The following is an 83,620-nucleotide window of genomic DNA, read 5'->3' on the forward strand; positions in this document are numbered from 1 at the left end:
CTGCAGCAACCCTTAGCGCCCTGAGCTTTGCCTCGTGGGCAGATACCCTGACCGTTGGCGCGTCTAACGTGCCGCATGCTGAAATTCTTGAGCAGGCGAAGCCTATTCTGGCGAAGCAGGGGATCGAACTGGAGATTAAACCGTTCCAGGATTACATTTTGCCGAACACCGCGCTTGCTGGCCGTGAGATTGATGCTAACTACTTCCAGCATATTCCGTATCTGAATAGTGTATTGAAGGATCATGCAGGCGATAAAACTTATGATTTCGTCAGCGCCGGAGCGATTCACATTGAGCCAATCGGTATTTACTCCAAAAAGGTGAAATCGCTCAAGGACCTGCCGGAAGGTGGCAAGGTCATCATGCGTGACGCAGTTTCTGAAGAAGGTCGTATTCTGTCGATTTTCGAAAAAGAGGGCGTGATTAAACTTAAGCCCGGGGTGGATAAAGTCACTGCACGCATCAGCGACATTGTTGATAATCCGAAAAAGCTGAAGTTCCTGCCTAACGTGGAAGCGGCACTGTTACCGCAGATGTATAACAATGACGAGGGCGACGCGGTCGTTATTAACGCTAACTACGCTATCGACGCCGGTCTGGATCCGGTTAAAGATCCGATTGCCGTTGAAAGCGGTGAAAATAACCCGTATGCCAACATTATTACCGTGCATCGTGGCGACGAGAAGAAGAAGGATATCGTGGCATTGGTAGATGCGCTGCATTCTAAAGAGATCCAGGACTGGATCCGCACCAAATATAAAGGTGCGGTGATCCCGGTAAATAACTAATCCAGACTGTGCCGGATGGTTTAGCCACCATCCGGCACACGGATCACACCCGTTCGATTTTCGCCGGAAGCCCCTGACGTACCGAGGCGCCAGAAACCCAGTCCAGCCAGGTATTGGCGACCTGACGTGTCGGATCGGCAAAGCCGAGATCGTTAATATTGATTCCTGATTTTATCTGGGTGTCAGACGCCATCAGCTCGCCATCAAGCGTATGCTGCGCCGCGCCCATTTCTCTGTGTCCGTAACCATGCTCAATCGCGATCACTCCAGGCATTACGCCATTGAGCAGACTGATCTGCGCCTGTGCCTGACCGCCAGGGGTCGTAATACGAACTACATCGCCATGGGACACCCCAAAACGCCGACCATCTACCGGATTTAGCGCTACCAGATTCACCGGTTTAAGATGATGCAGGCGAGGGATCACCGCCGACGCGCTGGACATGGTATTGGATTTAAATGAAATCAGCTTCAACGGCCACTCCCGTTCAGGGAATAATTCATCAATGGAACGACCGTCACTGAGGCGCGCAGGATACCAGGCCGGACATCCGCTATAGCGTTCACCGGTAATCGCATGACGGTGCGCGGCAACGTCCGCATTCCAGATTTGCAGTGGTTTCTCCCACGCATTACCGATGCGGTTTTCCACCCGACCACTCTTGTCCGGAGCAAAGCGACCACCGCGCGAATAGACAAACGCGACACGGCTTATTTCATCGGCTTTCAGCGTTTGCGTTATTACAGGGAGGATCCGCGTCACGCCAGTTAGCGAGATATCGTCAGGTGTGGCTTCAGCGACAGGCGCTTTTCCCATAAACGCAATGTTTGCGGCGACCCTGAGGTAGTAATCTTCTGCGCGGTTAAGTGGGTAGTGGTTACCTTGCGGATCGGTGATCGCGTTGTCACCAAAGCCCGGCAGCCCGATGCGTTTGGCTACTGCAATGCAGAAAGACTCCATCGACGCTGGTTGACCGTCCTCGGTTTTACTGGTCGCTGATGCAACTACCGGCCAGCGCGCGGTTGTGGCTTTGCTGGCAACGCCAGCCCACGGTGCGCTGAATCCCCAGCTTTCGAAGTTGTGCGTATCCGGAACGATGTAATCCGCCAGTGCGGTTGTTTCGTTCATGAAGGCGTCAATTGCGATAAACAGCGGCAGACGAGCAGGATCTTTGAGTTTTTCTTCCGCTACGCCGCGCAACCCTGCCACACCGTAGAACGGGTTGGTCATGTTGGAGATCCACGCTTTCAGCGGGTAAGGGTAACCTTCGAGCGCCGAGGCGAGTAATTCGGTCAACTGACCTGCAACAAAAGGATACCATGGGGCTTTGGCCGGGAAGGGCGATTGCCCGGCGGCGACTTTATTACGGTACTCTTCAGAGGATTCATAGGCGGTTTTACTGCGTGCGATGCTCAGCCCTTTTGGCTTCACCTTTCCGGCGAAACTGTCCATATTGTAGCGAGGACCATCGGTCGCACCATTGAATTTGCCTCCACCAACAAACACGCCGCCTTCCAGGCTGAGGTTGCCAATCAGCGCATTCAGCATCATCACCGCCCAGGCATTATAAAATCCGTTGCCTGCCATCATCCCGCCGTGGGTGATCACTGCGGCTTTACGCCCGTGACGGGTGAATGCGTCGGCCAGGACGCTTATTTTCGCTTCCGCCACGCCGCACTGCTGGCTGTATTGCGCCATCGAGAGTTTTTCGGCGGACTCTTTCAGACACTGGAACCCGCTTTTTACCGTTACCGTTTGCCCATCAGTCAGCGTAACCTGGCGTGTCACAAACAGTTGTGCGCGTTGGCAGTCGCTGGCGGCTACACTCTCTCCAGCCTCGTTAACAACCACCGGTTCACTGGTCGCGCCTGCGTGCAAATGCGCAAGGGTTAAATGCTGTCCGGCAAGCGTTGGGATTTCATCTGTGATCACCAGATGCGTGGCATTGGTCCAGCTTTTTTCCCCGGCCTGTTGCATCGCTTGTACACCGGGAATGGAGAGGTAATCAGCGTTGTAGCGCTGGTTGTCGATTATCCAGCGGATCATCCCCATCGCCAGCGCGGAGTCGCTTCCCGGACGCACGGGTTGCCAGTGTCCACGATCATCAGCCAACACCGTGGTTAACGGTAGGGCGGGCGCAACCACTACATACTGAAAATCGTTGCGTAAACGGGCGCTGGCAAGCTGCCGGGCCTGGCGCTTAAACGGGTTGCCGGACTGTGCCGGAGAGGTGCCCATAAACAGCGCGAATTCGACATTGTCCCAGTCAGGTTTGACGTGGGTATTCTTATCCAGATCGCCCATTAACGCGCCAGATCCAGCCCGATATGCCAGCCCACAGTAAGCGCCGTGTGCGCCGAAGTTTTTACTGCCGAAACTGTTAAGGGCAAAGCGACGTAAAAACGTATCGCGCCCCTCATCGCTGGTATTGGTGACCAGTAACTGATTTGATTTCGGACCAAAGCCGGGATGACTGGCATCAATTGGTGTATTGGGATCGTGTATTGCCCGTAGACCGTCAACATGGCCCTCACCAAACAGATCGCCACCTTCCACGACCTCTTTGATCAACTGTTCGAAGCTAATGCGCTGCCATTTACCCTCGCCACGCTTACCAACGCGCTTCATCGGCTCCAGAATGCGAAGTGGACTGTACAGGCCTTCAAGTAAAGTTGCGCCACGAGCGCAGGCGGTTGAACGTGCGTCAAGACCGCTTTCACCCGCCAGTTGTTCCATAGCGGTGGCAAAGGGTACAGAAGAATCAATGTGGTGTTCGTGAGATAACGGATGATACGGGTTGCCCGCAATACGCAGCACTTTCCCTTTTTCGCTGTCGACGCGAACGCGTACACCGCATTGAGTCCAGCAACCGAAGCATTGCGTCATTGAGATCACCTGTTGCGGATTCTGCTGCCAGCGTGACCGGGCGTTGGCTTCGGGGATTAATGCGTTGCCAATGATTCGATCGCGGGTGATTTTTCCTGAAGATCCATCAAGTAAACCGTCAATTGCACGTTTTGCCACGTCCCGGTAACTCAGCCCAAAGGTTACCATCCCTCCAACGGTGAGACCGACTTTAAGCCACTGACGACGGGTTAAATTAGCCATGTTGCATTCTCCTTGCGATCGCATTCAGGACTTCACGAACAATAATGATAAGTGCTATCCACAGGCCAAAGGTGCCGAGTATGGCAAGCCAGCCATCCGTGCCGGCAGGCAGGGAGTATGGGTTAAACTGCGCGTTAAACTTGGGTATGGTTTGGACCTGAATCAGGAGTGTCCAGCGCATCAGCCAGCACAGCGCCATTGCACTTAAAGCCAGCAAAACGCGCAGCGGAAGTGACAAAGGATGACGCAACACCAGTCCACAAAAGCACAGAGAAACAACCCACAGCACCACCCAGCCGATGGCGTAATGGCGTGCTGAAGACGCAATATCCAGCCAGTAGCGGATAGCCGAACCTGAAAGCGTATTGCCGCTTACCCAGATAACCATCACCATCGCCAGCGCGATTAACGCCGCGCTTTGTCCCCATGCCAGCTTGCGCTGCAATGTGCCTTCACTTTTCGATGCGGCGATCAGCAGAGCTAAGAAGGTCTGTAGCGCACTCAGGAACATCGCGACCGGGAAGGCATAACTGAACCAGATGGGGCGCGCCTGAACCACCGATACTTCACGACCGGTGTACACCAACAACCCGATTGCAGAAAGCGCGCTGCCGATGGTTAACCATTTGGTGACACTGTAACTTTTGAGCGTAAACTGTTTGATGTGTTGTGCCAGAAACCATAGCCCAAGAAACCCGGTGAACAGTGGTAAAAATAGCGCCCCCCAGGGCATCCATGACCACGGCGTTGGGTAAGCGTAGAAATGCCAGACGCGGGCGGTTTGGTGTAAATCCGCTGTAAGCGCCAGTGGGGCGGTGATCGCACAGGTCAATGCGATAAGCAGAGTGAGGTTTTCTAACTCCGGCTGCTCTTTTTTTCGCCAGTAGAGAACGCAGGCGAAGAGCGCGGCGCAGGCGGCAATACCGATAAAAAAGAAGTATTGTACAGCCCACGGTAGCCAGCTTACGTCCTGTGGATGCGCCAGAACCTCTTCAATAACCAATGAGTGGGTCATTTAAACCTCCTGCCAGAGAGCGGGTTGAGCACGTCCCATCAACGGGGTAACAAAGGCTTCATCCAGTCCGAGATAGAACACGTGGGGCGAAGTGCCGCTTTCGGGTTTCAGGACTTTGATGGCGTCATGATGATCGTGCAGCATCTGCGAAATCCGACTGTGTGGATCTTTTAGATCGCCAATTATTCGCGCACCACCAACGCAGGACTCCACGCAGGCAGGGAGCAATCCGGCTTCCAGTCGGTGAACGCAAAAGGTGCACTTATCGGCGGTTTGGGTTTCATGGTTTATAAAGCGTGCATCGTAAGGACACGCCTGTACGCAGTAGGCGCAGCCTACACAGCGCGTGTTGTCGACCACCACAATGCCATCTTCACGTTGGAAGGTGGCCTGCACCGGACAAACGGGAACGCAGGGTGGATTATCACAATGGTTACACAGGCGCGGCAGCAGGACGTTGGTTAAGCTTTGCTGGCCTTCAAGTTGCACCTGATATTGGTTAACGTGGGTACGAAACTCCCCCTGAGGTGTCTGGTTTTCAATAGCACAACTGACGGTGCAGGCCTGACAGCCGATACACCGCCGCAGGTCAATCAGCATGCCGTAGCGGTGCTGAAGAGAGCCTTCATGCCGTTCAGGTGAGAAAGGGAATTGTGCCTGAGCCAGGGGAACCAGTGATGCGCCAGCGGTCAGGACACCCAGTTGCTGGAGAAACTGCCGTTTACTGCTGTCCATATTTTCTCCCGTCACGATGCAACAACGAAACATTGGTCACGCCGTTGGTTTGCGTATGATGAATAAAGAATGTTGATGATTTACAGTGTAAAAATCGCGGCGGGGGAAGCACTATTGTGGTTAACCACATACCCGGCTTGTTGTTGATCTAAAACAACATAATTGACAGGGATAATTGCGTGGGATGTAAAGTCGTACGACGCCTGGCGTTGTTGGTATCCGTATGGATATTTAGCAGTGTAACCTGGGCAGATACATGGAACATTGGCATTTTGGCGATGCGTGGTGAAGTATCTACACGAAACCACTGGCAACCGCTTGAAACCCTGTTGAATCAGCAAATCCCCGGTGAGCGCTTTCATATTCAACCTCTGGATTTGCATCAAATGCAGGATGCAGTCAATCGGGGAGACGTACAATTTGTGGTGACCAATCCGGCGCAATTCGTGCAGCTAAACAGCCGCTCTGCGCTACGCTGGCTGGCCTCTTTACGTTCCACACGCGGCGGGAAAGCGACGAGTAATGTGATAGGCAGTGCGATCCTCGTCAGACGTGACAGCGGGATAACTTCCCCACACGATCTGATAGGTAAAACAGTCGGCGCGATTGATGCTCAGGCGTTTGGTGGTTATTTACTGGGGTATAAGGCGCTCAGCGATGTCGGCCTGCGGCCTGAGCGCGATCTGCGTCTGAGATTCACTGGATTTCCCGCAGATGCCTTATTGTATTTATTACGCGAAAAAGCCGTTCAGGCGGCGATCGTACCCGTCTGTTTACTGGAAAAAATGGACGAAGAAGGGTTGATCCATAAAGCGGATTTTATCGCAGTGCTCAATTATCCCACCTCCATTCCCTGCTTATCCAGCACGCCGCTCTATCCTGACTGGTCATTTGCGGCACTGCCGGTGGTGAGTGATGAACTTGCCGATCGCGTCACACGGGTACTGTTTAACGCGCCGCAAAGTGCTACTTTTCGCTGGGGCGCGCCTGCGTCTACCCGTGAAGTTGAGGCATTGCTACGCGACGTTCGGCAGCATCCGCAGCAGCGGCATCTGTGGTTAGATGTTAAAAGTTGGTTTATTCAACACCGGCTGGCAATGGGGGCTGTGGTTGTCATGCTGTTGTTGCTCACGCTCAATTATATCTGGGTCATGCTGCTGGTCCGCAGGCGCGGACGAGAACTGGAACGCAACAATGTGCTGTTGCGCAAGCAGGAACAGGCACTGGAAACGGCCCGGCAAATGAGCGTCCTTGGAGAGATGACGTCCGGATTTGCCCATGAAATCAATCAACCTCTCTCGGCCATCCGTCATTATGCGCAAGGCTGCCTGATTCGCCTGCGCGGACAAGATCAACAGCATCCACTGTTGCCCGCACTTGAACAGATTGATGTCCAGGCGCAACGGGGAGCAGACACATTGCATAATCTTCGTTTGTGGGTCAGCCAGGCGCAGGGAAACCCGGTGATGGCTGATGACTGGAAGTCGATTAACGTACGTGACGCCATTCACCATGTATGGCAATTATTACGCATGGCGCAGCAGTTCCCGGCAGTGACGCTACAAACGAAGGCCAGTCATGCGTTAATGGTGACACTACCGTCCGTTTTGCTCGAGCAGGTGTTGGCGAATCTGGTGCTGAATGCGGCCCAGGCAGGGGCCAAAACGGTGTGGTTTACGGCCCAGGATGAGGATATGGGGATCAGCATCATGGTGCAGGATAACGGCGGAGGTATTGATGAAGCTCAGCTCTATCAGGCTTTTCAGCCCTTCATGACCACCCGCAAGGAAGGTATGGGGCTGGGACTGGCAATTTGCCAGCGACTGGTTCGTTACGCAGGCGGTGAGATTACGATTAAAAACCAGACAGCCCCTGACGGGCAGGCGGGTGTCAGGGTGACATTATATTTTAAGCAGACACAGGAAGGAGGGCGCTGTGGCGACAATTCATTTGCTGGATGACGACGTTGCCGTCACCCAGGCCTGCGCATTTTTACTGGAAAGTTTGGGATATGACGTTCGATGCTGGGAGCAAGGCGAAACGTTCCTGGCTCAGGCCTGTCTGCATCAACCTGGCGTATTGTTGCTGGATATGCGTATGCCGGTACTGGACGGGCAAGGTGTACATGAGGAGATGCTGCGACGCGGAAGTACGCTGGCAGTTGTGTTTCTCACCGGGCATGGAGACGTACCAATGGCGGTTGAGCAAATGAAGCGCGGAGCGGTCGATTTTTTGCAAAAGCCGGTTTCAGCCGAACCGCTGCAGGTCGCGCTGGAGCGCGCACTGGAGGTATCCGCAGCGGCTTGCTCGCGACAAGAGATCGTCAACTGCTATCAACAACTCACTCCCAAGGAACGTGAACTGGCGACGCTGGTGGCGACAGGGTTGATGAACCGGGAAATCGCTGACGCCATGAACATCGCCGTGCGTACGGTTGAGGTCCACCGGGCAAGGGTGATGGAAAAAATGCAGGCCGGGAGCCTTGCAGAGTTGGTTAACCGACTGCAACGGGTGCTGTAGATTTATGACATTTCATTGATTTTCATTGATTTTTGTCTAACGGGGCAGAGTGATATATGCTGTTGGTTTGAGTCAATGACGAGCAGGCAAATATGGGAAATCAGACTAAAGACGACGAGCTGTACCGTGAGATGTGCAGAGTAGTCGGGAAAGTAGTGCTGGAAATGCGCGATCTGGGGCAAGAGCCTAAGCATATCGTCATTGCTGGGGTGCTGAGAACGACTCTCGCCAATCAGCGTGTAAAGCGCAGTGAGTTAGAGAGACAGGCCATTGAGACCGTGATTAAAGCACTGGCGGGTTAAAGCAGAAAAGAGGGCGGCGGAAATAATCTGCCGCCCTCTTATTTTAATCACAATAATCTTCCAGTTAATATAATTTAGCTTTGTCACTAATATTGTCAATGTCGTTATATATTTAATTACATATCGAATTGTATATTGCACTGTATTTTGAAGCATAGTCACAAATATTTGTTGCGCATATAAAATACTATTTCAAATTTCCTTAATGATAATAAATATCACTCCACATTAATTATTTTTCTTCCGTTTTTTAATTGATAACGATCAAAGTTATAGGGGGAGAATAACCACATTATTCATATGCCTAACCCTAAAGGATTAGATTCATTCAGTTTAACCGCCGTCATTTATGCGATCAGGTTAGGGCAAATAATCACGTGTTGTTGGCAACATGAGTGGCCCGAAATGGCCTGACCTGCGCTCATTAATATTAGCCTGGAAGTGTTGCTGCTACAGCGTTTGCGAAGAGGATGCGAAATAAATGAACCAGGTTGATCGTCCATTTTTAGATTGTGGTTTAACGCGGCTTGAATTTCTGCGCATATCCGGGAAGGGGCTGGCGGGATTAACCATTGCACCCGCGCTGCTATCGCTTTTTGGCTGTAAACAGGAAGATGTGGATAGCGGCACTGTGGGGCTCATCAACACCCCAAAAGGGGTGCTGGTGACTCAGCGAGCTCGTTGCACCGGATGCCACCGCTGCGAAATTTCTTGTACAAATTATAACGATGGCGCTGTGGGTACCTTCTTTTCCCGCATTAAAATTCATCGAAACTTCTTTTTTGGCGACGATGGCGTAGGCTCCGGTGGTGGCTTGTATGGCGATTTAAACTATACCGCCGACACCTGTCGTCAGTGTAAAGACCCGCAATGTATGAAAGTCTGCCCGATTGGCGCAATTACCTGGAAACAGGAAGATGGCTGTATTGCGGTAGATCATAAACGCTGTATTGGTTGTAGCGCCTGTACCACGGCTTGCCCTTGGATGATGGCAACCGTAAATACCGAAACGAAGAAATCCTCAAAATGCGTTTTGTGTGGGGAATGCGCCAATGCTTGTCCGACTGGAGCATTAAAAATTATCGAGTGGAAAGATATTACTGTTTGATTGATAGCAGGGATGTCTGATACGCGTCACTAATTGCCAAAAATATCGCAGTTTTGAATGAAAAAGCTGCCTGCAAAGTGACGGGTATATCTATCGAACCTTCTTGCAAAGGAATATATGATGGCTAATGGTTGGACGGGTAATATTTTACGGGTCAATCTCACTACGGGTAATATCACCGTTGAAGATTCCAGTAAATTTAAAAAATTTGTCGGTGGGATGGGCTTTGGTTATAAAATCATGTACGACGAGGTCCCGCCAGGTACCAAACCTTTTGATGAAGGTAATAAACTGGTTTTTGCCACCGGACCACTAACTGGTTCTGGTGCGCCTTGTAGTTCCCGCGTCAATATCACCTCCTTATCGACCTTCACAAAAGGTAATTTAGTGGTTGATGCCCATATGGGCGGATTCTTCGCTGCGCAAATGAAATTTGCCGGCTATGACGCCATTATTATTGAAGGAAAGTCGCCATCACCTGTCTGGATCAATATTAAAGATGACAAGGTGAGCATCGAAAAAGCCGATTTTCTGTGGGGCAAGGGCACGCGTGCAACGACCGAAGAAATCTGTCGCGTAACCAGCCCGGAAACCTGCGTCACCGCTATCGGCCAGGCGGGTGAGAACCTGGTTCCGCTCTCCTGCATGATCAACAGCCGTAACCATAGTGGTGGTGCCGGAACTGGTGCAGTGATGGGGTCGAAGAACCTGAAGGCTATTGCGGTCGAAGGGACAAAAGGAGTCAACATTGCCGATCGCAAAGAGATGAAGCGGCTGAATGACTATATGATGACCGAGCTTATCGGTGCTAACAATAACCACGTTGTGCCGAGTACCCCGCAGGCATGGGCAGAATACTCCTCACCAAACTCACGCTGGACGGCGCGTAAAGGACTGTTCTGGGGCGCAGCGGAAGGTGGACCTATCGAAACGGGTGAAATTCCCCCTGGCAACCAGAATACCGTTGGCTTCCGTACCTATAAATCCGTATTCGATCTCGGCCCTGCGGCTGAAAAATACACGGTCAAAATGAGCGGGTGCCATTCATGCCCAATTCGCTGTATGTCTCAGCTCAATGTCCCGCGAGTTAAAGACTTTGGCGTACCGAGTACCGGCGGTAACACCTGTGTGGCGAACTTTGTGCACACCACCATTTTCCCGAACGGCCCTAAAGACTTTGACGATAAAGACGATGGACGTGTGGTGGGGAATCTGATTGGCCTGAACCTGTTTGACGATTACGGCATTTGGTGTAACTACGGACAACTGCATCGCGACTTTACGTACTGCTACTCCAAAGGCGTCTTTAAGCGCGTACTCCCGGCTGAAGAGTATGCGGAGATCCGCTGGGATCAGCTGGAAGCGGGCGATCCTAACTTTATTAAAGATTTCTATTACCGCCTGGCGCATCGCGTCGGTGAACTCAGCCACCTCGCAGATGGCTCTTACGCCATTGCTGAACGCTGGAATTTGGGTGAAGAGTACTGGGGATATGCCAAAAACAAACTGTGGTCGCCGTTTGGCTTTCCTGTTCACCATGCCAACGAAGCCTCGGCACAGGTGGGGGCGATTACCAACTGTATGTTTAACCGCGACTGTATGGCGCACACCCATATCAACTTCATTGGTTCTGGTTTACCACTGAAATTACAACGGGAAGTGGCGGGCGAACTGTTCGGTTCGCAAGATGCCTACGACGAAACCAAAAACTACACCCCCATCAATGCGGCCAAAATCAAATATGCCAAATGGACGCTGCTTAAGGTCTGCTTGCATAACGCCGTGACGCTGTGCAACTGGGTCTGGCCAATGACGGTTTCACCTCTGAAAAGTCGAAACTATCGTGGGGATCTGGATCTGGAGGCGAAGTTCTTCCAGGCCGTAACTGGTGATGAAACGACGCAGGCGAGTCTGGATTTAGCTGCGGAGCGTATCTTTACCCTGCATCGTGCTTATACGGTAAAACTGATGCAAACCAAAGATATGCGCAATGAACACGATCTCATCTGCTCCTGGGTATTCGATAAAGATCCTAAGATTCCGGTCTTCACAGAAGGGACGGACAAGATGGACAGAGAGGATATGCGCCAGTCACTTACGATGTTCTATCAGGAAATGGGCTGGGATCCGGAACTGGGATGCCCAACTCGCGAAACCCTGAATCGACTCGGTCTTGAAGATGTGGCAGCCGATCTGGCTGCGCAGGATCTGCTGCCGGCGTAAGGAACGTGAGATGACTAACGTGAGCAACGTTCTGGTGCCTGTTGAGGAAGCGTCTGGTGCGCTTCCTGACGAGGTCGACAGCCAAAAGAGACAGTGGCTGCATGCGTTACATCAGCCTGTAGAACACAGGAATGCGCCGCAGATCCTGGAGCCCGCTACCCCGGAGTCAATTGTGGCGGATTTTATTCGCCAGCACTCCGCTGCGGGTCAACTGGTGGCTCGCAATCTCTTTTTGCTGCCGCCTTACTCGGTTCCAGAAACCGACCTGGCGGCGCTTCTGGACACGATGCGTCAGCATGAGTCCGGGGCGGATATTGCCAGTGTGCAGGGGGCTGAAGATACGTATTTCTACTCGACGCAAACCATGGCAGAAAACTACGCCAGCATGTGTGTGCAGGTGGTTGAAAACGATATCTGCCGCGCGATTGCTGAAGCGGTACGTTTTGACTGTAGAACGTATCCTCGCCCTTATAAGGTCGCCATGCTGGAACAGCCACCTTATCACTTCGAGCCTCAGCAGGTCGCCGCAGCGCTCACGGCAATGGAAACGCATCCTGATTACGCAGACATACGCACTGTGGAATCGTCGAATGCGGAACCTTACCTGTTCAGCGAGCGCTTTATGAGTTACGGCAAAGCGTACGGCTTGTGCGAATGGCTTGAAGTTGAGCAGTATCAGAACCCCTGAATTCTTCAGGTTGATGTCATGGAATGTGTGGACGATCAATGTCACAGTATTAGAGGATAACCCGATGTCCTTCACCCGACGAAAATTTGTCATTGGCATGGGGACGGTGATTTTTTTCACCGGCCCAGGTCAAAACCTGTTAGCGAGTACCAAGGCAACCAAAGATGTTCGTTACGTTATGATCCATGATGAATCATTGTGCAACGGATGTAATATTTGCGCTCGTGCGTGCAGGAAAACGAATCATGTTCCCGCTCAGGGGAGCCGTTTATCGATAGCCCATATTCCGGTATCGGATAACGACAACGAAACGCTGTATCACTACTTCCGCCAGTCCTGTCAGCACTGTGACGATGCGCCGTGCATTGAGGTATGTCCGACCGGGGCTTCCTGGCGTGATGAGAATGGGATTGTGCGTGTAGACGCTTCTCGCTGCATTGGATGTAGCTACTGTATTGGTGCGTGTCCGTACCAGGTGCGTTATCTCAACCCGCAGACCAAAGTGGTGGATAAATGCGACTTCTGCGCCGAATCTCGTCTGGCGAAAGGTTTCCCTCCGATCTGTGTTAACTCTTGTCCGGAGCATGCGCTGATCTTTGGTCGCGAAGACAGTCCGGAAATTCAGACATGGTTACGGGAAAACAAGTATTACGAATATCAACTTTCAGGCGCCGGGAAACCCCATCTGTATCGTCGGTTCGGTCAACATTTGATTAAGAAGGAAAATGTATGAACGCGTCGCAGAATGCTGAGCAGTTTCACGCACAACTAGCGCAGTATGTCCCCATGTTTTCGCCGGACTACTGGCCTGTCTGGTTGGTGATCGCGGGATTAATGCTGGTGGGGATGTGGCTGGTACTTGCGCTACACGCCATGCTGCGCTTCCGTTCAGCCAATAAAGCATCAGCCGGGCATGGCGAAAAGGTGTATTTATACTCGAAGGCCGTCAGGTTGTGGCACTGGTCGAATGCGCTGTTATTTCTGCTGCTGCTTGTCAGCGGTCTGGTGAACCATTTCTCTGCGGTCAGCGCATCGGTGATGAAAAGCTTACTGACCGTACATGAAGTTTGCGGCTTTTTGCTGCTCGCGTGCTGGATTGGTTTTGTGCTGATCAACCTGATAGGGGGGAACGGACATCATTATATTATCAAACGTCAGGGCTGGGTCGGAAGGGCGCTAAGACAGACGCGGTTTTATCTGTTTGGCATTATGCAAGGTGAGTCACACCCGTTTCCTGCATCTACGCGTTCAAAATTCAATCCATTACAACAGGCTGCTTATGTCGGCGTGATGTATGGCTTGTTGCCGCTGTTGCTGATATCGGGTCTGTTATCGCTCTACCCACAGGTGGTGGGCGATGTATTCCCTGGCGTGCGTTACTGGTTGCTACAGGCACACTTTGCCCTGGCGATTGTCAGTCTGTTTTTTATTTTTGGACATCTTTATCTCTGTACCACGGGGCGCACACCGGGCGAAACCTTCAAATGTATGGTCGATGGCTATCACCGGCATTAAGAGATGATGATTACTCGCAGTGACTTACGGGCCTGGCGCGTTGGGTCCGTAATGTATCGTTGGTTTTTACGCGCTTTTCCTGAGGGGGGGAGCTATGCAGATGTGCATCGCGCTCTCCTGCGGGAGGGGTATATTGATTGGGCAAACAGCCTTGTAGAGTACGCCTGGTCAAAATGGCTCGGTGAGGAGAGTTTTGTTCAGCAGGATATTTGCGCCATGGAGAGTATTGCTGGTGCGCAAACAGCAGGTGAAAACGGCAGGCAACTGGCGAGTGCCGTGGATAGCACCAACTTTAGCTGTGCGGGCGATAACGTCAAAATCGCCAGTGCCGGATATGCCGCGCAGATTGCCAGTGCCGGACACAGCGCACGTATTGGCAGCGTCGGATATAACGCGCACATCGGTAGCTCCGGGGATCGTGCCAGGGTAGCAATCGCGGGAAATTCCTCACGTATCAGCAGTGTCGGTGATGGCACGCGCATCGCAAGTACCGGCATGCGTGTACGTATCAGTTCTCTGGGTGACAGAAGTCGTATTGCCAGTAGCGGCGATTTGACGCAGATCGCCAGTTTTGGCGCAGAGTCGAAAATCGTAAATTGCGCTGACAACATCCATATTAATGCCTGCGGCGAAAATGCTGTTATTGCCAGCACCGGTGTTGTCGATTCGATCATTCTCGGCCCTGGCGGATGCGCGGCGTTAGCCTATCATGACGGCGAAAGAATGCGCTTTGCGGTTGCCATTGAGGGGGAAAACAATATCCGGGCGGGCGTGAAATACAGGCTCAACGAAGATCACCAGTTTGTAGCTTGTTGAGCCGTAGGATTATCTCAAGGCAAACCGACGCCGGGTAATTTTCTCCAGCCCAAAACACAACAGATAATAGACCAGCCCGGTGAAGATAAAAATCGCTGCCGGGTAAATTTGCACCCGACTGTTAACCTGACCGGCTACCGTTGTCAGTTCAGGAACGTTAACGATAAACGCCAGCGACGTATCCTTCAGCAAGCCAATAAATATCCCTGTTAGTGAAGGCAGAATGTTCCGCAGAACCTGCGGCAACATGATGAGCCATAATGCCTGAAACGGGCGAAAGCCCTGAACCACCGCTGCATCATATTGCCCTGCAGGGAGTGCATTTATCCCGGCATAAACTGAGTGCATCACTGAGGCTGCGGTAAACCAGGCCAGAGCCAGCGTGACGGTAACAGCACCAGGAAGATCGCTTCCGCTCAGCATTGGCAGCAGATACCACATCCAGAAGATCACAAAGATCAACGGAATACCGCGAATGAACTCCGCCCAGATAAACAGTCCTTTGCGAACCACTCCCGGAAAACGCCAGGCACAGCAGGCCAGTATTATTCCCGCAGGAAGGGCCAGAATTGCCGCGCCAATTGCCATCAATAGTGTAAGCAGAACGCCACCCGGTTGACCGTCCGCTATGCGTCCCCACAGGAGATAGTCCAGATTGTCGGTAATGACCGAAATATTAGCGATCATGCTGTGGACTCCTGAGACTGAATACGCGCGTTTTTCTGGCAAATGCCCTGGCTGACACAGGGGCCGGGCCAAGACGCGTTAACAACATACCCAACGCAATGCCGGTCAGCAGATAGAGCGCGGTACCGACGGCAAATGCTTCCAGCGCGTGCGCGTTATAGCTTTCAACTTGTCGCACCTGGTAGGTCAGCTCGGCAAAACCGATACCACTGGCTAGCGAAGAGAGCTTCATCAGGTTGAGATATTGCCCAACGATCGGTTGCCAGGCGTTCACCAGCCCCTGAGGAAGCAATATGTGACGCAAAGTGGCCCATGATGAAAAGCCCTGCGCAATGGCGGCCTCTCGCTGCCCGTCAGACACGGCCTGTAAACCTGATGCGATTTCCTCAACCAGAAAGGCAGAAGTAAAGACCCCCAGGCCCCAGGCAGAGCAGATAAATTCGGGTGTTAGCCACCAGACGTCTCCTGGCAGAATGGACCAGCCATGCTCTGCATTGACGAACGTAATAACCCCCCTGGGTAGCAGATTCCATGCGGCGAAATACCAGAACATCAGTTGCACAAGTAACGGTGTATTGCGAAAAACTGAGACCCATACGTTAACCACACCGATGCCAAAGCGGTTGCCCGTAAGACGCAGGCTGATCAACAAAATAGCCAGCAGTGTGGCGAGTACAATACCTGCCACCGTGACCCATAGCGTGGTCAGAAAACCTGAAATTATCCATTGCAGAGGTTGCCCGCTCAGCACTCCCTGCCAGTCCATTGTATGCATTATAACGGTGACTCCTGGTGTAACGGGTCGAGCACTTTTTTCAGGAAACGCTGGGTTCTGGGGTGTTGTGGACGGGTGAAAAAATCTTCTGGCGGTGCCACTTCCAGAATATCGCCGCCATCAATAAAGACCACCCGGTCAGCAATCTCTCTGGCGAAATGCATTTCATGGGTAACGACGATCATGGTGATACCGCTGTGTGCTAGATTTTTCATCACCTGTAATACTTCTCCGATCATCTCAGGATCCAGCGCAGAGGTGGGTTCATCAAAAAGGATAATTTGTGGTGAGGAGGCCAGAGCGCGGGCGATAGCAACACGTTGCTGCTGCCCGCCGGAAAGCTGGGCGGCATACGCATCAGCTTTCTCTCTCAGCCCGACCTGATCCAGCAGTTCAAGCGCGCGATGTTCTGCGTCCGCTTTGTTCCATCCGTGAACATATTCCAGTGCCAGCGTGATGTTTTGCTGTGCCGTCAGATGGGTATACAGATTGAATTGCTGGAACACGAAACCAATACGACTGCGTAACTGACGTAATGCCGCACCGCGAAGCTGACCAATCGGTTTGCTATCAATGTAGATATCGCCGCCGCTCAGTGACTCAAGCTGATTAATCAGGCGAATCAGCGTGGATTTGCCTGATCCTGAGGGGCCAAGGATGGTGACCACTTCACCGGGCTCAACGGACAGACTGACACCGTTCAAAACGGTGTGCGCGTCATATTGTTTAACGACATTGCGCAGTTCAACGCGAGCCTGGCGCAAATGTGTAAAATCCGCAGCGGGAGCTGCGGAACGAGGAAACAGACCTGAGAGCATATTACTTCGCTTCTATTTTAAAGGCGCGCGGCTGTGGGTTTTTGGTTTCAGGGCCAAACCAGACGTCATAGATTTTGGCTGCCTGACCCTCAGATTCGAGCTTCAGTAGCTCATCATTTACCGCTTTTAACAGCGCTGATTCGCCTTTTTTCACCCCAACGCCGATCTCTTCTTTGCTCAGCAGGTCGGGCAGGATTTTGAAATCCGCTTTATCCGGCGCGCCGCTCAATAAACCCGCCAGAATAGTGCTGTCCTGCGTGATTGCCTGGACATTACCGTTACGCAGTGCAGTTAATGCCAGCGGAATATCGTCATAGGCCAGCACCCGCGACTGCGGGAATCGCTGATGCAACGCCTGCTCACCCGTGGTGCCTTTCACCGCACCAATTCTGGCACGGCTGTAATCATCAAGTTTGTCCGGAGACTTTGCCGGAACGAGAAATTGCTGGCCGGTGACAAAGTAGGGGACGGAGAAATCGATAACCTGTGCCCGTTCAGGGGTAATCGTGATATCCGCCACGATTAAATCCGCCTTCCCGGATTGCAATAGCGGGATACGGTTTGCCGGATTGGTCGCTACCAGTTCAAGTTTAACGCCGAGGGATTTGGCCAGCGCTTCGGCAAAATCAACGTCGTATCCGACAATTTTGTGACTTTTCGCATCGACTGAGCCAAACGGCGGGTTAGCGTCGAATGTCGCGACTTTTACCACACCTGCGGCTTTAATATCTGCCAACTGGTCGGCCTGAGCCTGCGTGGCGGTAACACCCGATGCCAGCAGTACGCTGAGAGCCAGCAGAGTTTTTTTAGCGCTGTGAATTTTCGTTGCCATCATTTTATGAAATCCCTGTAGTTATTGGTTTGTGCTTTTTACGCTCCCATAACTTAGGGTTGTCACCAAATATGAAAAAATTCTTATCTATATACAAAAAGATATTAGTGACGGGGGTGTTAATAACGGGTAAATGCAATGAGCGAGTGAAATGCAAAATTGTGCAAAACCTTGGCAATAATTCGCATTTCATTTTTAGGCGAGAGTGCGCTGGAATAAAACGCATCCGACATACAGAGGAGGCGGAGAAGATGAAAGGGCTGAAACAGCTTTGGCTGAACGTAATAAAACGGCGTCCACTGACCCCACAATATGGTGCAGAGTCTAATCTTCAGCGTGTTGTGGAGTCTGTTCTTCCTGTCGCCAGCCTGTATGGGGTGGATATCGCCAATATTGATCCGGAGTGGTTCCGTGATAAAACAACACGCTGAACTTCGCCTGACGCGCGAGATGTACTGGAATGAGGTGTGCAACGTCGCTGCCGGATGGCAATTCAGATCGTAACAGCACACTGCAGTATTCACGCAACGGGTTGAAACATTGTGCCATTTGATTTGGCGCGGGCAGGATGAACCGAATATAAAAAAACCGGCATTACGCCGGTTCAGAGATTAGATCTTGCAGGCGTCGCCGCAGTCATTATCAGCAATAATTTCCTGCGCTTTTTTGTCAGCATCTTCCAGACGTTCAGCATTACGCTCTTGCGCTTCTTCCAGTCCATCAAAGACCAGATTATCGAGATCAATTTCCATCATTCACCTGTTCAGGTTCGGCGTTAAACATCGCCCTATTATATTGCAAATATGTTGCTTAACAGCAGCGATTCTTGCGTTTTTTCAGTTCAGATGCCGTTTAACGGTGCGCTGTGTCTTCTCTCATTAGTGGAAATCATACGATTTTATTTAACAAATATGTGACAAAATCACTATACATATAACTTAATATCTTTTATACATTAATCGTTCACCCCTGCGACTATTCCACAAAAGAGAAAGATATATGGAACAGACACCTGATAAGAAAAACGATAGTTTTCATAAAGATGGCAAAGAACAGTTCAACCGGTCGATCGGACTTATCTCTAACTTTGCGTTGGGTTTTACCTACCTGTCGCCACTTACTGCTGTTTATTCTCTGTTTGCTCTGGCAGTGACTCTGGCTGGGCCACCCGCGGTATGGTGGATTTTGATCGTCGCGTGCGGGCAGCTTCTGGTGGCATTGGTATTTGGTGAAGTGGCATCCCAGTATCCTATTACCGGTGGACTGTATCCCTGGGCCAGAAGGTTATGGGGGAAAAAGTATGCATGGATCGCGGCGTGGATTTACCTTTGGGCGTTGGTTGTCACCATAACGTCAATCGCTGAATACACTTCGACTTTTGTAGAGTCTCTGTTCCACTATGGTCAAACGCCCGCCACTATGCTGCTGACATCTGTCGTGCTGCTGTTTTTGATGATGGCGGTGAATATGTCCGGGACGAAGAATCTTGCCCGCGTCGCCAAAATTGGTTTCTGGTGTGAAATTGTCAGCGTTATTGCGCTGGGAATATATCTGCTGATCTTTCATCGCTCACAACCGTTCTCGGTCATCTTTGATTCGATGGGCGTACTTGCTCAGGACGGAAGTTATTCCACCGCATTTATGTCAGCCGCGCTGATGGGCTTGTTTATGTTCTTTGGCTTCGAGGCATGCGGTAACGTCGCGGAGGAGGTGAAGAACCCAAGCAAAAAAATCCCGGTAGCTATGATTTTGAGCATCGTGTTTGGCGCGATCTCCGCCATCATCTCTGTGATGGGCTATCTGCTTGCTTCACCAAACCTGGTCAGCATTGTTAACGGTAAAACGGCCGATCCGATCCCGGCTATCCTTAATGAGGCTCTGGGGGAAACGGGCGCAACAATCTTTATTGTCGTGGCGATTATAGCCATGTTGTCGTGCATTCTGTCCCTTCAGGCTGCGCTGAGCCGCCTCATCTTTTCCTTCTCCCGTGACAAAATGCTACCGGGAAGCGAGTGGATGGCAAAAATTTCCAAAAATGGCGTACCGGATAATGCCATGGTTGTTAGCTGCTTACTGCCGGTGATCATTTGTATCTGGGTTTATTTTCAGCCGGATAATCTGTCGCGCATTACCGCGTTTGCCGTCATCGGTATTTACATTTCGTTCCAGATGGTGGTGCTGGCCGCGTTGCGTCAGCGTCTGAAGGGCTGGAAACCAGCGGGTGAGTGGACCATAGGTGGTTGGGGGACTCTCGTCAACGTGCTGGCGTTAGCCTATGGGCTGTGTGGTATCTGGCTGCTGGCGCAGCCTGCCGACAGCAGCGACTTCATTGATCGTTGGACGGTGTTGTTTGGTCTGGCGATTGTCGTGGGCTCAGGGCTGGTCTATATGTTCCTGACCCGTCCGTTCGGTCGCTCCGCTGCGCCTGAAAATGATGCTATTGCCTACGCAAACAAGCTAACTATGGGGCAGGACAACTGAAAACAAGGGCCTTCGGGCCCTTAGTTTTGATAGTGATAAAGGATAAAGTAGTCGCTCTGATAAACAAGGGTGGTGTTCGTCGGCGACAACAATTCACCTACGCGATAACGCGGCCAACTGGAGAAAATAATTCTGTTTTCCAGATTCGTCAGAATCACATAATCAGGCTGGGGGCAGGAAAGCAATTCGGCTTCAATCTGGCTGACCAGCAGATCGACGGCGGCGACACCAAGAAACTGATCATTGAAGTAGACGGGTACAGCTGACGTCAGTGTGTAAGAGATGTTGCAAATATAATCGACATACGGGCCGTGAATATAAGCTTCGCCGGCTGGTGGGGAGTGTTTAAACCACTCGAACGTTCTGAAATCCAGCCGCTGCTGTGTGGCCTGATCCAAATCCAGATTTGCCTGACTCAAACCATTATCTTTTTTATACCACCACTCCAGATGCCAGTACTCTCTCGTTGTCGGCGTGCTCTCAATATGGCTGGCGAATCCGGCACCGGAGCAATAGTGATTGTCATTGAGTGTACGTTTAATGTGCTGCTGAACGGTTGCTCTTACAGCAGGGTCGAGGACCACCTCCGCTGAGCCTTTTTGCACACCGGCAATAGCCTCATGGATACTCCTCGCCAGCGCAACGGTAGAATCTACGGTAGAAGCAGTAATATCATCAATTTTACGGATTAATGCGCTTAAGGATGTCGAAGAGGTCATTGTCTGTCCTGCCTTCACTGATTGTTAATTCGAATTATATTTCAGCTTTTTTTCTATAAGGTAATAGGTAAATGTGTCGATAATCTGCGTGGCGAACTGTACGGATTCCACCTCGTTATGGGCAGCCAGCGCGTCGGCCAGCGCCGAATAGAGCGCAATAATTTCTGCATGAATATTGCCAGAGCGATAAAGTATGGCAACCAGTGAGGCCCATTCAGCCTGTACCTGCAATTCCTGATTGGCCAGCCGCGCCGAATGGGAACTGGCTGCTATTGCCAGCAGGCAACGCATATCGGCCTGTGTCATTAATTCTGGCGAATCCGCTTTTCTTAACACCTCGACAAACTCGCGAAATTTAGAGATATCGGCACCGGTCATACGCCTGGAAGCGAGTCTTGCGCTGTGGCTAATAATAGCGCAATGCATTTCCCCTAAATCGGAAAGGTAATCTGTACTGATCGATTTGAACGGATGCAGGGCGCTATTTTTGCCGTCGATGTTTTCGCAAACAAAACTCCCGCCATTGCGACCACGAATCGTATGGATAAGATTATTAGCCCGAAGCGTGTTTAGTGCTTCTCTGATTGTGATATGTGAGACACCCATCATCTTTGCCAGATCGGTTTCGTTTGGGAGCTGCTCTTTTGGCTCCAGTAATCCCGTAATAATGGCGTTCGAAAGGCGCTGCACTATCTGGTCAGAACGACTGACCTGCCCGATAGGCGCAAATATGACCGCATGAGTAATCATAATCTTTTCTGCACTCAATTCCCTGAAACAACGACCATTTCTAACACAAGCCCGTCAGGCAAGGAAGGTCAGAATGGTCGCGTTATTTTACATGCCCGCGCGTGATGCCATTGCACAGACGGATGTGTGTTCCGATAGCGTCAACTGATGATGAATTGCCTCTCACTTGTAAATGTAAAATATAAGTTAAAAATGCGAGGCTTATCATAGTGTCAATGTTGCGCATTTGAAAAAGTTTTACAATATATATATTACATAAGATTCTTTATGTATTAACTGGCAGGAGACACGCATGAAAACCCTGAAGCACTTTATTAACGGGCAATATGTCGCGGGTAGCACAGATGAAACCTTTGAACTGGTGAGTCCGGTTGATGGTGAAACGTACGCATTATCTCCCAACGGCAGTGCGGTTGAGGTGGATCTTGCTTACTCGGCGGCGGCAGCAGCGTTTAGTATCTGGAAAAAATCGACGCCCGCGCAACGGCAAAAAGCGCTTCTGGCGCTGGCTGATGAAATAGAACGAAACGTAGAACGTCTGGCGAGGGCGCAAAGCCAGGAAACTGGTCAACTGCTGCATTTTATTGAGAAAGAGGAAATAGCCGCTTCATGCGATGCAATTCGCTTTTTCGCCGGTGCAGCGCGCTGTCTTGAGGGAAAGGCCGCCGGAGAATATTCCACCGGTTTTACCTCTACTATTCGTCGTGAACCGCTGGGTATTGTCGGGCAAGTCACACCGTGGAATTACCCGTTTATGATGGCGGTGTGGAAGATTGCTCCGGCGCTGGCGGCGGGTAACACAGTAGTACTAAAACCGAGTGATACCACCCCGGTCAGCACGTTGTTGCTGGCGGAACTGGCTGCACCATTGTTCCCGAAAGGAGCATTTAACGTGGTATTGGGAAAAGCCAATACTGGTTCGCTGGTGGTTTCTAACCCAACGGCTTCACTGGTTTCTATTACCGGTTCCGTCCGTGCGGGTTTGCAGGTCGCGGCATCTGCGGCTGCAAACCTGACTAAAGCCCATCTGGAACTTGGCGGAAAAGCACCTGCCGTCGTTTTTGCCGATGCGAACATAGACAAGGCTATTGACGCGATCACCACGGCGGGCTTTTTCAATGCCGGTCAGGATTGCACGGCCGCCACGCGTATTCTGGTGGAACAGTCCATCTACCCTGCGTTTCTGGAAAAACTGATCCAAAAAACAAAGCAGATAAAATTTGGCCCTCCTGAAGACCAGGAGGCTCTGTATGGCGCGCTGAACAGCCGAAATCAGCTTGAGCAGGTAAAAGGCTTTATTGCACGTCTGCCAGCACATGCAAAAGTTGAAACGGGTGGAAGAGCAGGAGCAGGGCCGGGTTTCTACTTTGAACCGACCATCATCTCTGGCCTGCATCAGCATGATGAAGCCATCCAACACGAAGTGTTTGGTCCGGTGGTGGCCATTCAGCCGTTCTCAACTGACGAAGAGGCGCTGGACAAGGCCAATGATGTTGAATACGGCCTGGCTGCCAGCGTCTGGACCAGCAACCATGGTCGCGCGCAACGTTTCAGCATCGATCTTGATTTTGGCACGGTGTGGATTAACAGCCATATTCCGCTGTGTGCTGAAATGCCACACGGCGGCTTCAAAAAGTCGGGTTACGGAAAAGATCTCTCTTCTTATTCTCTCGATGAATATACCCGTGTGAAACATATCATGACCGATATTTCTGAATAGCAGGTAATGTGATGAAAACATTGAAAATAGCTGTGCTTTCACTGGTGATGTTCTCGGGCCTGAGCATGGCGGCAAGTACCTCGCTGAGTACTGTGAAAGAGTATATGGCGGCATGGAATGCGCACAATGCGCCACTTGCTGCACAGTACCTGGCAAATGACGTGGTTTATTACGATGCAGCGGCGGGTGAGCCGGTAAACGGCAGAGAAAACGCCGAGAAAGAGGTCATCGGGGCATTTATAAAAGCGGTTCCTGATTTAACCTGGAAAATGATTGGTAAGCCCGTTTATGACGAGGATACCGTCGCTTTCCGGTGGGAATTTTCAGGCAAAAACAGCGGTGAATGGGCCGGAAGTCCGGCAACAAATAATCCGATCAAATTTGAAGGTGTCAGCTATATTCATGTTAAAGCAGGAAAAATCACCTGGCAGGGTGATTATTATGATTCGAAAAAACTGGATGAAGAACTGAAGCCAGTGAAGTAGTCGATTGTCTCTCCCTCAAAAAAGAGGGGGAGACTCTGATTTTTTTAGGGCAGTGTGCAAGTGGCAAAAGGACAAAGTTAATGGCAATTACCAGACGTGATTTTCTCAACGGCGTGGCGGTCACTATCGCTGCGGGACTGACTCCTCTGGATCTGGTCAGGGCGGCAGGAAATGGCAACGAATTCATTAATGGAAGTTATTATCCGCCTGCGTTGACGGGTCTGCGGGGTAATCATCCAGGTTCGTTCGAGATGGCTCATGCATTGGGCCGTGAGCATAAACGTTTTGACTTAAACCCTCTCCCCATCGAGGAGGAGTACGATCTGGTTATCGTCGGCGGCGGCATTAGCGGGCTGGCTGCCGCGTGCTTCTGGCGTGAACTCGCCGGGCAGAGCAGCAGGATCCTTATCCTCGACAACCATGATGATTTTGGCGGGCACGCCAAACGTAACGAATTTAATTCCGCGGGCAAAAAACTTCTTGGCTATGGCGGCAGCGAGTCATTTCAGTCACCAGCGCACAATTTTAGCCCCGTGGTCCAAAAACTGATGGAGACAGTTGGCGTTAGTGCTACGCGTCTGAAAGACAGTTTTGACGTGAATTTCTACCCTGACTGGCAACTTAGTCGCGGCGTATTTTTCGACAAAAAGAATTTTGGTGAGACCAAAATAGTCAGTGGCGATCCGGGGCGGGCCGTCTCCGATGATATTCCACCGGACAGACTTAATGGGCGAAATATTGAAGCGTTTATCAACGACTTTCCATTAAGTGAAAGTGACCGAAAGGCGCTCATCGACCTGCATGTGCGCCCGGTCGATTATCTTCAGGGCATGACGGTGGACGAAAAAAGCGACTGGATGGATGCCCACAGCTACAGTGAATTCCTTGCAACAAAAGTCGGATTGAGCAAAATGGCGCTGCTCTATTTTCAGCAGCGTTCCAATGATTTCTTTGCTATTGGTATCGAGGGAATTTCCTGCAGTGATGCCAGAGCCTGCGCACTACCTGGTATGGAGGCATTAGGGTTACCGCCACTGGACGGGGAGTCGCTGGCCGATCTCGAAGAGCCATATGTCTATCATTTCCCGGACGGCAATGCCGGTCTGGCACGACTACTGGTCAGACACCTGCTGCCCGACGCGCTGCCAGGCAATTCAATGGAAGATTCAGTCCTCGCAAGGCTGCATTACGAAAAGCTGGACCAGCCGGAAAATACAACCCGTCTGCGCCTGAACAGTACCGTGATCAACGCGGCGAACGTGCCGGACGGCGTTGCCGTAACCTGGTTACGTGATGGCAAAATGCATCGCGTTCGCGGTAAGAATGCCATCATGGCGGGCTATAACATGATGATCCCATACATTGTGCCTGAAACGCCGGAACAGCAAAAAGCAGACCTCAAACTGAACGTAAAAGCACCGCTTGTGTACACCAACGTGGTGGTCAAGAACTGGAATGCGTTTAAGCAGCTTGGTGTGCATGAGTTTTACTCTCCCGCTGCGCCTTACAGTCGGGTGAAGCTCGACTATCCGGTTAGTATCGGAGGTTACCAGCATCCGGCGACACCGGACGATCCAATGGTTATTCATATGGTCTATGTGCCTACTTATCCGGGCAGTAATCTGTCAGCCAGGGAACAGTTCCGCCTGGGGCGGGCATGGTTACTTGGTACCACGTTTGCGGCGCATGAAGAAATGATTCGCGCCCAGTTGCAGGAGATGTTTGGTTCTACGGGTTTTGATAATCAACGGGATATTTCAGCCATTACGGTTAACCGTTGGGCGCATGGTTATGCGTATTACCCCACGTCGCTGTTCGATGATATGGACAAAATGCCCGAGATTATTGACCGGGCGCGTAAACCAGTCGGTCGAATTGCCATTGCTAACTCGGATTCTGACTGGAGTGCTTATGCGCATGCTGCGATCGATCAGGCATGGCGTGCGGTCAACGAACTCAAGGATATGGGGTGATCTATGCGTAACGTAACCTTTCTTATCGCTTGTTTATTTAGCGTCGGTGTCTCTGCTGCTGAATCTAACGGTGAGTACATCGCGCGAATTTCTGACTGTGTGGCATGTCACACCGCTGAGGGCGGAGCGGCGATGGCGGGGGGCAAAAAGTTTCCCACGCCCGTTGGTGATATTTATTCGACGAATATTACCCCCGACAAGACCCACGGTATTGGCAACTACTCTTACGACGAGTTTGAAAAAGCGGTGCGCCAGGGTGTTGCCAAAGACGGTCATCCACTTTATCCGGCGATGCCTTATCCGTCTTATGCGAAGCTTTCCGATGAGGATGTTCAGGCGCTGTACACCTATTTTATGCATGATGTCACCTCATCTGCAGAACCCAATAAAGAGAACGCCATCCCCTGGCTCCTCTCGGCCCGATGGCCGCTGCATATCTGGAACTGGTTGTTTACCGACGCACCTGAGAGCAAAAAAGCGGATGTAAATAATGAGCTGGTCAATCGGGGGGCTTATCTGGTTGAAGGGCCTGGTCACTGCGGTTCGTGTCATACCCCAAGGGGGATAGCGATGCAGGAAAAAGCGTACACCAGTAGCGATGATGAATACCTGAGCGGCGCGATGATCGACGGCTGGTACGCACCATCACTCAAAGGGACCGCCTTGTCAGAGCAGGAATTAACGTCGCTGTTACTGACTGGAAAAAGCAAACATGCCGCGGTTTCAGGATCAATGGCCGAGGTTGTGAGTCAGAGTACTCAGTATCTGACGGATGATGACGCTGCGGCGATAGCGCAGTATTTGCTGAGTCTGAAGCGCGATAAGGCTGCCCCGGCGCGCCCGACGGCTACGTGGTCAAATTCGCCTGAAGCGGGCAAGGTTGTCTATAACCGCTATTGCTCAACCTGTCACGGCCTGGAAGGCAAAGGAACGGATGACAATGTGCCTTCTTTGATCAAAAACCCGCTGGTCATGATTGACGATCCGACCCCGCTGTACAGAGTGATTACGCAGGGGGCGGAAACACCCACGACGCGGGGAAATGTCTCCTTCAAAATGCCAGCGTATGAGGGAATGATGACTAAGGGTGAAATGCGCGACGTTATCAACTATGTGCGTAAAAGCTGGGGCGAAGGTAATGGCGAGATAACTCAGGAGGATCTGGCCGGACTTAAAAAAGCCACACACTAGCAGAACGCCGGATGGGGGGGCAAACCTCATCCGGCGTACAAATCCGACGTTCGTCAGCTATGGGCTTTAATAATCCCGGCCAGTCTGGAAAACGCCGATGCCATCTCATGTTCTTCAATGCTGGCAAATCCCAGCAACAGACCGCGGCGTTTCTCTTCACTGATGTAATACCGCGACAGCGGCCGAACCAACAAACCTTCGGCATTTGCCAACCGTGCAATGGCAACGTCATCGCTATCGGCTGGCAACTGTAAAATCAGATGCAGCCCGGCGTTACTGTTGAAGGAGCCCAGATAATGTTCACCGAGCATCCTGGTGATCAGTTCAACCAGCATATGGCGACGGCGGCTGTAGAGCTGACGCATTTTGCGGATATGGGCCGCGTAGTAACCCTCTTTAATAAACTCAGCCAGCGCGGCCTGAATCAGAAGATGACCACCGCGATAGAGGTCAGTATGAACTTTCTTCAGTGGGGTAGCGAGTGCCCTGGGCAGGACGACATAACCGAGTCGGAGTGCGGGATAAAGTGTTTTGCTGAACGTGCCGATGTAAATGACTGGACTCTCTTCCTCCAGTCCCTGTAATGACGGAATGGGCTGACCCGAGAAGCGAAACTCACTGTCGTAATCATCTTCCACTATCCAGCTTCGTGTTTCACGCGCCCGAAAGAGGAGCTGCCGCCGCCGGCTGAGGCTCATTACCGAACCGAGGGGATATTGGTGTGACGGTGTCACAAAAATCAGTTTCGGCGCAACCTCTGATTCTCCTGGCGGAACCATACCTTGTTCATCAACGGGGATCGCCGAAAAGTTAACAGCGTTGATACGCAGAATGTTTTTTATTCCCCAGTAGCCAGGTTCTTCAATCCAGACGTTATCACCTGGGTCACACAGAGTGCGGGTCACCAGATCCAACGCCTGATGAATGCCTTCGGTGATCAGTATCTGTTCGGGAGAGCATCTGACGCCGCGCGCGGTACGCAGGTAATCGGCCAGCGCCTCTTTCAGCTCACTTACGCCGCCTGTAGCATCGTAGGTAAGAAACTCCGGGCGCAACCGTCTTGCCAGCCGGTCCTGAATCTTTTTGAGCGTGCGGTGAGGAAAATACTGTACGTCAGGTACGCCTGGGATAAAAGGTCCCCACTGTCGGGGGCTCGCGCTGGCGTAACCCAGCAGTTCAAGACAACGCGCTGATAAGCTGGTGTGGTCTTCTTGCGCGGGTGAGGTGGGTTCCCTGTCGGTGCGCAGGTTGAGATTATCCAGTACGCTGTCAGTAACAAACGTCCCGCTGCTGGTGCGTGCAGAAATATACCCCTCGGCCTGTAACTGCTCATATACCCGTAATACGGTGTTGCGAGATAGCGCCAGCTCACTAGCCAGATCCCGCGAAGGGGGCATGCGGGTTGCTGGTTTCAGGTTACCTTCAAGAATACAACTGCAGATGGCGGCATACAGACGACGATGAAGCTTTTCGTCAGTCTGCTGGCTAAATGCTTGCTTGATCACATCTCCGGCAAGTGAACGCATTTGGATCCTTAAAATAAAACGATTTGGCTCTCGATTAAAGTACCAGATGGCGTCTAAATTTAAAGGGTAATTCAACCCGGATATGTTTATGGACAAGGTGTAGATAATGAACAATAAAAACCTGCAACAACGTCGTTTGGATGCCACCCCGCGTGGCGTAGGTGTGATGTGTGATTTTTTCGCTCAGTCAGCGGAAAACAGCACAATTACCGATATCGAAGGCAATCAATATATTGATTTCGCTGCCGGAATTGCCGTGCTGAATACCGGACACCGTCATCCTCGTATGGTGCAGGCAGTCGAGGCTCAGCTTCAGGCTTTTACTCACACGGCATACCAGATAGTCCCGTACGAGAGCTATGTTTCTCTGGCTGAGAAAATCAATGCAGTTGCGCCTGTTGATGGGCCGCGTAAAACCACATTCTTTACTACCGGAGCAGAGGCGGTAGAAAACGCGGTTAAAATTGCCCGCGCACACACAGGTCGCCCGGGTGTTATCGCCTTTGGCGGCGGTTTTCACGGACGCACATACATGACCATGGCACTTACCGGTAAGGTCGCGCCGTATAAAAAAGGATTCGGTCCGTTCCCTGGATCTGTTTACCATGCGCCTTATCCTTCTGAACTACAGGGTATTTCCACCGCAGATTCGGTTAAAGCAATTGAGCGGCTGTTTAAAGCTGACATTGACCCCAGCCAGGTGGCGGCGATTATTTTCGAACCCGTGCAGGGCGAAGGGGGATTTGTTGTAGCTCCGCCTGAATTTGTCGCATCTATCCGCCGCATCTGTGATGAGCACGGCATTGTGATGATTGCCGATGAGGTGCAAAGTGGTTTTGCCCGTACGGGTGAGTTGTTCGCTATGGATCACTACGATCATAAAGCTGACCTGATGACCATGGCGAAAAGTCTTGCTGGTGGTATGCCGCTGTCAGGTGTGGTCGGTAAGGCCGAGATTATGGACGCACCAGCGCCGGGTGGTTTGGGCGGCACCTATGCCGGAAACCCGTTGGCTGTGGCAGCGGCCCACGCGGTGCTTGATATTATTCATGATGAACAACTGTGCCAGCGCGCAGAAGCACTTGGTGAGCAACTGCGTGCGGCCCTGAACGATGCTCGTGCAGGGTGTCCGGAGTTGGCCGAAGTACGCGGATTAGGCTCAATGATTGCTGCTGAATTTTGTGATGCAACAACGAAGGAGCCAAGCGCTGCCGTCGCGCAACGTGTGCAGAAGAAAGCGCTTGAGCAGGGGTTACTGCTGTTAACCTGCGGTCAATACGGCAACGTGATCCGCTTCCTCTATCCGCTGACTATTCCGCAAGATCAGTTCGCCAAAGCGTTAGATATCATCAAAATGGCCATTAAATCGTAATATCTGACGCGCAGTACGCACGCAGGTCGACGGTAGTGATTGCCGTCGGCTTTTCTTTTATCGCCGTTAAGTCCAGCGTGACGTAACACGATCCTGCCTGTTTCACGTCATAAATTGATCTTCATCTTTTGAATGGCTCGATTTATAGATAATGGGTTGCCAGTCACATCGTTATATAATTTAATACATATCGTTTTTTCCTTTCCAGATGGTATCTATGTTAACTCTTCGTTCTTTTGTGCTGGTTTGTGCCAGCCTGTTGTTTGCGTTTTCCGCGCAGGCAGACCGCAGTGTCACCGATCAGCTAGGCCGTCAGGTCACGCTACCAGACCACGTCGATAAGGTGGTTGTGCTGCAACACCAGACGCTGAATATTCTGGTTCAGTTGGATGCTCAACAGTCAATTGTTGGTGTCATGTCGAGCTGGAAAAAACAGCTTGGCCCTGAGTTTGCCCGCTTTATGCCAACGATTACCTCATTGCCAACGCCTGGCGATCTCACCAGCGTGAATATTGAAAGTTTGCTGGCGATTCATCCGCAGGTGGTGTTCGTTGCCAACTATGCGCCAGCGGAGATGATCCAGCAGATCCAGAATGCCGGTATTCCGGTGGTGGCTATCTCGTTACGCCAGGATATTGACGGGCAGCAGAACAAAATGAACCCGACAATGGCCGACGAGGAACAGGTCTATAACGAAGGGTTAAAGCAGGGCATTCGGCTGATTGCCGATGTGGTTGGGCGCAAATCCCAGGCTGAATCGCTGATTAACTACGTTTTTGCGGCGAGGGAAAAATTTAATGCACCGGTCGCTAATATTCCTGAAGCGCAAAAAGTCCGTATCTATATGGCTAACCCCGATCTCATGACCTATGGTTCCGGAAAGTACACCGGGCTGATGATGCAGCACGCTGGCGGGCTAAACGTTGCGGCTGCGAGTGTTAAAGGGGCGCGGCAGGTTTCGCTTGAGCAGGTATTACAGTGGAACCCGCAGGTTATTTTTGTTCAGGATCGCTATCCGCAGGTGGTGGCTGAGATCCAAAACGATCCCAACTGGCAGGGAATTGATGCGGTGAAAAACCATCGTGTCTGGCTGATGCCTGAATACGCTAAAGCCTGGGGATATCCGATGCCGGAAGCACTGGCGATTGGTGAGTTATGGATGGCAAAAAAACTCTACCCGGATGCCTATAAAAACGTGAATGTTGATGCGCAGGCGCAGGAGTACTACCAACGTTTTTATCGTGTGAACTGGCAGCCTGATGCTGGTAAGTAAGCGCATTTTATCCTGGCAACCGATCCTCATAACGGCTGTGCTGTTGCTGGGAGTGGGCTCGCTGTGTCTTGGACATTATCCATTGTCATTGGGCGATGTGTTTTATCAGCTTAGCCATTATTCCGACACTCAGGGCATTGCAAATCAGGTCATCTGGACTGTCAGACTTCCGCGTATTCTGATGGCATTGTTAGCGGGGGGAGCCCTTGGGCTGTGTGGCGCCACCTTGCAAGGGGTGTTTCATAACCCGTTGGTTGACCCACATATTATTGGGGTAACTTCCGGTTCAGCTTTTGGCGGCACGCTGGCTATTCTGCTCGGGCTGGATCCGTGGCTGATGATGGGCTCAACGTTCTTCTTCGGTCTGGCAGCCTTAATCCTGGTGTACGCCATTGCCGCGCTCCAGGGACTGGAGAATACGCTTGTTCTGATCCTGTCAGGTATCATTTTGAGTGGTTTTTTTGCGGCACTGGTGAGTCTGATTCAATATCAGGCCGATACCGAAGAAACATTGCCTAATATTGTGTTCTGGCTACTGGGTAGTTTTGCGACGGCCAACTGGCATAAAGTGCTGATGCTGACCGTTCCGGTCAGTATCGCGGCGACAATTTTGTACCAGTTGCGCTGGCGGATAAACCTGTTATCACTCAATGATAAAGACGCTAAAGCGCTCGGCGTGGCGGTGATTCCTCTGCGACGCAGTGTGCTGGTCTGCTGCGCGTTTTTAGTCGCGGCACAGGTATCTGTCAGCGGCAGCATTGCCTGGGTTGGGCTGGTTATTCCGCATCTGGCGCGACTGCTGGTGGGTGTCGATCATCGTCGATTACTTCCCTGCGCCTTCTGGTTGGGGGGCGGTTTTATGATTGCGGTAGATGATATTGCGCGTACCTTGATGTCGGCGGAAATACCTCTGGGGATCATTACCGCATTGCTCGGTGCGCCGCTATTTGCCTTTTTGTTAATTCAGTCCAGTCGTCGGGGAAAACGATGAAATCTGCGGTTCTGTATGTTGATCAACTGGCATATGGTTACCAAACGCCGTTATTTGAGCCACTCACATTTCGTTGTGAGAAAGGTGATATATGGGCCGTACTGGGGCGTAATGGGTTGGGGAAAAGCACTCTGCTGGACACGTTAACCGGTACGTTGCCTGCGCTTGGTGGAAGTATAGAAAGTGAAGGTGGAATCGGGGTTGTCGCTCAGCATTCCCATCTACCATTTCCCTATACGGTGAGTGATGTCGTGCTGATGGGGCGAGCACAACATGTGAAGCTGTTTGCCCAACCCCGTCATCAGGACAAGCAACGGGCGGCTGAGGCGCTGGAACAGTTAAACATTGCGCATCTTGCTGCGTGTTCGTTTAGCTCGCTCTCCGGTGGGCAGCAACAGCTGGTGATGATCGCCAGGGCACTGGTAACCGATTGCCAGACGTTGTTGCTTGATGAACCCTGTTCCGCACTGGATTTAGCCAATCAGCAGGTAGTGTTGCAACTCATCAGCGATCTGGCCCATCGACAAGGATGCAGTATTCTCTTTTCCACTCACGATCCGCTGCATGCACTGCAAATAGCAACCCATACGCTGTTGCTGTTACCGCAGGGGAAATGGCTTGCCGGTCCTACAGACAGCGTTGTGACGGAAGATAATCTGTACAGGGCTTATGGATTGCCGCTGCGAAAATTCAGCCTGGAAAATCATCCGACGCCGTTTATTGCGCCCCTGTTTGCGATCCATCGCTAAGGGGTAAAAATCCGGCGGCGGTTAAAAATTCCTGACCGCCGCTGGTGAGAATAAATTCAACCAACGCCATGACCTCCTTAGACGCGTCGAGAATGGCAAGCTGATATTCGCACTGAACGTTGTGTTCTGGCGGGATTGCAACACAACGGACATCGGGCTGCCCACACAGCGTTTTCGCATAGTGCGCGTAACCAATGAACAGATCGGCAAATCCCTGACGAATAACCCATGCGCTGGCCAGTTCGCCTTTTGGCACGTTGAGACTGTCGCGACCTCCAACCAGCGCAGTGGCGCGTTCGCGCAGTTGTTGCCCAAGACCCGCTTCAAGCAAATCCAGCTTCTCGAAAAAGGCCCAGGTATAATCGCCACAGGGATCGCATCCGGGGGTTGATGTACCGATACGCAGGGTGGGGTCACGCAGCAAATCCAGCCATTCGCCGGGACGAGCGGTGGTAAGACTCAGTTGATTACGGCTAAACGTCTGTACGGATACGGCTTTACGACTGGACAGTAACTGTTGGGGATGTGCTCGATTTGCCGAAGCAAAAAGTGCGCACGGTTCACCGGCCTCAATTCGCTCCCGCAATAAACCTGCCGGGCCATATTCAACAGTGAAATCTATTCCGCTCAGGCGGGTGAAATGGCTTATCAGCGGGGTTAATGCCGGCCGTAAACTGCCAGCAGCAAAGAGGGGAACAGAAGCGGACATAAGATCAGATCTCTGTGATAAAGAAGATGGTGGAGACAACTATACCTGCTTACCACCTCGCGATAATGCTTCTTTTGATGGTAATAGCAGTGTGTTTTAGTCATGTCTCATAGAACGGCAAACGTCGACGAAAACGGACTGCCGGTTGCACAATAGCTTTCGCAATACAGTCGCCTATTTCCGCGCAGGCAGTAAGACCTTGTACGAACGGTTGATCGTGCATCAGCCAGGGAATGGCGGCAAGTGCAATACGACCACGAACAATATCCGGTGCCTGCAAGGTGTAGTCTTCACCGACATCTGGTAATTCCTCGCCTGTGGACTGAAGCTGTTTTCGTAACGTCGGAAATGGCAGATCTTTTGTTTTTAGTGGTTTTTGTCCTCTGGCGTCGATAAACACGTCAAATTTATACGCCTTATCGTTAGCGGAGATTACGGTTGCTGTACCTTGCTGCTCCAACTGGTAATCCGGGCCGAGGGCGAGAATACTCACTATCCCGGCTTCACGCAGTGCCAGTAATCTGCGAATTGACTGTGAGGGGATGGCGGCATAATTATCGATAAAGACGCGCGCAAGTCCGTTGTTGAAGCGTTTTCTGTCCTTCTCATTGAGTGAGGGAACAATCTCCTGCACGGCCTCATGCAAGCGAAGAATAGTGTAGCGCCAGGCGACAGTTCGTCGGTCACGCTTATTACGCTCAACTTCTTCAAGGTTAGTTTCGGCCCACTGAAAAGGGTCGTGTTTTTTGCGTGCGGCAAACCAGGCCTGCGTAAAACTGTCCGCATTGAGCGATGACAGAGCGATCTGTTGGCTCCATACAGGGTCAGTATGTTCAATTTCTTTTACTATCAGCGCAAAGACCCGGTCGAGCAGGCCTTCTGAGCCGTCGGCTATCTGTTTTTCCAGTGCTTCCCCGGTAACAAAACACAGCGGTTCATAGGGGATAGGGCAGTAAAAATCGGCTTCCGGTAAAATGCCAGAGCGGGACATGAGTGCAATGTGCAGATCCCGACTTTTGTCATCTTTTTCGAAGCGAATATGCTGCCCGTTATCGGACACAAATCTGCCATGCTGCGCCACGACAGCCATTGCCGCATCAAGAGCGCTCAAAGACGTGCCCATTATCCCTATCTGGCATGCCGGGATTTCTGCATCCATCAGACCGGTCCACGGGCTGGGAAAAAAGGTGCGAGTTAGCGCCTCCTCATCAGGCCAAACGTGCCCCGTTGCTATGACGGCGAGGTCAAATAGTTCAGGTGCAGCCTGCTCAGTGCAAACAACAATGCCCTCCGCTGTTGCCTGGATGTCGTTTACCAGGCAGGATTCATTCACTTTGATATTAAACCCCTGTCTTTCCGCCAGGCTGACAAGTTGTAAAAACTGGTCACGGAAATATTCACCAAGAAGAATGCGCGGCAGAAACTGGCGGACGTGCAGTGAGCCATGTTCAACGCCATAACGCGCTAAATGTGCTTCACTTTGCTGGCGTAACCAGTCGATATAGGGCGAGATAATGGGGGGAATTTCAATGCTGGCGATATTTGCCAGCATCATCCTTGAATTTTCTTCGTCGCTGTAGGGCATACCAACCCCGGCTTCTTTGGCTTGTTCATAGAGGGTAATTGACAGCGGTGTTTGATGCTTAAGCAGCGCGAATAACGTATAAATACCAGTAGGTCCCGCACCAACGATTGCTATCTTTTTCATCATTCTCCGCCTGTTTTTATTTAAACCTTTCGAATAATGCTGTTTGCTATGCCTGTGTTGAATCAGTGACATAGAATTACAGTTAATCGGTTATACGTTTACTCGACAATCACCTTAGCTCTGGCTTTTGACAGCAGAATTTTGACCAGTCCGGTGAAGGTTACCGGTTTGTAGAAATAGTAGCCCTGCAGGAAGGTAATGTTATTTTGGTTCAGGTAGTCGAGTTGCTCTTTCGTTTCGACCCCTTCGGCGACAATGCTTAACGACAGTTTACGAGCCAGATCCAGCACACAATCCAAAATGCGGGTTGAATCCGGATCGGCATTTACTCTACCAACGAAACTCTGGTCAATTTTAATATAATCAATATGCAGATCATGAAGATAAGAAAGTCCTGAATAGCCGGTGCCGAAATCATCCAGGGCAATTACGAAACCATTTTCGTGCAGGACATTAAGTCGCTGAACGAGGTGTTCATCCACATGTAAGGGTTCACGTTCGGTTACTTCAATAACCAGATGTAAATCATTTCGTCTGAAACTGTCCCTGTATTTCAGACACTCCTCAACAAATGTGGGGGAGGTGATATGGGATGCACTAAAGTTAATCCCGACATGAAATCCCTCGGGCAACTTACTGGCAATGACATTCATCTGCGTCACGACCTGTGTCATCAGACTTTGAGTCAGGGGAATTATCAGACCGGATTTTTCGGCAACTGGAATGAATGACGCCGGGGAGATATATCCGGCTCTCGGGTGTTTCCATCTGGCTAATACTTCAACACCGCGCAGCGTCAACGTTTTGCCGTTAACGATCGGTTGATAAAAAGGTACGATCTCTCCGTTGCTGATTGCTTTGCGTAACGTCTCTTCAGGCGTCGCATTCTTGTTCAAATATTTTTCCAGTGCGTAAGCCGCGATACCGGATATCAGCAGGATGAATATCAGTATGCCTGAACCTTTAGTGACCAGTCTGGCTAAGCTGAACAGCGGCGGTTGATTGTAAATTATACTGTAATGATATTTAGCCGAGTCAATTCGCCCGGTTAGTGGCGTATTTGCGTCTATTGTTGCCACATCTCCCGACAGGCCGATGGTGTTATTTCCCACGAGTAGTGAATACGCAACCCTCTTCAACGGAACATTCAGCGCTCCGCGAATATGCTGATCGCTGATGGTGACCAGAATACGGCTCGTTGCAAAAAGTGTCTGGTATAGCAGTACCGGCAGGCCGTTGACGGTGTTTTTGGCGGGTGCCAGCAGTAAGTTTGTTTCAGGCACAACGGGAATATGGGTCAATAACACGCGATTACCCGGCAGCGATGAACACCATACTGCCCCATTTTTGATGATAAGAATGGTCCGCAGGTGAGGCTTCAGAGCAGCTTCTGTGCCGAGCTGATATTGTTCTTCCAGATCGCAACCCTTCACGACGATGTCCTTAGCCGTTTTGGTCGCCAGAGTAGCCTCATCGAGTATATTGTTTATGTTGTTTTCTGCATATTTAGCGCCAGCAAGGCTATCGGCCCTTGATGAATACCAGAGCTGAATATTCAGGACAGAAACGCCGAAAACAAAAAGACACGCTGCGAGTGTTAGAGGAAGCAGTATGCTGCGCATTGTCGTGTCCTCGGCCAAAAGACGTAATCTCTGGGGATGAGTGGTTCGCTTAACTGACGAGTAGGCAAAGCATGGTAGACAGAATAAAAAATATCCATAACCCCATCGACATTTCTACTCTATTTCTTATCGTTTGAGTTATGTATCACGCGGCCATCGTGCCGGATTGACAGCGCCACGCTGTGTTGTACCTATCCGCAGGCCACGAGGGATGGATTGATGCTATACTTGAGCTTATTTCTTGGAGGTACAACAAGGAGTTAGCCATTTTGTCGAGACAAAAATATATTAGTGCGATTATCTTGACTGTGGTTTGTACCACCTTAGTGTTCATCGCGCTGGCCGTGCATGAAGCGCGAAATTTACAGAATTATATGGGATATGTCGCTGAAAATGGCAAATCGGCACTATTCCATGAAGAGTCAATTAATCAGAATATCGCCAGTCGGCTTTCGCGGGAATTCTATTCCAGAACATCCTCCGATAACCTTACCGATAGTGAACTGGCAGAGATCTGTCGACATGTAGAAAACGAGGGCAACATCTACGGGTTTAATCTTCTGTCTAAAACTATGAAAAACCTTGAAGGGACCTTACAGACTCAGAATAAAACGTGTACAGAGTGGGGGCGTGATATTGGCGCGATGTCCATAATTCAAAGTCCAGGGAGTACGGTCTCACAAAAGTACAGTTTTTCAAACTATACCGGCTATGCTTTCAGGAATATCAGATACTACATAGATCTTTCACATAACTATATTTACATCAATAAACTGGTTAATACCCGTGACTATACCTTTAGTAACTGGTTAGTTAATAATGGTCGCAGCATTAATATCGCGCGTAGCGCACATACTATTACCATCGATGAGAACGCTCTGGATGACCTGATACGAGGGGAAAGCATTGTGTCTCATATTTACCAGGATGGTTATACTCAAAATAATATTATCAGCATGCTTACTCCAGTGTTCCTGGGAGATAAAGTGAAAGGCATTCTGATTACAGATATCAATATTAACGATCTTATCGTTTCATTCGAAACAGTTGACCGGCCGTTGCTATGGAAATTCCTGTCTCTGTATGTTACGGATAATGCAACCGGTGCGAATATTATTTTTCATAACCCGGATCTCAAATCTTTTGGTTTGATCAGTTACCAGGACAAAATCACCCAGTATTACACTCTCCATGTCAAACTGGATGCTATCTACGTCATCATCGCTAATCTGTGGCTATTTATTTTGTATGTTCTGGGGACCTGGACATTATGCCGATATGCGCATAAGCAGTTAATCAGACAGGAATCGCTTTCGCGGGATAACGTGACGGATGTGATGACTGGCCTGTATAACAGAAAAGTTATTACACCTGAACTTGAGCAAAAAATACGCGCGCTCGTTGATCGCAACATCCCTGTCACGATCATCGCGATTGACAGCGATGGACTCAAAAAAATAAATGATACGCTTGGCCACCATATGGGTGATAAAGCGATACAGGCACTGGGTTTGGCGCTGGGAAATACTATTCGTAAAAGTGATTATGGCATACGGCTGGGGGGGGATGAGTTCTGCCTGGTTCTTATCGATTATTCACTGAATAAGTCTCGTGATGTTATCGATCGCGTGCAGGAACAATTGCTCACTATTGATCGCGATAAACTGGTGGCGTTCTCCTGGGGAGCGCACCAGATGCAGCCAGGCGATACGCTTGAAGTTGCAATGTTGAAAGCGGACGAATTACTGTATCAACACAAACGTAGCAAATATGCGGAACGCCGATAGTGATGGGTGATAAATACCGTTTTCGTAGGCTGTGTAAAGGGCAAGGAAGCGACTGATTTCGACGTGATAACTCACCATAATCGCTTCTCTTTTTTATCGTAAAGTAGTGCTAACGCTACTAATTTGCAGGTTTTTTATGGCTATTATTTCCCCTAAATATCAACGTGCATACCAGCGAGAATACGAAAAAGAGGCTGTAAAAAATGCCCTTGTCTGGATGAGCATGAATGACTATTTAGCTGAGTGCCTGGCTATTCATGATGAGTGCCACGAAGGTTATTCCCTTCATGAGCAGGTAAGTTCATGGCTTTTTATGCTTCGCATGAAAGGTAAGCCAGAGTTATTGGGGTACAAAACCGCGATACAGTCAAAGGACATGGAACTTCTACATTCAGCCCTGCGTCAGTCTGCCATGGTCAGGCACGTGACGTTGGGTGTGGATTCCGGATGCGATCACTGCATCAATATATGGACGACCCTGGATATTCTTGCCGCCGGCATGTTTTATCGTGTGTCACTTCTTTTACCTGAAAAGTGTGGTCTGAGTGACAATGGTCATCCTGTTACAATAGCGATTACCAATTTAGTTATGGCTTTATGGTACAAACGTACTGACTTTGAAACAGATGCAAGGGAAGGCGCAAAAAGGGTACTTGCGACTAAGCAGGCCACTCACGATCTCCTGGCTATTCGATACCTGATTGCACTTCTTGATGGAAACGTTGCCGAAGCGGGAACACTACTCGATCTATATTGTAAAAGTGTTCCACAAGTAAGGGAGTTTGGTGTCACTAAGCTCAATAAAATGTTCTGGCCATATGCACATGGGTTGTACAATCTTGCTTTTATTGTTTTAGGTCACGATAAAGCCAGCGCAATACCAAAACCAGAGTCGGATTGTTTCCTGAACGAATTGTCCGAGTGGCAACTCACCCATAATTATTGCTCCGGCTCGCTGTTTTTTGAATATCCGCAGCCAGTTGGAATAATTAACTCAATTATCTCGTGTACGCCTCCAGAATGTTTTTTACATCAACCCGATCGGGATACAAGTAAAAATTATAAAGAAAAAAGATATCTGCATGCAGAGCATTTTGAACAACAGGTAATTAAAACAGTTCTGGATAACATGACAAATAAGTCCAGCATCGAGATATAACGGTCACTACAGGAGAACCTACAGGGGTTGATTTGTTGTAGTATTGTCGTGTTTTTTGCGGCGCATGTTTTAATGCTGACTTGTTTATAATTTAACTTTCAATTAATCAAATGCCCATTAATGGACATTTGTCGCGCTCCCTATCTGTTTCACAGGTAAGTATAATATTTTTATGCACGGCATCCTTCAAGCTGCCTCGGCGTTGGCTACGTTCGTTCGCCCGAATCACTTACCAGAGTGAGCTCATCGGGATTCACTCACTTGCCGCCTTGATGCAACTTGAATGATTTTTTGTATATACCCATCATACTTAAACCGCTTAGGTGTTGGCTGCCTTCCTGCAATTCAAGTTATTTAGGGTGTGGCTATTTAATATATTTATTTTTTATAAAAATAATGATGTTCTCCAGGAGAGAAAGCTGTGAGTAATTTACTCGGTGTGATTAAAACGATAGTTGGCCAGGTTTATGTCATGGAAGCGGATGGCTCGCAGCGCCTCCTGAAAGAAGGTGACAGAATTTACAGCGGTGAAGAGGTTATTACCGGCAGCAGCGGTGCGGTTAGCGTAGCGCTGTCTGATGGCCGAATCCTGGATCTTGGACGAAACAGTCAATGGGGCGAGAATGGCCTGCACACCGTAAACTCCGATGATCATAACAATCAGGATGTTGCATCGTTACAGAATGCGATTGCATCAGGTGAAGACCCGACTAAATCATTTGAAGCGCCTGCCGCCGGTAATGAACCTACAGTACAGATTGAAGGTGGCGGCGGTGGACATACTCTGGTGCAACTGGAGCTTACCGGGCAGATAGTGAACCCGACGGCTGGTTTCAAAACGCGGGGGATCGGTGAGCCAGAATGGGAGCGTAGATTACCTGATAGCGGCGTCGCAGCAAGCGATTCAGCTGGTGCCCTCCATGTTCTTCCTCCCGTGGTTCACATTGATGATTTTGCGGGTAACGATGGCTACGTAAGTAAAAATGAAATAAATCATGCCAGCGTTAGCGGTACCAGCAACCAAAATCATGTCACGCTCATTTTCACTGATAGCCAGAAAAACACATTAATCATCGATGTAGCTGTGACTGACGGTCACTGGGCTGCACGGCCTGATTTAAGCCAAATGGTTGAAGGGCGTATTACCGTAGAGGCAACGGCTACAGACGTTTCGGGCCGTACTGCGCAAGTTACCTCTGTCGCAGTTATTGACACCATCGCTTTGCATGACAGCATCACCATAGACAGTGTTACGCCAGATAACGTTATCAATATCGCGGAGTCCCATAATCGGCAGACGCTAATTCACGGTATTGTTGCGGGTGATGCAAAGATTGGCGATAAAGTCATTTTATTGGTAGACGGGCAGACCTATACCAACACTGTTATCGATTTGGGTAATGGTAAGCTGGGTTATCAAATCAACGTCTCCACTCAGGGATTGCTCTCCGATCCCCATGTTCAAGCCACTGTGACGTCGACGGATGCTGCAGGTAATACATCGCAATCCTCAACCCGCCATCATGTTGATATCGATCTGGATATTCATAACACCGTCACGATTGGTACTGTTGCTGACGATAACATCGTCAATTCAAATGAAGCCCGCATGCCCGTTATGATTACTGGTTTCGTCGGTGGCGATGCCAAAGCGGGGGATCAGGTGACGGTGACTGTTGGGGGGCATGATACCCATGGGGTCGTCGTCAGTGATAACGGTCAGTTGCGTTACGAGGTTGTTGTCCCGACAAACCGGCTTCGCGAAGGTGAAAACGATGTCCAGGTCCAGGTTATCAGTCATGATGCTGCTGGTAATGAAGCTATTGCTACTGAGCACAAAATTGTCACCCTCGACAGGTTTGCCCACAACGAACTAAGTATTAACACCGTTGCTGGCGATGATGTGGTAAACGCGATGGAAAACCGTATGCCAACGTTTATCAGTGGTGTTGTGACCGGAGATTCTCAGGCCGGAGACCCTGTGGTGGTCAGTGTTAACGGATTGCCGTTTTACGGTACGGTGAGTGATGAAAACGGCACACTGCGATACAACGTCGCTGTACCGAACGGTACGTTAAACGAAGGTCGTAATGATGTAGAGGTGATGGTTTCCGGCGTTGATTCATCTGGCAACTCGTCGATTTCAGTAGTGTACAAGACAATCACGCTTGATACGCAGGCTGATAATTCTCTGACCATCGGCACCGTGGCTGGCGACAACACAGTAAATGCCATCGAAAATCGTATGCCGACAGTCATTAGCGGAGATGTCGCTGGTGAAGCGCAGTCAGGGGACCGTGTGATAGTCACGGTTAACGGAATGACGTTTTACGGCAAGGTGGTGGATGACAATGGTCATCTACGTTATGCCGTCCCTTTACCAGGCCATGCGCTGGGTGAGGGCCACAATAACGTGCAGGTCATGGTGGTGAGCCATGATATGGCGGGCAACGAAGCGATAGCTGTCGAGCACAAAAATGTGACGCTGGATACTTACGCCTTTAACGCCGTGGATATCAGAACGGTCTCGGGCGATAACGTAGTGAATGCGGCGGAATCGCAGCATGACACTTATGTTACCGGTGTAGTGAGCGGGAAGGATGCCAGAGCGGGCGACAGGGTTGTGGTGCATGTAAACGGAAAGGACTTCGTGGGCGAAGAGTTTGCCCATGCTGGAGGCCAGTTACAGTATAAAATCGCAGTAACGCCGGGCGTACTTCTGGACGGTGACAACGACGTCCAGGTTACGGTGACCAGTCACGATAAAGCAGGCAACGAAGCGATCGCAGTAGCGCACCATAATGTGGTGCTGGACACCCATGCCGATGCCACGATAAGCGTGGATGCAGTGACAAAAGATAATGTACTGAACCACGATGAGCTGGATGCGAAGCAATGGGTTCATGGCAGCGTAGGCGGGGATGCTCGTCCGGGAGATCGAGTTGATATTGATATCCGTGGGCAGCATTTCACCGGAGACGTTATCGTCCTGAACGACGGTTCGCTGGGTTACCGCATCCCGGTGGATGCCGGCGCATTGGGTAATAACGGCGGTGAAGTAAATGCCGATTTGAGGTTCACTGTCAGCGTCACCGCCCATGATAAAGCCGGTAACGTTGTCACTCAGACGACAGAGCACACGGTCCATCTTGATAACTATGCCGAAAATGCTGTGGTTATCAGAACGGTCTCGGGCGATAACGTAGTGAACGCGGCGGAATCACAGCATGACACCTTTATTACTGGCGTAGTGAGCGGGAAGGATGCCAGAGCGGGTGATCGGATTGTGGTGCAGGTACAGGGGCAGAGCTTTGCCGGTCGGGTCGTTGAAGATGGCCACGGGCAACTGCATTATAAAGTCGCGATTTCGTCGGGTCTCCTTCAGGAAGGTGACAACGACGTCCTGGTCAACGTGATCAGTCATGACAAGGTGGGCAACGAAGCGATTGCGCTGGCGCATCAAAACGTCGTGCTGGACACCCATGCGGATGCTTCCGTCAGCGTTGATCGCGTGACGAAAGATAACACACTAAGCCACGCAGAAATGAACGCGCAAAAGCAGATAATTAGCGGAACAGTCGGTGGGGATGCTCGTCGCGGCGATGTCGTGACTCTGGATATTAACGGGCATAAATTCATCGATAACGTTGTCGATCTCGGTGATGGAACGCTGGGATATAAAATCTCTGTGGATCCTGCGGTATTTGGTGATAATCACGCCATGATTGACGGAGATATTAAATTCACCGCCTCGGTCACCTCTCATGACGCCGCTCACAATGAAGTCACCGTCATTACCGAACATACGGTTCATATTGATAACTTCGCGTCTAACGAGGTGCATATTGGCACGGTTGCGGGCGATAACATCATTAATATGAATGAATCTCGTCTGCCAACCTTGATCAGTGGCAATGTCGGTGGTGACGCTCAGGCAGGCGATCCGGTCGTTATTACTGTGAATGGCCGGGATTATGCTGGTGAAGTGGCGGGTGTTGCCGGTCATCTGTATTACAGCGTGCCTGTACCGACCAGTGTGCTGCACGAAGGCAAGAATAATGTGAAGGTCATGTTGACCAGTCATGACCACCTGGGAAACGAAGCGGTTGCTTATGAGCATAGGGTCATTACCGTTGATCGTCATGCGCATAATGAGGTGACGATCGGTATCGTGGCGGGAGATGATACCGTCAACGCCCATGAGTCTGCGGAAATTAGCGGCACTGTTCGTGGTGATGCACAAGCAGGCGATCCTGTCGTGATCAGCGTAAATGGCAACAGTTATACAGGCTTAGTTTCAGAGGTAAATGGCCATCTCGGCTATCATGTCACCGTGCCGCATAGCGCGCTTGTTGAAGGCAAAAACGATGTGCAGGTGATGGTTACTGGCGTCGATAACGCCGGGAACACGGCTATTGCCGTTGAGCATAAAACTATTATTCTGGATAGCCATGCCTACAACGCGCTGAACATTGATACGGTGGATGGGGATAACATCGTGAATGCCAGCGAGTCCCGTATGCCGATGATTATCAGTGGTAAAGTCAGTGGCGATGTACATGCGGGCGATCCTGTTGTTGTGAGCGTCAACGGCCATACTGTTAATGGCGTAGTGGTGGTCGATAACGGACATCTGCGTTATGAGGTTGCGGTGCCAACACATTACCTCCGTGAAGGTAAAAATGATGTGCAGGTGACGGTAACGGGTAATGATGATGCAGGAAACATGGCGAGTTCAGTCGAGCATCACCAGGTCACTCTTGACAGACAGGCCCACGCCACAATTTCCATTGGTGCAGTGACGAATGACAACGTACTTAACTACAGTGAACTGGAGACACCCAAACAAACTCTCACTGGCATTGTGGGGGGCGATGCGAAGGTGGGTGATGATGTCGTGCTCAAGATTAACGGATATCACTATTCCGGGCATGTCGTGGAGTTACCTGACCATCAACTGGGCTACAGTATTGCGGTTGATTCCTACGCGTTCAGCGATAATCGCGGACATATCGATTCGGGCGTTAAAGTTACCGCGACGGTAACTTCGTTTGATCACGTGCAAAACGAAGTCATCCAGACCACCGAACACATTGTCCATATTGATAACCACGCGGATGTGAGTATCACTGTTGATCCAGTGACGGGTGATGACATCATCAACCATTCAGAGTCGAGAGAGCATTTCACTAAAGTATCCGGAACTGTGAGTGGGGAAGATGTTCATGCGGGCGACAAAGTTGTCGTCACGGTGAACGGGCGAAACTATGAGACGGTTGTGGCGTCGCTTGCACATCAGAATGGGACGCTGGGTTACAATGTCGATGTGCTGACAAGAGACATGCTTGCCGATCCACATCATACGATAACAGCGCATATTACGGGTCAGGATGCGGCTGGTAACAGACAGCTCGTGGAGGCGTCGAAAGAATTAGTGGTCGATCTGAATGCGGAGGCGACGATTACCATCGACCCGGTGACCGCTAATCATGACAATATGATCAACGCCGCAGAGTCGGGACATGAGTTCACAACCATTACCGGGACGGTAAGTGGCGACGCGAAAGAAGGCGATTTGGTGACTCTGCATGTCAATGGCCTTGATTTAACCGGTCGGGTGGACGCTAACCTTCATTACAGTATTGATGTCAGCACCTACGATTTGATGAGTGATCCGCACCTCAGAGCCTCGATTTCTGTTACTGATAACGCCAATAACACGGCTCTCATTGAAGCTAAGCAGGATATTGTTGTCGATACACATGTTGATGCCACAATTACGGTGGATCCTGTGACAGCAGATAACACGCTAAACGATGAAGAGCTTAATCACCGCTTTACCCTGGTAACCGGCAATGTAACCGGCGAAATGCACGTCGGTGATCCGCTGACATTGACAGTGAATAACCATGTTTATCACGGGACAGTGGAAGACCTGGGGAATAACCAGATGGGCTACCGTATCGCGGTGGAAACCACGGATATTCATTCTGGCGATCATAAAATATACGCCAGTATCGGCGTGACAGATGCAGCGCAAAATAGTGCAGTGGTAACGGCTGAACACCTTGTTGGCATTGATGATCACGCGGATGCTACGGTGACTATCAATATTATTTCAGGCGACGATGTCCTTAATCAGCTGGATCAATCGTCACCGACTACTGTCATTAATGGTTTGGTCACCGGAAATATTAACGCGGGAGAATTCGTGCATCTTACGGTGAATGGTCATACGTACGATGTTGAAGTGAAGCCTCAGGCATATCTTGATAACAAGCTGGGATATTCCTTTGCCGCCAGTACTGCAGATTTGCTTGCTGATCCGCATATTGTTGCAACGGTTAATGCCAGCGATGCAGCAGGCAATACCATAACAGCCGGGGCGACACACGATGTATCAAGGGATGATCGTGCTTATGCAACCATTACGATTGACTCTGTTACTGACGATAACGTCATTAACAATACCGAAGCGCATCAGGAATATACGACTGTCACTGGTCTTGTTAGTGGCGATGTCCATAGTGGCGATCGGGTTGAGTTAATCGTAAATGGACAGCATTATTTTGGCTGCGTTAGCGATCAAGGTGGTGGTCTTCACTACAGCATTGATGTCAGTACTGCAGATTTAATTTCAGGTGATAGTAAGCCCGTGATCCACGCCTCTGTAATGGGTTCCGACGCAGCAGGTAATACCGTTCTGGCTGAGTCTGATCATACTGTAAATATTGATACACGGGCTGATGCGGAAATAAAAGTGGGGTCATTAACACTTAACGGCTCCCGGGATTTTTGGGTCATTGAGGGAACGGTTGGTGGTGACGCAAAAGAAGGCGATGTGGTTAAAATCTTCGCCAACGGGAAAACCTATGAAACGGCGGTGCAGAAATATTCTGATGGTCATCTTGGATTTAACGGCGATCGCCTTATTGATGCTGCAACCGGCAACCCTGTTTATATTAACGCGCACGATTTAGATAATAATGCCGATGTCAGAGTAGAGATAACCAGCACCGATCCTTACGGTAATAGTGAAACGGCAAGCGCTCAGATACATGCTAATGTTCCGTGGCCAGCGACCAGCAATAATGGCACGGTTAATAATGGCAACACCACCACGCAACCTCATAACGACCAACCACATGCCGTTATCACCTTAAATCCGGTTGCAGGTAACGACATTATTAACCAGTCGGATTCGCAGTCACCGCACACGGTTATCCGCGGCACAGTCTCAGGCGATGTGAACCTGGGTGATGAGGTGACCTTACATATCGGAAAAGACAGCTATACCGGCTATGTTACTGAACGTCCTAACTTGCCGGGCGAGTACGGTTATGAGATTAGCGTTGATACGCAAAATCTCATTAATCATCCGGATATTACAGCGACAATCACGGCCCATAATGATCATGGCAGCCAGATTGTTACTGTGTCTAAACCACTGATTATTGATACTGATGTCAGCGCCACAATTAAGCTCGATGATATAGCCGGTGACAATGTTATTAATAGTGTGGAATCCCGGTCTGGCACGACGACCGTTAGCGGTACCGTAACCGGTGACAATGTACATACGGGAAGCAACGTAACATTGACCGTTAACGGCCACCAAATTACGACGCAGGTGTTTGAAGATGCCAGTCATGTACTGAGATTCAGCAAAGAGATAAGCATTGACGACTTACGTCACGACCCTGTTATTGCCGCCAGCGTGACCGGCAACGACGATCATGGCAACGTAATGACGGTAACGGATGGTAAAACGATTGCCGTTGATACCGACGTTAAGGCGACGGTAACGATCAATAGTGTTACGGATGACAACGTCCTTAACCTGTCAGAAACAAAGAGTCCTGTCACACAAATAACCGGTACCGTGTCAGGCGATGTGAATCCTGGCGAATATGTCACGCTGACGGTTAATAACCACAAGTATCATGCCAAAATTGCGCCGGATATGACTTACAAAGCAGATATCAGGACTGTCGATCTGCTGGCCGAACACCGTATTGATGCGAAAGTGACCGGGAATGATACAGCGCAAAACTCGATTGATGCATTCGCGGACCGCACTATAGGTGTGGATACGACTGCCTCGGCAACTATCACCATTAATACCGTTTCAGGTGACAATATCCTCAGCGCGAAAGATCTCAGTTCCCAGCAGACTGAAATTAGTGGTGTGGTTGGTGGTGACGCCCGGATCGGTGATGACGTGAAAATCATGCTCAATGGTCATCTGACTGTTGGCAAAGTCATCGAACTGCCTGGCATGAACGGACAGCCTGGCTACACGATGAAAGTCGATACGGCAGATTTAAAAGCAGAGCTGACGGCTGAATTAAAAGCCCATCCAACCGACACGCCAACGATTACAGTGACTGTTTCCGGCACAGACGATGCAGGAAATTCCTTTAGCCAGCGTGCCGTCAGAGCGGTGGCTATCGATGATCATGCTGATGTGGAGCTGCATATCAACAAAGTCTCAGATGACAATGTGCTTAATCTGGATGACAGCCAAAAACCGACGACGGAGATCAGCGGCACAGTTACTGGCGATGTGCATGCGGGTAATAACGTGATTGTGCATGTTAACGGCAATGATCTGAACGCAATAATTGAACATGGTCCGAGCGGTGAATTAACCTTTAAAGTACTGGTTAATACCTCTGAACTGCTTCAGAACCCGGAAATTACCTATACGGTCACAGGAGTTGATGCTGTTGGAAATACGGTAACCTTGTGCGAAGCCAATAAACTGATCATTGACCAACATGCGGAAAACAGTATTCACGTTAATACGATTGCGGGCGATGGCAAAGTTAATTTGTCTGAACTGATGTCAGGGAAGACGGCAATTACGGGGAGTGTGCAGGGTGATGTTCATGCTGGTGATACGGTAACGCTCGCCGTTAATGGTCATACTTATACTGGCATTATCGTTGAACATACTGACAAGCATCATAGTTCACTGACCTATGACATCCCCGTTGATAGTAATGTCCTCAACGAAGGTGAAAATAGCGTTACGGTTACCGTTAGCGGTAAGGATGCTGCTGGTAATACGGCAACCTCGACCACAACTCAGACTGTCATACTGGATAAGCATGCTGATGCTTCCATCAGCATGGATCCCGTCGCGTCGGATAACATCATCAATGCGGCAGAATCTGGTCATATTTCTGTCAGCGGCGTGGTTGATGGTGATGCAAAGGATGGCGATATTGTCACACTGTTGGTTAATGGTCACGTTGTTCAAACTAAAGTGGTCACCGTCGGCAATCACCTGGGCTATGACGTTGAAGTGAAGAAAGGGTGGTTGCATGAAGGAGACAATGATTTCACGGTGAGTGTGCGGGCAACAGATGATGCGGGAAACAAAGTTACACCGGCCTGGCATCAGAACGTGGTGTTGGATACTCATGCTGATGCCACGATCATTGTGAATAAAGTGACGGGTGATAACCGTATCGATTGGCATGAAGCACGCAACCCGTTCAATCACATTACGGGTTTTATAGACGGGGATGTACATAAAGGCGATCACGTTAGCGCGACGATTAACGGTAAACAATACGATGCAAGATTGCATGAAACTCATGGGCATCTGAGCTATGACATTCCGGTTCAGACCGACAGTCTTCTTAGCGGACACAACGACGTGATTGTTTCGGTGATGGCGCATGATGACCATGGCAATGTGACACGGCAATCACAGCATGTTGATGTGATAGTCGACGCCCCCATTCATCATGGAAAGCAGGAGTTTCATATTGCGGATAAAAACCATCATGCAGCACGGCACGACAGTGGATTAGGCAAGCTGTTTGATGATAATCATGATTCGTTTGCTTTCAATTTTCATCATGGTGAAGCAGGTCAACCCGATGAAAAAGGTCACAGCATCTTTACCGGTAAAGAAAGCGGCGAGCATGGGAAAGTGGATCTTAGCGATCTGGCGCATGAGTTACATGAAATCGCCGACATTACCCTGTTGATGAAAGTTGGCGAAACTCATCATGGGACAATTGCTGCAGCACCTGCAAATCCAGGACATGCCGGTGATACCTCACAGATTCCGTTAAGTGACTCGCATGTTACTTCCACGTATTCGCTGGATCATCTTATAGCCAAACCTGAAAATTATTCGCACTAATGGATCCCCACCGCTGCTGGTACAAGCGGTGGGGGCTTCATTTCAAGATGAATTTTCAGAGAGGGGCCTCTTTGAATATTGAAAACATATTCGATAAAAAGAATATGTTTTTGACTTTTCATCTACGCAGAGAGAAACTTACCCCATGGCAGGAGGTTATTATGTCGCAAATTTCATCCCTACAGTTGTTCAAAAACCTTTCTGACGAGACCCGTCTCGGTATCGTGCTATTACTCCGGGAGATGGGGGAGTTGTGCGTGTGCGATCTCTGTACGGCATTGGATCAGTCGCAGCCTAAGATTTCACGTCATCTGGCGATGTTGCGAGAAAGTGGATTACTGTTGGATCGCAAGCAGGGGAAGTGGGTTCATTACCGCTTATCTCCGCATATTCCTTCGTGGGCGGCGCAGGTTATCGAGCAGGCCTGGTTAAGCCAACAGGACGACGTACAAGCTATCGCCCGTAAGCTGGCATCGGCAAATTGCTCTGGTAACGGCAAAGCTGTTTGTATCTAAAAAATTTGCCTAAACATATATGTTTTTTCGAATGTGAGGTGTTGAAGATGAAAACGTTAACGGTGTTTGATCCGGCTATGTGTTGCAGTACCGGCGTTTGTGGAAGCGATGTCGATCAGGTTTTGGTCGATTTCTCTGCCGATGTGCAATGGCTGAAACAACGCGGGATTCAGGTTGAGCGCTACAACCTCGCGCAACAACCCATGAGTTTTGTACAGAACGCGAAAGCAAAAACATTCCTTGAGGTTTCAGGTGCTGAAGGACTTCCATTGCTATTACTGGATGGAGAAACGGTGATGGCAGGACGTTATCCAAAACGTGCTGAACTGGCTCGCTGGTTTGGCATTCCACTGGAGAAGGTGGGATTAGCACCGACAAGCTGCTGTGGTGGTGAGAGTTCCTGTTGTTGAGTATGTCAGGAGGACGTATGCGTTTCTTACAGAATATCCCGCCTTATCTGTTTTTTACTGGTAAGGGCGGAGTGGGTAAAACCTCCATTTCCTGCGCGACGGCTATCCGTCTGGTTGAGCAGGGCAAGCGAGTTTTGCTGGTTAGCACGGACCCCGCCTCGAATGTTGGTCAGGTATTCGATCAGACTATCGGCAACACCATTCTTCCCGTGAAGTCTGTGCCGGGATTGTCTGCTCTGGAGATCGATCCGCAGGCCGCCGCTCAGCAATACCGGGCCAGGATCGTCGATCCTATTACAGGGCTTCTGCCTGATGATGTTGTTAACAGCATCAGTGAGCAGCTCTCGGGGGCATGCACGACGGAAATCGCGGCATTTGATGAGTTCACCAGCTTGCTGACTGATGCGGATCTGCTGACCCGCTTTGATCACATTATTTTTGATACCGCGCCGACAGGCCATACTATCCGCCTGCTGCAACTTCCCGGCGCCTGGAGCAGCTTTATTGAAAGTAATCCGGATGGTGCTTCCTGCCTGGGGCCAATGGCCGGGCTGGAAAAACAGCGCGAACAATATGCTCATGCTGTTGAGGCGTTGTCCGATCCTGAGCGTACCCGGCTGGTACTGGTCGCACGATTGCAAAGTTCAACATTACGTGAAGTTTCACGTACTCATGAGGAGCTCGCCGCGATTGGTCTTAATAACCAGTATCTGGTCATTAATGGCGTATTGCCAGAAACCGAAGCGGCAGGCGACACATTAGCCGCAGCTATATGGCAACGGGAGCAGCAGGCTCTGGTAAATCTTCCCGCCGGTTTATCTGGCCTGCCGACAGACACCTTATTTCTTCAGCCGGTGAACATGGTTGGCGTATCCGCGCTGAAAAATCTTTTCACTATGCGTGCTGAGGCTGCATCGATACCTGAACAGGTTAATCAGTACCAGCCTGAGAATTTGTCTCTCTCTGAGATGGTCAATGATATCGCCCGCAGTGAGCACGGTCTGGTTATGCTTATGGGGAAAGGTGGCGTCGGTAAAACAACGCTGGCGGCTGCTATAGCCGTCAGGCTTGCGGACATGGGATTTGATGTGCATCTAACGACATCAGATCCTGCCGCACATCTCAGCACAACCCTCAACGGCAGCATCAATAATCTGCAGGTCAGCAGGATCAACCCGCACGATGAAACCGAACGCTATCGCCAGCATGTTCTTGAGACAAAGGGCAGGAGTCTGGATGACGCCGGGAAGCGACTGCTGGAAGAAGATTTACGTTCTCCCTGCACTGAAGAGATTGCGGTATTCCAGGCATTTTCCCGTGTGATCCGCGAAGCAGCAAAGCGGTTTGTTGTCATGGATACGGCTCCTACAGGACATACGCTTTTACTTCTGGACGCTACAGGGGCTTATCACCGCGAGATTGCCCGGAAAATGGGGAATAAAGGACACTTTACAACGCCAATGATGCAGCTTCAGGACCCGGAGCGAACCAAAGTGCTACTGGTCACGTTGCCTGAAACGACTCCGGTGCTGGAGGCCGCAAATTTGCAGGCCGATCTTGAACGGGCGGGGATTCAGCCCTGGGGCTGGATTATCAACAACAGCCTCTCTATTGCAGACACGCGCTCGCCACTGCTGTGTCAACGTGCCCGGCAGGAGATACCGCAGATTGAGGCCGTCAAGCAACAACATGCTACGCGTATAGCACTGGTTCCATTACTTGCATCAGAACCTGGCGGCATCGAAAAACTCAGAGGTCTGGTGGATTAATTGAAAGTATTTACAGGGCAACTCTGTCGCCCTGTCTGGAGGATTTATGTTACTGGCAGGCGCTATTTTTGTCCTGACCATTGTTTTGGTTATCTGGCAGCCGAAGGGATTAGGGATCGGCTGGAGCGCCACATTCGGCGCTGTACTCGCACTGATTTCTGGCGTTGTACACATCGGTGATATTCCGGTGGTGTGGGATATCGTCTGGAACGCAACAGCGACGTTTATTGCTGTTATTATTATCAGCCTGCTGCTCGATGAGTCCGGTTTTTTCGAATGGGCTGCACTGCACGTTTCTCGTTGGGGCCATGGTCGTGGTCGTTTGCTATTTACGTATATCGTTCTGCTTGGTGCGGCGGTCGCAGCGCTGTTTGCCAATGATGGCGCGGCGCTTATTTTAACGCCTATTGTTATCGCCATGCTGCTGGCTCTGGGGTTCAGTAAAAGCACTACACTGGCATTCGTTATGGCTGCCGGATTTATTGCTGATACGGCCAGTCTGCCGCTTATTGTGTCGAACCTGGTAAATATCGTTTCGGCAGATTTCTTCGGGCTTGGATTCTCGGAATATGCGTCGGTCATGGTGCCAGTGGATATCGCTGCTATTGTTGCCACGCTGCTGATGCTGCATCTGTTCTTCCGCAAGGATATTCCACCCACTTACGATCTGGCCCGGCTGGAGGTCCCTGCAAAGGCGATTAAGGACCCGGCAACATTCAGGACGGGCTGGATAGTTTTGATCCTTCTTCTGATTGGCTTTTTCATTCTTGAGCCGCTTGGTATTCCGGTTAGCGCAATCGCGGCAGTTGGGGCAGCCATCTTGTTTGCTGTTGCTAAACGGGGCCATGCCATTAACACGGGTAAAGTGTTACGCGGCGCACCCTGGCAGATTGTCATTTTCTCGCTGGGAATGTATCTGGTGGTCTATGGTTTGCGTAATGCCGGGCTGACGGAGTCTCTCTCCGGGCTACTGAACGTGCTGGCGGACAGAGGGCTCTGGGCAGCTACCTTGGGTACAGGTTTCCTGACAGCGTTTCTGTCTTCCATTATGAACAATATGCCTACTGTGCTGGTTGGCGCGCTGTCTATTGATGGCAGTACCGCAACAGGGGTGATTAAAGAAGCGATGATTTATGCCAACGTTATTGGTTGCGATCTGGGGCCGAAAATTACACCGATCGGTAGCCTGGCAACGCTGCTCTGGCTGCATGTTCTCTCACAGAAGAATATGACAATCACGTGGGGATATTACTTCCGCACCGGGATTATCATGACGTTGCCTGTGCTGTTTGTCACGCTGGCTGTACTGGCGTTACGCCTCTCTTTTACTTTGTAATGAGATACTGAAATGAGCAATATTACTATTTATCACAATCCGGCATGCGGTACGTCGCGCAACACCCTGGAGATGATCCGTAACAGCGGTACTGAGCCGACCGTTATCCATTACCTTGAAACACCGCCATCGCGTGACGAACTGGTCAAACTCATTGCAGAGATGGGGATTGCGGTACGGGCACTGCTGCGTAGAAACGTTGAACCGTATGAAGTGTTGGGGCTTGCTGAAGATCGTTTTACTGATGAACAGCTCATCGAGTTTATGTTGCAGTATCCGATCCTGATTAACCGTCCAATTGTGGTGACACCGCTGGGAACGCGTCTGTGCCGACCGTCGGAGGTCGTGCTGGATATTCTTCCACAGCCACAGAAGGGGGCTTTTACCAAGGAAGACGGTGAGAAGGTTACTGACGCCAGCGGAAGACGCATCGACAGTAAGTAAAATTCAATCAATGGAAGGGCTGATCCTGTAGCCCTTTCATCGTTCTCATCTTTTCCGGCAATACAGGGTAGGGGACATTTCCCTGTGCTTAAAACAGGACAACGTATAACCAAGTTTATATGTGTTCTGGTTTGGGAATATTAGGAAATTCAGGGATATAACTGAGTGGTGCGTCCGAATGGACTCGAACCATCGACCCCCACCATGTCAAGGTGGTGCTCTAACCAACTGAGCTACGGACGCACAAATTTGGAATGGTGCGTTCAATTGGACTCGAACCAACGACCCCCACCATGTCAAGGTGGTGCTCTAACCAACTGAGCTATGAACGCAATGTTGTAGGTGACAACGGGGACGAATATTAGCGGCAGAGGCCGAATGAGGCAAGAGGGAAATGCTATTTTTCTTCATGTTTTCACGCGATTGCAGAGTAATTAAGCAAGTTGATTATATTTTGTTGATTTTGCAGCGTGTTTTTCGTTCATCCCAACCGGTAATAGGGCACAAGTCTACAGAGATATTCCCATGATCTTAAGAATGCTCCGCTGCGAAGCTGTTTCGAAAACGATCGCTTTAATAAACTGCATGCCCTGTTTGTCGTAGAATTTGCGAGCGCGTTCGTTCTGTTCAAGAACTTCCAGCCATAAAAAATCTTTTCCATTACTCCGGGCAAGCTCTTTAATTCTTTCGAACATTAACTGACCGTAGCGTTTACTTGTCTCAGCAGGACAAAGGTAGAGCTTGTTAAGCAGCACGCCTGAAAGCTCCGTCTCAGGTATTGTGCTTTGCCATGTCAATTTCGCAAAACCAATTGGGCGGTCGGTTTCGGCCACATACCAACTGACACTACGGTCTCTCAGGCTCTTTTCAAGCGTGGACAGAGAGTATTCACTTTCTAAAAAATCGTTCATCTCCGCTTCAGACACCCACATATGCTGAAAGTGAGCACGATAGATGCGAAACCCCATCTCATTGAGCAACACCGAATCGGCCAGCGTGGCCTGGCGTATTTGTAATGTCATGGAACGGAACCTGTCTCAGTGGAAAGGTTTAAAGATATCTGATTATGAGAGAAATATCTCTTCCCGGCCTGCCGGTATGCGGTATTCGCCTTGATCACTTTGCCTGAAGGCGTTGTTGTCTGACCGGCAGGCGCAGGGTTTATTTGGTGGCGAGTTTGAGGAGCACTACACCGGAAATGATGAGCCCGACAGCGAGCAGACGAGTAAAGTTAACAGCTTCCCCAAATAGGGTAATTCCGACGAAAAACGCACCTACTGCACCGATGCCGACCCAAATAGTGTAAGCCGTTCCCAGAGGCAAGGATTTCATGGAATAGGCCAGGAGACCAAAACTGAGGAGCATAAACAACAGGGTAACAACACTGGGTATGAGACGTGTAAACCCGTGCGATTCTTTCATTGCTGATGCCCATACCACTTCAAAAATACCTGCCAGAAACAGAGATAACCAGGCCATTGTAATATCCTTACATACGGGTCGTCCCATTGAGATTAATATGCGGCAGGTCGTCCTGCATAGAGTCCGGAATGCCCGGCATCGCTATTTATCAATACACGAAGTGAGTTGCGTTCCCGCTCCGTGATGCACATACCTTCAGGATGTGTTAATTCATATCGGTTTTTAAAACGATCCACCTGAAGAAATGGCCCGCGAGATATCCCAGACAACCCATTCCCAGGGAAAGCGTTACGTTTACCCACGGCATCACACTAGTGGGGAAGACGGATATCTGTGCAAGCAGTTGGCTGATGACAAATCCAGAAAGAAAACCAGCCAAAGTTAATAACCACACGAGTTTACGCATAATAACACCTTATAGTTCTGTGAAGGGGCGTCCCTTTATTTAACTGAACACGACGGGTCGTCCCGACGCTAAATATCCGGTACCGTGTTACCGGCCCTGCATTCTCATTTTGCATATAGTGGTTTTTAGTGCTTACACCTCTTTCTGTCGCTTATTTTTCTGCCCCTGACCGCCATTCAGAACACCCATCCGTGATTCGTAAATGAGCCCGACGAGGAGGATCAACACAAATATGCTTGCCGCAATAAAACCGCTCCAGCCTGCTTCCCTCACCGCTATGGCATAAGCAAACAGGAACAACGCTTCAGCTTCAAAAATAATAAAAAGGAGTGCGACCAAATAAAATTTTACAGACAGTTTCAAACGGGCACTGCCTACTGGCAATACCCCGGATTCGAAAGGTTCATGTTTACTATGTCCGCTGGATCGTCCGCCCATAAAACGGGCTAGCAGAAGTAGTAATGCACCAAGGCCGATCGCTCCGATTATAAATATCGCCAGTGACCAGTGATGGGAGAGATTAGCGATATCCGGGCTCATTCAGATGTCCTCAGTGGGTCATTTGAATGGTATCCCGACGGGCAGGCCTGATATGGCTGGTATTCTGGCAGGGAGCAGGAACCAAAAGCATCTGAGGCGTGTAATATAAGTAATGGAGTTACTGAACTGCAGAGACATGAACGGTCCATAAAATCTTCCTACAGAAGAATGGGCCGTCCCGGTTGATGGATCGTACCTGAGGTCGTCCTCAGGTAGATATAATGTCAAATTTCAAATCACTATAGCACCACTTTTTTTGCTGCCCAGTATTTATCGCAATAAATACCGCATTATTCACCGCAAAATGGTAGGTAAACATGGATATATACATTAAATAATTCAAGTTGCAGGAAGCCAACACACCTGCAACTTGACGTATGACGAGTATAGCTATTTCTTAAATACCGTGACCATTAGGCCGGTAATTATTTATTTTATTGGTTTAAATATTAGTAACCAGCGGCCTTGTTAGCGGCTTTTATGCGATTGCTTCTGGTGTCTTTTTCGTGTTGGTCTTTAGCTTGCATTATGCCACCTGCAGCATCAACCCAATCACTTGCGGTACAACTGGATAATCCCACAGTTAACATAAGGGCAAATACATACTTCATTTTAGCTCCATCATCTTATTATTTGTATAAATAACGTCCATGTAATACGCAAAGTATTTGACGTTGATTTTTTGACTTTAACAAAAAGTCACATTATGGGCAAGGTACGGAATTTCACTGTATAACACTTAATCTATAATCCAATTAATTTAAGGGCAGGGTGGATAATAGATCTGATTCTAAAAATAGCCACCCTCCCGGACATCATCCTGTAACTATAAGATGTGAATGATCAGAACGACAAAGTCCGTGATGGAAATTGACCGGATAGTGCGCTCATAGCTGACGCTCAGGAAAGTGAAAACGGATAGAACTGATAAACCGCCGCCATTGCTGAGACACTCAATATCACGCTGATGATGAAGTATGTTTTGAATGGCTGTTTTTGTGTTTTATGGCGGAAGAGTTGCTGCCCAATAATCGCGCCAGCCCACCCACCTACAACGCCAAACACCAGCAAAGTGGATTCTGGCACTCTGCGCCAGGCATTACGTGCTGCTATTTTGTCCACGCCGTAAATTACCAGCGTCAGTATGTTGGCGAGCAGGAACCACATGACTAAAGGAGACGACGTAAAAAAGCTTCCGATCGCCGCGACGATCAGTAGGAAATAACAACAGCGATTGAGAGTCATATCATTAGCCACGGCAATTTTCAGAGTTTATCGCAGCGCATTATACGCAATCATCGCCATACCGATAGTTCCTGCTGTTTCCCACGAGGCGCTGGTAAACGTGGCGATACATTTTTACACTAATGCTCTGACACTGTAGGTAACCTCTTGCGCAAGGATACATTTTGAAAAGAAAGCTTCGTCAGCGCAATCAGCGCTGGCTATCCATTCAACTGCGACGTGCGAAAAATGAGGGACTGCCATTTAGCTTTTTTATTCATTTCCCTTCCATGCGGGCTGCAACATGCAATGGGGAGCGGCTCAAGCGGCGTGGTCTCATTAGGCCAGACTGGCACCGGGCACTGTTTCATCAGGGATGGGGAGAAGTGCCGATGGTAGGTCCTGGCGGTGATATTTACTGGTTTATAGGTTTCGATAAAGAGCAAGTTCCCATTGAGTTTCAGTCGGTGTGGCGGGACGAGTAGCTTCTCTTGATTCTCTTCTCTCGATCCAATCTTCTGCTTTTTAGCAGACTCATTAAGTCAGCTCGAATAATTTATACTGCGGACGTGAAATAAGCTTCCATCCCAGCAATTGTTGGATTATCCCCGCATAATGCCCGATAGATTTTATCGACGTCCGCTCCTGACATTTTGCGGCCATGAGATTGCCTATGCTGCGCGGGCCAGAACCCAGGCCCAATCGGAACTGCAGAGAATGCGATAGAAGGGCTTCACGCGGCATTTTACAAATTCAAGAATGTCTGCTTCGCTCATCGCTGAGGCCTTAGAAGGATATTCAGGTCCCCAATCATCATAGAGTTCGTCGTATATGCTGTAAAACTTCCAGCAGATGTTGCTAAAGATACGGGAGCTCGGAGATAAGTGAAACGCTGGGATTTGATGCAGCCGTAACTCTACTTCTTTGGAAGTACCGGCATTCATTAGAAACCAGGCTTTGATCCTTAGCCACGTAATTGCACTCGCGCTGATGCTGGGTATAACTATGTTTTTTTCAAGCATATATGCATGAAGGTAGCGCTCAATTTCATCTGAATCAGGATGTTTATCTAAATTGAGGGAGGCTAAAATTAACAATGATTCAGAACTATTGCCGGAGAGTAGTTCTCTTTCTGCCCACTCAATGATCATTTTGTCGTAATCATCGACGCGATAAGCTTCGAAAGCTTCACCAACCGTTTTCAAACAAAGAATTTCGTGTAGGTCATGTTTGTATTTATTTTCCATAACATCATTTAATCCATGTTGTTAAGAGGGGTAAAAGTATGCTTTCGTTGAGATGATCCGGTACAAAATGAGCGTACTTTATTGTCACCCTAATGTCTGTATGTTCAAGTGTAGTGGTCGCCCAAAATTAGGCCTCGGCATGAGAGATTTCTAGAACTACTAAAAGTCTGCTATTGGTACGAAGCGAACAAGTTACCTGAGCTGAAGGTCCGCAGTGAGCAAATAGCAGATGTTAGTGTTGACTGTGGGTTAGCATACCAACGCCATCTTAAATGACTCTGAGGTGTCTGCTAAACCAGGGCGATTCACTTGCCTGCGTCAACTGGTATAGCTTTTCAGCTATACCAGTGTCCTCCTTCAAATTAACGTGGCATTAATGCAAACACGCCCCAACCCAAATACTCTCTCGTCCATCTAACATGGCGTATGGGGGCTATCGTCAGTTCTGCCCGAACGACTTTCGCAAAGTCATCGTCTGGGTTTTCTTCCAGCCACCGGCGCATGGTCATCCACTTAGCGGCTTCATACCTGTCCCAACCCTCCTGGTCCGCCAGCACCATTTCTACTACGTCATAGCCTTGTTCATCAAAAGACGATACCAGTTCGGGAAGAGGGAGAAAATCAGCCACGGACGAGACGCCACAGGCTTCGGCGATCTCCTCCGTGGCTGGGACATGACGCCAGTACGGTTCCCCGATGAGAATAATTCCTCCAGGCCTGAGGCTCTTTGCCAGCAATTTAATCGTCCCGACGACGCCACCTGCAATCCAGGTGGCACCGATGCAGGCCGCTATGTCACATTTTGTATCAACAACGTAACCGGCCGCGTCGTTATGAATAAAATGGACTCGTTCGCTGACGCCGAGTTCATCTGCACGTCGTTTTGCCTGCGCGGTGAAGAGGGGACTCATGTCAATGCCGACGCCGGTAATACCATAATCGCGCGCCCAGGTGCAGAGCATCTCACCCGAACCGCTGCCGAGATCGAGAATACTCGTACCCGGCTTCATACGTAACATGTGGCCCAGTGTGGCATACTTTTCTGGTGTGAACGGGTTATGAATGCGGTGTTCACTTTCGCTAATGGTAAAAATACGTGGGATATCCATTAGTTAATTCCTTTTATCGATGGCGTATTCAGCGGGTTTTGTTCACAGGGGTTAGCTTTTTCAGCCAGCAGAGCAAATAGCTTGCCAGCAAACGTCTCGCTGACCGGCCACTCTGCACTGTCCGGGCACTGTTTTATGCTAAGGCCCGCGTTAGCGAGCAGGCTGGTATATTCATCACCATGCCAGGCCTTCATTTGACTGCCGAACCGGGTAGCTCGACCATTCGCCTCTATTGCCCAGAACCGTGTTGAACTGATTTGTGCCTCTTCATCCCAACTGTTTTCGGTCAACAACAGATGAGGAACAGCAAGGAACAATCCCTGTGGACAACGCTGCCAGTTCGCAGGCGCCATACCCTGACGTTTAACCTCATCGTAGGTATGAACCTCAATGAGCATCCTGCCACCTGGTACCAGCCATCGCCCACAGTTGCTGATGAGGGAGCAAGTGTCTGATGCGCTGAATACGTTCAGTTCCCCAAAGGTCATCATGATGAAATCGAACGGATCATCCGGGCTGTATGTTCGGATATCCTGTTGGATGTATTCAATATTCAGACCGGAGATTTGCGCCTGCTGGCATGCCCATTGGATGGATGCCGGTGAAAAGTCCACTCCTGTGCAGCTAAAACCGCGCTCCGCTAACAGGCGGGTATAAAAACCAGGGCCGCAGCCGAGATCAAGAATGTGTGCCCCATCAGGTAACTGGCGGGCAATCCACGCTACCTGTTGTTCAATTACGGTCAGTCTGCGGCTTGCCCAGTCATGTTCCTGCGACAAATGATTTTCCAGCATACGCTGGCTAAAAGCGGGTTCGTCCCAGGGGATTTTGTCTTCATCCGGTGACAGCTGTATCTGACCCGCGGTAAAAATAATGCTATCGATATCCATCATCTTCTCCTTAACGGTTATCGGACTGGGCGCGAACATTGTTCAGCCCGGTGGTATTAATGCGGTAGGGCTGACCATTGACGGATTTAATCAGTTTTTTTGTTTTGAGTTTTTTGAAGACGGCAAGCGTACAGTCTGCGAGCAAAAGTCCTTCGCGACTGTAGCATTCAACAGAGGTAACGCGGCCTGACGAATCACGGACGTGCGCAATACGCCCACCTTTGGCGAGAACGTGTAAGGTACGTTGTTCCTGACGGGATAAATTCATACTGGAAAACCTGTTTAATCATCATGTGCAAAACGTGCAAACACACAGCGGTGTCCGCATACAATTTCGGCGCATTGATAATCAGTCCGGCCTGAAAAGGTCGGGAAGCTGATTATCGGATGATTACATTCTCCAGCATCAAAGCCTCGGATTGAGTTGATAGGTATTTACGGCGTGAATGATAACACCTGGTTTTTGTAAGTGAATAACCAGGTCTGAAAAGTGTGATCCCGAAGGGAGCCTGTAGTTCATTCAAGCCAGTGGAGTGTATGAACCTGCTGAATATGTTCAAACGCGCGGGCGCTCAGAAAGCGTGCAATTGCTGAACTATAATAATGAAGGTAGTTAAACCACGCTATACAAGCGATGTTAACCAGAAATCTCTAAATATTTCATTGTATTAAATACCTTTCCCCTTCATGGGAACGTTATCTATCTCTCTCCGTGTCTGCTGATGATTTCCACTGGAATGGCATGCAGTTTGATTTTCAACCTGGTTATCAATGACGTTTTCATTGTCGTATAACCGCTAATGGAATGATTAGTATGAATAAATTACCAGGTCTTGCTGTTTCACTTACTATTCTGACAGCTCCCGTTTTTGCTGCACCAGCTCCCGACTGTGTGAAGGTGAATGAAGCTCAAATCGAAGCCCTGTTTGATAAGTGGAACGAGTCGCTGAAAACGGGCGACGCGAAGACAGTTTCTGAAAACTATCTTAGTGATGCGGTATTGCTACCTACAGTATCCAATAAAGCCCGTTTAACGGATGCTGAACGCATTGATTATTTTGAACATTTTCTTGCGAAGAAACCGACCGGGAAAATCGACACTCGTACTATTCGTCTTGGCTGTAATAAGGCGATAGACACCGGAACTTATACATTTACCTTCGCGGATAAGTCCACAGTTTCAGCGCGTTACACTTTCACCTATGCCTGGGATGGTAAAGAGTGGAAAATTTCTACGCACCATTCTTCGGCTATGCCTGAGGGGTAAAAGACGGAGCAGGGGACGGGAATTGACCGTTCCCTGCAGTGAAACTGATATCCAGGTGATGCACCTGGTTTCCGGGAGCTATAGGGATTGAGTGATGAGAGGTATTGGGGATCGTGCAGAAATTTGTTACGGTTTCAGAGTTGCGAGAAAAACTAATCAGCGATTACCTTACATTCGCTCATCAATCTATTGGAAAATTAAGCGATGGACAACCTGGCCGACTATGTAAATGCAATTAAAAATGGGAAAAATGTCATTTGCATTGAAGAGCTCTGGAATCGAGATGATTTGGCGGAAGTAGAGATCTCCCATATGACCTGGCATCATGATTCAGGGGTCGTTATCAGTTGTATTTGCGAAAATGAGTTGGTTCAACCGCTATCAGACATATGCCCGGAATGCTGTATCAAATGGGGGATTGTTGATGCGGCGGGTCGGGATATCAGACCGCGGGAGAAAACTTTTCACAGTAAATGCCAGGAGTCGTACTGGCTAAAAATGAATCGCTAAAATTCGCAACCCGTATCAACAACATGTGCGGTATTTTGCGAGTATGGCCGATGGCGGTAATAACCGTGCTGCGGTGAAAATAATCAACTCTATAACACCGCGGCTGTCACTGGCTCAGAAAGGACCATCCGGGGGTTAAACAACGTGCCTGGCTATTGCTGAGTACAGGCTGCATCATTCAACACCCGCTGGTGATACAAAATTCCTCCGTGTCTTTTACGTTATGGCGAGTTGTTACAGGCGATGTCTTTATGCCTGGCCCAGTCCACCATTCCCTGGAAATCAACGATGACTACAGATTCATCCCCAACCACCCAGGCATCGTGACCCGGGGGGATGCGTGACAAGTTACCGGGCAGACAATCGAATTCACTACCATCATCCATCTTCACCCGTAGCACCCCGGCAACGTGATACTGAAAGTGAGGGGCTTCACAACTCTTCGTACCTGCGATGGGTTGAACGGATGTTGCCCAACGCCAGCCTGGTTCCAGTACTGCACGACCGACGATCGCTCCTCCTATATTGAGAAGCTCCAGTCGTCCATGTGGAAATTCGCGAATTTCGTCTGGAATACCGAATGATTTCACTTCTGCTTTGTCCATTGCGCACCTCCTTAGATTGAATACGCGCATGGTCGCACTTAAATTATATCTGCTTTGGTTGTTTTTTGTTCTATTTCTCGAGGGGACAACGTGGTGACGGGATGGTAAATGATTCCTGTCGGGGGCTGGTTTTGACCGTGGTGTTAGTAATGCCAGCGCAGATAGTAGTAAAATATTGCCCTGGTGGTGCTACTGCACGGATTCACTAAACAAGGTTAACTCGATGAAAAACAAACATGCGCTCTCTCTGATGTGTTATCAGATGCTGGAATCTGGCGCGTCTCGCCGTACAGTGAAAAGAGCGCTCACATCCCATCGTGTAAAAGGTCGCCAGGCAGTAGTACTGCTCTGCAAGCAAGAGATGGCGCTGTTGAGATCCGGGAAGATAGCGATACAAAGCACGACAGCCCGGTGAGCCGCCGGTAACTCGTCGGCAGGGTGAACGCCTTAAAATAATTCGCATAATTATCAGGGAAGAAGACCATGACGGAGTATTGGTGGCAGGATCTTTGTGATCGCGATAATAACTGGCTTGGCCTGGAGTTTACCCTCAAGAAGAGTCATAAAGCCGGGCCGGTGATGGATATGCTAAGTGGCCGCTACGGTCGGATGGCGTTGCAGATCTCTGGAGAGACATTATTCTGGGCTTCAATGCTGGAAGATCATTCTGGTGTCTGGGTGGTGTTTAATTCGGAACATTCAGGCCCGCAGGCGTTATTACCTTGCGTAACGTCTGAAGATATTGAACGGATCAAAAGCAAAGGGAAAAGGGCATGGACGAGTGAATGGTGTCGTTATTTTTCTCGTCAATTAATGAATGCGCCAGCGCCACTACTGTCACCTCGCCGTTGGTTACTCAGTCCAATGGCGTTGACCCGACGTTCATCGCCATACTCATTACAACAGTCTCTTTCTGTTAAAAACTGGCGTTTTGACTCTCCTGAAAGTAGCGGTAATTTTGGCTGTCGCTGGACGCTTTACGGTGAAGATTTTCCCGATCTTGTCCAGCCGGAAAAAGTCAGACTGGTCGACTGGTGGTGGGGAAACCATCTGCTACTTGGGCGTTATCCCGTAAGCCCGGATGCCGGAAGGGTTAAATGGTGGCGTAAAAAATCTCGCGAGGGAACATTGCCTCCAGTGCTGGTCTGGTATATCGGCGGGCTGGGAGCGTTTGTGATCCTTGATGGTCATTACCGTTTGCAGGCTGCAGTTAAAGAGGAAATTGCGCCGTCTTTCTTAGTGTTGAGTGAACTTAATGAAAGAGAGTTCCCCTCAGATCCTGTTCACCAGCAACGAATTATGCGGGCGCTGGAAAAGCAACAGCTCAATAATCCTGAGCATCGAATTGCAGCGATAAATCAGACGCTGATAAATCTCTACGATACACGTTATTTTTATACATCAACGCATAGCCGCGCCGTTCTTGGTGAGGGGATACGATGGGCTCAGGAGGTTGATGGCTTTTTGCAAAAATATCACCTGGAAGCCTTCCGGGAAAAGATATTTAAACGGACAAACGCATAGATGGATTGGCCCACGAGTTGCATCAGAAAAACTCCATTTTTTCATAAGGATGTGCTTTGCACTCGTTGAGTCGACTCTCTAAACTACCAATATGTACTTCCAGCTTGTGTCCATCCGGATCCAGAAAGTAAATGGATTGGCCTTCGCTCTTGTTCGACTTCCATTCGACAATGCCGGATGACCGCAGTTTCTCAACGAAATTGGCAAATTTATCGGATTGGATGCTGAATGCGTAGTGGGTATAGTCCAACTGAGGTTTAACGACATCGGCGGAAAGGCATAACCATAGCTCTCCCAGTGAAAGATAGGCCCCGCGACTCCACCTGGCCTGAGGGACAAAACCAAGCTCGTTCACGTAAAAATCAAAACTTCTTGCTACATCACTAACAGCAAGAGTGAGATGGTTTAGTCCTGTCAGCATGTTAAACCCTCATTTCAGGATGGAGAATATTTCAGCCTGCTTCCAGCATACCAAAGCTCACAATACGCGAACGACCCAACTCTTTTGCGCGATAGAGCGCCACGTCTGCGGCACGTAGCAGGTTGTCGCTTTGCGCGTGTTGCGGGTAACTGGCAACGCCGATAGAGACATCAACATGGCCAATATCCGACACGCCAAAACGCAGTGACAGTTCGCGTACGCCGTTGTAAATATCCGTCGCGAGTCGGTTCGCGGCCTCTTCACCCATGCTGGTCAGCAGGACCAGGAACTCTTCGCCGCCGTAGCGAAAGGCCATTCCATTGTCGTGTACAACGCGCTGAATAATGGCAGCGACGCTTTTGATGACGCCGTCACCCGCTTCGTGACCAAAACGGTCATTTATGTTTTTGAAGTGATCGATATCGATCATCAGGCAACTGAGTGGCTCCTGATTGCGTATTGCCTGGCTCATCTGGGTTCGCAGGGTATCTTCCAGATGATGACGGTTGCGCAGACCGGTCAGGGGATCATAGAGCGCCTTTTCCAGCAATGCGTCGCGTAGACGCTGGTTGGCTAAGGCCAGGCCGAGTGCCTCCGCCATCAGTTCCAGATAGGCTCGGGAAGGTGCGCTTTCCTCGCTTAGATTCTGGAATGAGAGCAGACCAATCGCTTCGCCCTGGGCAATCAGCGGCACACACAGCGAGTGATTCTGGCACGATTCCGGCAGATGGTAGCAGGCGATATCCGGCTCACCGTGTACCGGTGGATGGCTCTGCCCACGACGAACTGCCCAGCATTCATCCGGGTGGAAAGCATCCGCTTTGCCCTCAGGTGAAAGCCATTCAGCGACACAGCGCATCTGCCAGGGATCCCGATCAAGGATGTAGAGTCGACCAGCAATCCCGGGCGCAATGTTTGGTGCAAAAAGCTCCGCTACGTTGATCACATCCGCAAAATTCTCGCAACCTTGTAAACGCTGCGTCATACGTGCCAATAATTCGCGTATCGCCCAGTCTGCATCACGCTCTTTCTCCAGTCGCTGTCGCACCAGACCGTTCTCGCGAAAAATTCGGATTGCCTGCGCCATATCTCCGATCTCATCAATCTGGTTGAAATTGGGCGTTTCAACGGCGTAATCCTGTGAAGCCAGCCGGTGAACAACGTCACTGAGGCGCACGACGGGGCGTAGCACGCGGCGTTTTAGAATAAATCCGAGGACAAATAAAAATAACAGCGCCGTCAGTCCAACCATCACTTCTGACAGCGTGCGCAGGGTGCGGGATGCCTGAGTAGCTTCCTGAATCGTGTCGCGAACACGATTGTCGAGTATCTGCCGAAAATGGTCTATCCGATCCTGCGCTCGCTCCAGTTCTTGTTCATAGGCTTTACTGAAGAGCAGGGCGATGGCTTGCTGATCTTCTCCGCGCGCCACGCTGGAAAACGCCATCGCTTGCTCTTCCTGCAATGTATCAACGATTTGTAGACCTTCATGCAATAGCGCCAATTCTTCGCCCGTTGCCCCGGCGTCTTTCAGGTTCGCCAGCCGGTGCTCAATCTCTTTTAGCGACGTTTCCTTCTGGCGATAGGTGTCCAGGGTGTCAGGGTTTTTAGTGACAGCGTACAAACGGGCCAAATCAGACAGCGACCAGGCGTCGGTTTCCACCTCCCCGGTCAGTTTGTCGAATACATACCGCTGCTCTACCGCCTGGCGTTCGGTATTATCTGCGTTGGACGCCATCAGCATGACGACGCCGGAGACAATGGTCAGACATACCGTCGCGCTATAGGCCCAGTTAGTTATTGTGGCGATTCGCACCTGTGAGTTCCTTTTGCGACGATTAATGAATAAGCATGATTGAAATTATAGGAAACGTATGATTTTGCGTGAAAATAAAAAGGCGACCATTGGCCGCCTTTTGTTATCGTCACACCATTACAAATCTGGAGGATTTTTTCCTTCTTCCATAAACGCTTCGTCGATTCCTTCTGCATTTCCTTCGTGGTCACGACCGGAGAACAGGTTCCAGCTGGCAAGGAACAGCGCGGCAATCAGAGGGCCGATAACAAAACCGTTGATTCCGTAGATCTCCATCCCGCCGAGTGTGGAAATCAGAATCAGGTAGTCAGGCATTTTAGTGTCTTTACCCACCAGTAGCGGGCGCAGGATATTGTCCACCAGACCGACAATAATCACGAAAAATCCGACGATAAACAGTCCCTGCCAAATTTGCTGTGTGGCGAAGAGGAAAATGGCTGCTGGTACCCAGACAATCGCTGAACCAACCGCGGGAACCAGTGAAAGAAACGCCATCAGCGCGCCCCACAGAATGCTACCGTCAATGTCGACTATCGCAAAAGCAATGCCCCCCAGCGTACCCTGAACAACGGCAACCACCGCAGTGCCTTTTACCGTCGCCCGCGTAACGCCGACGAATTTGGCGAACAGATGCTGTTTGGCAAAATCTGAGAGTGGTAACGAATCCAGAATCTGTCGAACCAGATACGGCCCATCCTTCAGCAAGAAAAACAGTAAATACAGCATAATGCCAAAACTGATGGCAAAGCCGAAGGTCCCCTTACCGATCAGGAACGCGCTACCTGCGAGGTACTGCCCGCCCTGTAACGCAATGTCAGAGAGTTTTTTCTGGATCTGCGTGACATTATCGAGATTGTGTTCCGCGAGGAACGTTCTGGCCCAATCCGGAAAGTACGACAGGATCGAGCTAACCACTTCCGGGAACTGCGTATTGTTCTGTTGCAGCTTGGTGTAAACCACATTCAGTTCAATCGCCAGCGATGACAGGATCACCATCAGAGGGATAAAGACAATCAGACAGATAATACCGATGGTAATCAGCGATGCCAGCCCGTTGCGATCCCCCAGTGCGCTGCGAAGTTTATTTTTCACCGGGTTAAAGATTGTGGTTAATATTGCGGCCCACAGAATCGCGGAAAAGTAGGGGGACAGCACGTCGAAGAACGCCCATGTGACGAGGGCAAGAATGAAAATGAAGAAACCTTTGGTCAGTCCGTTAAATCGCATTAGTGAATCCTGTAACTGAGAAGCAGCCTCGACTATAGAACCGTTCAGCAAATTTACCAACTTTCACTGCGAATACCCGCTAATTTGTGGGGGGATAGGGCGTGTGCCAACAGCTATATTATTTCTCGGTCATTTTCCCGGTGAAGAAACTAAATTCATCATTATTGATATATTCAGTCATTTCTCTGTAAGCGCTCTGTTGATTAAAGAAGACAATGTCTCAAGCTGAACAGTGAGTTGTATACTTAACCAGACGTATCCGTGAACCGCGCTTTCCATGACGTCATCACTTTCACAAGAAAGTAAAAGGTCATGTAATTCTTGAGTGATTTCATTCAGACGTTCACTGTTTGAGGCTATTGGTGAGGGGTTTCCTTTATGCAGGGCATGAGCCAGTGCTCTGAGCGTGTGTTGAGTCATTTCCTGCATATCGGAAAGAGCATGGGAGTTTAGAATCAAAAAGCGACTTCTGCGTGAGGCCCAGTGAGCGTTGAGCTGAAATTTTTGTGCGGCAACCATATCACGGGTTATTGACTGAATTTCTTCAAGCAGTTTTATCGGTATCCGGGTTTCATTATTTACTGGCGTGATCAGATTGCGCATTTTGACGACTTTATTCAATGCCCGGGTTTGCAGACTGGTCATTCTGGGAGGATAAAGCACGTTACGCGAGACGCTCGCAGTATTGATTTTTAAATAATCAGATAAAAAATCGGCCAGCTGAATACGCCAGTTAATGAATGCCCTTTGGGGAAGTATGCTGGTAAACAGCATCGCCAGAATACAGCCTAAAATGATATTGGTACTACGCCATAGCGCTGTTTGTATATCTCCGGCAGGAGCACTGCTAACTACTGCCAGCGTTATCCCTACCAGTAAGGCTGCATATGGACGTTTGCTGATAGCCAAAAAACCACAAAAGAAAGCAGCGCAGCCGCACCACAACAGCATTAAGGGTAGAGAATAGACTTCAATGTGTAGTGCGATGATCCCCAGAATCGCTCCTGTTACGGTACCCGCCATGCGTTCAAACGCTCTGGGAATTACGTTGCCCATGTAGCTGACAGGCCCCATAACGACGATAAGTGTAATAAGGGGCCACGAATGATCGGGTAACTTCATCATTCTTATAAGTAAAAAAGTCAAAACAAATGCCACAGCAATGCGTATTCCATGAACCACACGATAGTTGCGGTAAATCTTTAACTCGAGTGAACTAATGGGTCTGTCTCGTTGCACTGAAAAGAATGATTTCGTCATTTCATGTGAGCTTATAAGCGAAGATCATACGCTAAAGAGTATTCATATTTGTTCTGGTTTTTTTACCAGGGAACTGTATACAGATTTGAACTGCATTCATTTTTATATAATGCAGGCAATCAATTGACAATATGTATTAACGAAATGCCAGTATGTAAATGACCAGTGCAATTGCGAGGAATACCCAATATTGCGAGTGATAATGGAAATATTTTTGCATTGAAAGCCTCCTTCTGAGTTGGTCCTTAAGTAATGACAGAACTAAATGTCAACATCAAATATAAAATGGCGATACTCAAATTCTAAATCATTACATAATGTTTCAACTATGAACTGAATGAGAGTAACGAACAAAATAGTTTGTCAACATTGTAATTCTGTTATCAGAAGATCTGGCATTAAACCGCGGGTTAACAAAAGGAGTAAGCTATAGCGGCACCGAACTGCAAAAGTGCAGCAGGCATTCCAGGAATGCCTGCTGACAGGGATCATTTGGAGCAATAGACTCTGGCTTCTTTAGGGGTATAGATACCAATAGTGATGATTCGTAAGAAAACATCCATACCTGATTCCTGTACTTCGGTACGAATAACTTTATCAGCACCGCCACAAACCCGCGCTGCATTAATGGTTTGCGACTGTCCAATACCGTTAACAAAAAAGGTTTGTCTGGTTTCTTGCGTTGGTTTCTCAGAAATTCCATGATTTATTTCAAAGGTTTGTTGTGCGCAACCTGATAATGCTGTAGCGACAACCATTGCCGTCATTAACTTTTTCATTTTTACCATTTCATCGTAAGGGAAAGGAGTCGCATATTCTTATTTATTGCAATGGACTCATATCCGACCAGTTACTAATTTTATGTTTATAATAAACTCGTTTAGTCATTGTTTATTTATAGGGGATGGCGTGTATTTTTGAATTTTGCGCATCAGCGTGGAATAGTAAGCCATAGCGTTTAGTCTCCGGTTAAAGTCTATATTAATATTTTGCTAACCATTAAATTTAACCTGGATTCGCCAGCAGGCTGAAAATTCGTTATGATCCGCACCCATACTCCATCCGGGCAGCCTGATGTCTACTATTTTCGATACCTTTATTGCCCCGCCGTGCCATGATGAGATAGAGACGCTCTATCAGGATGAACACCTGGTGCTTATCAACAAACCCGCCGGGTTACTCAGCCTTTCCGGGAAAAATCCGCAAAATCTCGATTCAGTGCATCACCGGCTGGTACAGATTTTTCCCGGCTGCACTTTGGTCCACCGTCTTGACTTCGGGACATCCGGGCTAATGATCATTGCGCGGAATAAAGCTATCAACGCCGCACTTTGTCAGCAATTCAGCCAGCGAACGGTGACTAAAATGTATAGTGCCTTACTCTGCGGGCATCTGGATAATGACGAAGGGGTAATCGATGCGGCGATAGCCAAAGATCCAGCACTGTTTCCGCTGATGACGATTTGTCCTGTGAACGGCAAGCCTGCGCGCTCGCATTACCGGGTTGTCGAGCGCTTTTATCACGAAGTGGAGCAAGGGACGTTATTGCCATTGACGCGGGTGCAGCTCAGCCCGGAGACCGGACGCACACATCAGTTGCGCATTCATTGCCAGCAGTTGGGGCATCCTATTTTAGGTTGTGATCTGTATGGTGGTCGCTTGTTGCCCGGTACTGAACGAACGCCCCGGCTGATGCTACATGCCAGTGAATTGAATTTTGTGCATCCCATTAGCGCAAAGTTGATCAATGCCCGTAATGCCAGTCCATTCTGAAACTGGTAAAAAAAATAGCCACCAGGCGGTGGCTATTTGCGTACTATCGGGCGGCGCGTTGCAAAATAATGGATGACGGCTGGCGTTGCAGATAGCGCATCCGCAGCATCATCAACACTGCAGCGGAGGTCAGGCCAATAATAAAGCCTATCCAGAAGCCTGCAGGCCCCATGCGATCGACAACCAGATCGGTCAACGCAAGAATATATCCACTCGGTAAACCCAGCAGCCAGTATGCCGTCAGGGTAATAAAGAAAATAGAACGTGTATCTTTATAACCACGTAAGACCCCGCTGCCGATGACCTGGATAGAGTCTGAGATTTGATATACGGCGGCCAGTAACATCAACTGGGCGGCCAGCGTCACGACTTCAGGGTTATTGTTGTAAAGCAGGGCAATTTGCTCACGCAATGTGACGGTGAAGATTGCGGTTATCATCGCCATGCAAACGCCGACCCCTAAGCCTGTTCTGGCGGCGGTTTGCGCATCCAGCGTAGAGCCCTGGCCCAGACGATAACCGACGCGGATCGTAACGGCGGCAGCCAGCGACATCGGCAGTACGAACATTAACGAGCTAAAGTTCAGTGCGATTTGGTGTCCGGCGACATCAACAATTCCCAGTGGGGAAACCAACAGTGCGACTACGGCAAACAGTGTGACTTCAAAAAATAACGCCAGCGCAATGGGTAAACCCAACTGGACCAGACGTTTCATTACTGCGGTGTCTGGTTTCTGGAAGCCACGCACATTACGGATATCTCGCATTGATCGTGCATGTTTGACATAAGAGAGCATGGCGATAAACATCACCCAGTACACTGCCGCCGTCGCTACGCCGCAGCCAACGCCGCCGAGTTCCGGCATACCCAAATGTCCATAGATGAAAACATAGTTAACCGGAATGTTCACCAGCAGGCCGAGAAACCCCATTACCATCGCCGGTTTGGTTTTGGCCAGCCCCTCGCACTGGTTACGGGCAACCTGGAAGAACAGATACCCCGGTGCTCCCCACAACAGCGCACGCAGGTAACCGACTGCTTTATCTGCCAGCGCCGGATCGATGTTATGCATGGAACGGATAATGTATCCCGCGTTCCACAGCACCACCATAATCAAAATGGATACGCTGCCCGCAAGCCAGAATCCCTGGCGTATCTGATGGGCAATGCGATCGCGGCGACCAGAGCCATTGAGCTGCGCAATTACTGGCGTTAATGCCAGCAGCAGTCCATGACCAAACAAAATGGCCGGTAGCCAGATGGAGGTCCCGATGGCAACGGCCGCCATGTCCGTCGCGCTGTAACCTCCAGCCATGACGGTATCGACGAACCCCATTGCGGTTTGGGCGATTTGCGCAAGAATCACCGGAATTGCCAGAGCTAATAACTGACGCGCTTCTATTACATACTTTTGCACGTTTACACCTTATTACTCTTCATACTCCAGGCTGCAGGTTTGTTGGTTGCGTTCGTTTGCCCCGGTCACACAGTGGTTTATGTCCCGGACCTTACTCACCGCTTCCCTGCAACTCGAATTATTTTGAGTATCTATTGTTGTTATTTAAGAGACAAAAAAGCCGCCTTAAATGGCAGCAAGGAGAAAATGCTGAGGAAATTGCAGTCTATTGTAGCGAGGAATGCATAATTCTCCAGTGAAAAAACAGGTGGGGGCGGTGCATTGCTGGCAACCTGTTTTTTCACCTGCTATTGTGCTCAGCAGAGATGTCTTAATTGAGTTCAGGAGTTACAGGTATGTTTACGGGTATTGTGCAGGGCACCGCAAAACTGGTGTCTATTGATGAGAAACCAAATTTTCGCACGCATGTAGTGGAGTTACCTGAATACATGCTGGAGGCGCTGGAGACCGGCGCATCGGTGGCACATAACGGTTGCTGTCTGACAGTGACTGAAATTAATGGCAACCGCATCAGCTTTGACCTGATGAAAGAAACACTACGTATTACCAACCTTGGCGATCTGCGGGTAGGTGACCTGGTAAACGTAGAACGTGCAGCAAAATTCAGCGATGAAATTGGCGGACATTTGATGTCGGGTCATATTATGACCACCGCGGAGGTGTCGAAAATTCTGACCTCCGAGAATAATCGGCAGATATGGTTCAAGGTCCAGGATACGTCGCTGATGAAATACATCCTGTATAAAGGATTTATCGGTATTGATGGCATCAGCCTGACGGTAGGCGAAGTGACGCCGACGCGCTTCTGCGTGCATCTGATCCCGGAAACGCTGGAGCGTACTACGCTTGGCAAGAAAAAGCTTGGCGCGCGGGTAAACATTGAAATCGATCCACAAACACAGGCTGTTGTTGATACCGTTGAGCGCGTACTGGCCGCGCGCGAAGGCGCGATCAGCAACATCACCGGTGAGGCTGGGGCCTGAGTCATGATGAAAAGCCCCCGTCGCGAATGGGGGCCGAAAGAACTAGCGGGGAACGCGCAGGCCGTGTTCCACACCGCGAGAGAAAACCACCTGCCAAAGCTGAATATCACGTGCGCGAAATGCACCGGCACAGGCGTTGAGGTAATAACTGAACATGCGTTTAAAACGCTCAGTATAATTATCGGCAATCTCCGGCCAACTCTCCATGAAACGCTCATGCCAGGCCATCAACGTGGTATCGTAATCCGCACCAAAATTGTGCCAGTCCTCCATCACAAAATGTGACTCGCTGGCGTTGGCAATCTGGCGTACCGATGGTAAACAACCGTTCGGGAAGATGTATTTGTTAATCCATGGGTCAACGTTATTGTCAGTTTTCTTAGAACCGATACTGTGCAGCAAAAACAGACCATCTGGCTTTAAATTGCGATCAACCACGTCAAAGTAGGTGTTGTAGTTTTTTGGCCCCACATGCTCAAACATACCGACGGAGACAATGCGGTCAAAGCGGTCGTTCAGGTCGCGGTAGTCCTGGAGTAAAATAGTAACGTCCAACCCTTCACAGCGCGCCTGCGCCAGTTTCTGTTGTTCCGCTGAAATCGTCACGCCCACCACACTCACGCCGTATTGTGCTGCCATAAACTGGGACAGGCCTCCCCAGCCGCAACCAATATCGAGCACGCGCATTCCTGGCTTCAACTGCAGTTTCTCGCTAATCATTCTGAGCTTCGCCTGCTGGGCAGCTTCCAGGGTGTCGGCATCTTTCCAGTAGGCGCAGGAATACTGCATATAGGGGTCGAGCATGCGGGTAAAGAGATCGTTGCCAAGATCGTAGTGCTCTTTGCCGACAACCCACGCGCGCTTTTTAGTCTGTAGATTAAACAGACGCGCCGTTGCGATACGGAGAGTATCTTTGAAATGGCGGGGGAGTTGGCTTTCCAGATCTGCGCGTAAGACTTTGGTAAAAAACATATCCAGACGATCGCATTCCCACCAACCATCCATATAGCTTTCACCTAAACCCAGCGACCCTTCCTGCAGGACACGTTTGAAAAAAACGGGGTTTTTAACGCGAATATCCGCCGGCGCAGAACCATTAATCGTAATGCCCGCACGGCTTAGTAATTCATTGGTGATTCGGTACCAGTTATCATCCGGTACGCTGACGTCTTCTATACACGATGAACTCATAGCTTCTCCATCACTGGTCGGTGATCAGAACCTTAAAACAGCGTAGACGCTTTTTTGGTCTTGTGAGAAATTTCACGGAATTAATCCGTAATCTATTATCCGACGTAGAACAGAGGAAGGGAGAACCCCTTGCCGAAAAGACCATCCGTGGAAAAACGGGAACAACCTTGTTCCCGTTAACACAGAATAATTATCGTAATTTTAACAACTGGAAATCAGTATAGGCCTGAATATTTGGTGATTCAACCGAAAATTGTTAGCCAGCTAATTAAGTTATGACGGTTATTAATGTGACTCACCATGTGCAATCTGAGAGCCCTCATTCGCCAGGGAATCATTCTCTTTTTGCGACTGCATTTTATATCCAAGCGCAGCCAGGAACACCGTTGACAGCATTACGCTGGTGGTTGTGAGCAACGGAGTACTGATTAACCACGACACCACAAGGCTTGCCAGGAAGCATAAACCCAGTTGTAGCGTGTTCTGCATCGCCGCTGCGCGTCCTGTTGCCTGCGGGAAAGGACGTAGTGCCTGAGCGACGACAATCGGATAGATCGCGCCGTTCGCTATCGCCATGACGCAGAATGGGATCAAGATTTCGGCCAGTGCAACGTGGTGAATAAAACCGGTTGCCCATGTGGCAATAACGCTGATTGCATACAGGATCAGTAGCCATGGCAGCAACTGGCTACCCTGCCATTTTTGCAGTGCGGCGCGGCAACCGTACCCGCCGATCAGGAAGGCGATAGTTTGTGGAACATAGCTCAGTCCAATTACTGCCGGGCTATAGCCCATCTCGCTCAGGATAAACGGTGAGCCGGTCAGCCATGCGAAAAAGCTCGCAGAACATGCCGCATAAATCAGTACATTTCCACGGTATGTTTTAGAACGCAGTAGCGTCGCGAACGTCAACGCGTCCTGACTATCGTCACGCGCTTTTGCCGTCGGTTTTAACCGCAGGGCAGGCAACATCAGGATCAAGGTAATCGCAAACAGGGTGGCAAAAATGGCCTGCCAGGAAAAATGTACCAGGATCCAGCTACCTAATAAGGGCGCGAGGGCAGGTGATAAGCCGACCAGAGGCATAATGGTGGCAAAGATACGGTTAACTTTTTGCGAGGGATAGTAATCGGTAACCAGCGCCTGCCAGATTACTGATGCGGCACAAACGCCGACGGCCTGGACGAAGCGCAGCACCAGCAAGCCGGTGGCGTTTTCAACCCATAGCATCCCCAGACTACCCAGGGCGAAGATGGATAATCCCAGCAATAAAATTGGCTTACGACCATAGCGGTCGGAGAGCGGCCCCCACAGAAGCTGCGCAACGGCAAAACCGGCTAAGAACAAACTAAGGCTGGCGCTGACGGCAGACGCAGGGGTTTGCAGATCGGACTGAATAGCAGCAAAGGCGGGCAAATACATATCCGTTGCCAGAAAGCCGAGCACGCTAAGACCGGCCAGCCAGACTAAAAACCCTTTTCCAGGTTGCATCATCATTTCTCTTTTTAAGCAGTAAAACAGTGTCGCAGAGTGTAGTGAGTGAAATTCTCGCTGTGAAACGCTAATATTTGTTTACTGATTTCAAAATTTTTGTAGGCAGACTATGTGGTCGGAATATTCACTTGAAGTCGTTGATGCGGTTGCGCGTAACGGCAGCTTTAGTTCGGCTGCGCAGGAGTTGCACCGTGTACCTTCGGCGGTAAGCTACACCGTTCGTCAACTGGAGGAGTGGCTTGCAGTTCCGCTTTTCGAGCGACGTCATCGGGATGTGGAACTAACACCCGCAGGGGCGTGGTTTTTAAAAGAAGGTCGGTCTGTTATCAAAAAAATGCAGATCACTCGCCAGCAATGTCAGCAAATCGCCAACGGCTGGCGAGGGCAGCTCGCGATTGCAGTCGATAATATTGTGCGACCGGAACGCACCCGGCAGATGATTGTGGATTTCTATCGTCACTTCGATGATGTGGAACTGCTGGTTTTTCAGGAAGTGTTTAACGGTGTCTGGGATGCGCTATCGGATGGCCGCGTCGAACTGGCGATCGGTGCAACGCAGGCGATTCCGGTGGGGGGACGTTACACGTTTCGTGATATGGGAATGCTGAGCTGGAGTTGCGTGGTGGCGAGCCATCACCCGCTGGCTTCGATTCCCGGGCCATTAAGCGATGACACGTTGCGCAACTGGCCGTCGTTGGTTCGTGAAGATACTTCGCGCACGCTACCGAAACGAATCACATGGCTGCTGGATAACCAAAAACGTGTCGTGGTACCGGACTGGGAATCCTCTGCTACCTGTTTATCGGCTGGGCTATGTGTGGGCATGGTGCCAACACATTTTGCTAAACCGTGGATCGATAGCGGTAAGTGGGTTGCTTTGCAGCTGGAAAACCCTTTTCCTGATGCCGCATGTTGTCTGACCTGGCAGCAAAATGATACGTCGCCAGCACTGCTCTGGTTGCTGGACTACCTGGGAGATAGCGAAACGCTGAATAAAGAGTGGCTACGGGAGCCGGAACAGGCTCCCGTATAACAGGTTTAACGACGGTAATCGCGGAATGGGCCGTCGGCAACGGAGCGACGCTCCACCAGTCGAGGATGGACCTCAATAGATTGCGACTCTTCGCGCTTGTTTACGATACGGTCTAACAGCATATTGAAGGCAGTCTCACCTAACGAATCTTTCGGCTGGTGAATCGTGGTCAACGCTGGCGTGAAGAAGCGGGCGTTGCGCACGTTGTCATAACCGATCAACGACACATCCTGCGGTACACGCAAACCCATCTCGTCAGCGGCGCAAAGAGCACCCATCGCCATGATATCGCCACCGCAGAAGACGGCCGTCGGACGATGCGACTGGGAGAGGATTTGCTGCATGGCGCGATATCCGGATTCTGGTTCAAAATCGCCCTGTACGATCCAGTTTTCAGGTACTTTAATCAGCGCTTCTTCCATCGCTTTCATAAATCCTGCCAGGCGTCCGGCGCCGGTGTTGCGCTCCATAGGGCCTGGAATCACGCCAATCTCGCGGTGGCCGCGTTCTACCAGATATCGACCCGCCATATAACCGCCTTCGAAAGCGTTATCAATGACCGTGTCGGTAAAGTCGGCTTTCGCTTCGCCCCAGTCCATGACGACCATCGGAATATGGCGATACTCTTCGAGCATGGAAAGCAGTGATTCCGGATACTCAGAGCACATTACCAGTAAGCCATCGACGCGCTTTTGCGCCATCATTGAGAGATATGCCTGCTGCTTTTCGAGGCTATTCCATGCGTTACCCAGAATCAGCGTGTAGCCTTTCTGGAAACAATTTTTCTCAACGGCTTCGATAATTTCCGCGAAATAGGCGGCTTCGCTGCTGGTCGCCAACAAGCCGATCGACTTGGTGTGATTTACCTTCAGGCTGCGCGCAACTGCGCTGGGAGAGTAGTGCAACTCTTTAATGGCTGCCCAGACAGCATTACGCGTTTCTTCCGCGACAAAGCGCGTCTTGTTAATTACATGTGATACGGTTGTAGTGGAAACGTTTGCTCGCTTCGCTACATCTTTAATTGTTGCCATTACATCTCACTCCAGACCATATCCTAAGCTCCTGAGAATACTCCAGGTAAACGTTTGCCTTTACACACCCTTAACGCAACGTCAGGGTTGCGGCACGCCGGGAAAACGACACGGAACGTCAGGAAGGGGTCAATGGCCGGTACGCTAATCAAGTAAGCGTGGAATTTTGTCTGATCTTAACGAAAAGGGGAAGAGTTAAAAGCATTTATCAATATAAATCGTGAGAGATTTTTGCGTTCAAGTATGCAAAAATGCGCAATATCACTTTTTGTGTGGGAATAAAAAGGAGAAAACTTGATGAGCACCGATCTGAAATTTTCGTTAGTCACCACCATTATTGTTCTGGGCCTGATTGTAGCAAGTGGTTTGACCGCAGCACTGCATTGATTTACTCCGAGGGAGAGCAATCTCCCTCATCCCTTCAGCACGTTTTTCCCGTTCTATTATTTGCGAATTTGCAAAAGTCTTTTGCAAATTTGTTAACTTTATTATTTTTGCGATCAATGTCATGCTTTTGACTCTTATTACGTGTCGTGCCACGGCTCGACGTTATGGAGTCGAAGTATGAAAATAAATTATCCGTTACTGGCACTGGCGATTGGTGCGTTCGGTATTGGCACGACCGAATTTTCTCCTATGGGATTATTACCCGTCATTGCCCGGGGTGTGGATGTCTCGATTCCTGCTGCCGGAATGTTAATCAGCGCATATGCGGTTGGCGTGATGGTGGGTGCTCCGTTGATGACATTGTTGCTTTCTCATCGTGCGCGCCGTAATGCGCTTATTTTTCTGATGGCGATATTTACACTGGGTAATGTGCTTTCGGCAATTGCACCGGATTACACCACTCTCATGCTGTCACGTATTTTGACCAGTCTTAATCACGGCGCTTTTTTTGGCCTTGGTTCTGTTGTGGCGGCGAGCGTGGTGCCAAAACACAAGCAGGCCAGCGCGGTTGCTACCATGTTTATGGGCCTAACGATCGCCAATATTGGCGGTGTCCCTGCGGCAACCTGGCTGGGCGAGACTATCGGCTGGCGAATGTCCTTTTTGGCGACTGCGGGTCTGGGCGTGATTGCGATGATCAGTCTGTTCTTCTCGTTACCTAAAGGCGGGGCAGGAGAGCGTCCTGAAGTGCGTAAAGAACTTGCGGTGCTGATGCGTCCGCAGGTTGTCTCGGCGCTACTGACCACCGTATTGGGGGCTGGTGCGATGTTTACGCTTTATACCTATATCTCACCCGTGCTGCACAGTATTACCCATGCCACACCAGCATTTGTCACCGGGATGTTGGTGTTAATTGGCGTTGGTTTCTCTATTGGTAATTATCTTGGTGGTCGGCTGGCAGACAAGTCGGTCAACGGCACGCTGAAAGGCTTTTTATTACTGCTGATGGTCATTATGCTGGCAATTCCATTTCTGGCGCGTAATGAGCTGGGAGCGGCTATCAGTATGGTGGTCTGGGGCGCGGCGACGTTTGCGGTAGTCCCGCCTTTGCAGATGCGCGTGATGCGCGTTGCCAGCGAAGCGCCAGGATTATCTTCATCGGTTAATATTGGGGCATTTAATCTGGGCAATGCCCTCGGGGCTGCGGCTGGTGGCGCAGTGATATCCGGTGGGTTAGGTTATAGCTTTGTGCCGGTGATGGGGGCGATTGTGGCGGGGCTGGCTTTGCTGCTGGTCTTCATCTCAGCGAAAAAACAGCCTCAGGAAGCGTGCCCGACTGCAAATTGACACTAAAACGCAGAAGGGGATCCCTTCTGCGTTGTCATTTTATGCTGCGAAGTTTTTCGCAACAAACTCCCAGTTTACCAGCGCCCAGAAATGCTCCAGGTAGCCAGGACGTGCATTGCGATAGTCGATGTAGTAGGCGTGCTCCCAGACGTCAACGGTCATCAGAGGTGTCGCATCGGTGGTCAGTGGTGTACCTGCGTTAGAGGTGGAAACGATAGCCAGTTTGCCATCCGTCCCTTTTACCAGCCAGGTCCAGCCGGAACCGAAGTTCTTAATTGCGGCATCGGTGAATTGCGCTTTGAAGTCTGCGAAGCTGCCAAAGGATGCAGTAATGGCTTCGGCCAGTTTTCCGGTCGGTTCGCCACCAGCGTTTGGTGCCAGGCAGTTCCAGTAGAACGTGTGGTTCCATACCTGAGCTGCGTTATTAAATACACCGCCTTCAGAGCTACGTACGATCTCTTCCAGTGACTTGCCTTCAAACGCTGTGCCTTTAATCAGATTGTTCAGATTGGTCACGTAGGTTTGATGGTGTTTGCCATAGTGGTATTCCAGCGTTTCAGCAGAAATGTGCGGTGCCAGAGCATCTTTGGCATACGGTAATGCAGGTAATTCAAACGACATTGCTTCTCTCCTTATTATTTATATTGAGTACACACAATAACCTCATTGTGCGTAAGGATAGGGTAGCAAATTGAAAGGTTATGCAAAAGAAGAACTTACCCTACAGCACACGCTGTAGGGTAAGTTTTTAGCGAATTGTTTTAGGCGTCATTACGCGTCGAGCGCCGACATAGTGGCGCTGCCAGTAATCTTCGCTCAGCGAGGTGATTTGAATTTCCTGACCGCTACGAGGCGACTGGATAAATTTGCCGTTGCCAACGTAGACACCGACGTGATCGGCGGTACCCCGGCCCTGTGTCCGGAAGAAGACCAGATCGCCGTTTTTCAGTTCGCCACGTTCGATAGGTGCTGCGTCCCGCAGGTGGTACATTTCATTGGCGGTGCGCGGAATGCGAAACTTCACCAAATCTTTATACGCGTAATACACCAGACCGCTGCAATCAAAACCGGTCCTTGGTGATGTGCCACCCCAACGGTAAGGTTTACCGATTTGGTTCATCAGGGTGGACATGGCGGTTTTGGTCGCTTTTTGCACTTTAACTTTATGTGTCTCAGCAAGCGTTACAGGGGTTGTCGACTTCACTTTCACACAGCGCGGTTTATGACCTTTACGCGGGGTGCATTTTTCAGTCCAGGTGACGGCGGCGGTTTGCGCTGTGGCTGCTTTCCCCCGACGGTTTGCTGTTTTAGTCGATTTTGCTGGAGTGGTTGTGCGTTTTTTTACTGAGGCGGTTTTACTGCTGGTTTTGCTGGTGGATTTTTTAGCCGTCTTCTGAGTGGTTTTGGTTGTTTTTTGACTGGCTGTTGAGCTTTTCTTTTTATCTACCGTTTTGATGGTGTGCGAAACAGTAGGCGTCGTCCTGGCTTGCTTGGAAGCATGGGCCATGGGCGTAAAAGGCAGTGTGGTAAAAAGTAAAGCACAGAGCGTGATCGAGATTCGGTTTATCCGCGCCACTGAGCAGTCCTCTGGTAAGGCAGGTCTATCGTGCCTGCGTGTGATTTACAAAACTTGATGATTCTAATCTATAGAAACGGGAAACTTAATAGCTTTTTTCGTTTAAAACTATGTTTCGTTACCGACCGCAAAAAAAAACAGCAAATAAAGATAAAACTGGTGAACAGATAATCAAATCCACACCCTTTAAGGGGATAAGTGAGATTGTGAATGCAACTTTTAGCGACAGGGGATAAAATAATAAGGCGTAATGAAAATGTTATTTTCCGTTGCCAGCCTGACCCGCTACAATGTCAGACTACTGCCGTAAAAGAAGTTTAAGGAAGCAAGATAATGAGCACCACTATCGAAAAAATCCAGCGCCAGATCGCTGAAAACCCGATTCTCCTGTACATGAAAGGTTCTCCAAAACTGCCAAGCTGCGGTTTCTCCGCACAGGCCGTGCAGGCGCTGTCAGCCTGTGGTGAACGCTTTGCTTATGTCGATATTCTGCAAAATCCGGATATTCGCGCCGAGTTGCCGAAATACGCAAACTGGCCAACCTTCCCGCAGCTGTGGGTTGATGGTGAACTGGTTGGCGGTTGCGACATTTTAATCGAGATGTACCAGCGCGGTGAGTTGCAGACTCTTATCAAAGAGACTGCGGCGAAGTACAAAACCGAAGAACCAGATGCTGAATAATCAGCAGATATAAAAAACAACATCATCGTTGGTGACTGCCAGGCGGTTGGCCGAACAGATGGTTGTATAAGAATCCGGAAATGTTCATTCGTTTCCGGATTTTTTTGTCTGTAGCTTCCGGCAATATCTGGGGGCTATAAACAAAAAAGCCAGCCAGTTTTTCAACTGACTGGCTTTATGCCAGCGAAGACGTTGTGTCTTCATAAGAACTTAGGCTTTCAGTACGTCCAGTGCGGCAGTGTAGTCTGGCTCGTTGGTAATTTCGTTGACCAGTTGGCTGAAAATAATGTTGTCATTTTCATCAATAACTACCACGGCACGTGCGGCCAGGCCTTTCAACGGGCCTTCGGAGATTTCAACACCATAGTTTTTCAGGAATTCAGCATTGCGCAGAGTTGACAGCGTGATAACGTTGCTCAGACCTTCCGCGCCGCAAAAACGAGAGTGGGCAAATGGC

At 49.8% G+C, this 83,620-nt stretch carries 74 protein-coding genes, 2 tRNA genes and 1 pseudogene; 39 read left to right on the forward strand and 38 right to left on the reverse strand.

Features of this window, described 5'->3' with window-relative positions:
- The coding region (locus tag OH663_RS22165; protein ID WP_263525871.1) for a MetQ/NlpA family ABC transporter substrate-binding protein at positions 1 to 788 on the forward strand (788 nt) is incomplete at its 5' end.
- 43 nt (positions 789 to 831) lie between these two features.
- Here the strand turns inward: OH663_RS22165 and ttrA are convergent.
- From ttrA to ttrB, 3 genes are read right to left on the reverse strand one after another with little or no spacing between them, the layout of a single operon-like run.
- Positions 832 to 3,897, reverse strand: coding sequence for a tetrathionate reductase subunit TtrA (gene ttrA / locus OH663_RS22170; protein ID WP_200011691.1), 3,066 nt, complete (start codon positions 3,895 to 3,897; stop codon positions 832 to 834).
- Positions 3,890 to 4,912, reverse strand: a complete 1,023-nt coding sequence (ttrC, locus tag OH663_RS22175; RefSeq protein ID WP_048221569.1) for a tetrathionate reductase subunit TtrC — start codon at positions 4,910 to 4,912, stop codon at positions 3,890 to 3,892. Before ttrC ends, ttrA begins: the two co-directional genes overlap by 8 nt.
- Positions 4,913 to 5,647, reverse strand: a complete 735-nt coding sequence (gene ttrB, locus OH663_RS22180) for a tetrathionate reductase subunit TtrB (RefSeq protein ID WP_233633538.1) — start codon at positions 5,645 to 5,647, stop codon at positions 4,913 to 4,915.
- A 179-nt stretch (positions 5,648 to 5,826) separates the two neighbouring features.
- Here ttrB and ttrS point away from each other — a divergent pair, with 179 nt between their 5' ends.
- The 9 genes from ttrS (at position 5,827) to ydhT (ending at position 14,819) form a co-directional block, all read left to right on the forward strand.
- Positions 5,827 to 7,608, forward strand: coding sequence for a tetrathionate respiration histidine kinase TtrS (gene ttrS, locus OH663_RS22185; RefSeq protein WP_200011693.1), 1,782 nt, complete (start codon positions 5,827 to 5,829; stop codon positions 7,606 to 7,608).
- The gene (ttrR, locus tag OH663_RS22190) at positions 7,583 to 8,167 is read left to right on the forward strand and encodes a tetrathionate respiration response regulator TtrR (protein WP_200011703.1); all 585 of its coding nucleotides are present in this window, start codon (positions 7,583 to 7,585) and stop codon (positions 8,165 to 8,167) included. Before ttrS ends, ttrR begins: the two co-directional genes overlap by 26 nt.
- 92 nt (positions 8,168 to 8,259) lie before the next feature.
- Complete coding sequence (gene fumD / locus OH663_RS22195) at positions 8,260 to 8,469, forward strand: fumarate hydratase FumD (protein ID WP_045442274.1); 210 nt, start codon at positions 8,260 to 8,262, stop codon at positions 8,467 to 8,469.
- 481 nt (positions 8,470 to 8,950) lie between these two features.
- Positions 8,951 to 9,577, forward strand: a complete 627-nt coding sequence (locus OH663_RS22200) for a ferredoxin-like protein (protein ID WP_003029338.1) — start codon at positions 8,951 to 8,953, stop codon at positions 9,575 to 9,577.
- 120 nt (positions 9,578 to 9,697) lie between these two features.
- The gene (locus OH663_RS22205) at positions 9,698 to 11,800 is read left to right on the forward strand and encodes an aldehyde ferredoxin oxidoreductase (protein ID WP_048221565.1); all 2,103 of its coding nucleotides are present in this window, start codon (positions 9,698 to 9,700) and stop codon (positions 11,798 to 11,800) included.
- Positions 11,801 to 11,810: 10 nt separating this feature from the next.
- Complete coding sequence (locus tag OH663_RS22210) at positions 11,811 to 12,488, forward strand: YdhW family putative oxidoreductase system protein (RefSeq protein ID WP_200011706.1); 678 nt, start codon at positions 11,811 to 11,813, stop codon at positions 12,486 to 12,488.
- A gap of 64 nt (positions 12,489 to 12,552) precedes the next feature.
- A complete protein-coding gene (locus tag OH663_RS22215; RefSeq protein WP_200011708.1) occupies positions 12,553 to 13,221 on the forward strand; it encodes a 4Fe-4S dicluster domain-containing protein in 669 nt (222 codons plus the stop codon).
- A complete protein-coding gene (gene phsC, locus OH663_RS22220) occupies positions 13,218 to 14,003 on the forward strand; it encodes a thiosulfate reductase cytochrome B subunit (protein WP_045442284.1) in 786 nt (261 codons plus the stop codon). Before OH663_RS22215 ends, phsC begins: the two co-directional genes overlap by 4 nt.
- 3 nt (positions 14,004 to 14,006) lie before the next feature.
- Entirely contained in the window at positions 14,007 to 14,819 is an 813-nt protein-coding gene (gene ydhT, locus OH663_RS22225) for a protein YdhT (protein ID WP_045442287.1), read from the forward strand.
- Positions 14,820 to 14,828: 9 nt separating this feature from the next.
- Here ydhT and OH663_RS22230 read toward each other — a convergent pair whose 3' ends face one another.
- From OH663_RS22230 to OH663_RS22245, 4 genes are read right to left on the reverse strand one after another with little or no spacing between them, the layout of a single operon-like run.
- A complete protein-coding gene (locus tag OH663_RS22230; protein WP_045442290.1) occupies positions 14,829 to 15,506 on the reverse strand; it encodes an amino acid ABC transporter permease in 678 nt (225 codons plus the stop codon).
- The gene (locus OH663_RS22235; protein ID WP_233617165.1) at positions 15,496 to 16,281 is read right to left on the reverse strand and encodes an amino acid ABC transporter permease; all 786 of its coding nucleotides are present in this window, start codon (positions 16,279 to 16,281) and stop codon (positions 15,496 to 15,498) included. The genes OH663_RS22230 and OH663_RS22235 overlap by 11 nt, the downstream gene beginning before the upstream one ends.
- Positions 16,281 to 17,099, reverse strand: coding sequence for an amino acid ABC transporter ATP-binding protein (locus tag OH663_RS22240; RefSeq protein ID WP_045442296.1), 819 nt, complete (start codon positions 17,097 to 17,099; stop codon positions 16,281 to 16,283). Before OH663_RS22240 ends, OH663_RS22235 begins: the two co-directional genes overlap by 1 nt.
- A 1-nt stretch (position 17,100) precedes the next feature.
- Positions 17,101 to 17,934: an ABC transporter substrate-binding protein gene (locus OH663_RS22245; RefSeq protein WP_048221560.1), complete on the reverse strand. Its 834-nt coding sequence runs from the start codon at positions 17,932 to 17,934 to the stop codon at positions 17,101 to 17,103.
- A gap of 248 nt (positions 17,935 to 18,182) precedes the next feature.
- Here OH663_RS22245 and OH663_RS22250 point away from each other — a divergent pair, with 248 nt between their 5' ends.
- Entirely contained in the window at positions 18,183 to 18,362 is a 180-nt protein-coding gene (locus tag OH663_RS22250) for a hypothetical protein (RefSeq protein WP_045442302.1), read from the forward strand.
- 180 nt (positions 18,363 to 18,542) lie between these two features.
- Here the strand turns inward: OH663_RS22250 and OH663_RS22255 are convergent, their stop codons facing one another.
- Positions 18,543 to 18,683 (reverse strand): hypothetical protein, encoded by a 141-nt coding sequence (locus tag OH663_RS22255; protein ID WP_003832695.1) that lies wholly within the window; start codon positions 18,681 to 18,683, stop codon positions 18,543 to 18,545.
- Positions 18,684 to 18,930: 247 nt separating this feature from the next.
- Between OH663_RS22255 and OH663_RS22260 the strand changes: the two genes are divergently transcribed.
- A complete protein-coding gene (locus OH663_RS22260) occupies positions 18,931 to 20,412 on the forward strand; it encodes an APC family permease (RefSeq protein ID WP_200011710.1) in 1,482 nt (493 codons plus the stop codon).
- Positions 20,413 to 20,432: 20 nt separating this feature from the next.
- Here OH663_RS22260 and OH663_RS22265 read toward each other — a convergent pair whose 3' ends face one another.
- Together OH663_RS22265 and OH663_RS22270 are read right to left on the reverse strand one after the other, a co-directional pair.
- A complete protein-coding gene (locus OH663_RS22265; RefSeq protein WP_045442326.1) occupies positions 20,433 to 21,131 on the reverse strand; it encodes a cache domain-containing protein in 699 nt (232 codons plus the stop codon).
- Between the two features lie 24 nt (positions 21,132 to 21,155).
- Positions 21,156 to 21,881 (reverse strand): FadR/GntR family transcriptional regulator, encoded by a 726-nt coding sequence (locus OH663_RS22270; protein ID WP_200011713.1) that lies wholly within the window; start codon positions 21,879 to 21,881, stop codon positions 21,156 to 21,158.
- A gap of 292 nt (positions 21,882 to 22,173) precedes the next feature.
- Between OH663_RS22270 and OH663_RS22275 the strand changes: the two genes are divergently transcribed.
- The 4 genes from OH663_RS22275 (at position 22,174) to OH663_RS22290 (ending at position 27,250) form a co-directional block, all read left to right on the forward strand.
- The gene (locus tag OH663_RS22275; RefSeq protein ID WP_045442330.1) at positions 22,174 to 23,601 is read left to right on the forward strand and encodes a gamma-aminobutyraldehyde dehydrogenase; all 1,428 of its coding nucleotides are present in this window, start codon (positions 22,174 to 22,176) and stop codon (positions 23,599 to 23,601) included.
- Positions 23,602 to 23,612: 11 nt separating this feature from the next.
- Entirely contained in the window at positions 23,613 to 24,086 is a 474-nt protein-coding gene (locus tag OH663_RS22280) for an ester cyclase (RefSeq protein WP_082138877.1), read from the forward strand.
- A gap of 80 nt (positions 24,087 to 24,166) precedes the next feature.
- A complete protein-coding gene (locus OH663_RS22285; protein WP_200011716.1) occupies positions 24,167 to 26,059 on the forward strand; it encodes a flavin monoamine oxidase family protein in 1,893 nt (630 codons plus the stop codon).
- Between the two features lie 3 nt (positions 26,060 to 26,062).
- Complete coding sequence (locus OH663_RS22290) at positions 26,063 to 27,250, forward strand: c-type cytochrome (protein WP_200011719.1); 1,188 nt, start codon at positions 26,063 to 26,065, stop codon at positions 27,248 to 27,250.
- 53 nt (positions 27,251 to 27,303) lie between these two features.
- On the opposite strand, the gene pdxR is transcribed toward OH663_RS22290, so the two are convergent.
- Positions 27,304 to 28,776: a MocR-like pyridoxine biosynthesis transcription factor PdxR gene (pdxR, locus tag OH663_RS22295; RefSeq protein ID WP_200011721.1), complete on the reverse strand. Its 1,473-nt coding sequence runs from the start codon at positions 28,774 to 28,776 to the stop codon at positions 27,304 to 27,306.
- Positions 28,777 to 28,882: 106 nt separating this feature from the next.
- Between pdxR and puuE the strand changes: the two genes are divergently transcribed.
- From puuE to OH663_RS22315, 4 genes are all read left to right on the forward strand, one after another.
- Positions 28,883 to 30,148, forward strand: a complete 1,266-nt coding sequence (gene puuE, locus OH663_RS22300; RefSeq protein WP_045442343.1) for a 4-aminobutyrate transaminase — start codon at positions 28,883 to 28,885, stop codon at positions 30,146 to 30,148.
- Positions 30,149 to 30,365: 217 nt separating this feature from the next.
- Positions 30,366 to 31,421, forward strand: coding sequence for an ABC transporter substrate-binding protein (locus OH663_RS22305; protein ID WP_048221552.1), 1,056 nt, complete (start codon positions 30,366 to 30,368; stop codon positions 31,419 to 31,421).
- Entirely contained in the window at positions 31,408 to 32,412 is a 1,005-nt protein-coding gene (locus OH663_RS22310) for a FecCD family ABC transporter permease (protein ID WP_200011723.1), read from the forward strand. The genes OH663_RS22305 and OH663_RS22310 overlap by 14 nt, the downstream gene beginning before the upstream one ends.
- Positions 32,409 to 33,161, forward strand: a complete 753-nt coding sequence (locus OH663_RS22315; protein WP_200011725.1) for an ABC transporter ATP-binding protein — start codon at positions 32,409 to 32,411, stop codon at positions 33,159 to 33,161. Before OH663_RS22310 ends, OH663_RS22315 begins: the two co-directional genes overlap by 4 nt.
- On the opposite strand, the gene OH663_RS22320 is transcribed toward OH663_RS22315, so the two are convergent.
- The 3 genes from OH663_RS22320 to OH663_RS22330 form a co-directional block, all read right to left on the reverse strand.
- A complete protein-coding gene (locus OH663_RS22320; RefSeq protein ID WP_045442354.1) occupies positions 33,130 to 33,870 on the reverse strand; it encodes a substrate-binding domain-containing protein in 741 nt (246 codons plus the stop codon). The genes OH663_RS22315 and OH663_RS22320 overlap by 32 nt on opposite strands.
- Positions 33,871 to 33,970: 100 nt before the next feature.
- The gene (locus tag OH663_RS22325) at positions 33,971 to 35,578 is read right to left on the reverse strand and encodes an FAD-NAD(P)-binding protein (RefSeq protein WP_200011798.1); all 1,608 of its coding nucleotides are present in this window, start codon (positions 35,576 to 35,578) and stop codon (positions 33,971 to 33,973) included.
- A gap of 98 nt (positions 35,579 to 35,676) precedes the next feature.
- Entirely contained in the window at positions 35,677 to 37,200 is a 1,524-nt protein-coding gene (locus OH663_RS22330; protein ID WP_045442358.1) for an EAL domain-containing protein, read from the reverse strand.
- Positions 37,201 to 37,469: 269 nt separating this feature from the next.
- Here OH663_RS22330 and dgcJ point away from each other — a divergent pair, with 269 nt between their 5' ends.
- From dgcJ to arsC, 8 genes are all read left to right on the forward strand, one after another.
- A complete protein-coding gene (gene dgcJ, locus OH663_RS22335) occupies positions 37,470 to 38,987 on the forward strand; it encodes a diguanylate cyclase DgcJ (protein WP_223306986.1) in 1,518 nt (505 codons plus the stop codon).
- Between the two features lie 136 nt (positions 38,988 to 39,123).
- Complete coding sequence (locus OH663_RS22340; protein ID WP_048221547.1) at positions 39,124 to 40,146, forward strand: hypothetical protein; 1,023 nt, start codon at positions 39,124 to 39,126, stop codon at positions 40,144 to 40,146.
- 421 nt (positions 40,147 to 40,567) lie between these two features.
- Entirely contained in the window at positions 40,568 to 50,308 is a 9,741-nt protein-coding gene (locus tag OH663_RS22345; RefSeq protein WP_200011733.1) for a retention module-containing protein, read from the forward strand.
- Positions 50,309 to 50,469: 161 nt separating this feature from the next.
- Positions 50,470 to 50,823 (forward strand): As(III)-sensing metalloregulatory transcriptional repressor ArsR, encoded by a 354-nt coding sequence (gene arsR / locus OH663_RS22350; RefSeq protein ID WP_045449582.1) that lies wholly within the window; start codon positions 50,470 to 50,472, stop codon positions 50,821 to 50,823.
- Positions 50,824 to 50,870: 47 nt separating this feature from the next.
- The gene (gene arsD / locus OH663_RS22355; protein WP_200011742.1) at positions 50,871 to 51,233 is read left to right on the forward strand and encodes an arsenite efflux transporter metallochaperone ArsD; all 363 of its coding nucleotides are present in this window, start codon (positions 50,871 to 50,873) and stop codon (positions 51,231 to 51,233) included.
- 17 nt (positions 51,234 to 51,250) lie between these two features.
- Positions 51,251 to 53,002: an arsenical pump-driving ATPase gene (arsA, locus tag OH663_RS22360; RefSeq protein ID WP_200011745.1), complete on the forward strand. Its 1,752-nt coding sequence runs from the start codon at positions 51,251 to 51,253 to the stop codon at positions 53,000 to 53,002.
- A 46-nt stretch (positions 53,003 to 53,048) separates the two neighbouring features.
- Entirely contained in the window at positions 53,049 to 54,338 is a 1,290-nt protein-coding gene (locus tag OH663_RS22365) for an arsenic transporter (RefSeq protein WP_200011748.1), read from the forward strand.
- Between the two features lie 12 nt (positions 54,339 to 54,350).
- Positions 54,351 to 54,782: a glutaredoxin-dependent arsenate reductase gene (arsC, locus tag OH663_RS22370; protein ID WP_045442371.1), complete on the forward strand. Its 432-nt coding sequence runs from the start codon at positions 54,351 to 54,353 to the stop codon at positions 54,780 to 54,782.
- 166 nt (positions 54,783 to 54,948) lie between these two features.
- Here the strand turns inward: arsC and OH663_RS22375 are convergent.
- The 8 genes from OH663_RS22375 to OH663_RS22410 form a co-directional block, all read right to left on the reverse strand.
- A tRNA-Val gene (locus tag OH663_RS22375) sits at positions 54,949 to 55,025 on the reverse strand.
- Between the two features lie 12 nt (positions 55,026 to 55,037).
- Positions 55,038 to 55,114, reverse strand: a tRNA-Val gene (locus OH663_RS22380).
- Positions 55,115 to 55,291: 177 nt separating this feature from the next.
- A complete protein-coding gene (locus tag OH663_RS22385; RefSeq protein WP_200011751.1) occupies positions 55,292 to 55,804 on the reverse strand; it encodes a GNAT family N-acetyltransferase in 513 nt (170 codons plus the stop codon).
- A 139-nt stretch (positions 55,805 to 55,943) separates the two neighbouring features.
- Positions 55,944 to 56,261, reverse strand: a complete 318-nt coding sequence (sugE, locus tag OH663_RS22390) for a quaternary ammonium compound efflux SMR transporter SugE (protein ID WP_045442376.1) — start codon at positions 56,259 to 56,261, stop codon at positions 55,944 to 55,946.
- Between the two features lie 148 nt (positions 56,262 to 56,409).
- Positions 56,410 to 56,610 carry a hypothetical protein gene (locus OH663_RS22395; protein WP_048221540.1) on the reverse strand — a complete coding sequence of 67 codons (201 nt, stop codon included), beginning with the start codon at positions 56,608 to 56,610 and terminating at the stop codon, positions 56,410 to 56,412.
- A 132-nt stretch (positions 56,611 to 56,742) separates the two neighbouring features.
- Complete coding sequence (gene ndhC, locus OH663_RS22400; RefSeq protein WP_048221539.1) at positions 56,743 to 57,150, reverse strand: NADH-quinone oxidoreductase subunit A; 408 nt, start codon at positions 57,148 to 57,150, stop codon at positions 56,743 to 56,745.
- A 449-nt stretch (positions 57,151 to 57,599) separates the two neighbouring features.
- Positions 57,600 to 57,761 carry a hypothetical protein gene (locus OH663_RS22405; protein WP_190284557.1) on the reverse strand — a complete coding sequence of 54 codons (162 nt, stop codon included), beginning with the start codon at positions 57,759 to 57,761 and terminating at the stop codon, positions 57,600 to 57,602.
- Positions 57,762 to 58,050: 289 nt separating this feature from the next.
- Positions 58,051 to 58,395, reverse strand: coding sequence for a DUF1294 domain-containing protein (locus tag OH663_RS22410; protein ID WP_200042172.1), 345 nt, complete (start codon positions 58,393 to 58,395; stop codon positions 58,051 to 58,053).
- Positions 58,396 to 58,559: 164 nt separating this feature from the next.
- Between OH663_RS22410 and OH663_RS22415 the strand changes: the two genes are divergently transcribed.
- Positions 58,560 to 58,859 (forward strand): hypothetical protein, encoded by a 300-nt coding sequence (locus OH663_RS22415; protein WP_045442380.1) that lies wholly within the window; start codon positions 58,560 to 58,562, stop codon positions 58,857 to 58,859.
- A 186-nt stretch (positions 58,860 to 59,045) separates the two neighbouring features.
- On the opposite strand, the gene OH663_RS22420 is transcribed toward OH663_RS22415, so the two are convergent.
- The 3 genes and pseudogenes from OH663_RS22420 to OH663_RS22430 form a co-directional block, all read right to left on the reverse strand.
- Positions 59,046 to 59,621, reverse strand: coding sequence for a hypothetical protein (locus tag OH663_RS22420; protein WP_045442383.1), 576 nt, complete (start codon positions 59,619 to 59,621; stop codon positions 59,046 to 59,048).
- A 362-nt stretch (positions 59,622 to 59,983) separates the two neighbouring features.
- A pseudogene (locus OH663_RS22425) lies at positions 59,984 to 61,623 on the reverse strand (class I SAM-dependent methyltransferase).
- 7 nt (positions 61,624 to 61,630) lie between these two features.
- A complete protein-coding gene (locus tag OH663_RS22430; protein WP_045442392.1) occupies positions 61,631 to 61,888 on the reverse strand; it encodes a YjhX family toxin in 258 nt (85 codons plus the stop codon).
- A gap of 546 nt (positions 61,889 to 62,434) precedes the next feature.
- On the opposite strand from OH663_RS22430, the gene OH663_RS22435 reads away from it, so the two are divergent.
- A complete protein-coding gene (locus tag OH663_RS22435) occupies positions 62,435 to 62,887 on the forward strand; it encodes an SgcJ/EcaC family oxidoreductase (protein WP_045442394.1) in 453 nt (150 codons plus the stop codon).
- Between the two features lie 204 nt (positions 62,888 to 63,091).
- Positions 63,092 to 63,397: a hypothetical protein gene (locus OH663_RS22440; RefSeq protein ID WP_233633539.1), complete on the forward strand. Its 306-nt coding sequence runs from the start codon at positions 63,092 to 63,094 to the stop codon at positions 63,395 to 63,397.
- Positions 63,398 to 63,618: 221 nt separating this feature from the next.
- On the opposite strand, the gene OH663_RS22445 is transcribed toward OH663_RS22440, so the two are convergent.
- On the reverse strand, positions 63,619 to 64,002 hold the full coding sequence (locus tag OH663_RS22445) for a cupin domain-containing protein (RefSeq protein ID WP_200011759.1): 384 nt from the start codon (positions 64,000 to 64,002) through the stop codon (positions 63,619 to 63,621).
- Between the two features lie 223 nt (positions 64,003 to 64,225).
- Here OH663_RS22445 and OH663_RS22450 point away from each other — a divergent pair, with 223 nt between their 5' ends.
- Both OH663_RS22450 and OH663_RS22455 read left to right on the forward strand, forming a co-directional pair.
- Positions 64,226 to 64,417 (forward strand): hypothetical protein, encoded by a 192-nt coding sequence (locus tag OH663_RS22450; RefSeq protein WP_045442408.1) that lies wholly within the window; start codon positions 64,226 to 64,228, stop codon positions 64,415 to 64,417.
- A 68-nt stretch (positions 64,418 to 64,485) separates the two neighbouring features.
- On the forward strand, positions 64,486 to 65,526 hold the full coding sequence (locus OH663_RS22455) for a hypothetical protein (RefSeq protein WP_200011762.1): 1,041 nt from the start codon (positions 64,486 to 64,488) through the stop codon (positions 65,524 to 65,526).
- 22 nt (positions 65,527 to 65,548) lie between these two features.
- On the opposite strand, the gene fos is transcribed toward OH663_RS22455, so the two are convergent.
- The 5 genes from fos to OH663_RS22480 form a co-directional block, all read right to left on the reverse strand.
- The gene (gene fos / locus OH663_RS22460) at positions 65,549 to 65,947 is read right to left on the reverse strand and encodes a fosfomycin resistance glutathione transferase (protein ID WP_200011765.1); all 399 of its coding nucleotides are present in this window, start codon (positions 65,945 to 65,947) and stop codon (positions 65,549 to 65,551) included.
- A gap of 31 nt (positions 65,948 to 65,978) precedes the next feature.
- A complete protein-coding gene (locus OH663_RS22465) occupies positions 65,979 to 67,763 on the reverse strand; it encodes a diguanylate cyclase (protein WP_045442414.1) in 1,785 nt (594 codons plus the stop codon).
- A gap of 117 nt (positions 67,764 to 67,880) precedes the next feature.
- Positions 67,881 to 68,990 (reverse strand): AI-2E family transporter, encoded by a 1,110-nt coding sequence (locus OH663_RS22470; RefSeq protein WP_200011768.1) that lies wholly within the window; start codon positions 68,988 to 68,990, stop codon positions 67,881 to 67,883.
- 177 nt (positions 68,991 to 69,167) lie between these two features.
- A complete protein-coding gene (locus OH663_RS22475; RefSeq protein WP_413814482.1) occupies positions 69,168 to 70,229 on the reverse strand; it encodes an FUSC family protein in 1,062 nt (353 codons plus the stop codon).
- 509 nt (positions 70,230 to 70,738) lie between these two features.
- Positions 70,739 to 71,029, reverse strand: a complete 291-nt coding sequence (locus tag OH663_RS22480; RefSeq protein ID WP_048221530.1) for a Bor family protein — start codon at positions 71,027 to 71,029, stop codon at positions 70,739 to 70,741.
- A 295-nt stretch (positions 71,030 to 71,324) separates the two neighbouring features.
- Between OH663_RS22480 and OH663_RS22485 the strand changes: the two genes are divergently transcribed.
- A complete protein-coding gene (locus OH663_RS22485) occupies positions 71,325 to 72,023 on the forward strand; it encodes an RluA family pseudouridine synthase (protein ID WP_200011773.1) in 699 nt (232 codons plus the stop codon).
- A gap of 43 nt (positions 72,024 to 72,066) precedes the next feature.
- On the opposite strand, the gene mdtK is transcribed toward OH663_RS22485, so the two are convergent.
- Entirely contained in the window at positions 72,067 to 73,440 is a 1,374-nt protein-coding gene (mdtK, locus tag OH663_RS22490; RefSeq protein ID WP_045442423.1) for an MdtK family multidrug efflux MATE transporter, read from the reverse strand.
- A gap of 335 nt (positions 73,441 to 73,775) precedes the next feature.
- Between mdtK and OH663_RS22495 the strand changes: the two genes are divergently transcribed.
- Positions 73,776 to 74,423, forward strand: coding sequence for a riboflavin synthase subunit alpha (locus OH663_RS22495; RefSeq protein ID WP_200011775.1), 648 nt, complete (start codon positions 73,776 to 73,778; stop codon positions 74,421 to 74,423).
- Positions 74,424 to 74,465: 42 nt separating this feature from the next.
- Here the strand turns inward: OH663_RS22495 and cfa are convergent, their stop codons facing one another.
- A complete protein-coding gene (gene cfa / locus OH663_RS22500; RefSeq protein ID WP_048221527.1) occupies positions 74,466 to 75,614 on the reverse strand; it encodes a cyclopropane fatty acyl phospholipid synthase in 1,149 nt (382 codons plus the stop codon).
- 285 nt (positions 75,615 to 75,899) lie between these two features.
- Positions 75,900 to 77,105: a purine nucleoside transporter PunC gene (gene punC / locus OH663_RS22505; RefSeq protein WP_045442429.1), complete on the reverse strand. Its 1,206-nt coding sequence runs from the start codon at positions 77,103 to 77,105 to the stop codon at positions 75,900 to 75,902.
- Positions 77,106 to 77,217: 112 nt separating this feature from the next.
- Between punC and punR the strand changes: the two genes are divergently transcribed.
- On the forward strand, positions 77,218 to 78,141 hold the full coding sequence (punR, locus tag OH663_RS22510; protein ID WP_045442431.1) for a DNA-binding transcriptional activator PunR: 924 nt from the start codon (positions 77,218 to 77,220) through the stop codon (positions 78,139 to 78,141).
- A gap of 5 nt (positions 78,142 to 78,146) precedes the next feature.
- Here the strand turns inward: punR and purR are convergent, their stop codons facing one another.
- Positions 78,147 to 79,172, reverse strand: a complete 1,026-nt coding sequence (gene purR / locus OH663_RS22515; protein WP_003832757.1) for an HTH-type transcriptional repressor PurR — start codon at positions 79,170 to 79,172, stop codon at positions 78,147 to 78,149.
- 297 nt (positions 79,173 to 79,469) lie between these two features.
- Here purR and cydH point away from each other — a divergent pair, with 297 nt between their 5' ends.
- Both cydH and OH663_RS22525 read left to right on the forward strand, forming a co-directional pair.
- Positions 79,470 to 79,559 (forward strand): cytochrome bd-I accessory subunit CydH, encoded by a 90-nt coding sequence (cydH, locus tag OH663_RS22520; protein ID WP_072036634.1) that lies wholly within the window; start codon positions 79,470 to 79,472, stop codon positions 79,557 to 79,559.
- Between the two features lie 177 nt (positions 79,560 to 79,736).
- Positions 79,737 to 80,906: an MFS transporter gene (locus OH663_RS22525; RefSeq protein WP_200011777.1), complete on the forward strand. Its 1,170-nt coding sequence runs from the start codon at positions 79,737 to 79,739 to the stop codon at positions 80,904 to 80,906.
- A 39-nt stretch (positions 80,907 to 80,945) separates the two neighbouring features.
- On the opposite strand, the gene sodB is transcribed toward OH663_RS22525, so the two are convergent.
- Positions 80,946 to 81,527, reverse strand: coding sequence for a superoxide dismutase [Fe] (gene sodB / locus OH663_RS22530; RefSeq protein ID WP_005127188.1), 582 nt, complete (start codon positions 81,525 to 81,527; stop codon positions 80,946 to 80,948).
- A gap of 127 nt (positions 81,528 to 81,654) precedes the next feature.
- Positions 81,655 to 82,482, reverse strand: coding sequence for a C40 family peptidase (locus tag OH663_RS22535; protein ID WP_045442439.1), 828 nt, complete (start codon positions 82,480 to 82,482; stop codon positions 81,655 to 81,657).
- 333 nt (positions 82,483 to 82,815) lie between these two features.
- Here OH663_RS22535 and grxD point away from each other — a divergent pair, with 333 nt between their 5' ends.
- Complete coding sequence (grxD, locus tag OH663_RS22540; RefSeq protein ID WP_045442441.1) at positions 82,816 to 83,163, forward strand: monothiol glutaredoxin 4; 348 nt, start codon at positions 82,816 to 82,818, stop codon at positions 83,161 to 83,163.
- 210 nt (positions 83,164 to 83,373) lie between these two features.
- Here grxD and tpx read toward each other — a convergent pair.
- The coding region (gene tpx, locus OH663_RS22545) for a thiol peroxidase (RefSeq protein ID WP_263525873.1) at positions 83,374 to 83,620 on the reverse strand (247 nt) is incomplete at its 5' end.

Origin of the sequence: Citrobacter sp. Marseille-Q5395, from assembly GCF_947057495.1 — a bacterium.
GTDB lineage: Bacteria > Pseudomonadota > Gammaproteobacteria > Enterobacterales > Enterobacteriaceae > Citrobacter > Citrobacter murliniae.

Excerpts from the sequence above, each read along its gene's own strand:
- ttrA (WP_200011691.1), bottom strand. The coding sequence starts at position 3,897 with ATGGCTAATTTAACCCGTCGTCAGTGGCTTAAAGTCGGTCTCACCGTT.
- ttrC (WP_048221569.1), bottom strand. The coding sequence starts at position 4,912 with ATGACCCACTCATTGGTTATTGAAGAGGTTCTGGCGCATCCACAGGAC.
- ttrB (WP_233633538.1), bottom strand. The coding sequence starts at position 5,647 with ATGGACAGCAGTAAACGGCAGTTTCTCCAGCAACTGGGTGTCCTGACC.
- fumD (WP_045442274.1), top strand. The coding sequence starts at position 8,260 with ATGGGAAATCAGACTAAAGACGACGAGCTGTACCGTGAGATGTGCAGA.
- OH663_RS22200 (WP_003029338.1), top strand. The coding sequence starts at position 8,951 with ATGAACCAGGTTGATCGTCCATTTTTAGATTGTGGTTTAACGCGGCTT.
- OH663_RS22205 (WP_048221565.1), top strand. The coding sequence starts at position 9,698 with ATGGCTAATGGTTGGACGGGTAATATTTTACGGGTCAATCTCACTACG.
- OH663_RS22210 (WP_200011706.1), top strand. The coding sequence starts at position 11,811 with ATGACTAACGTGAGCAACGTTCTGGTGCCTGTTGAGGAAGCGTCTGGT.
- OH663_RS22215 (WP_200011708.1), top strand. The coding sequence starts at position 12,553 with ATGTCCTTCACCCGACGAAAATTTGTCATTGGCATGGGGACGGTGATT.
- phsC (WP_045442284.1), top strand. The coding sequence starts at position 13,218 with ATGAACGCGTCGCAGAATGCTGAGCAGTTTCACGCACAACTAGCGCAG.
- ydhT (WP_045442287.1), top strand. The coding sequence starts at position 14,007 with ATGATGATTACTCGCAGTGACTTACGGGCCTGGCGCGTTGGGTCCGTA.
- OH663_RS22230 (WP_045442290.1), bottom strand. The coding sequence starts at position 15,506 with ATGATCGCTAATATTTCGGTCATTACCGACAATCTGGACTATCTCCTG.
- OH663_RS22235 (WP_233617165.1), bottom strand. The coding sequence starts at position 16,281 with ATGCATACAATGGACTGGCAGGGAGTGCTGAGCGGGCAACCTCTGCAA.
- OH663_RS22240 (WP_045442296.1), bottom strand. The coding sequence starts at position 17,099 with ATGCTCTCAGGTCTGTTTCCTCGTTCCGCAGCTCCCGCTGCGGATTTT.
- OH663_RS22245 (WP_048221560.1), bottom strand. The coding sequence starts at position 17,934 with ATGATGGCAACGAAAATTCACAGCGCTAAAAAAACTCTGCTGGCTCTC.
- OH663_RS22250 (WP_045442302.1), top strand. The coding sequence starts at position 18,183 with ATGAAAGGGCTGAAACAGCTTTGGCTGAACGTAATAAAACGGCGTCCA.
- OH663_RS22255 (WP_003832695.1), bottom strand. The coding sequence starts at position 18,683 with ATGGAAATTGATCTCGATAATCTGGTCTTTGATGGACTGGAAGAAGCG.
- OH663_RS22260 (WP_200011710.1), top strand. The coding sequence starts at position 18,931 with ATGGAACAGACACCTGATAAGAAAAACGATAGTTTTCATAAAGATGGC.
- OH663_RS22265 (WP_045442326.1), bottom strand. The coding sequence starts at position 21,131 with ATGACCTCTTCGACATCCTTAAGCGCATTAATCCGTAAAATTGATGAT.
- OH663_RS22270 (WP_200011713.1), bottom strand. The coding sequence starts at position 21,881 with ATGATTACTCATGCGGTCATATTTGCGCCTATCGGGCAGGTCAGTCGT.
- OH663_RS22275 (WP_045442330.1), top strand. The coding sequence starts at position 22,174 with ATGAAAACCCTGAAGCACTTTATTAACGGGCAATATGTCGCGGGTAGC.
- OH663_RS22280 (WP_082138877.1), top strand. The coding sequence starts at position 23,613 with ATGAAAACATTGAAAATAGCTGTGCTTTCACTGGTGATGTTCTCGGGC.
- OH663_RS22285 (WP_200011716.1), top strand. The coding sequence starts at position 24,167 with ATGGCAATTACCAGACGTGATTTTCTCAACGGCGTGGCGGTCACTATC.
- OH663_RS22290 (WP_200011719.1), top strand. The coding sequence starts at position 26,063 with ATGCGTAACGTAACCTTTCTTATCGCTTGTTTATTTAGCGTCGGTGTC.
- pdxR (WP_200011721.1), bottom strand. The coding sequence starts at position 28,776 with ATGCGTTCACTTGCCGGAGATGTGATCAAGCAAGCATTTAGCCAGCAG.
- puuE (WP_045442343.1), top strand. The coding sequence starts at position 28,883 with ATGAACAATAAAAACCTGCAACAACGTCGTTTGGATGCCACCCCGCGT.
- OH663_RS22305 (WP_048221552.1), top strand. The coding sequence starts at position 30,366 with ATGTTAACTCTTCGTTCTTTTGTGCTGGTTTGTGCCAGCCTGTTGTTT.
- OH663_RS22310 (WP_200011723.1), top strand. The coding sequence starts at position 31,408 with ATGCTGGTAAGTAAGCGCATTTTATCCTGGCAACCGATCCTCATAACG.
- OH663_RS22315 (WP_200011725.1), top strand. The coding sequence starts at position 32,409 with ATGAAATCTGCGGTTCTGTATGTTGATCAACTGGCATATGGTTACCAA.
- OH663_RS22320 (WP_045442354.1), bottom strand. The coding sequence starts at position 33,870 with ATGTCCGCTTCTGTTCCCCTCTTTGCTGCTGGCAGTTTACGGCCGGCA.
- OH663_RS22325 (WP_200011798.1), bottom strand. The coding sequence starts at position 35,578 with ATGAAAAAGATAGCAATCGTTGGTGCGGGACCTACTGGTATTTATACG.
- OH663_RS22330 (WP_045442358.1), bottom strand. The coding sequence starts at position 37,200 with ATGCGCAGCATACTGCTTCCTCTAACACTCGCAGCGTGTCTTTTTGTT.
- OH663_RS22340 (WP_048221547.1), top strand. The coding sequence starts at position 39,124 with ATGGCTATTATTTCCCCTAAATATCAACGTGCATACCAGCGAGAATAC.
- arsR (WP_045449582.1), top strand. The coding sequence starts at position 50,470 with ATGTCGCAAATTTCATCCCTACAGTTGTTCAAAAACCTTTCTGACGAG.
- arsD (WP_200011742.1), top strand. The coding sequence starts at position 50,871 with ATGAAAACGTTAACGGTGTTTGATCCGGCTATGTGTTGCAGTACCGGC.
- arsA (WP_200011745.1), top strand. The coding sequence starts at position 51,251 with ATGCGTTTCTTACAGAATATCCCGCCTTATCTGTTTTTTACTGGTAAG.
- OH663_RS22365 (WP_200011748.1), top strand. The coding sequence starts at position 53,049 with ATGTTACTGGCAGGCGCTATTTTTGTCCTGACCATTGTTTTGGTTATC.
- arsC (WP_045442371.1), top strand. The coding sequence starts at position 54,351 with ATGAGCAATATTACTATTTATCACAATCCGGCATGCGGTACGTCGCGC.
- OH663_RS22385 (WP_200011751.1), bottom strand. The coding sequence starts at position 55,804 with ATGACATTACAAATACGCCAGGCCACGCTGGCCGATTCGGTGTTGCTC.
- sugE (WP_045442376.1), bottom strand. The coding sequence starts at position 56,261 with ATGGCCTGGTTATCTCTGTTTCTGGCAGGTATTTTTGAAGTGGTATGG.
- OH663_RS22395 (WP_048221540.1), bottom strand. The coding sequence starts at position 56,610 with ATGCGTAAACTCGTGTGGTTATTAACTTTGGCTGGTTTTCTTTCTGGA.
- ndhC (WP_048221539.1), bottom strand. The coding sequence starts at position 57,150 with ATGAGCCCGGATATCGCTAATCTCTCCCATCACTGGTCACTGGCGATA.
- OH663_RS22405 (WP_190284557.1), bottom strand. The coding sequence starts at position 57,761 with ATGAAGTATGTATTTGCCCTTATGTTAACTGTGGGATTATCCAGTTGT.
- OH663_RS22410 (WP_200042172.1), bottom strand. The coding sequence starts at position 58,395 with ATGACTCTCAATCGCTGTTGTTATTTCCTACTGATCGTCGCGGCGATC.
- OH663_RS22420 (WP_045442383.1), bottom strand. The coding sequence starts at position 59,621 with ATGGAAAATAAATACAAACATGACCTACACGAAATTCTTTGTTTGAAA.
- OH663_RS22430 (WP_045442392.1), bottom strand. The coding sequence starts at position 61,888 with ATGAATTTATCCCGTCAGGAACAACGTACCTTACACGTTCTCGCCAAA.
- OH663_RS22435 (WP_045442394.1), top strand. The coding sequence starts at position 62,435 with ATGAATAAATTACCAGGTCTTGCTGTTTCACTTACTATTCTGACAGCT.
- OH663_RS22440 (WP_233633539.1), top strand. The coding sequence starts at position 63,092 with ATGGACAACCTGGCCGACTATGTAAATGCAATTAAAAATGGGAAAAAT.
- OH663_RS22445 (WP_200011759.1), bottom strand. The coding sequence starts at position 64,002 with ATGGACAAAGCAGAAGTGAAATCATTCGGTATTCCAGACGAAATTCGC.
- OH663_RS22450 (WP_045442408.1), top strand. The coding sequence starts at position 64,226 with ATGAAAAACAAACATGCGCTCTCTCTGATGTGTTATCAGATGCTGGAA.
- OH663_RS22455 (WP_200011762.1), top strand. The coding sequence starts at position 64,486 with ATGACGGAGTATTGGTGGCAGGATCTTTGTGATCGCGATAATAACTGG.
- fos (WP_200011765.1), bottom strand. The coding sequence starts at position 65,947 with ATGCTGACAGGACTAAACCATCTCACTCTTGCTGTTAGTGATGTAGCA.
- OH663_RS22470 (WP_200011768.1), bottom strand. The coding sequence starts at position 68,990 with ATGCGATTTAACGGACTGACCAAAGGTTTCTTCATTTTCATTCTTGCC.
- OH663_RS22480 (WP_048221530.1), bottom strand. The coding sequence starts at position 71,029 with ATGAAAAAGTTAATGACGGCAATGGTTGTCGCTACAGCATTATCAGGT.
- OH663_RS22485 (WP_200011773.1), top strand. The coding sequence starts at position 71,325 with ATGTCTACTATTTTCGATACCTTTATTGCCCCGCCGTGCCATGATGAG.
- OH663_RS22495 (WP_200011775.1), top strand. The coding sequence starts at position 73,776 with ATGTTTACGGGTATTGTGCAGGGCACCGCAAAACTGGTGTCTATTGAT.
- cfa (WP_048221527.1), bottom strand. The coding sequence starts at position 75,614 with ATGAGTTCATCGTGTATAGAAGACGTCAGCGTACCGGATGATAACTGG.
- punC (WP_045442429.1), bottom strand. The coding sequence starts at position 77,105 with ATGCAACCTGGAAAAGGGTTTTTAGTCTGGCTGGCCGGTCTTAGCGTG.
- punR (WP_045442431.1), top strand. The coding sequence starts at position 77,218 with ATGTGGTCGGAATATTCACTTGAAGTCGTTGATGCGGTTGCGCGTAAC.
- purR (WP_003832757.1), bottom strand. The coding sequence starts at position 79,172 with ATGGCAACAATTAAAGATGTAGCGAAGCGAGCAAACGTTTCCACTACA.
- cydH (WP_072036634.1), top strand. The coding sequence starts at position 79,470 with ATGAGCACCGATCTGAAATTTTCGTTAGTCACCACCATTATTGTTCTG.
- OH663_RS22525 (WP_200011777.1), top strand. The coding sequence starts at position 79,737 with ATGAAAATAAATTATCCGTTACTGGCACTGGCGATTGGTGCGTTCGGT.
- sodB (WP_005127188.1), bottom strand. The coding sequence starts at position 81,527 with ATGTCGTTTGAATTACCTGCATTACCGTATGCCAAAGATGCTCTGGCA.
- grxD (WP_045442441.1), top strand. The coding sequence starts at position 82,816 with ATGAGCACCACTATCGAAAAAATCCAGCGCCAGATCGCTGAAAACCCG.